The organism is Mycetocola miduiensis (genome assembly GCF_900115155.1).
Taxonomy (GTDB): Bacteria; Actinomycetota; Actinomycetes; order Actinomycetales; family Microbacteriaceae; genus Mycetocola_A; species Mycetocola_A miduiensis.
The window spans coordinates 1-110,985 of sequence record NZ_FOVM01000006.1 but is presented as its reverse complement, the minus strand read 5'-3'; the positions used below and the strand labels follow the sequence as shown (position 1 = coordinate 110,985).

Annotated in this window: 117 protein-coding genes (1 of these 117 only partly in view); 50 read left to right on the top strand and 67 right to left on the bottom strand. The window is 65.3% G+C overall.

All coding sequences use genetic code 11. The features are described from left to right. From BM197_RS10990 to BM197_RS10950, 8 genes are all read left to right on the top strand, one after another. Positions 1–1,190: the 3' portion of a thiolase family protein gene (locus tag BM197_RS10990; protein WP_090711452.1), read on the top strand. 34 nt of this gene lie to the left of the window's left edge; only the last 1,190 of its 1,224 coding nucleotides appear in the window; its start codon lies off the left edge, out of view; it ends in the stop codon at positions 1,188–1,190. 2 nt (positions 1,191–1,192) lie between these two features. Beyond that, positions 1,193–1,969: an enoyl-CoA hydratase/isomerase family protein gene (locus BM197_RS10985; protein WP_090711450.1), complete on the top strand. Its 777-nt coding sequence runs from the start codon at positions 1,193–1,195 to the stop codon at positions 1,967–1,969. A 646-nt stretch (positions 1,970–2,615) separates the two neighbouring features. Further along, the gene (locus tag BM197_RS10975) at positions 2,616–5,303 is read left to right on the top strand and encodes a winged helix-turn-helix domain-containing protein (RefSeq protein ID WP_090711446.1); all 2,688 of its coding nucleotides are present in this window, start codon (positions 2,616–2,618) and stop codon (positions 5,301–5,303) included. A gap of 119 nt (positions 5,304–5,422) precedes the next feature. Then, positions 5,423–6,115, top strand: a complete 693-nt coding sequence (locus tag BM197_RS10970) for a hypothetical protein (protein ID WP_090711444.1) — start codon at positions 5,423–5,425, stop codon at positions 6,113–6,115. A 32-nt stretch (positions 6,116–6,147) separates the two neighbouring features. After that, a complete protein-coding gene (locus BM197_RS10965) occupies positions 6,148–6,432 on the top strand; it encodes a hypothetical protein (RefSeq protein ID WP_090711441.1) in 285 nt (94 codons plus the stop codon). An 88-nt stretch (positions 6,433–6,520) separates the two neighbouring features. Further along, on the top strand, positions 6,521–7,465 hold the full coding sequence (locus tag BM197_RS10960) for an alpha/beta fold hydrolase (RefSeq protein ID WP_090711439.1): 945 nt from the start codon (positions 6,521–6,523) through the stop codon (positions 7,463–7,465). An 86-nt stretch (positions 7,466–7,551) separates the two neighbouring features. Then, positions 7,552–7,821, top strand: a complete 270-nt coding sequence (locus BM197_RS10955; protein ID WP_245762499.1) for a toxin HicA — start codon at positions 7,552–7,554, stop codon at positions 7,819–7,821. Beyond that, complete coding sequence (locus tag BM197_RS10950) at positions 7,822–8,166, top strand: type II toxin-antitoxin system HicB family antitoxin (protein WP_090711435.1); 345 nt, start codon at positions 7,822–7,824, stop codon at positions 8,164–8,166. A 16-nt stretch (positions 8,167–8,182) separates the two neighbouring features. On the opposite strand, the gene BM197_RS10945 is transcribed toward BM197_RS10950, so the two are convergent. Both BM197_RS10945 and BM197_RS10940 read right to left on the bottom strand, forming a co-directional pair. After that, entirely contained in the window at positions 8,183–8,716 is a 534-nt protein-coding gene (locus tag BM197_RS10945) for a hypothetical protein (RefSeq protein ID WP_090711433.1), read from the bottom strand. Between the two features lie 9 nt (positions 8,717–8,725). Beyond that, the gene (locus BM197_RS10940) at positions 8,726–9,343 is read right to left on the bottom strand and encodes a copper amine oxidase (protein WP_245762514.1); all 618 of its coding nucleotides are present in this window, start codon (positions 9,341–9,343) and stop codon (positions 8,726–8,728) included. A gap of 30 nt (positions 9,344–9,373) precedes the next feature. Between BM197_RS10940 and BM197_RS10935 the strand changes: the two genes are divergently transcribed. Both BM197_RS10935 and BM197_RS10930 read left to right on the top strand, forming a co-directional pair. Next, positions 9,374–10,042: an IclR family transcriptional regulator gene (locus BM197_RS10935; protein WP_090711431.1), complete on the top strand. Its 669-nt coding sequence runs from the start codon at positions 9,374–9,376 to the stop codon at positions 10,040–10,042. Positions 10,043–10,176: 134 nt separating this feature from the next. After that, complete coding sequence (locus BM197_RS10930) at positions 10,177–10,596, top strand: (deoxy)nucleoside triphosphate pyrophosphohydrolase (RefSeq protein ID WP_090711429.1); 420 nt, start codon at positions 10,177–10,179, stop codon at positions 10,594–10,596. On the opposite strand, the gene BM197_RS10925 is transcribed toward BM197_RS10930, so the two are convergent. Then, positions 10,582–11,670 carry an SRA domain-containing endonuclease gene (locus tag BM197_RS10925; RefSeq protein WP_090711427.1) on the bottom strand — a complete coding sequence of 363 codons (1,089 nt, stop codon included), beginning with the start codon at positions 11,668–11,670 and terminating at the stop codon, positions 10,582–10,584. The two genes, BM197_RS10930 and BM197_RS10925, sit on opposite strands and share 15 nt — an antisense overlap. Before the next feature lie 3 nt (positions 11,671–11,673). Next, the gene (locus tag BM197_RS10920) at positions 11,674–12,771 is read right to left on the bottom strand and encodes a type I restriction endonuclease (RefSeq protein WP_090711425.1); all 1,098 of its coding nucleotides are present in this window, start codon (positions 12,769–12,771) and stop codon (positions 11,674–11,676) included. An 889-nt stretch (positions 12,772–13,660) separates the two neighbouring features. On the opposite strand from BM197_RS10920, the gene BM197_RS10910 reads away from it, so the two are divergent. From BM197_RS10910 to BM197_RS10900, 3 genes are all read left to right on the top strand, one after another. Further along, positions 13,661–13,981, top strand: coding sequence for a nucleotide pyrophosphohydrolase (locus tag BM197_RS10910; protein WP_090711421.1), 321 nt, complete (start codon positions 13,661–13,663; stop codon positions 13,979–13,981). A 370-nt stretch (positions 13,982–14,351) separates the two neighbouring features. Beyond that, the gene (locus BM197_RS10905; protein ID WP_342714577.1) at positions 14,352–15,749 is read left to right on the top strand and encodes a DNA/RNA helicase domain-containing protein; all 1,398 of its coding nucleotides are present in this window, start codon (positions 14,352–14,354) and stop codon (positions 15,747–15,749) included. 92 nt (positions 15,750–15,841) lie between these two features. Then, the gene (locus tag BM197_RS10900) at positions 15,842–16,873 is read left to right on the top strand and encodes an LLM class flavin-dependent oxidoreductase (RefSeq protein ID WP_090711417.1); all 1,032 of its coding nucleotides are present in this window, start codon (positions 15,842–15,844) and stop codon (positions 16,871–16,873) included. Positions 16,874–16,946: 73 nt separating this feature from the next. Here BM197_RS10900 and BM197_RS10895 read toward each other — a convergent pair whose 3' ends face one another. Next, positions 16,947–17,354, bottom strand: coding sequence for a hypothetical protein (locus BM197_RS10895; RefSeq protein WP_143095058.1), 408 nt, complete (start codon positions 17,352–17,354; stop codon positions 16,947–16,949). Between the two features lie 119 nt (positions 17,355–17,473). On the opposite strand from BM197_RS10895, the gene BM197_RS10890 reads away from it, so the two are divergent. Further along, positions 17,474–17,803 carry a hypothetical protein gene (locus BM197_RS10890; protein WP_143095057.1) on the top strand — a complete coding sequence of 110 codons (330 nt, stop codon included), beginning with the start codon at positions 17,474–17,476 and terminating at the stop codon, positions 17,801–17,803. Between the two features lie 54 nt (positions 17,804–17,857). Here the strand turns inward: BM197_RS10890 and BM197_RS10885 are convergent, their stop codons facing one another. The 7 genes from BM197_RS10885 to BM197_RS10855 form a co-directional block, all read right to left on the bottom strand. Beyond that, entirely contained in the window at positions 17,858–18,748 is an 891-nt protein-coding gene (locus BM197_RS10885; protein WP_090711411.1) for an NAD(P)-dependent oxidoreductase, read from the bottom strand. Between the two features lie 14 nt (positions 18,749–18,762). Beyond that, the gene (locus BM197_RS10880) at positions 18,763–19,392 is read right to left on the bottom strand and encodes a DAK2 domain-containing protein (protein ID WP_090711409.1); all 630 of its coding nucleotides are present in this window, start codon (positions 19,390–19,392) and stop codon (positions 18,763–18,765) included. Positions 19,393–19,400: 8 nt separating this feature from the next. Further along, positions 19,401–20,402 (bottom strand): dihydroxyacetone kinase subunit DhaK, encoded by a 1,002-nt coding sequence (locus BM197_RS10875; RefSeq protein WP_090711407.1) that lies wholly within the window; start codon positions 20,400–20,402, stop codon positions 19,401–19,403. Positions 20,403–20,422: 20 nt separating this feature from the next. Next, a complete protein-coding gene (locus BM197_RS10870) occupies positions 20,423–21,556 on the bottom strand; it encodes an ABC transporter permease (protein ID WP_245762498.1) in 1,134 nt (377 codons plus the stop codon). After that, positions 21,553–22,599 carry an ABC transporter permease gene (locus BM197_RS10865; protein ID WP_090711405.1) on the bottom strand — a complete coding sequence of 349 codons (1,047 nt, stop codon included), beginning with the start codon at positions 22,597–22,599 and terminating at the stop codon, positions 21,553–21,555. Before BM197_RS10865 ends, BM197_RS10870 begins: the two co-directional genes overlap by 4 nt. Continuing rightward, the gene (locus tag BM197_RS10860; protein WP_090711403.1) at positions 22,599–24,113 is read right to left on the bottom strand and encodes a sugar ABC transporter ATP-binding protein; all 1,515 of its coding nucleotides are present in this window, start codon (positions 24,111–24,113) and stop codon (positions 22,599–22,601) included. The genes BM197_RS10865 and BM197_RS10860 overlap by 1 nt, the downstream gene beginning before the upstream one ends. A gap of 92 nt (positions 24,114–24,205) precedes the next feature. Continuing rightward, positions 24,206–25,240, bottom strand: a complete 1,035-nt coding sequence (locus BM197_RS10855; RefSeq protein ID WP_090711401.1) for an autoinducer 2 ABC transporter substrate-binding protein — start codon at positions 25,238–25,240, stop codon at positions 24,206–24,208. Between the two features lie 313 nt (positions 25,241–25,553). Between BM197_RS10855 and BM197_RS10850 the strand changes: the two genes are divergently transcribed. Continuing rightward, a complete protein-coding gene (locus BM197_RS10850) occupies positions 25,554–26,291 on the top strand; it encodes a DeoR/GlpR family DNA-binding transcription regulator (protein ID WP_090711399.1) in 738 nt (245 codons plus the stop codon). A gap of 83 nt (positions 26,292–26,374) precedes the next feature. Here the strand turns inward: BM197_RS10850 and BM197_RS10845 are convergent, their stop codons facing one another. From BM197_RS10845 to BM197_RS10835, 3 genes are read right to left on the bottom strand one after another with little or no spacing between them, the layout of a single operon-like run. After that, positions 26,375–26,884 carry a hypothetical protein gene (locus BM197_RS10845; protein ID WP_090711397.1) on the bottom strand — a complete coding sequence of 170 codons (510 nt, stop codon included), beginning with the start codon at positions 26,882–26,884 and terminating at the stop codon, positions 26,375–26,377. Beyond that, on the bottom strand, positions 26,881–27,081 hold the full coding sequence (locus BM197_RS10840) for a hypothetical protein (protein WP_090711395.1): 201 nt from the start codon (positions 27,079–27,081) through the stop codon (positions 26,881–26,883). Before BM197_RS10840 ends, BM197_RS10845 begins: the two co-directional genes overlap by 4 nt. Before the next feature lie 44 nt (positions 27,082–27,125). Continuing rightward, complete coding sequence (locus BM197_RS10835; RefSeq protein ID WP_090711393.1) at positions 27,126–27,944, bottom strand: shikimate 5-dehydrogenase; 819 nt, start codon at positions 27,942–27,944, stop codon at positions 27,126–27,128. Positions 27,945–28,263: 319 nt separating this feature from the next. Here BM197_RS10835 and BM197_RS10830 point away from each other — a divergent pair, with 319 nt between their 5' ends. From BM197_RS10830 to BM197_RS10820, 4 genes are all read left to right on the top strand, one after another. After that, positions 28,264–29,025 carry a maleylpyruvate isomerase family mycothiol-dependent enzyme gene (locus BM197_RS10830; protein WP_090711391.1) on the top strand — a complete coding sequence of 254 codons (762 nt, stop codon included), beginning with the start codon at positions 28,264–28,266 and terminating at the stop codon, positions 29,023–29,025. A 228-nt stretch (positions 29,026–29,253) separates the two neighbouring features. Next, on the top strand, positions 29,254–30,855 hold the full coding sequence (locus BM197_RS16725) for a M28 family metallopeptidase (RefSeq protein ID WP_090711389.1): 1,602 nt from the start codon (positions 29,254–29,256) through the stop codon (positions 30,853–30,855). Between the two features lie 229 nt (positions 30,856–31,084). Then, positions 31,085–31,279 carry a hypothetical protein gene (locus tag BM197_RS16310; protein WP_177216809.1) on the top strand — a complete coding sequence of 65 codons (195 nt, stop codon included), beginning with the start codon at positions 31,085–31,087 and terminating at the stop codon, positions 31,277–31,279. Further along, positions 31,276–32,079, top strand: a complete 804-nt coding sequence (locus BM197_RS10820) for a PIG-L deacetylase family protein (RefSeq protein WP_177216808.1) — start codon at positions 31,276–31,278, stop codon at positions 32,077–32,079. The genes BM197_RS16310 and BM197_RS10820 overlap by 4 nt, the downstream gene beginning before the upstream one ends. 181 nt (positions 32,080–32,260) lie before the next feature. On the opposite strand, the gene BM197_RS10815 is transcribed toward BM197_RS10820, so the two are convergent. From BM197_RS10815 to BM197_RS10795, 5 genes are all read right to left on the bottom strand, one after another. Then, positions 32,261–33,109 (bottom strand): oxidoreductase, encoded by an 849-nt coding sequence (locus BM197_RS10815; protein WP_090711385.1) that lies wholly within the window; start codon positions 33,107–33,109, stop codon positions 32,261–32,263. Positions 33,110–33,320: 211 nt separating this feature from the next. Then, positions 33,321–33,614: a DUF1905 domain-containing protein gene (locus BM197_RS10810; protein ID WP_090711383.1), complete on the bottom strand. Its 294-nt coding sequence runs from the start codon at positions 33,612–33,614 to the stop codon at positions 33,321–33,323. A 3-nt stretch (positions 33,615–33,617) separates the two neighbouring features. After that, positions 33,618–33,857 carry a DUF8129 domain-containing protein gene (locus BM197_RS10805; RefSeq protein WP_090711381.1) on the bottom strand — a complete coding sequence of 80 codons (240 nt, stop codon included), beginning with the start codon at positions 33,855–33,857 and terminating at the stop codon, positions 33,618–33,620. Between the two features lie 97 nt (positions 33,858–33,954). Then, a complete protein-coding gene (locus BM197_RS10800; protein ID WP_090711379.1) occupies positions 33,955–34,932 on the bottom strand; it encodes an NAD(P)H-quinone oxidoreductase in 978 nt (325 codons plus the stop codon). Between the two features lie 85 nt (positions 34,933–35,017). Further along, positions 35,018–36,055, bottom strand: a complete 1,038-nt coding sequence (locus BM197_RS10795) for a glycosyltransferase family 2 protein (RefSeq protein WP_090711377.1) — start codon at positions 36,053–36,055, stop codon at positions 35,018–35,020. Positions 36,056–36,424: 369 nt separating this feature from the next. Here BM197_RS10795 and BM197_RS16720 point away from each other — a divergent pair, with 369 nt between their 5' ends. After that, positions 36,425–36,550, top strand: a complete 126-nt coding sequence (locus BM197_RS16720; RefSeq protein WP_281247429.1) for a hypothetical protein — start codon at positions 36,425–36,427, stop codon at positions 36,548–36,550. Between the two features lie 189 nt (positions 36,551–36,739). On the opposite strand, the gene BM197_RS10790 is transcribed toward BM197_RS16720, so the two are convergent. Further along, a complete protein-coding gene (locus BM197_RS10790; protein ID WP_143095056.1) occupies positions 36,740–37,027 on the bottom strand; it encodes a hypothetical protein in 288 nt (95 codons plus the stop codon). Positions 37,028–37,204: 177 nt separating this feature from the next. Further along, the gene (locus BM197_RS10785; RefSeq protein ID WP_245762497.1) at positions 37,205–37,549 is read right to left on the bottom strand and encodes a PadR family transcriptional regulator; all 345 of its coding nucleotides are present in this window, start codon (positions 37,547–37,549) and stop codon (positions 37,205–37,207) included. A gap of 90 nt (positions 37,550–37,639) precedes the next feature. On the opposite strand from BM197_RS10785, the gene BM197_RS10780 reads away from it, so the two are divergent. Together BM197_RS10780 and BM197_RS10775 are read left to right on the top strand one after the other, a co-directional pair. After that, positions 37,640–39,352: a hypothetical protein gene (locus BM197_RS10780; protein WP_090711370.1), complete on the top strand. Its 1,713-nt coding sequence runs from the start codon at positions 37,640–37,642 to the stop codon at positions 39,350–39,352. A 233-nt stretch (positions 39,353–39,585) separates the two neighbouring features. Next, complete coding sequence (locus BM197_RS10775) at positions 39,586–40,596, top strand: PHP domain-containing protein (RefSeq protein WP_090711368.1); 1,011 nt, start codon at positions 39,586–39,588, stop codon at positions 40,594–40,596. Between the two features lie 115 nt (positions 40,597–40,711). On the opposite strand, the gene BM197_RS10770 is transcribed toward BM197_RS10775, so the two are convergent. Beyond that, positions 40,712–41,479, bottom strand: a complete 768-nt coding sequence (locus BM197_RS10770) for a VOC family protein (protein WP_090711367.1) — start codon at positions 41,477–41,479, stop codon at positions 40,712–40,714. 125 nt (positions 41,480–41,604) lie between these two features. Between BM197_RS10770 and BM197_RS10765 the strand changes: the two genes are divergently transcribed. Next, on the top strand, positions 41,605–41,877 hold the full coding sequence (locus BM197_RS10765) for a putative acetyltransferase (RefSeq protein ID WP_090711365.1): 273 nt from the start codon (positions 41,605–41,607) through the stop codon (positions 41,875–41,877). On the opposite strand, the gene BM197_RS10760 is transcribed toward BM197_RS10765, so the two are convergent. Beyond that, entirely contained in the window at positions 41,864–42,937 is a 1,074-nt protein-coding gene (locus tag BM197_RS10760) for a LacI family DNA-binding transcriptional regulator (RefSeq protein ID WP_090711363.1), read from the bottom strand. The two genes, BM197_RS10765 and BM197_RS10760, sit on opposite strands and share 14 nt — an antisense overlap. 193 nt (positions 42,938–43,130) lie before the next feature. Between BM197_RS10760 and BM197_RS10755 the strand changes: the two genes are divergently transcribed. From BM197_RS10755 to BM197_RS10725, 7 genes are all read left to right on the top strand, one after another. Further along, positions 43,131–44,006 carry an ABC transporter substrate-binding protein gene (locus BM197_RS10755; protein ID WP_425435715.1) on the top strand — a complete coding sequence of 292 codons (876 nt, stop codon included), beginning with the start codon at positions 43,131–43,133 and terminating at the stop codon, positions 44,004–44,006. A 68-nt stretch (positions 44,007–44,074) separates the two neighbouring features. After that, the gene (locus BM197_RS10750; RefSeq protein ID WP_090711359.1) at positions 44,075–44,869 is read left to right on the top strand and encodes an amino acid ABC transporter permease; all 795 of its coding nucleotides are present in this window, start codon (positions 44,075–44,077) and stop codon (positions 44,867–44,869) included. Continuing rightward, complete coding sequence (locus BM197_RS10745; RefSeq protein ID WP_090711357.1) at positions 44,866–45,636, top strand: amino acid ABC transporter ATP-binding protein; 771 nt, start codon at positions 44,866–44,868, stop codon at positions 45,634–45,636. Before BM197_RS10750 ends, BM197_RS10745 begins: the two co-directional genes overlap by 4 nt. Next, positions 45,636–46,700 (top strand): Gfo/Idh/MocA family protein, encoded by a 1,065-nt coding sequence (locus BM197_RS10740; protein WP_090711355.1) that lies wholly within the window; start codon positions 45,636–45,638, stop codon positions 46,698–46,700. The genes BM197_RS10745 and BM197_RS10740 overlap by 1 nt, the downstream gene beginning before the upstream one ends. After that, entirely contained in the window at positions 46,697–47,827 is a 1,131-nt protein-coding gene (locus tag BM197_RS10735; RefSeq protein ID WP_090711354.1) for an NAD(P)/FAD-dependent oxidoreductase, read from the top strand. The genes BM197_RS10740 and BM197_RS10735 overlap by 4 nt, the downstream gene beginning before the upstream one ends. Positions 47,828–47,831: 4 nt before the next feature. Then, on the top strand, positions 47,832–48,659 hold the full coding sequence (locus BM197_RS10730) for a PfkB family carbohydrate kinase (RefSeq protein WP_090711352.1): 828 nt from the start codon (positions 47,832–47,834) through the stop codon (positions 48,657–48,659). A 20-nt stretch (positions 48,660–48,679) separates the two neighbouring features. Then, positions 48,680–49,699: an SIS domain-containing protein gene (locus BM197_RS10725; protein ID WP_090711350.1), complete on the top strand. Its 1,020-nt coding sequence runs from the start codon at positions 48,680–48,682 to the stop codon at positions 49,697–49,699. A 112-nt stretch (positions 49,700–49,811) separates the two neighbouring features. Here BM197_RS10725 and BM197_RS10720 read toward each other — a convergent pair whose 3' ends face one another. The 3 genes from BM197_RS10720 to BM197_RS10710 form a co-directional block, all read right to left on the bottom strand. Further along, positions 49,812–50,291 carry an SRPBCC family protein gene (locus tag BM197_RS10720; RefSeq protein ID WP_090711348.1) on the bottom strand — a complete coding sequence of 160 codons (480 nt, stop codon included), beginning with the start codon at positions 50,289–50,291 and terminating at the stop codon, positions 49,812–49,814. A gap of 1 nt (position 50,292) precedes the next feature. Next, positions 50,293–50,661: an ArsR/SmtB family transcription factor gene (locus tag BM197_RS10715; RefSeq protein WP_090711346.1), complete on the bottom strand. Its 369-nt coding sequence runs from the start codon at positions 50,659–50,661 to the stop codon at positions 50,293–50,295. Between the two features lie 123 nt (positions 50,662–50,784). Beyond that, on the bottom strand, positions 50,785–51,279 hold the full coding sequence (locus BM197_RS10710) for a GrpB family protein (RefSeq protein WP_090711344.1): 495 nt from the start codon (positions 51,277–51,279) through the stop codon (positions 50,785–50,787). Between the two features lie 99 nt (positions 51,280–51,378). On the opposite strand from BM197_RS10710, the gene BM197_RS10705 reads away from it, so the two are divergent. Together BM197_RS10705 and BM197_RS10700 are read left to right on the top strand one after the other, a co-directional pair. Further along, the gene (locus tag BM197_RS10705) at positions 51,379–52,230 is read left to right on the top strand and encodes a DUF4097 family beta strand repeat-containing protein (RefSeq protein WP_177216807.1); all 852 of its coding nucleotides are present in this window, start codon (positions 51,379–51,381) and stop codon (positions 52,228–52,230) included. 362 nt (positions 52,231–52,592) lie between these two features. Beyond that, positions 52,593–52,937, top strand: a complete 345-nt coding sequence (locus BM197_RS10700) for a hypothetical protein (RefSeq protein ID WP_090711340.1) — start codon at positions 52,593–52,595, stop codon at positions 52,935–52,937. Between the two features lie 185 nt (positions 52,938–53,122). Here the strand turns inward: BM197_RS10700 and BM197_RS10695 are convergent, their stop codons facing one another. The 14 genes from BM197_RS10695 to BM197_RS10630 form a co-directional block, all read right to left on the bottom strand. Beyond that, positions 53,123–54,628, bottom strand: a complete 1,506-nt coding sequence (locus BM197_RS10695) for an aldehyde dehydrogenase (NADP(+)) (RefSeq protein WP_090711338.1) — start codon at positions 54,626–54,628, stop codon at positions 53,123–53,125. A 7-nt stretch (positions 54,629–54,635) separates the two neighbouring features. Then, the gene (locus BM197_RS10690) at positions 54,636–55,637 is read right to left on the bottom strand and encodes a proline racemase family protein (RefSeq protein ID WP_090711336.1); all 1,002 of its coding nucleotides are present in this window, start codon (positions 55,635–55,637) and stop codon (positions 54,636–54,638) included. A gap of 30 nt (positions 55,638–55,667) precedes the next feature. After that, entirely contained in the window at positions 55,668–56,600 is a 933-nt protein-coding gene (locus BM197_RS10685; protein ID WP_090711334.1) for a dihydrodipicolinate synthase family protein, read from the bottom strand. Beyond that, a complete protein-coding gene (locus BM197_RS10680) occupies positions 56,597–58,081 on the bottom strand; it encodes an NAD(P)/FAD-dependent oxidoreductase (protein ID WP_090711332.1) in 1,485 nt (494 codons plus the stop codon). Before BM197_RS10680 ends, BM197_RS10685 begins: the two co-directional genes overlap by 4 nt. Then, on the bottom strand, positions 58,078–58,401 hold the full coding sequence (locus BM197_RS10675) for a (2Fe-2S)-binding protein (RefSeq protein WP_090711330.1): 324 nt from the start codon (positions 58,399–58,401) through the stop codon (positions 58,078–58,080). Before BM197_RS10675 ends, BM197_RS10680 begins: the two co-directional genes overlap by 4 nt. A gap of 2 nt (positions 58,402–58,403) precedes the next feature. Further along, positions 58,404–59,588, bottom strand: coding sequence for an NAD(P)/FAD-dependent oxidoreductase (locus BM197_RS10670; RefSeq protein WP_090711328.1), 1,185 nt, complete (start codon positions 59,586–59,588; stop codon positions 58,404–58,406). 28 nt (positions 59,589–59,616) lie between these two features. After that, the gene (locus tag BM197_RS10665) at positions 59,617–60,069 is read right to left on the bottom strand and encodes an aconitase X swivel domain-containing protein (protein WP_090711326.1); all 453 of its coding nucleotides are present in this window, start codon (positions 60,067–60,069) and stop codon (positions 59,617–59,619) included. Beyond that, positions 60,053–61,318, bottom strand: a complete 1,266-nt coding sequence (locus BM197_RS10660; protein WP_245762496.1) for an aconitase X — start codon at positions 61,316–61,318, stop codon at positions 60,053–60,055. Before BM197_RS10660 ends, BM197_RS10665 begins: the two co-directional genes overlap by 17 nt. 2 nt (positions 61,319–61,320) lie before the next feature. Further along, a complete protein-coding gene (locus BM197_RS10655; RefSeq protein ID WP_218151858.1) occupies positions 61,321–62,034 on the bottom strand; it encodes an ABC transporter ATP-binding protein in 714 nt (237 codons plus the stop codon). Further along, complete coding sequence (locus BM197_RS10650) at positions 62,021–62,812, bottom strand: ABC transporter ATP-binding protein (RefSeq protein ID WP_090711322.1); 792 nt, start codon at positions 62,810–62,812, stop codon at positions 62,021–62,023. The genes BM197_RS10655 and BM197_RS10650 overlap by 14 nt, the downstream gene beginning before the upstream one ends. Continuing rightward, entirely contained in the window at positions 62,809–63,849 is a 1,041-nt protein-coding gene (locus tag BM197_RS10645) for a branched-chain amino acid ABC transporter permease (RefSeq protein WP_090711320.1), read from the bottom strand. Before BM197_RS10645 ends, BM197_RS10650 begins: the two co-directional genes overlap by 4 nt. After that, positions 63,849–64,742: a branched-chain amino acid ABC transporter permease gene (locus BM197_RS10640; protein WP_090711318.1), complete on the bottom strand. Its 894-nt coding sequence runs from the start codon at positions 64,740–64,742 to the stop codon at positions 63,849–63,851. The genes BM197_RS10645 and BM197_RS10640 overlap by 1 nt, the downstream gene beginning before the upstream one ends. A gap of 70 nt (positions 64,743–64,812) precedes the next feature. Continuing rightward, positions 64,813–65,982 carry a branched-chain amino acid ABC transporter substrate-binding protein gene (locus BM197_RS10635; RefSeq protein ID WP_218151857.1) on the bottom strand — a complete coding sequence of 390 codons (1,170 nt, stop codon included), beginning with the start codon at positions 65,980–65,982 and terminating at the stop codon, positions 64,813–64,815. A 125-nt stretch (positions 65,983–66,107) separates the two neighbouring features. Then, positions 66,108–66,779, bottom strand: a complete 672-nt coding sequence (locus BM197_RS10630) for a GntR family transcriptional regulator (protein ID WP_090711314.1) — start codon at positions 66,777–66,779, stop codon at positions 66,108–66,110. Positions 66,780–66,859: 80 nt separating this feature from the next. On the opposite strand from BM197_RS10630, the gene BM197_RS10625 reads away from it, so the two are divergent. The 4 genes from BM197_RS10625 to BM197_RS10610 all read left to right on the top strand — a co-directional run bounded on the left by BM197_RS10625 (position 66,860) and on the right by BM197_RS10610 (position 70,500). After that, positions 66,860–67,885: a proline racemase family protein gene (locus tag BM197_RS10625; RefSeq protein WP_090711312.1), complete on the top strand. Its 1,026-nt coding sequence runs from the start codon at positions 66,860–66,862 to the stop codon at positions 67,883–67,885. Next, positions 67,882–68,823 carry an ornithine cyclodeaminase family protein gene (locus tag BM197_RS10620; RefSeq protein ID WP_090711310.1) on the top strand — a complete coding sequence of 314 codons (942 nt, stop codon included), beginning with the start codon at positions 67,882–67,884 and terminating at the stop codon, positions 68,821–68,823. Before BM197_RS10625 ends, BM197_RS10620 begins: the two co-directional genes overlap by 4 nt. Positions 68,824–68,907: 84 nt before the next feature. After that, positions 68,908–69,447, top strand: a complete 540-nt coding sequence (locus tag BM197_RS10615) for a DapH/DapD/GlmU-related protein (RefSeq protein WP_090711308.1) — start codon at positions 68,908–68,910, stop codon at positions 69,445–69,447. A gap of 258 nt (positions 69,448–69,705) precedes the next feature. Further along, positions 69,706–70,500 (top strand): tryptophan-rich sensory protein, encoded by a 795-nt coding sequence (locus BM197_RS10610; RefSeq protein WP_090711305.1) that lies wholly within the window; start codon positions 69,706–69,708, stop codon positions 70,498–70,500. Positions 70,501–70,667: 167 nt separating this feature from the next. On the opposite strand, the gene BM197_RS10605 is transcribed toward BM197_RS10610, so the two are convergent. Next, positions 70,668–71,090, bottom strand: coding sequence for a DUF1761 domain-containing protein (locus BM197_RS10605; RefSeq protein ID WP_090711302.1), 423 nt, complete (start codon positions 71,088–71,090; stop codon positions 70,668–70,670). A 129-nt stretch (positions 71,091–71,219) separates the two neighbouring features. Continuing rightward, positions 71,220–72,101 (bottom strand): 3-methyladenine DNA glycosylase, encoded by an 882-nt coding sequence (locus tag BM197_RS10600; RefSeq protein WP_090711300.1) that lies wholly within the window; start codon positions 72,099–72,101, stop codon positions 71,220–71,222. A gap of 110 nt (positions 72,102–72,211) precedes the next feature. Between BM197_RS10600 and BM197_RS10595 the strand changes: the two genes are divergently transcribed. Then, a complete protein-coding gene (locus BM197_RS10595) occupies positions 72,212–73,417 on the top strand; it encodes an ROK family transcriptional regulator (RefSeq protein WP_090711298.1) in 1,206 nt (401 codons plus the stop codon). A 98-nt stretch (positions 73,418–73,515) separates the two neighbouring features. Here the strand turns inward: BM197_RS10595 and BM197_RS10590 are convergent, their stop codons facing one another. The 3 genes from BM197_RS10590 to BM197_RS10580 all read right to left on the bottom strand — a co-directional run bounded on the left by BM197_RS10590 (position 73,516) and on the right by BM197_RS10580 (position 76,896). Further along, positions 73,516–74,520, bottom strand: coding sequence for a sugar phosphate isomerase/epimerase family protein (locus BM197_RS10590; protein WP_090711297.1), 1,005 nt, complete (start codon positions 74,518–74,520; stop codon positions 73,516–73,518). A gap of 3 nt (positions 74,521–74,523) precedes the next feature. Then, positions 74,524–75,720: a Gfo/Idh/MocA family protein gene (locus tag BM197_RS10585; RefSeq protein WP_090711708.1), complete on the bottom strand. Its 1,197-nt coding sequence runs from the start codon at positions 75,718–75,720 to the stop codon at positions 74,524–74,526. Positions 75,721–75,852: 132 nt separating this feature from the next. Beyond that, on the bottom strand, positions 75,853–76,896 hold the full coding sequence (locus tag BM197_RS10580) for a substrate-binding domain-containing protein (RefSeq protein ID WP_090711295.1): 1,044 nt from the start codon (positions 76,894–76,896) through the stop codon (positions 75,853–75,855). A 172-nt stretch (positions 76,897–77,068) separates the two neighbouring features. Here BM197_RS10580 and BM197_RS10575 point away from each other — a divergent pair, with 172 nt between their 5' ends. Together BM197_RS10575 and BM197_RS10570 are read left to right on the top strand one after the other, a co-directional pair. Beyond that, the gene (locus tag BM197_RS10575; RefSeq protein ID WP_177216806.1) at positions 77,069–78,589 is read left to right on the top strand and encodes a sugar ABC transporter ATP-binding protein; all 1,521 of its coding nucleotides are present in this window, start codon (positions 77,069–77,071) and stop codon (positions 78,587–78,589) included. Beyond that, complete coding sequence (locus tag BM197_RS10570; protein WP_090711292.1) at positions 78,586–79,629, top strand: ABC transporter permease; 1,044 nt, start codon at positions 78,586–78,588, stop codon at positions 79,627–79,629. Before BM197_RS10575 ends, BM197_RS10570 begins: the two co-directional genes overlap by 4 nt. 83 nt (positions 79,630–79,712) lie before the next feature. Here the strand turns inward: BM197_RS10570 and BM197_RS10565 are convergent, their stop codons facing one another. Then, on the bottom strand, positions 79,713–80,435 hold the full coding sequence (locus tag BM197_RS10565) for an alpha/beta fold hydrolase (RefSeq protein ID WP_090711290.1): 723 nt from the start codon (positions 80,433–80,435) through the stop codon (positions 79,713–79,715). A 78-nt stretch (positions 80,436–80,513) separates the two neighbouring features. Between BM197_RS10565 and BM197_RS10560 the strand changes: the two genes are divergently transcribed. Next, a complete protein-coding gene (locus tag BM197_RS10560) occupies positions 80,514–80,999 on the top strand; it encodes a glutathione peroxidase (protein WP_090711288.1) in 486 nt (161 codons plus the stop codon). A gap of 3 nt (positions 81,000–81,002) precedes the next feature. Here BM197_RS10560 and BM197_RS10555 read toward each other — a convergent pair whose 3' ends face one another. Next, positions 81,003–81,365: a hypothetical protein gene (locus BM197_RS10555; protein WP_090711286.1), complete on the bottom strand. Its 363-nt coding sequence runs from the start codon at positions 81,363–81,365 to the stop codon at positions 81,003–81,005. 130 nt (positions 81,366–81,495) lie between these two features. Between BM197_RS10555 and BM197_RS10550 the strand changes: the two genes are divergently transcribed. Beyond that, positions 81,496–81,843, top strand: coding sequence for a TFIIB-type zinc ribbon-containing protein (locus tag BM197_RS10550; RefSeq protein ID WP_090711284.1), 348 nt, complete (start codon positions 81,496–81,498; stop codon positions 81,841–81,843). Positions 81,844–81,846: 3 nt separating this feature from the next. Here the strand turns inward: BM197_RS10550 and BM197_RS10545 are convergent, their stop codons facing one another. From BM197_RS10545 to BM197_RS10525, 5 genes are all read right to left on the bottom strand, one after another. Further along, entirely contained in the window at positions 81,847–82,170 is a 324-nt protein-coding gene (locus tag BM197_RS10545; protein WP_090711282.1) for an ArsR/SmtB family transcription factor, read from the bottom strand. Further along, a complete protein-coding gene (locus BM197_RS10540; RefSeq protein WP_245762495.1) occupies positions 82,170–82,838 on the bottom strand; it encodes an SRPBCC family protein in 669 nt (222 codons plus the stop codon). Before BM197_RS10540 ends, BM197_RS10545 begins: the two co-directional genes overlap by 1 nt. A gap of 167 nt (positions 82,839–83,005) precedes the next feature. Next, positions 83,006–84,043 (bottom strand): glutathione S-transferase family protein, encoded by a 1,038-nt coding sequence (locus BM197_RS10535; protein ID WP_090711280.1) that lies wholly within the window; start codon positions 84,041–84,043, stop codon positions 83,006–83,008. Between the two features lie 175 nt (positions 84,044–84,218). Then, the gene (locus tag BM197_RS10530) at positions 84,219–85,496 is read right to left on the bottom strand and encodes a M18 family aminopeptidase (RefSeq protein ID WP_090711278.1); all 1,278 of its coding nucleotides are present in this window, start codon (positions 85,494–85,496) and stop codon (positions 84,219–84,221) included. A gap of 116 nt (positions 85,497–85,612) precedes the next feature. Continuing rightward, positions 85,613–86,368: a hypothetical protein gene (locus tag BM197_RS10525; protein ID WP_090711276.1), complete on the bottom strand. Its 756-nt coding sequence runs from the start codon at positions 86,366–86,368 to the stop codon at positions 85,613–85,615. A gap of 193 nt (positions 86,369–86,561) precedes the next feature. Here BM197_RS10525 and BM197_RS10520 point away from each other — a divergent pair, with 193 nt between their 5' ends. The 7 genes from BM197_RS10520 (at position 86,562) to BM197_RS10490 (ending at position 91,627) form a co-directional block, all read left to right on the top strand. Further along, on the top strand, positions 86,562–87,209 hold the full coding sequence (locus tag BM197_RS10520) for a hypothetical protein (RefSeq protein ID WP_090711274.1): 648 nt from the start codon (positions 86,562–86,564) through the stop codon (positions 87,207–87,209). A 41-nt stretch (positions 87,210–87,250) separates the two neighbouring features. Beyond that, positions 87,251–88,021, top strand: a complete 771-nt coding sequence (locus tag BM197_RS10515) for a PRC-barrel domain-containing protein (RefSeq protein WP_090711272.1) — start codon at positions 87,251–87,253, stop codon at positions 88,019–88,021. A 119-nt stretch (positions 88,022–88,140) separates the two neighbouring features. After that, entirely contained in the window at positions 88,141–88,455 is a 315-nt protein-coding gene (locus BM197_RS10510; protein ID WP_090711270.1) for a hypothetical protein, read from the top strand. 94 nt (positions 88,456–88,549) lie between these two features. Next, positions 88,550–89,059, top strand: a complete 510-nt coding sequence (locus tag BM197_RS10505) for a metallophosphoesterase family protein (RefSeq protein WP_090711268.1) — start codon at positions 88,550–88,552, stop codon at positions 89,057–89,059. A 77-nt stretch (positions 89,060–89,136) separates the two neighbouring features. Next, a complete protein-coding gene (locus tag BM197_RS10500; protein ID WP_143095055.1) occupies positions 89,137–89,529 on the top strand; it encodes a hypothetical protein in 393 nt (130 codons plus the stop codon). A 17-nt stretch (positions 89,530–89,546) separates the two neighbouring features. Further along, complete coding sequence (locus BM197_RS10495) at positions 89,547–90,299, top strand: NAD-dependent epimerase/dehydratase family protein (RefSeq protein ID WP_245762494.1); 753 nt, start codon at positions 89,547–89,549, stop codon at positions 90,297–90,299. A 134-nt stretch (positions 90,300–90,433) separates the two neighbouring features. Beyond that, the gene (locus tag BM197_RS10490) at positions 90,434–91,627 is read left to right on the top strand and encodes a MarP family serine protease (protein WP_245762493.1); all 1,194 of its coding nucleotides are present in this window, start codon (positions 90,434–90,436) and stop codon (positions 91,625–91,627) included. A gap of 14 nt (positions 91,628–91,641) precedes the next feature. Here the strand turns inward: BM197_RS10490 and BM197_RS10485 are convergent, their stop codons facing one another. Genes BM197_RS10485 through BM197_RS10450 form a run of 8 tightly spaced genes read right to left on the bottom strand, consistent with a single transcriptional unit; the run spans position 91,642 to position 102,337 of the window. Continuing rightward, the gene (locus tag BM197_RS10485) at positions 91,642–93,579 is read right to left on the bottom strand and encodes an SDR family oxidoreductase (RefSeq protein WP_090711264.1); all 1,938 of its coding nucleotides are present in this window, start codon (positions 93,577–93,579) and stop codon (positions 91,642–91,644) included. After that, positions 93,576–95,069: an FGGY-family carbohydrate kinase gene (locus tag BM197_RS10480; protein WP_090711262.1), complete on the bottom strand. Its 1,494-nt coding sequence runs from the start codon at positions 95,067–95,069 to the stop codon at positions 93,576–93,578. Before BM197_RS10480 ends, BM197_RS10485 begins: the two co-directional genes overlap by 4 nt. Positions 95,070–95,092: 23 nt before the next feature. Beyond that, positions 95,093–96,739 carry a glycerol-3-phosphate dehydrogenase/oxidase gene (locus BM197_RS10475; RefSeq protein ID WP_090711261.1) on the bottom strand — a complete coding sequence of 549 codons (1,647 nt, stop codon included), beginning with the start codon at positions 96,737–96,739 and terminating at the stop codon, positions 95,093–95,095. Between the two features lie 58 nt (positions 96,740–96,797). Next, positions 96,798–97,670, bottom strand: coding sequence for a 3-hydroxy-5-phosphonooxypentane-2,4-dione thiolase (gene lsrF / locus BM197_RS10470; RefSeq protein ID WP_090711259.1), 873 nt, complete (start codon positions 97,668–97,670; stop codon positions 96,798–96,800). After that, a complete protein-coding gene (locus BM197_RS10465; protein ID WP_177216805.1) occupies positions 97,663–98,667 on the bottom strand; it encodes an ABC transporter permease in 1,005 nt (334 codons plus the stop codon). Before BM197_RS10465 ends, lsrF begins: the two co-directional genes overlap by 8 nt. 44 nt (positions 98,668–98,711) lie before the next feature. Beyond that, positions 98,712–99,692: an ABC transporter permease gene (locus BM197_RS10460; protein ID WP_090711254.1), complete on the bottom strand. Its 981-nt coding sequence runs from the start codon at positions 99,690–99,692 to the stop codon at positions 98,712–98,714. Continuing rightward, positions 99,689–101,224 (bottom strand): sugar ABC transporter ATP-binding protein, encoded by a 1,536-nt coding sequence (locus BM197_RS10455; RefSeq protein WP_090711252.1) that lies wholly within the window; start codon positions 101,222–101,224, stop codon positions 99,689–99,691. The genes BM197_RS10460 and BM197_RS10455 overlap by 4 nt, the downstream gene beginning before the upstream one ends. A 33-nt stretch (positions 101,225–101,257) precedes the next feature. Beyond that, entirely contained in the window at positions 101,258–102,337 is a 1,080-nt protein-coding gene (locus tag BM197_RS10450; RefSeq protein WP_090711250.1) for a substrate-binding domain-containing protein, read from the bottom strand. 226 nt (positions 102,338–102,563) lie between these two features. Here BM197_RS10450 and BM197_RS10445 point away from each other — a divergent pair, with 226 nt between their 5' ends. Continuing rightward, positions 102,564–103,313, top strand: a complete 750-nt coding sequence (locus tag BM197_RS10445; RefSeq protein WP_090711248.1) for a GntR family transcriptional regulator — start codon at positions 102,564–102,566, stop codon at positions 103,311–103,313. A gap of 39 nt (positions 103,314–103,352) precedes the next feature. Here BM197_RS10445 and BM197_RS10440 read toward each other — a convergent pair whose 3' ends face one another. From BM197_RS10440 to BM197_RS10415, 6 genes are all read right to left on the bottom strand, one after another. Then, the gene (locus tag BM197_RS10440; RefSeq protein WP_177216804.1) at positions 103,353–104,159 is read right to left on the bottom strand and encodes a DarT ssDNA thymidine ADP-ribosyltransferase family protein; all 807 of its coding nucleotides are present in this window, start codon (positions 104,157–104,159) and stop codon (positions 103,353–103,355) included. Between the two features lie 208 nt (positions 104,160–104,367). Continuing rightward, positions 104,368–105,912: a deoxyguanosinetriphosphate triphosphohydrolase family protein gene (locus BM197_RS10435; protein ID WP_090711244.1), complete on the bottom strand. Its 1,545-nt coding sequence runs from the start codon at positions 105,910–105,912 to the stop codon at positions 104,368–104,370. A 138-nt stretch (positions 105,913–106,050) separates the two neighbouring features. Continuing rightward, positions 106,051–106,869: a carbohydrate ABC transporter permease gene (locus tag BM197_RS10430; RefSeq protein WP_090711241.1), complete on the bottom strand. Its 819-nt coding sequence runs from the start codon at positions 106,867–106,869 to the stop codon at positions 106,051–106,053. Then, complete coding sequence (locus BM197_RS10425) at positions 106,866–107,798, bottom strand: carbohydrate ABC transporter permease (RefSeq protein ID WP_090711239.1); 933 nt, start codon at positions 107,796–107,798, stop codon at positions 106,866–106,868. The genes BM197_RS10430 and BM197_RS10425 overlap by 4 nt, the downstream gene beginning before the upstream one ends. Further along, positions 107,791–109,149 carry an ABC transporter substrate-binding protein gene (locus BM197_RS10420; RefSeq protein ID WP_090711237.1) on the bottom strand — a complete coding sequence of 453 codons (1,359 nt, stop codon included), beginning with the start codon at positions 109,147–109,149 and terminating at the stop codon, positions 107,791–107,793. Before BM197_RS10420 ends, BM197_RS10425 begins: the two co-directional genes overlap by 8 nt. A 229-nt stretch (positions 109,150–109,378) precedes the next feature. Continuing rightward, entirely contained in the window at positions 109,379–110,452 is a 1,074-nt protein-coding gene (locus tag BM197_RS10415) for an alkene reductase (RefSeq protein ID WP_090711234.1), read from the bottom strand. Positions 110,453–110,654: 202 nt separating this feature from the next. Between BM197_RS10415 and BM197_RS10410 the strand changes: the two genes are divergently transcribed. Next, positions 110,655–110,985 (top strand): hypothetical protein (locus BM197_RS10410; protein ID WP_143095054.1); only part of this gene is annotated, 331 nt, incomplete at its 3' end.

The following is a 110,985-nucleotide window of genomic DNA, read 5'->3' as shown; positions in this document are numbered from 1 at the left end:
CCCCGGTCGGCCGTTACGGCGGAGCGCTGAGCAGCGTGCGACCAGACGATCTCGCGGCCCTGACGGTGCGAACGGTGATCGAACGCGCCGGCATCGACCCCGCCCTCGTCGACGAGGTCATTCTCGGCAACGCGAACGGTGCCGGTGAAGAGAACCGGAACGTCGCCCGGATGGCCTGGCTGCTGGGCGGCTTCCCCGACTCTGTGCCCGGCATCACGGTGAACCGCCTCTGCGCCTCCGGCATGAGTGCGATCATCATGGCCAGCCACATGATCAAGGCCGGGGCGGCAGACATCGTCGTCGCCGGCGGTGTCGAGTCGATGTCGCGCGCGCCCTGGGTGATGGAGAAACCGGCGAAGGCGTATGCCGGGCCTGGGGCATCCTTCGATACCTCGATCGGGTGGCGGTTCACGAACCCTGCATTCCTCTCCGGGGAGCTCTCACACAATGGAAAGATGACGTACTCCATGCCCGAGACGGCGGAAGAAGTGGCGCGGGTCTACGGGATCTCCCGCGAAGACGCGGATGCTTTCGCGGTGCAGTCGCATGAGCGGGCGATCGCAGCGCTCGTCGCCGGGCACTTCGCCGACGAGATCGTGCCGGTGTCGGTGCCGCAGAAGAAGGGCGACCCGGTCGTCTTCGATACAGACGAGGGCCCCCGCGCGGGGACGACGCAGGACGTGCTCGCCGGGCTTCGGCCCGTGGTCAAGGGCGGCAGCGTTGTCACCGCAGGCAACGCCTCCACACTCAACGACGGGGCATCCGCTGTTCTCGTCGTCTCAGAACGTGCCATCGAGCGATACGGGCTGTCGCCCCGCGCCCGTATCCTCGATGGTGCTTCAGCCGGTGTGTCCCCCGAGACGATGGGCATCGGACCGGTGCCCGCGAGTCGCAAGGTGCTCGAACGCCAGGGGCTCACGGTCGATGACCTCGTCGCCGTCGAACTCAATGAGGCGTTCGCGTCGCAGTCCCTCGCCTGCATGCGTGAGCTCGGGATCGACTCGGAGATCACGAACCGCGATGGCGGCGCGATTTCGCTGGGGCATCCGCTCGGCTCGTCGGGCTCTCGACTCGCCGTGACACTGCTCGGCCGTCTCGAACGTGAGGGCGGCACCGGGCGAAACCTCGGCCTCGCCACGATGTGCGTCGGGGTCGGCCAGGGCACCTCACTGCTCCTCGAAGGGGTGTGAGCATGAGTCTCGACGCCGAGTTCGCGACGCTGCTGGTCACGGAGCAGGAGAACCGGCTGGACGTGCGCCTGAACCGGCCGGATGTTCGGAATGCGATCGACCAGGCGATGGTCGACGAACTGCACGCCGTGTGCGCATATCTCGAGCGGACTCCGAAGATCCTGGTTCTGTCCGGGACGCCGGGCGATGCGGCGTCGGGGCGTGCAGGCGTGTTCGCCTCGGGGGCGGACATCGCCCAGCTGCGGGAACGTCGGCGTGAGGACGCCCTCGCCGGCATCAACTCGAGCGTCTTCGAGCGGATCGCACGCCTGCCGATGCCAGTGATCGCGGTGCTCGACGGGTACGCCCTGGGTGGCGGGGCGGAGCTGGCCTATGCGGCCGACTTTAGGATCGGGACGCCGGAACTGCGGATGGGCAACCCCGAGACCGGCCTCGGCATCATGGCGGCCGCGGGCGGCACCTGGCGGCTGCGGGAGCTCGTGGGCGAGTCCGTCGCCAAACAGGTGCTGCTGGCCGGCCGGATGCTGACCGGCGAAGAGTCCCTTCGATACGGGTTGATCAGCGAACTGGTGCCGTCCTCAGAACTGGATGCTGCGGCATCCGCTCTCGTCGAGCGCATCAGTTCGCAGGACCCGCTCGCGGTTCGGCTGACCAAGGCTGCTTTTCATGCGCCACGCGACGCGCATCCGGTCATCGACACGCTCGCCCAGGCGGTGCTGTTCGAATCGGAGGCGAAGTTCGAGCGGATGCAGCGGTTCCTGAACCGCAAGAAGAAGTAGCCCCTCCCGGCACCCGCCGCGCTGCCCTCCCTCCTTCCGCTGGCGGGCCCCCGCTGGCTGGAGCGAAGCGAAGCCAAGGGCTATTCGTTCGCCAAGTCATCAGTTCCGGACTAAAACACCCGGCGCACCTGATGCCCTCGACCGGAAATGATGCATTCGCGGGTCAGACCGAGAGCGCCCCCGCCATCAACGCCACGGAGGCAGCCATGCTCGCCGCCGTGATGACCCGAGGCGGATGCCGTGTGGCCGGCCGCGTCATCAGCGCGACGAGCCCGGCCATAACGATGAGGCGGAGGCTGGTGTGGAGGGAGCGGTGGGTTGCGCCGTCTCCGCTCGCTTGAAGGAGCGAAGCGACTGAAGCGGAGGAGGTTTCGGCAGGGTTGAGTTCGCGCGGCCCTCGCCTTCGGTCGCTAGCGCTGCCGATCCGGGCGGCCGACGGTCGCCTCGTGGGCGCCCTCTGTCTCTCGGCCCCCGCGACGCAGATCGCCAGCCGGGCGACCTGCTCCCTCAACTGGACGAAGGCGCGCGGCAGCTGGCGCCGCTGTTGGCCTGACCGGTCGCCTACAGCGGGCGCTACAGTTTCAGTCGAGCGCTGCAGCGGTGACCGGTGAACATCAGGCCAGTTCGGCGTCCCTAGACTGAGCGCATGGCGATGCCCATCCTGGCAACGAAACTCTTCGTGCCTCCGCTGCGCGCCCAAGCGGTCCGCCGCCCCCGCCTCGTCCAGCAGCTGGACGAGGGACTGCGCTCCGGTCGCAAACTGAGCCTCCTTTCAGCCCCCGCGGGATTCGGCAAGACGACCCTGCTCAGCGAATGGGTTGAGGCCCTCGCCGAGCTCAGGCCGTCCCTTCGCGTGGCGTGGTTGTCTCTCGACACGAGCGACAACGACCCGGTCCGGTTCCTCGGCTACCTCGCGGCGGCGCTCCGGGACCCAGCTGCCGATCCGGATGCCGCGCCACTAGCATCCGCCGAGGCGGCGCTGACAGCGCTGATCAACGATCTGGTGCGCACCGAGCAACAGGTCGTTCTGGTGCTCGACGACGTCCAGACGATCGAAAGCCCGGCGGTGCGCGACGCGATCGCCTTCTTGCTCGACCACCTCCCGCCCCAACTGCACCTGGTCATCGCGACCCGATCCGATCCACCCCTCCCGATAGCCCGGTTGCGAGCGCGAGGCGAGTTGACCGAACTGCGGGCGGCCGACCTGCGCTTCACCGCCGAGGAGGCCGCGACCTTCGTCACCCGCGTGACAGGGTTATCGCTGTCACCCGACGACGTCCTCACGCTCGAGGCCCGCACCGAAGGCTGGGTCGCTGGGCTCCAGCTCGCCGCCCTGTCGATGCGGGACAGCTCGGACGTACCGGGTTTTCTCACAGCGTTCGCGGGCAGCCACCGTTTCGTCATCGACTACCTGGTCGAAGAGGTTCTCGAGGCGACGCGGCCCGGTGTGCGGGAGTTCCTTCTCCAGACATCCGTTCTCGACCGCCTCAGCGGGCCGTTGTGCGACGCCGTGACCGGGCAAGCGGGAAGCGACCGGATGCTCGCGACGCTCGAACGGGAGAATCTCTTCGTCGTGCCGCTCGACGACGACCGCGAGTGGTTTCGCTACCACCACCTCTTCGCCGACGTGTTGCGCGCACGGCTGCTTGCGCAGGATCCGAAACGCGTACTCGACCTCAACCGCCTCGCCAGCGAATGGTACGAACAGCACGGCTCCGCCGAGGATGCCGTGCGGTACGCGTTTGCGGCCTCCGACTTCCCCCTCGCAGCGCGGCTGATCGAGGCGACCATCCCGGGCATCCGCAAGAGCAGGCAGGATGCCACTCTTCTCACCTGGCTCACCCAGTTGCCCGCAGACGTCATCGGGCACCGGCCGGTGCTCGGCGTCTTCTCGGCGTGGGCGTCGCTCGTCGCCGGTGACATCGACGCCGTCGAAACTCGGTTGGCGGCTGCAGAGCGGACGCTGGCTGCCACGTCCGCGAGCGGACAGCGGGCCCACGAGTCGGAACCGGGCGAGGAACTGCAGAACCTCCCGGTGACGATCGCCCTCTACCGTGCCGCCGTGGCCCAGGCCCGGGGGGATCTGGCCGGGATGCGCGAGAACGCCCAGCGGGCGATGGATGCCGCAGCGCCGGACGATCACCTCGGTCGGGGCGCCGCCGCCGGCATGCTCGGCCTCGCGTCGTGGGCGATGGGAGACATCGAGGCGGGGATCGAGGCCTTCGGCGCCAGCAGCGCGAGCCTGCGGCAAGCCGGGAACGTGACGGATGCCATCAACATCGCCATGGTGCTCGTCGACATGCTGCTGCCGCTGGGTCGCCTGCGCGAAGCGCAGAGCACTTGCGAGGCGGCCCTGGCCGAAGCGGCTGCGAGCGGCAGCGGGGCGGCGACCGCGGACCTCCACGCCACGCTGAGCGAGATCCTGCTGGAGCGCAATCAGATCGCGGAGGCGAAGAAGCACCTCGCGGGCGGCGAGCAGCTCGGCGACGGTGTTTTCTCGCACGAGCATCACTACCGGCAGTTCGTCGCTCAGGCGAAAGTCGCTGAGGCCGAGAACCACCTCGACGACGCGTACGACCTGCTCACACAGGCGGAGCAGCACTACCGGCGCGGCTTCTTTCCCGAGGCGCGCCCCATCGGAGCCATGAAGGCCCGGATTCGGATCGTGCAGGCGCGTCTGCCGGAGGCACTCGAGTGGGTGAACGACCAGAGCCTCTCCCCCGCCGACGAGCTGAGCTACCCGAGCGAGTTCGGCCACGTCACGCTGGCGCGGCTGCTTCTCGCGCAATTCCGGGCGGACCCGACCCCGGATGCCGGCCGCGAGGCAAGCGGATTGTTGGCGCGCCTCCGTGAGGCGGCAGAGGCAGGCGGACGCCGCGGCAGTGTCATCGAAATCTTGGTCCTGCAGGCGCTCCTGCTCGAGGCACAGGGTGACACGGCTGCAGCGCTCGACCCGCTGGAACAGGCGCTCGTCCACGCGGAACCGGAGGGCTACGTTCGGGTGTTCGTCGCCGAGGGCCAGGCCGTGCTGCGGCCGCTGCGCGCCGCCGCGGGAGCAGGCATCCGACCCGAATACGTCCGCATGCTGAGCCAGGCGCTCCGGCAGACCGAGGGCGCTGAGACTCCGAGTGCACCCCTCAGCGAAGCATTGAGCGAGCGGGAACTGCACGTGCTGCGACTGCTCTCGACCGAGATGACCGGCCCGGAGATCGCGAACGAACTCTTCGTCTCGCTCAACACGATGCGCACCCACACGAAGCACATCTTCCAGAAGCTGGATGTGACGAGCCGCCCGGCGGCGGTGCGGCGGGCCGAGGCGCTCGGGTTGATCTGAACCGGCCCACAATCACCACGCAACCCGGTGATGTGGTGATGCCGGGTCACCACGTGGATTCGTAGATTTCGAGGTGTTCCCAGGCGACCGCCTGGGGCACTTCGAGCATCGGAGCCATCATGAGCATCACCAGTTCCACCCTCACTCGCGCCGCCGCCGTGGCCGCCGCGCTGTACGGGCTGATCTACATCGTCATCCAGTTCATCCATCCGGCTGACGTGGTCGAATCCCTCGGCACCCAGTTGTGGGTGACGGTCCACATCCTCAGTTTCGCCATGGCCGTTTTCGCGTTGATCGGCATCACCGGTATCTACCTTCGTCAAATTCGACAGTTCGGGGTTCTCGGGCTCGTCGGGTACCTGATGTTCGGCTTGTTCTTTCTGCTGCAGTCGGCGTTCAACTTCGCTGAGGCGTTCATCGCGCCGCTGCTCGTGGCGGATGCCCCGCAGTTCGCGGTGGACTTCGTCGGACTGTTCGGTCGCTACCCGGCCGTGACGGACCTCGGCGTGCTCAAGGCGCTGCCGCTTGTCGGAGCGGCGCTCTACGTCGGCGGTGCGGTGCTGTTCGGTGTGGCGGTCATCCGGGCGCGGATGCTGTCGCGTGGTGCCGGCATCCTGATGATCGTTGCCGCTGCGGTCACGCCTGTGGCTGGTGCGCTGCTGCCGCACGCCCTCGAGCGTATGGCCGCCGTCCCGATGGGTCTCGCTTTGATCTGGCTCGGCTACTCGCTGTGGGCGGATGTGCGGAAGCCAGCGTCGCTGCCGCTGGCCGCCGCGAGCGAGCCGCGACTCGACCCGACGGCTGCAGTCTGAGTCGGCAGCCGACTCCCGGACCGGCGGACCCCATGAGCACAGCACCAGCGGATGGTCCGGCCAGGGCCGGCCGGTACGAGATCCGCGTCGGAGGGCAGCTGGACCAAAGCTGGAGCGGGTGGTTCGACGGTTTCACGCTGACCGGTGAGGGCGATGGGACGACGACCCTCACCGGGCCGGTCGTCGACCAGGCTGCCCTCCATGGGCTGCTGGGGCGGGTGCGCGATCTGGGGGTGACCCTGATCTCGGTCAACGCTCTCGGCGCCGCTGACGTCGGGGAAGCCGGGGTGCAGCCCGACGTGTCGCTAGCGCAATAGGAAGAGCAGTACCGTTGGCTACTCTCTTGCCTAAGTTCCCGAACCGCAGGCACCCAAGCGGCCTGAGGCGTGGCTCCGAACCACTGACGTGAACACCCCGCCCGCTTCCAGCACCCGGTACACCGCCGATAGCCAGTCCGACCGCGCGACGGCCGGGATCAGGCGCGTCGTTGTTCCCACAGCGCTGGGCGATGTCGTGGCGCACGTCGACCCGTACGGTGCGGCACTCTCCGAGACGGCCACCCTGCTTCTCCACGGTGCCGCCGGCTCGTGGACCACCTGGCTTCCCCTCATCCGTGCCTCCCACAAGGCCGGCACTCCACTGCGGAATGTCGTCGCCCTCGACCTGCCCGGATGGGGAGAGAGCGGCAGCATCTCGGCTGACGCAACCGTGGAGGACCTCGCGGATGCCGTGGCTCACGTCACCAGAACGCTCGGCTACGCCCGGTGGGACATCTTCGGGCACTCGCTGGGCGGACACGTCGGGCTCACGATCGCTGCCAGACATCCAGAGCACACCGCGAGCGTCACCGCGATCTCGGCAACGGGACCCGGCGCACTGTCGGTGCTGCGGCATCCGATTCGGAACTTCGGCGTCCTGCCCGCGCTGGCCGGGATGCTCGGTGCAATGCGCTTGCTGAGCGCGCTGGGCGCCGGAGGCACCGCACTCGTTCGCGCCTTGCACCGCGTGCGCCTGCTTGGGTTGCTCAGCGATCCGCTGTTTGCCCACCGGCGCAGCCTCGACAGCTCAGTGATCGATTCTCTCGCGGCAGAGATCCGCCCGACGTCGTTCGCTCGTGGGGCCGCCGCGGCCGCCCGCTACAACGAAACCCAGTGGGCGAGCATCCGGTGCCCCGTCATCTTCGTGCGCGGGGACCACGATGTGTTCGTGAGTTCGGCTGATGATGCCTGGTTTCGATCGGTGATCCCGCACGCCTCACAGCAGGTCTCACCGAACACCGGACACTTTGCGCACATCGAGTCGCTTCAGGGGCTGCACTCAGCTCGCGGGGGGACGCACGCGGCCGCTTAGCTCGGTCTCGAGTGGAGCGCCCCGCCATCAACGTGACGGATGCCGCCATGCTCGCGCGTCGCACCCATTGTCGAGTGGTGCCAAATGTGGCACCATTGTATATGGCATCCGCCGAGAAGCTCGAACAGCAGGCGAGAGAGTCACCTCAATCGCTGACATTCGCAGAAGCTTGTGCTCTCGCCGCAGCTCACTTCGGTGAGCCACGGAAAGGCTCGGGCAGCCATGTGGCCATCTACAAGATGCCATGGCAGGGCGACCCTCGGATCAATCTGCAGAAGGGCGACGGCGGCAAAGCGAAGAAATACCAGGTCGAACAACTACTGAAAGCGATCGACAAGAAGAGGGAGGAACTCTAAATGAGCGACACGATCGAACGGCCAGCTGTCGAGCACTATCGTTACTCCGTCGAGTGGAGCGCCGAAGACGGAGAGTTCGTCGCGACTGTTGCAGAGTTCCCATCGCTCTCCTGGCTCGCTTCCACCCAAATCAATGCTTTACGCGGACTTGAAACAGTTGTGACCTCGGTCATCGACGACTTGAGCGAATCAGGCGAGACGATCCCAGAGCCCCTCGCCGACCGCACGTACTCCGGGCGGGTCAACCTTCGAGTGAGCGCGGCCACGCATCGCAAGCTGGCGGCCGAAGCTCTGCGACGCGGCAAGAGCCTCAACAGCTACGCCACCGAGCTGCTCGAACGCTGATGACACCGAGGGCTGCTCAGACGGCGAGCGACCCCGCCATCAACGCAACGGATGCCGCCATGCTCGCCGCCTCGAGGCATCCGAGCAAGTCGCGGCGTGGCATTCGGTACAGGGTGACCGCACGCCAGGCGGAGTAGCCGACGTAGATGGCCGCACCGCCGAGCACGAGGGCTGGCAGCATCCCGCCCCCACCGTGATGCCCCGACACGGATGCCACGTGGCCGGCCGACATGAGCGCGACGAGCCCGGCCATGACGATGAGCCCGAGGCTGGTGTGGAGGGTGCGGTGGGTCCCTTGACTTCGCTTCGCTCCAGCCAGCGGGTCCAGCGGCGCCGCCCCCACCACCGCGAGCGCCACCAACCCGACCACCCAGAGGATCGGGGCGACGAGGCTGAGGCCCAACGCGACATCCGCCATCGCGACGAGCATCACCACAGCGGCGAGCGCCTCGAAGCCGAAACGCACACGACCGCGCCGCCGGCCACCCACGGTGCAACACGCACCGAAGGCAGCCGGCAGCAGGGCCGAGACATGGAGCAACTCGGTCATGGTGGGGAGCTAGTGTCCGCAGGTGCAATTCGGGCCGCACCCACCCGACGCAGAAACACCCGACGCAGACAACCCGAGGTCAGCCGACGCCACCCCATCCGCATCCGTCAATCCGAGCTCGTCAGACGCAGCACCATCCGGTGACGCGATCCCCGACGAGCAGTGCGCCACAGCAGCCGGCACGTTCAGCGCCGGGTTCTTGCCGAAGAAGCCGTACGGCTTGAGCGTGAACTTGGCGTAGTCCACGGGCATGACCGGCCAGTCCTCGGGGCGTGGGAAGTGGGTCGGACCGAACGTGTGCCACAGCACGATGTCCTCCCCGTCGACCGAGGCGTCATCGGCGATGTACTTCGAGATGCCGTCGCCACCCGGGTTCTGGTGCACGAAGTCTCCGGCCGCGTACTTTTCCGCCGGGTCGTACTTTGTCACGAACAGGTGTTTCGTCGCGAACTCGGCACGAGAAGCGATCGATGACGAGGCATCCGCCAGCAGGGTCGGGGCGTCCTGCGGGTACAACGTGTACCCGGTCGGCCGGCCCATCCGGTTGGTCTTCTCCGTGTTGATCACGTTCCACGAGCGGGCGACGGATGCATCCGCGGTGCGCCCCGAGACGGCCTCGGTTGAGATTCGGGCCGTCTTCTTCGTGAAGGCGTTGCCGTGTTCGTTGCCAGGCCCAACCGGAACCCGCCCGACCTCGACCTCGTCGACCGCGTAGCCCTAACGGTTCTGGAAGAGGTAGCCCGCCTGGGCGCCGGCGTCACGGCGCAGGAGATCTCCCTAAGCCTCGGCCTCCCCCGAGCAACCACCTACCGCCTGATCAACCTCCTCGTCCAGGACGAATACCTGGTACGGATGCCGGACCTCACCGGTTTCGCGCTCGGCCGCAAGGTCGTGGAACTCGCGCACCTGGTCGCCCCCTCTCCGCCTCCGCAAGCAGTGCGGGAGGTGATCGCCGGGCTACGCTCCCGAATCCGAGGCGGCATCCACCTCGTGCGCTACGAGGGCGATCGGGTGCTCATCGTCGATGCCGACCCGGACTTCCCGCTGAGCGACGAGACGAGAGTCTCGCGCGACCTGTCCGCGTCGGCGATGGGCCGACTGTTGCTGGCTGAGCACGCCGGCGGTGCGTCGTCCGCGGGCTACGCGTCACAGACAGGCGAGCTTACCCCTGGCTACGGTTGCCTCGCGCTGCCGATACGCGCTGCTGACGGTCGCCTCGTAGGCGCCCTCTGTCTCTCGGCTCCATCTACGCGGATCGATACCCCGGGCGACCTGCTGCCCCAGCTCGACGAAGGTGCGCGGCAGCTCGCGCCCCTACTCGCATGAGGCACCGTTCATGGATACGAACCCTCGCTCACGCGGTGAGCACAAAACGGACTATTCCAGGTCATCAGACGAACAGACGGATTCAAGCCGGAAATGCCGTGTGCTCACATGACTGAGCATGCAAGCATGTATCGATGTCATCACCAGCGCAGCCACTGAACGTCGTCGCAGCCGTTATCCAGCACGAGAGCCGGATCCTCGTCTGCCGGCGCGAGCCTGGTCGCGCCCAGGGCGGAAAGTGGGAATTCCCGGGAGGCAAGATCGAACATGGTGAGTCTCCTGAACAAGCACTAATCAGAGAGGTGAAGGAGGAGCTTGACGTCGAAATCCAAGTTCTCGAGCATCTGACTACCGATGACACTCCAAGTGCCGGGCAGATCATTCGTCTTATGTGTTTTCGCGCTCACCTCATCAGCGACCGACCAACCAGGAGCAGCGATCATGATGAGCTCCGTTGGGTTCGCCCATCTCAATTGGACGCACTTGACTGGGCGCCGGCAGATGTGCACGCCGTCGCAATACTCGCGAGCACCGCCATCTCAAGGAACGAGTAGTTCAAATCCGCTCTCGGATCGAACCGCAACCGTAATTCCCAGCTCATTCATCAGACCTATGAGATCGTCTGCCGGCTTGCCCGGCAGAAGCACCATTGGGACAGCGGCTATGCCCGCACCCTTCGCGACATGCGCATAGTCGAGCACTTGCCCGATGGCCGTCCGAACGTATGTGCGGGCTGTAGATTTCTTCGCCTCGACAATCCACCCATTCGATTCGACGTAAAGGTCAGGTTCGATCGCGAACGCTCCACTGGGCAAAGTCAGCCGACTCGGTATGAGACCTTCGCTCTTTAGCCAACCACCGAAGCCAGCCTGCAACTCAAATTCGAGTCGCGAAACTACTCGTTCTCCAGCGGGGAGAGGTGCGTCAAATTCGATGACAACGTCTGAGAAGTCCGGCGGGGTCCAGTCCGCAATGTTTGGCCCCGATACCTTGCCTCCACCGTAGAGGGGGAGGAGCGTCGCATCAGCGTCGATGGGAATGAGATTGAAGATGATGCCTCTTCGCCATTTCCCGTCGACGTCGGGAATGGTTTCGACCCGATATGTCGGCTCTCCTGTGGAAAAGGAGCCGACGTATGTAGCCACCGGGCCTCGCGTCGTGAAGACTCTAATGATTTGCCCATTTTTCGCCGCGTCGCGCAGCGCAACGTTGCCCCGCACGAAAACCTGATCGCCGCGTTGCCCCTCCCCTGTGTAGGAATAGGACCCATCTTCGCGTAGCCCCTCGAACTTCTCGTATCCATAGCGGGCTCCTTTGACGGGATCCGTGAAGACCAAGATGTCGGGGATTCGTCGAGGGGTGGATATGCCTCCTTGCTGCTGACCACCATAGGCGTCATGAACCTCCCGTCGCCGAACTTGGTCGCCAATCTCAAGCGTCCATAAGAGCGAATCGCTGGCGCTGCCGGGACCGACGGCCGCCCTGACGGCATCCGTCATTTCTTGGTCCAACTCCCAGCGACTTAAGCCCTGCGGGAGGGTTCCATACAAACCTCGAAGAATGTCACGAATACGTTTTTGCGGAACTTGGAGTTGAAGCGACAGAGTCGCGGGCGTGTTGACCGGCATGGTCTAGTTCTCGTACGCCTTGACCATCTCTCTAATCGCGGACGCGTGGTGGTAGATCTCATCGAGCGACTCGATCGCGTAGCGGGTCTCGTTCTTGTCTGCGTCGAAAAGGCCGAGGTACTTCTGCCTTTTGCCGTTGAAGTGCAGGCGGGCGATCGGTTTTCGGTTGTTGTCGTCCAGGAGGACAGCGAAGTAGGACTTGGCATCGCGGTGAACGACGCGGTGCGGACGGACTTCGCTGCATGCGATCGCCTTGACGATCTGATACCCCTCGAGCTCCTCAAGAGTGGTTTCCAGCTCAGTGTCCCTATCCAGATCATCTTCGGCGACCGGTCGGCTGGTGACGGCCTCTGCAGCAGCAGTACTCTCTGCGATTGGGAAGCTCGAAGCACCAAGAGCCGTCTTCAGCCGGTCGTTGACCTGATCATTGAGGAACTGCTTCGTTGCTTTCGTGACCAATGTCGTGAACTGCTCCCGCACTTTCTGAGTGAACGCTCCGTCGTAGACGCGGGTCGTAAAGAAACGGATCCAGTCGTCCTCAGGATCCTTAAACTGAGCGGCAATCGTGCGTTTGATCTGCCCGATGTACTTCAGCTCTCCAGCGGCAGAGATGATCGAATCGAGGTCGAACACGTCCTTGGTGAGCTTAATCAGCTCGGGGATCAGAGTCTCATCGATGTCGAGAAGATCCAGCACCAGGAACGGCTTTTCGTCCATCCGGTTCGGAGCGTCGAGGTCTGTGTAGAACTGGTACGTCTCCCCATTGGTGAGCACCGCAATACGAGCATTGGTAACTGCGAAGTACCGGAACAGTTGTGAGGCGTGCTCAATCTTCAGCGGCTCTGTCGATTTCTTGCATTCGATGAGCATTTGCACTTCGCCGTCACGCATGATTGCGTAGTCGATCTTCTCGCCGCGTTTGATACCAACATCGGCCGTGAACTCCGGCACGACCTCCAAGGGGTTGAATACGTCGTACCCAAGGATTGAGGAGATGAAGGGCATGACAAATGCGTTCTTCGTCGCTTCCTCGGTTTGGATTGCATCCCGCTGGTTGCGGACCTTCGTGGCCATTGCGGTGAGTAGTTCTGCGAAATCCATGTCACTCCAGGTCGTTGCTCGACAGACGGCCGTTGCCGCTCGATCTTCTGGAGGTATCGTCACCAGGTGGATTCGCCTTCGAATGGCGCCCGTGGCATCTGCATTCCCCCTTTCAGATGCTTCCATTCATGGGCATAGTTTTTCCCACCCAATGCGAGGCACATCCCTAGCCCGCCGACTCGCCGTTTCACTGGGGTGAGTAACCGAGGGCCCTACCGCTGAAGTGTCATGGCGCCGGCGACAAGCCGAAGCCTCCCAGAAGCGACCGCACCAATTCTGCGTCTCGTCAGACTCAAGTGCTAATGGAGTCGCGACTCGATCGCGAGGAGCCAGACCAATGCCATTTTCCGTTGCTTGTCGACGTTAAGAGCGAAGCCAATCCCGTACGTGACCAACGCCACGTACGGGACAGCCGCCAGAAGAATCCCTATTTGAAGGGCCGGGACTGCCGTAGCGGCGCTGACACCGAACGCTGCAATTGCGATTACTACAGACCCGATGCCGATCAGCATGTGAGCCGGCCCGGGCTCTGCATATCGTCGCAGCCCGGTCATAACGTGAAGGCGAGCTTCGGCCCGTTTGCGGGTTGCGCGTACGAAATCATCTACCTCGCCGTCGGTAGGCCACTCAGATTTCGGCGGCCAAAAGGGCCGTGCAACATCCGGGAGTTCGGCTGGCACCCATGGAACGTGTCGCCCGAACTTCGTGGCCTCATTCGAATCTCGTCGCGCTCGACGCCTTGACTTCTTCGTGCCGCTCATCAGGCCTTCTTCCATTGCATCCGTGTCGGCTGACGTCTCTAAGGAATTGATCGTAGCGATTCAAATGCAAGGATCAGGATCCCAGTCGGCGCACTAGGGCAAGTCACCGTCGCTGCTAAGTTGACGGAATGGTCGAAAAGTCAGTCCGCGACGAGATCGCAGCGTTCATGGCCGAGCGCGAGTGGGCTCAGTTTCATAGCCCCGAGAACCTCGCGAAGAGCATCGCCATCGAGGCAGGCGAGTTGCTCGAGTGCTTCCAGTGGGATGCCGACGCCGACCCTGCCCGCGTACGGGAGGAGCTCGCCGACGTGCTGACCTACTGCATGCTTCTCGCCGACCGCATCGGTGCCGACCCAAGCCAGATCGTCAAGGACAAGCTGGCTAAGACCCGCGAAAAATACCCAATAGAAAAAGCACGCGGCCGAAGCACGAAATATGACGCCCTCTGAGATCTCGCGCCTCGATTTCACTCCTGAGGCAGTCACCCGGTGGGCTCCGAGCCACCCACGAAACACCAACTGGCCCGTTGTATATGTCCTCGACGATGCCCTGGCCGAGAAGACAAGCTCGACTGGCGGGAGCCTTCGCGACGTCTATGTGGGAGAGTCTCGAAACGCAGCAGTTCGGATGCGACAGCACCTCGACTCTCCAGACAAACGGCACCTGAAACGCATCCGCGTCATTGTCGACGAACGGTTCAACAAGTCAGCCTGTCTGGACCTCGAGTCGTTCCTCATCCGGCTCCTCGCCGGCGATGGGGCATATCGTGTGCTGAACCGAAACGACGGCATCACGGATGGCGACTACTACGACCGCGACTTGTACCGGGAATCGTTTCGTGAGGTCTTCGACAAGCTGCAGGCCGATGGAGTCTTCACCCGGAGCATCCCGGAGATTGAGAACAGCGATCTCTTCAAACTCTCTCCGTTCAAGGCGCTGACCCAGGACCAAGCGATTGCAGTTGAGGACATTCTCGAGGGGCTCTTCGAGGACCTTGAGTCGGACACCAACAGCACGATCGTGATTCAGGGCGAGCCAGGGACCGGCAAGACGGTTGTCGCGATTTACATGCTGAAGCTGCTAGTCGACATTGCGAACACCGTCGCGGTAGAGGATTTCGACAGCGACACGATGTTCTCAGAGCTGTTCATCCCCCAGAATCGTGCGCTCTTGACCGATCTCCGGATAGGTCTGGTCGTGCCGCAACAGTCTCTGCGCGAGTCGATCAGAAAGGTGTTCCGGAAGACTCCGGGCCTAAAACCGTCGATGGTGTTGACGGCGTTTGATGTCGGGAACGCTGATGAAGACTTCGACCTTTTGATCGTCGACGAAGCGCACCGTCTCAACCAGCGCGCAAACCAACCGTCCGGCGTGCAAAACAAGAACTTCGCCGACATCACGAAGAAGCTCTTCGGCTTCGATGACGTGGCCAAGACCCAGCTCGACTGGATCCGCGCAAAGAGCAAGCACCAGATCTATCTGCTCGACGCCGAACAGAGCGTGCGCCCTGCCGACGTTCCGCCTGAACTGCTCGGGGCACTCGTCAATAGCGCGAAGGATCGACATCGTCACTACCCGCTGGCTACGCAGATGCGGGTTCAGGCAGGGTCGGACTACGTGGCATACATTCGGCGCGTCCTCGGTTCCCCGGGCCCTTGGGACGATCCCCATATTCCCGCGAAAGAACAGTTCGAAGGATACGACTTCCGGATGTTCGACAGCGTTGCCGATATGCGGGCCGAAGTGCGTCGGAAGGAAGAAGAAGCGGGACTTTCTCGTATGCTGGCCGGCTTCGCATGGCCTTGGAAATCCAAGAATGACAAGACTGCCTACGACATTGAGATTGATGGTCATCAGTTCCGTTGGAACAGCACCCAGACGGACTGGGTCGCGTCGCGGACGTCCCTCGAAGAAGTGGGGTCAATCCACACCGTGCAAGGGTATGACCTCAATTACGCTGGCGTCATCATTGGGCCTGACCTTCGCTATGACGCGAAGACCGGGCGACTATTCGTCGACCGCGCGTCGTACTTCGACAAGAAGGGTAAGGAGAACAACAAGGTTCTCCAGAAGAAGTACACGGACGAGGACCTGCTGCGATTCATTCGGAACGTCTACGCGGTCCTCTTGACCCGCGGCATCCGCGGCACGTTCGTTTACGTCTGCGACCCCGCCCTCCGCGAGTACCTCCGCGCCTTTATACCGGCAGACGAGTAGACACCTCCTCGGTTAGCCGAGGAATAGGATTCGCGTATCGTCGGTTGGGCAAATTGATGCGTATGCATCGACCTAGATAGAACGGGCGGACCATGGCAAAGCACCTCGAACTCGGACTCGACACCTTCGGCGACGTCACCGTCGACAGCACCGGCGAGCGCCAGAGCGACGCCCAGGTGATCCGCAACGTCATCGCCCAGGGTGTGCTCGCCGACCAGGTCGGCATCGACTTCATCGGCATCGGCGAACACCACCGCGACGACTTCGCCATCTCCGCCCCCGACATGGTGCTCGCCGCGATCGCCGGCCAGACCGAACGCATCCACCTCGGCACCGCCGTCACCGTACTCTCCAGCGACGACCCGATTCGCGTCTTCGAGCGCTTCTCCACCCTGGATGCCGCCAGCAACGGTCGCGCGGAAGTCATTCTCGGCCGCGGCTCGTTCACCGAGTCGTTCCCGCTATTCGGCTTCGACCTCGCCGACTACGAGACCCTCTTCAATGAGAAGCTCGACCTCTTCGTGCAGCTGCTCAAGGAGAAGCCGGTCACTTGGTCCGGCAGTTACCGCGCCCCGCTCGTCGACCAGGATGTCTTCCCCAAGACCGAGTCCGGCCGGCTCACTGCGTGGATCGGCGTCGGCGGGTCACCGGAGTCCGTCGTGCGGTCGGTGCGCACCGGTATCCCGATGATGCTCGCGATCATCGGCGGCGACCCGGGCCGCTTCCTGCCGTACGTGGAGCTTTACGGGCGGGCGTCCGACCAGCTTGGCCTGCCGCGGATGCCGCTCGGCGCGCACTCCCCGGGGCACATCGCCGCCACCGACGAGCTCGCCCGCGAGCAGCTCTGGCCGCATTTCAAGAAGAACCGCGACCGCATCGGCGCCGAGCGCGGCTGGCCGCCGGTGACCGAAGCGGAGTACCTCAGCGAGATCGAGCACGGGTCGCTGTACGCCGGTTCTCCGGAGACGGTCGCGCGGCGAATCGCTGCGACAGCTCAGACGCTCGGGCTGGACCGCTTTGACCTCAAGTACGCGAACGGGACGATGCCGCACGAGCAACTGATGACGAGCATCGAGCTGTACGGCACGCAAGTGGTTCCTATGGTGCGGGAGATGCTCGCGTAGCCCTCGAATGAACTATAACCCTTGCCGAAATGGCGGCCTATTGTGCGGCCCTGAACGGATCGGAACAGACCTCTCATCGGGCGAGGTCGAGCTCGCGATCCGCCCAATGGTCTACCTTTCGCTGCAATGATGCCACCGACGTAGGCGCGAAAAGCAGTGTGCGCCTCTTGGTTCCCATGAGCCCGAGATTCATGGACCCATCATCTAGCGTCACGATACCTTGCACGATACCAACGGCAACCACATCCACTGTGGTGAGAGTCGTGGCACCGGAGCGCTTTCCGAAGTCGTAAGCAGCCCAGTCGTCCGTGAGCCAAAGGCTGCCGGTGAATTCGTCGCGCTCGCGGATCACGAAGAGTGTCTCCGCTTCACCCAAGCTGTCCAACGGGTCCCCCGCGTCGCCACCCACTTCGTCCTCTCGGATCTCTTGGACCCGCCGGATTTCAAATTCGTCGAAGATGCCGATCGGCTCACCGAGCACTCCTCGCTCCCGGAGTGACGCGAGTTCCTCAAAGCCCGGGATCCGCGACGCGTCGTCAATCTCGCCATCGATCGCCTCAACGCATCGTCCCTTCCCGTCCAAAATCTTTTCGAGAACCGATGTCTGGCGGATTGCCGCGAAATTGCCCGTTCGCGCCCGCCGCCACCGGAAGCATCGGGACCGAAGACCTGCTATACGCGCTGGAGCGGTCCCGCATGGATACCGGCTCGATCGCGGCCGGCGAGCTCATCGATATCGCCGCGTGGCTGTCGGTCGAGCTGGGCAGTCCGGTTCAGTCGCTGCTGCCGAAGGCGGGCTGGTTCGGTCCGCCTGACTCTCTTCTGTCACAGGCGCGTCGAGTGGCATCTGTGAACAAGTCCCGGCAACCACGGCGGCAACCCAGTTCTCAGTCGACCGGGACGGAAGCCGACAATCGGACCATGGATTGAGAGTCAGGTCCGCTCGCGCCCGGAATTCAGGGCGCGAGCAGACCGAAATCGCGGCTAAGCGCGAACGAGCGACACTCCCGCTTCGGCAGCAACCGCCTTGATCATTGCCGACGCGTTCTGCTCGGCCCACCCCGCGTCCATGGCGGCATCGACGTACTGAGCCGCGGCAGAAACACTGGGCACCGACATGTCGAGATCTGACGCAAAAGCCTGGATGAGGCGGCTGTCTTTCTGCATCAGCTTGAGCGCGAACGAGGGCGAGTAGTCATCGGCGAGCACGGCGGGTCCGACACCATCGAAAATGGGCGAACGGAAATCAGTGACCTTCAGCACGCCCAACACCTTGTGAAGGTCGAGGCCCGCCTTGGCCGCAAGTGTGAGTGACTCACCCAGCGCCAACAGTTGCGAAGCGACCACGAGGTTTCCAACCAGCTTCATCCGAACGCCAGAACCACCGGGACCCATGAGGTGCACCGTCTCGCTGACGGGCTCGAGCACACCGCGCGCCTCTTCGAATGTCTCGGCGTCTCCGCCGACCACGATCCACAAGCCGCCGTTGTTGGCTTCGCCGCGCGAGCCGAAGACGGGAGCGTCGAGAAAGCGAACTCCTCTCGCTTCGAATGCCTCACGCTCTGCGGCGCTCGCCTCGGGGCTGATGGTCGACAGGTCGATCACGATCGAGGTGTCATCGACAACCGACGCGAGCCCGTCGTCGCCGAGCACGACGGCATTCACCGCGGCGTCATCGCTGAGGCAGTACATGACCACGTCGGCGCCCGCGACCGCAGCCGAGACGGTCGGCGCTGACGTTGCCCCGGATTCAACCGCCGCCCCCAGCGGCGTCTCCGACCGGTTCCACACCGTTACTTGGTGGCCGGCACCGATCAGGTTCTTTACCATGCCAAGGCCCATCGTGCCGAGCCCGAGGTATGCGATCTTCGTCATTGTCTGTCTCCGATTCAGGATGCTGTGGCGGACGCGTTCGCCGACTTCCACGACTGCAGGAACCTCAGGAAAGCGGTCGCTCCCGGGTCCTGGAGTCCGATGCTGCGCTCCTGCAGCCACGATGCCCGGCCGCGGCGGGACTGCAGTTCCTTCGACACGACGACGCCGCGCTCGGCTGCGTCGATGGCAGCATCGAGTGCGTTCGCTCCGGCGGCCGGTGCCAGCAGAGCCTCCGCCGCCGGGAACATGGCGTCGAGAATCGTCTTGTCGCCCACCTGCGATTTGCCACGCTGGCTGATGGACTCGGCAGCTGCCCGGGCGAATCGTCCGATCTGGTCGCCTTCCACGGTGGGCGAATCGCCCCAGACACGCGATCCGGCGAGAAGCGCGCCAGCAACCAGCGCGGCCATGGTGGACGGGTTTGCGTTAGCGAACGCCTTCGCGCAGGCCAGAACGACCTCCGTCGGGGTTGCGCCATCCGAAAGCACGTCCAACGCCTCCGTGGCAGCGGCAGCGCCCAACGAGACTGTGATCCCAAGGTCCCCGTCGCCCAGAGCCTGGTCGAGGTCTCCGAGTTCTTCGGAGTAGGTAGTGAATTCCGCGAGGCAATTGCGCACCGCGATGCTCAGTTCGTTTCCATTCATGACTGTTTTCACGCTTCCTTGAAGAACGGGGACTCGGCCGGTGTGTTGAGAAGAGCGAGCCGCTCATCGTTCAGCGCCAGCAGAGAAATGGATGCTCCGGCCATCTCGAGGCTCGTGGCATACTCACCGACATAGTTTTTGTCGATCGAGATTCCCTTCTCGGTGAGCAACTGGTGCACACGTCTGAAGAGAAGGTAGAGCTCTTCGAGCGGCGTGGCCCCCATGCCGTTCACGAGCACAGCGACGCGATCGCCCGAGGAGATTCCGAGGTCGGCGACGAGCCGCTCGGTGAGGCTCTCTGCGATCTGATCCGCGGTCTCGAGCTCGCCGCGGTGAAATCCCGGCTCACCGTGGATGCCGATGCCCACTTCCATCTCACCGTCACCGAGTTCGAAGCTCGGCTTAGCGGTGGTCGGCAGGATCGTCGGCGAGAGGCCGATTCCCATCGTTGCGGTGTTGTCGATGATGTCTTCAGCGACCGCGGCGACCTGGTCAAGCGAATCACCGCGCTCCGCGGCAGCTCCGGCAGCCTTGTAGGCGAACAGGATGCCCGCGACGCCGCGCCGGTCCGCCGCCCGTTCCTTCGGCTGGCTTGCGACGTCGTCGCGCCCGAGCACAGTGACGGTACGGATACCCTCGAGCTCCGCCATGTCTGTCGCGAGGTCGAAGTTGAACACGTCGCCGCCATAGTTGCCGTAGAGGTAGAGCACGCCGGCTCCCCCGCTGACCGCCTTGGTCGCTTCGAGAACCTGCGCAGAGGACGGCGAGGAGAACACATTCCCGATGGCCACACCGTCGCAGAGTCCGCGGCCGACGTATCCCTTGAACAACGGAAGGTGCCCAGACCCGCCACCGGTCACGATGCCCACTTTGCCCGCCACCGGGGCATCCGCCCGCACCAGGATTCGCCGATCAGCGGTGGGCGCCTTGAGCAGGTCGGGGTGCGCGAGCAGTATCCCCTCGACGAATTCGTCGACGAATGCGGCTGGTTCGTTGATTATCTTTTTCATGTTTGTCGTCCTTTTCGATTTCAGGCTCGGGGGAGGGCGGTCTCGGGAGTCGGGACATCGGAGCGGGGCGCCGAGGCGACTTTCTTCTGCCGTCTCGCTCGTGTCGACGACACGGCATCCAGGATCATCACAGCGATCAGGATCACACCCTGGGCGATCGCGTATTCGTATGAGGAGAGCCGGATCGCGGTGAAGCCGCTGGAGACCACCTGCAGCGTCAGGGTCGCAAGCACCACACCGGTAACCGACGCGAAACCACCGGTCGGATTGGTGCCGCCGAGTACCGCGATCACGATCACCAGAAGAACATACGAAGCGCCGTAATCAGCGGATGCCGTCGGGTTGCGGGCAAGGAACAGCACCCCGGCGAGACCCGCCAGCATTCCTCCATAGGTGTAGGTCTTCATGAGCACGGCACGTCTCGGGATCGCCGAGTACCGCGCGGCGACGGGATTCGCTCCTTCGAGCTGGATCATGCGGCCGAGGGCCGTGCGGTTCACGAGGATCGCGATCAGGACGGCAACAGCCAGGAAGATGATAAACAGCAGCGGAGCGTTCGCGACCGCTGTCTGGCCGATCGTAGCCAGCAGCTGCGGGGCGCCGTAGAGGGTCGTTCCTCCCGTCCACACGATCGCCATCCCGTTATAGATCTGCATTGTGGCGAGAGTCGCCAGGATCGGTGTGATTCCTACGACGCTGACCAGAAATCCGTTCACCGCTCCGCCCAGCATGCCGACGACGATTCCAGCGAGCACAATGACAATCCCGAGACTGTTCGCCAGTGCGGGGTCGCTCGCAGCGATTGTGTTGTGCAGCATGGAGATGGTGATTGCCGAGAAGTTGGCGATCGCAACCAGCGACAGGTCGATTCCGCCGGTCAGCATGACGAGCATCATCGCGATCGAGATGATGCCGATCTCGGGGGCGGCGACGGCGATGTTCTGCAGGTTGATCGGGCTGAGGAAGACCCGCGGGTTCAGGGCGGTGAAGAGAGCGAAGGCGATCAGCAACGCAACGACCATGCGTCCGGCGCCTCGGTGTGCCCCGGAGCCGCGGACCAGACGCTGCGTCCAACTTTCGAGCTGGTCATTGACGCGGGGAAGAAGGGCGCTCGCCCCCGATGCGCCATTGCGCACCTTTGTGTCCGGGCTCATGATTCCACCTTCTCTTCATGCTTCTGCTCGGCGTCGACCTCGTCGATGACACGTTTTTGCCGCGAATCCCGTCGAGCAGCGACCGCCTGAATGCCGACACCGAGAACGAGCAGAATCCCTACGGCGGTGCGTAGCCATGCGCTCGGCACGCCGACCAGCAGGAGGCTGTTCTTGATCACCTGAACAAGGAGCACGCCGAGCACCGTGCCGATCACGGACCCGCGTCCACCGAAGATTGACGCGCCGCCGAGGACAACAGCGGCGATGATGTCCAGTTCACCGCCGACGAGGTCGCGCGGGTTCGCGCTGCGGCTGAGGACGATGTGCACGATCCCTGCGACGGCGGCGAGAGCGCCGACCATGACATAGACCCACACCTGCGTGCGTTTGACGAGGAACCCGGCGCGCCTTGCGGCCTCGATATCACCGCCGATCGCGTAGAGCGAGCGGCCGAACATCGTCCGCTTCAGAACCCAGGCGACGAGCACGCACAACAACAGCACAGGCACTACCAGCACGTGCAGGTAGGCACGCCCCGCGCTCGTGGTGACATCTAGGAGGTTGCTCGTGGCGAGAGCAGCCATCGACCCTGGCAGTTCGGCGTAATACTGTGCTCCGACGTAGGTGTACATCGCTCCGAAGAACACACCTTGCGTTCCCAGAGTCACAATAAGCGTGGGCAGGTTAAACCGGGCGATAACGATTCCGTTGATGAGACCGAGGAGCGAACCCACCCCGACCGCAATGGCGAAGATCCCTAGAATCCCCGGGTCGAAGCCCATATTGAGGCAGAACGACACGGTCGCATAGCCGGCGAAGATCGCGATGGCGGCGAACGAGACGTCGATTCCGCCCGTGACCACGACGATCAGTACACCCAGAGCGAAGATCACCGGAACGATCGAGCTTCGCAGGATGGAGAACCCGGTGTTCAGGGTGAAGAACGTGGGATTGGCGATCGACATCGCCACGATAAACCCCACCAGGACGAGCGCGAGCACGCCTTCGTTGTTGGAGCCTCGCAGTCTGCGGATCACATCCATCAGGCCGACATCCTCTCTTGAATCGTATCCACCGTGATTTCGTCTCCTTCGAGGATGTGTGTCAAACGTCCCTGCTTGATGACGAGCACACGATGGCATGAGGAAACCAGTTCGGGCGCGTCATCGGAGATGACGATCACCGACATCCCCTTCGCCGCTTCCACCCGGAGCAGCTCCAGGATTTCTTGCTTGGATCCGACGTCCACGCCGACGGTTGGGCCATTGAGCAAGAGCACGGTCGGCGACGTTGCCAGCCATTTCGCCAGGACAACACGTTGCGCGTTGCCTCCGGAGAGGGTCCGAACGGGTGCCTGAGCGTTTCGTGCGTTGATCTTCAGCCCGTGGAAATAGTGCTTGATCGTGGACGCGATGGCGTCCCGGCTGAGCGTCCCCCAGCGCGTGCGATGCGATCGCAGTGAGGAGGCGACGATGTTGTCGGCGATGGATTTCTCGAGGAACAGCCCCTGCGACAGGCGGTCTTCCGGAACGTACCCGATACCCGCGGACACAGCATCCTGAATCGATCGAATCCTGACGGGCGCACCGTTGACCTTGATCTGGCCTTCGTCGGCGGGCGTCACACCGAAGAGCGACTCAGCGATCTCAGTGCGGCCGGACCCCAACAAACCCGTCACGCCGAGAATCTCGCCACGCCGTAAGCCGAATGAAATGTTCCGATAGGCCCCTGCGAGTGAAAGATCGACCAATTCCAGAGCGAGGGGCGCAGTGGCATCAAGTTCGCTCACGACTCGCGATTCGTCGACTTCGCGCCCAGTCATGTAGTGCGAGATCGAACGCTCGTCGAAGTCGGTCGTCGGGCCAGTTACGATCTGCCGGCCTGATCGCATGATCGTCAACCGTTGTGAGATGGCGAGCACCTCTTCGAGCTTGTGTGAGACGAACATCAGTGCCACACCTCGGGCACGAAGACGTTCTACAAGGGCGAAGAGGCGGCTGACTTCGCTGTGCGTGAGAGCGGTCGTCGGCTCATCCATGATGATGGCGCGCGCGTCATTGACGAGAGCTCGGCAGATCGCAGTGAGCTGCTTATCGGCGACGGAGAGTTCGCTCACCTCGCGATCGAGGTCGAGATCAAGCCCCAGGTCGCGCAAAATCTCTTCGGCTTTCGGTCGGACGGAGGCCGGCGAGTAGAGACGTCGCCGACGCGCGACCTCTGCCGTCAGAACGATGTTCTCAGCGACGGTGAGGTTGGGAAAGAGCGAGAAATCCTGATAGATCACCTGGATGCCGCTCTTGATGGCGGCATTGGCGTTGATGTGACTGTGTGAGACACCGTCGATGAGGATTTCGCCTGAGTCGGGTCGCTCAACACCGGAGATGATCTTGATGAGGGTGGACTTGCCGCAGCCGTTTTCACCGGCGAGGCAGTGCACTTCACCGGGAATCAGGTCGATGGAAACGTCGACCAGAGCGGGGACACCGCCGAAGCTTTTGAAAATCCCGTTCGCTGAAACGACAGGGGATGGAACCAGTGAAACAGTGTCCGAGGACATCGATTTACCTTTCGACTCGAGCAGCGGAGCGCACATCCGTTTGGCGTGCGCCCCGCTGCTGAACTCGGTTGCGAGAAGTCGCGGTCGATTGGCTAGAAGTCGTACTTCGCGGCCGTCTCGGCATCAGCTGCCACAGAGGCTTCTCCGACGAAGACGTTGTCGAACCCTTCGAGCTTCTTGAGCGACTCGTAACCCTCTACTCCCAGGTCCGTGCCTTCCTCGATGGTCCCGCCCTCTGCGAGGATCTGCGCGATGGCGAGCTGCGCTTCGCCCGCGAGAGCCGGGTCCCAGAAGAAGATCTTGTCGATAGAACCGTCTGCGAGGTACTGGTTCGCAACTGACGGGATGGAGGTCCCCATCACGCACACCTCGTCCTCGAGTCCAGCCTCCTGAACCGCGCGGGCGATCCCAGGAACATCGTTACCTGCAGAGCCCTGGAACCCGGCAATGTTCGGGTACTTCGCCAGGACTTCTTTGGCGCGTTCGTAAGCCGTTCCCTGGTCGTCGGTGCTCTCGATCGGAGTCTCAACGCGAGTCATGTCTGGAAAGTTTTCGGTCTGATTCTTGTAAGCCGCATCGACCCATTCCATGTGGGTCTTGGCAGTCAGCCCTCCAACGAACTGGACGTACTCCCCGGTTCCACCCATGCACTCGCCCAGGTTGTCCATGATTTCCGACCCGTAAGACGCGTTGTCGAAAGCCTCGATGTCGATGTCGACGTTCTCGATGCCCGATGCCTCGTGGGAGACGACGATGATTCCTTGGTCGCGAGCCTGTTTCAGCACGGCACCGAGCGCTTCAGGGGAGTTCGGCACAACGGTGATCGCGGTGGGCTGTTGCGCGATGAGGTCTTGAATGATCTGGACCTGCTTTTCGGGGCTAACGTCGTCAGCACCCTCCTGCCGAGCGTCGACACCGGTCCTCTCGGCGAATGCCTCGACGCCTACAGCCATCCGCTGAAACCACGGAATGGTCTGGGCCTTGACCACGGTGACCATCACCATGTCCTCAGCGGACTGCTCTCCGCTCGATGCCTTTCCGACATCGCCTACTGACGAGCAGCCGACGAGGGCGAGCGATGCTCCCATAAGTAGTGCAGTGCCCCGAAAGGCGTGCTTGCGATTCATTCGTTTACTCCTTTGTGAACGGTCCGGGTCTGGGCCACGTTGCTCCAGCAACGCACCGAGGGGTGCGCGCTCTGCGATGAAATTATCGCGTATATGCAACACTGTCAAGCGATAACGCGCAGAGGTTGCGCACTTATGTGCAAAATGCAGCGATGAACATGATCGTATGGGGACGCTCGACGCCCCTGCGCGGTCCTCCGGCGCGTTTTGGGGAGACCAGCGTGGGAAAGAGCTGTGGTTTTTGCGCGTTTTCGCGCAGAGAAGAGTAACAATCGGTTACTCTCCGAAGAGGACTTTCCCAAGGAGGTGAAATGTGTCACGCCAAGCAGAAATCGTTGAGATCCTGAAAGATGAAGGCTTTCAATCTGTCAACTCCCTCGCCGAGCGCTTTTCGGTAACCGCATCTACCGTTCGCCGTGACCTCGAACGACTCGAAGCGATGGACCTGGTCCAGCGCACTCACGGCGGCGCTATCCCCGTCAAACAGTCCGAGACTCCGCACCAGTTCAAGGAGGAGTTGCACCTCGCAGAGAAGTCTGCGATCGGTAAGGCGATGGCCGAGAGAATCCTCGACGGCCAAACGGTCCTACTTGACGGCGGCACGACCACGCTCGAAGTTGCCCGTCACTTAACGAAACGCCGCCTTACCGTTGTGACCAACGATCTTCGTATCGCAATGGAGATCGCTCAAAAGCGATCCGCGCACCTCGTGTTCATCGGAGGAGAATTGCTGCCCGACATTTACACAATGTGGGGGCCGGCGTCTGTTCTCCAACTCTCCAATTTGAGGGTCGACGTGGCAATCTTCGGCGCCGACACGGTCAACCACGACGGGCTGTACAACACGAGCAGCTACGAGGTTGAGCTGAAGCGACTTATGCGCTCCATCGCGAAGGAAGCATTCTTCGTCGCAGACAGTTCTAAGTTCGGCCGCGAAGCGCTTTTCAGGGTTCTTGAGATGGACGATTTCACAGCCGGGATTACAGACGATCTTCTTGATCCGCTGCGTGCCTCACAGTTCCCCATCCCGATCATTCAGGTCTCGACGTAACGCTGTCGGCGAGCTTCGTGCACCCGCCCAAGGCAAAGGTCGCCGAAGGAGCAGTGAACCAGGTCTCCGCCGGGCGAGGTCGACTACGTCTGCAGTAGCAACAGATCTACCGCAACGAAGAATGCCGCCGCCACCACAAGGATCCAGTTCGGCAGCACCGTAACGAACCGCGACCATCCAGTTGCGGTCGCCGGCTTCGTCAGCGGTGCCCGCACGGGCTCCGCTTCGGTGCCCGGACGGAACGCCGCCCACGGCGCAGCACCGATCAGAACCACAGCGCCGACGAGAGCGATAGGCAAGCCCGACACCTCGAAACGCACGATGTGACGCAGGGTCAACTCAACGGTAGCCTGCACGGCGAAAAGCGCGAACCCGGCAGTAAAGAGCGTCCACCTTCGAGCCCGGGCGATCACCGGAAACACGAGCGGCGCCAACATCAGGAGCACGAGAGCCATCACGCTCAGCGAGATGTGCGATGCCCGGATCTCGACGAGGTTGCCCATGAGCGCTGCCGGGGCGGCGAATACAACAGCGAAGAACCCGACCAGGCTCACGAGACCGCTGATGATGGCACGGGAAACGTCGCCCTTCACCCCTGGAAGGGGTGAAGATTCAGCGACCGGGCGTAGTCGCGGGCCGGGCCGAAGGCATCCGTCGCGGTTTCGTTGGAATCGGCGAGGAACTCCTCAGCGGTCGCGACCGCGTCGCCGATGTCGGCACCGCTGACGTCGGCGAGCCGCAGCTCGAGCACGAGGTCGTCGAGCCATGCCTTGTTCGCCGTTGTGCTCATGATGCTTTGCCGGATACTCGATACTCGACCAGCAGGTGTGCGCTCTACGCCTCCGCTCGCGAAAACTCTGACGCCTCCCGGACGAGGTCGGCGGAGACCGACACCCCCGTGTACTCCTTGAACTGCAACGCCGCCTGCAGCGCCACCACCTCCGCACCCGTCCGGATCACCTTGCCGAGCTCCTCCGCCCGCCGGATCAGCGGCGTGCGGCTCGGGAACGCGACGACATCGAATACCGTCGACGCGGCGCGGATCGCCGCCTCATCGAACGCCAGCGCCTCGGAGTCGCTGCCCTGCATTCCCAGCGGCGTCACATTCACGAGCATCCCGAACTCGCGATCGGGGCGTTCCCTGGCGAACGAGTAGCCGTACTTGTCGGCAAGCGCGCGACCGGCATCCGCATTTCTCGCAAGCACCGTGAGGTCGTCGAATCCGACCTCGCGGAAAGCCGCAACGACGGCCTTGCCCATGCCTCCCGACCCACGGACGAGCACCGGCTGCGTGCGATCGAAATCGCCCTCGCGGAGGATGGTCGCGACGGCCTCGAAATCCGTGTTCAGCGCGCGCAGCCTCCCGTTGTCGTTGACGACGGTGTTGACGGATTCGATGGCTCGCGCCGACGGCCCGAGTTCGTCGAGGAACGGGATGATGGCTTCCTTGAACGGCATGGAGACGGAGCAGCCGCGAATACCGAGGGCACGGATGCCCCGCACGGCTCCCTCGAGGTCATCGGTGGTGAACGCCTTATAGACGAAGTTCAGCCCGAGGAGGTCGTAGAGGTAGTTGTGAAAGCGGGTGCCCAGGTTGCTCGGGCGTCCGGACAGCGAGATGCAAACCTGCATGTCTTTGTTAAGAATTGGCATGCGGTGGCTCCTGGGGGTTTGGTTCGAACAGATAGGGGCGAGTACCACCGAGGGTATCCGCTGTCTGCGGGTCAAACTACGCGCCGGGTCGACGTCAGCCATCCGTCACGACCACGGGTTCGATGCGGCGGCGACCGAGGGACGAGGGACGCGCTCAGTCGACACCGGTGGCTGAGGTGGTGTGCCCTGGTCTCGATACGCTGGCTTCGCTTCGCTCGGTCAGCTACTCGACCAATAGCGACCAGCGGAGGCGCCCCGAAGCGGCGTAAGCTGACCCTCTCCATCCGCCAGGCGGGGTCGACTGCAACCAGGAGTTCACATGACGTTCGCCGATCAGGGCCACACCGAAAATCAGCTGCAGGATGCCACCCCGACGGCACAGCTGCGCCTCGTCCACCAGGGTCAGGCCTATTTCGACCGGAAACTCAACGCACTCAGCGACGCGGACCTCGACGCGGAATCGGCGCTCCCCGGCTGGACCCGGAGGCACGTGATCGCGCACGTCGGGCTCAACGCTCGAGCACTCGCCAACCTTGCTGCCTGGGCCGCAACCGGCGTTGAAACGCCGATGTACAACTCCCCCACCCAACGCAACGACGACATCGCATCCGCAGTGCTGCTTCCCTCTGAAGAGCTGCGCGAGCTGTCTCACTCTTCGGCGTCACTGCTCGACGCCGCGTGGCGGAACCTCGAACCGGATGCCTGGTCGCATGAGGTGCGGAGTGCCCAGGGCAAGCCGATTCCGGCGTCGGAGACGGCATGGATGCGGGCGCGGGAGGTGTGGATCCACGCTGTCGACCTCAACACCGGTGCCCGTTTCGCCGATTTTCCCGAGGACGTGATCGACCGCCTGCTGGCGGAGGTGCTGGGCGGGTGGGACGCGCGCCGAGCAGCAGAATCACTTCCGTCGTTTGTGCTTCGATCGTTTGATCGCGATGATCCGGTGACCTCCGGCGACGCCGCCTCGGCTGTCATTTTGAGTGGGACTGCCGCGACCCTCGCCGCGTGGGCGACCGGGCGCGGATCGGAGGGAGTCACTGCCGAGACAGGCGAGGTGCCTGCCGCTCCTCGGTGGCTTTGAGCGGAGGGTGGTCTCGATACGCCGGCCTCACTTCGCTCGGTCGGCTGCTCGGCCAACGAGGGGGGGGTGTGCCCCTCGAACCTGAGGATGTCGGCAGGCCGGGAGGCGAACGGCAGTGACTTTCGAGACCCTCTTTTTTGGAGATGGGGGGTGTTGGGGCGCGAAGTATCGACCTATGCTCTCGATCAACGTGTGCCCCGACCAGGGGTACCGAGTGAAAGGGAGACAATGAAGTCAACTGCCACACTTTCGAGACGAGCACGAACGGCGGTGGTCGCTACAGCGACGCTGGCCGCTTTCGCGCTTGTCCCGACCGGGGCCGCGTTCGCCGCACCCGGTTCCGGCACACCGGGCTCCTCGCAGGCTTGCGAGAAGCGAAACAACAACACCATCAAGCAGCTCCTTGTCTGCGTCGACGCCGACGGAGCTCTGGAGCACCTTGAGGCGCTCCAGGCGATCGCGGATGCTAACGGCGGCAACCGCGCGGCCGGCCTCCCCGGCTATGAGGCGAGTGTCGACTACGTCGTCGAGACTCTCCAAGCGGCTGGATGGAATGTCACCATCGACGAGTTCCCGTTCACCTACGTGGGGCCGTCGACTCTCGAACAGCTCACGCCCGTGGCTGCCGAGTACCCCACAGGCCCGTTCACCGGCAGCGGCCCGGGCGATGTGACGGCAGACGTCACACCGGTCGACGTGCAACTCACCACGCCGAACACCAACACGAGCGGCTGTGAAGCCGCCGACTTCGCAGGCTTCCCGGCGGGCAACATCGCGCTCATCCAGCGCGGAACCTGCCCGTTTGCCGACAAGGCATTGAACGCTGAGGCGGCCGGCGCATCCGGTGTCATCATCTTCAACGCTGGTGACGCTGACACTGCCGACCGACAGGACCTCATCGTCGGCACCCTCGGTGGGTCGAACATCGTCGGTATCCCCGTGGTCGGCGCGAGCTACCCGCAGGGTGTCGCGCTGGCACAGGCTGGATCGACCGCTCACGTGATGGTGCCCATGCCTGAGGAGCGTCCGCAGAAGAACGTCATTGCGGAGTTGCCTGGCAAGAACAACGACAACATCGTGATGGCTGGCGCGCACCTCGACTCTGTGCAGGCAGGCCCTGGAATCAACGACAACGGCAGCGGATCCGCTTCGCTGCTCGAGATCGCCCAGGCAATGTCGAAGCTCAAGCCAGAGAACACCATCCGCCTCGCGTTCTGGGGTGCTGAAGAAGCAGGGCTGATCGGATCGGCAGAGTACGTCGCCGGCCTGAGCCAGGCTGAGCGCGACCGCATCGCGCTGTACCTGAACTTCGACATGGTCGCTTCGCCCAACTACATCTTCATGGTGTACGACGGTGACGAGTCCTCCTTCCCGGCTCCTGTAGTCGTTCCAGAAGGATCGGTCGCGATCGAGGACCTCTTCGAGAGCTACTTCACCAGCGTCGGCGTGCCGTATGACGACGCCGAGTTCAGCGGACGTAGCGACTACGAGGCGTTCATCCTGAACGGAATTCCGGCCGGTGGTCTGTTCACGGGCGCCGAGGAAATCAAGACCGACGAGCAGCAGGCAATCTGGGGCGGTGTCGCAGGTGAGTCGCTTGACCAGTGCTACCACCAGGCCTGCGATGACATCGACAACATCAGCATGGAGGCGCTCGACGTGAACATCGACGCCATCGCGCTCGCCGTCCTCGTGTACTCGTACTCGACGGAGTCGGTCAACGGTGTGGTCGGCAAGAACGTCGTCGGCGGTGTCCGGCTGCCAGCTCCGGCTGGTCCTGAGGGCACCACCGGTAGCGGCGGCGGTCACTCGCACGGTGCTGACGACTAGTCCCACCGTCTGAACGGGGGCGGGAGTGCCGGGAGGCACCCCGCCCTTTTCGTTGCCCGCCCACTGAGACCCGCTCTCACTTCACGCGTTCCGGTCAATTCCACCGGGTGCGTCGGATGCTTTCATCCGGAATGGGTGAAGTCGCGCCTCGCGAGAGCGGTGCAGCGCGGGGCACTCGACCACGGAGGGCACCGAAGGAACACCCAGCCAGCCCCCGTAAACTCACGGAGTGCCCCTCCGTATCGCCCTGATGAGCCTTCTTCCCGAGGACGACACGCAGTCCGCCCGGCTCGGTGCCGCTGGGCGCGCCCACGCCTTTTCTCTTCCGTGGGACCGGACCGCCACAGCGACGGCCGACATCCACACCCACCTGCTCGGCGTGCGCACCCACCTGCTCGGGTCGCGCACCGAGGTTGCTTCGTGAGCGCACTGTCGGTGCCCGGCATTCTCGACGGCGTCACCTCGGTCCTGTTCGCGCACGCGCACCCCGACGACGAAACGCTCGCCTCGGGTGGGCTTATCGCGGAACTGGTGGCGCGAGGGGTCCGGGTGACGGTGCTGACGGCATCCCGCGGCGAACGCGGCGAAATCGTGGCTGGTGCGCTGCCCGCTTCGACCGATGCGGATGCCCTGACCTGCGCCCGCGAGGACGAGCTGGCCGGCGCGGTCGCTGCGCTCGGGGTCTCTGCGCAGTACTGGCTCGGCGAGGCACCGGCGCGTTGCGCCGGGCTGCCTCCGCGACGCTACCGGGACTCGGGCATGGCCTGGATTCGGCCCGGGCTGGCGGGTCCGGCGGACGACGCGGATGCCGACGCCCTCTCCGTCGCGCCGCTCGGCGAGGTGGTCGATGACGTCGCTGCACTGCTCACCGTGGAGCGGCCATCGCTCGTGATCAGCTACGATTCCGGCGGCGGATACGGCCACCCCGATCACGTTCGAATCCGGGATGCCGCACTGACGGCATCCGCTCTGCTGGGGATTCCGTTCGCCGAACTGCTGGAGGCCCCCGCCGCCGACGCCGAGTGGTTCTCGCTGACCTCACACGTCGACGTGGTCACCGCTGCGCTTCGCTGCCACGCGAGCCAGCTGACGGTGGTCGGCGATTTCGTGGTGCACTCTGGCGGGCAACGGGAACCGATCGGGACGGATGTCGGGCTGCGGCTCGTGAATCTGGCCGACGCATCAACGGGTCTGGCGGTCGGGGAACTGCTCGGGCAGCTTTAACCCCGTCTCTGCGGCGGATGCCACACCCCTGCTGCGCACTCGTCGCACGCAGATCAGGAGATCACACGAATATCAGGAGATTTTTGCTTTTTCTGTCCTGATAACCGTGCGATCTCCTGCAAACCGTTCGGTGGGATAAGCGGCCCCACCCGAGCGGCGGCCCCAACTCGTTCGACGGGCGCTACTCAGCCTGCGATGGCATTCCGTACACGCGCCGGATGAAGCCGTCGAACCCGCGGTCGGTGAGGATCCGGTTCAGGAACAGGATTGGCCGCGCCCCGCCGCCGACCGCATACCTGGTGCGCGGCTTCGCCGTCGAGACAGCCCTGCCGATCGCCACCGCGACCACCCGCGGATGCGACGCGATCCGATTCGTGTTCGCCCCACGCAGCGCCCGCGCCATCGCGGTGATCTGGCTGCGGTAGGCAGAACCCTCGCTCGTGGCTTCGAGGGTGTCAGCTGAGATACCGGACCACTCCGAGCGGATCACCCCCGGCTCGATCACGACGACCTTCACGCCGAACGGTGCGACCTCGGCCCGGAGGCTGTCGCTGAGCCCTTCGACCGCGAACTTGGTGGCGTGGTACCAGCTGCCGAGCGGCTCCCAGATCTTGCCGCCCATCGACGACACGTTGACGATGTAGCCATCCTTCTGGGCACGCATGTGCGGAAGCACCAGCTGGCTCAGACGCGCGAGCCCGAACACGTTGACCTCGAACTGGCGGCGGGCCTCATCGAGCGGCACGTCCTCGAGCGCGCCATACGAGCCATAGCCTGCATTGTTCACAAGCACGTCGATCCGACCGGTTTCCGCGAGGATCTGGTCGATGAGGGCGACCATCGACGCGTCATCTGTCACGTCCACCGAAACGGTGCGGATGCCACGTGCCGCGAGTTCAGACATCCGGTCGACACGTCGAGCTGCGGCGTAAACGGTGAAGCCGAGGCCGGCGAGGTGCCGGGCCGTCTCAGCGCCGATCCCCGATGACGCACCGGTGACGAGTGCGACCCTGTCAGTTGTGAATTCCATGCCTGATGTTAGAGGTCGGCGCTGGGCGGCGGGTAGGTGGGTCCTCGCGCACAACGACGCCGTGCACGCCCGACAGGAAGGTTCTTGCGAGAGGAGCCCATTGCTCCTGTTGAGCGTTACTCCTGCATACGGCGTCCTGTTGAGCAGAGTGGAGGACTCGCGAAACGCTCGCTCCCCGAGTGACCCGACCAACAAAGTGCAGGCGCGGGGGCTACAGCTCCAGTAACTGCAGCCGCACCTCGACCGGGTCTCCCTCGCCGATCCCCTCCGCCTCGCGCACCGCCTTCTTCACCGGAAGTATGTACGAGCCGGCCGAGCTGTCGGGAAAAACCGAGGTGTCCCAGGTGGAACCACCGACCGTCGCCCGCACCTTCACCGCTCCGAAGCCACGCGGCATCCGCGGACGGTCACGGACGTCATCACTTTGCTCAGCAGGTACGGTGACGAAATACCATGCTGCCCTCGCGTCCCACTCCCACAGCGGCGCAGTAAAGCTGACCTTCACGACTCAGGCAACGAACGTCGGGGGCAGGTGAGCCCCCAACGGCCCCGTCGGTTCGACACCGCTCCGCACGGCGGCGAGCCGCTCGGTCAGCGCCTGCATGATCGCAACGCGGTTGCCATGTGCCTTCTCATAGGCGAGCAGCGCCAACAGCCCTTCAACGTCGAGGGATTCCGCGTGGAAATGTTGATCAGGGGCGTGCCCACCAGCCGCCGAAAAGTCCGCAAATATCATCGAAGCGCTCATGGCACCCTCCCCACTGGTTGATGCCCAGTGGCATCCCCTCAGGACAATTGAACCCCCAGCCACTGACACGACTCAAGGCATTGACATGAACGAAGAATCACATGGTGAGCAGGATCTTTCCTGTGTGCCGACCTGAGTCGAAATGCCGGTGGGCCTCGGCGACCTCCTCCAGCGGGTACCGCGCTTCGACCGCAGTGCGCACGACTCCCGCTTCGATCAGCGGCCACACGTGCTCGGCGACCTGGGCGACGACCTGCGCCTTCTCCTCCGCCGGCCGGGCTCGCAGGGTCGTTCCGAGCACGCTCGCGCGCCGTGACATCAGCAGGCCAAGGTCCAGTTCGGCTTTCGACCCGCGCTGTAGCCCGATGACGACGAGTCGTCCGCCGAACGCGAGGGAACGGATGTTGCGGTCGAGGTACTCCGCGCCGACCACGTCGAGGATGACGTCGGCGCCGTGCCCGCCGGAGATCTCTCGCATCCGCTCAACGAAGTCGTCCCGGCGGTAGTCGATCCCGGCCACCGCCCCGAAGCCTCGGCAGTATTCGAGCTTCTCCGCGCTGCCCGCGGTCACCACCGGGTGAGCACCGAACGCCGCAACAAGCTGGGTCGCCATGGTGCCGATACCGCCTGCGCCGCCGTGGATCAGGACCCAGTCGCCTGCCGTGACCCGCACATTCATGAACAGGTTGGACCAAACCGTGCAGGTCACTTCAGGCAGCGCCGCCGCGTCAACGAGTTCGACCCCCGCACGCACCGGCAGCACCTGCCCCACCGGGACGACCACGTATTCGGCGTACCCCCCGCCGGCGAGCAACGCACAGACGGATGCTCCCACCTCGAGCCCGGACACGTTCGGTCCGATCTCGGCGACGGTTCCGCTGACTTCGAGGCCCGGAATGTCGGACGCGCCGGGCGGGGGCGGATACACACCGCGTCGCTGTTGCACGTCGGCACGGTTCAGCCCCGCGGCGGCGACCTTGATCAGTACCTCACCTGGACCCGGTTCCGGCCGCGGACGCTGCACGATCCGGATGACCTCCGGACCCCCGGCACCCTGGTATTCGACCGCCCGCATCGTTTCGGTAGTCATCCTGCCTCCAGACCTCGAACCTCCATCGTTGCACGGTGGGTGTGTGGCGCCAGCTGTCGGGCGGGCGCAACTATTGACGAGGTGCAGAGAGCTTTTGCCGGATGGCGGTAGTCGAGTGGGCCGCGGTGTGTAGTCGTGCGTTCCCGTATTTCACGCCCCCGAGCATCCGTGAGCCGACGGCAAGCCAGACGCAGACGGCGCGTTCGAGTATCCAGACCGGCGCCCACAGCGCACTGGTCGCCGGGAACACGGCGGTGCCGCCCGCTCGCCGACGGCCGACTTCGGCGAGCACGATCGCGGAGGCCGCAACAGCCGCGAGGCGTGCCGGGTGACGGATGCTCCCCAACAGCACCGGCAGGAGGCTGAGTTCGAGAAGCAGCCGGGCGGGTTGGGCGAAGTCGTCGTAGGCCTGCCGCACCCGCTGCCGCCAGAAGTGCGCCGAGCTCGGGGGTATCCGCCCGACGAAGAGATCGTCGAGCCGGCGTTCCCGGCCGTGCGCTGCCTCGATCGTGCGGATGAGTTGAAGGTTCTCGAACAGCACGTCGCCGTCGTAACCGCCCAACTCGAGGACGAGGTCGCGGTTGACACCCATCGTGCCGGGATAGTCGGATGCTACGGCACGGTTGATCAGGCTCCGGGCGGTGTCCCAGCGCGCATGCCAGGGCAGCGCGGTGAAGTAGTTCTGGGGTCGGACGAGGTCCGAAGTTTGCAGTTCGGTGACCATGCGCTTGAGGCCGCGTTGGTCGTAGCGGACGTCGTCGTCGGCGAGGATCACCGCCCGGTGCCGAGCCAGGCGGATGCCGGTCATCACCCCGGCGACCTTACCGTTGGCGGTCGGCGGGCCGTCGGGTTTCACGTGCCGGACGAGGTCTGCCCACAGAGCGCGGTGCGCGGCGAAGATGTCGGGCGGGGATCCGTCGACCACGGTCACGTCGAGGACGGCGCCGATCTCGTCGAGGTAATCGGTGAGTTCGAGAACGTCGTCGGTGCGGTACTCGGGCCAGCGCAGCGGCAGAACGTATTCGGCGTCGAGGTGTTGAGCACGGGGGCCGGGGTCGCGGCGAGCGGGCTCTTCGGCGGATTGCGTCGGTTCGGTGCTGGTACTCATGGCCCACACTGTCGGTCCGAGGTCGCGGGGCGGTCAACCCCTTGTCAGGTGGCTGCGTCTGATGACGAGGAGTCCCCGACCACTGACACGGCATTGCCGCCGGTGCTGACCGGGACTCTCACCGCACCGGTGACGTGGCTGCCACCTGCGATGGAATAATCCCCGGATATGGACGAGCCGACGGGAGCGGCGGTTGGGACGGCGGTCGATTCTGCGCCAGCATCAACGCGAAGGACGATGAGAGATCGGCTGCGGAGGACTGCCCTGTCGGGCCACCCGCCGATGTGCCGCTCGTGCCGGGGCTGCTCGGCAACCCAGTGTTGCCGTTTTCAGCCGGACCCCGGGGCACCGGGTCCGGATAAGGCCGGGGTGGACACCACCAACGATCGACGCGACACCTCCGCGAAGCGTGCGGGAATCGCCTTCGTCAGCGTGGGCGAAATTGGTGCTGACGAAGAAGTTGATCACCATCCAGACAGCGGCAAGGCCGAGTGAAAGGAGGAGCAGCCGAACGGGCGCATGAAGATCAGACCGTATGCGGTACATGACTTCACCCCCCGTGCGTCAGTGGCTTCACTCTTGCAGACAGGAAAAAAACGGCAACGCCCTTGCGAATTCGGTCGCGCCAGGTCTATCTTCTGCCCGGCATCGACGCGCCAGGGGGCGCGCTCGTGTGGGTTTTGGTTACGAGCCGCCGAGCAGCAGGACGTCGATTGTGACGAAAACCCCCGCAAACACGACAAGGATCCAGGCCGGAAGCACATCGAGAAACCGGCGTGACCTCGTCGTCGTCTGCTCGTCCGCCAGCGGGTTCGCAATCGGGTCGGCTGATAGCCGCACCTGGGCCCACAGAGCTGCTCCCAGGAGAAGGGCTCCCCCGACGCCGGCCACCGGGAGGGCTGGGATCGATGCAACCGCTGTTCCGCCAAAGACGACGGAGACAACAATCTGGACCGCAAAGAGCAGAACCACAACGAGCAGAAACGCCCGGCGTACCAAAGGTGTCTTCGGCCGACACCTCTGCATCGGTGAGGAACTCACGCGCGCTGGCCACGGCATCCCCGATGTCCCGCCCGCGGACGTCGCGGAGCCGCAACTCAACCGCCAGGTCCTCGAGCCACGCGCTGTTCGCCTTGTACACGCCGATGTTCACGCTTTCCCCTCAATATTGTTCAAATGCTTCCGCACGGTACGCGTGAAGCTGTCCCACTCGCTGCTCTGGTGTTCCAGCTCGTGCTGGCCGGTGGTGGTGAGCGCGAAATACTTTCGCCCGGGACCACCCTCGCCAGCCCGCCATTCGGTGGTGACCCAGCCCGAAGCCTCCAGTCGCGCCAGCAACGGATACAGCGTCCCCCCTTTGATGACCCCGAAGCCCGCATCCTCCAGAGCACCGGCGATCGCATACCCGTACGTCGGGCCGTCGGTGAGCGTCCGCAGGACGCACATGGCAAGCGCGGCTCGCATCCAGTCGCCCGGCCAGGCAGAATTTGTCACGAGTAGATAGTCTCACTAGTTAGCGAGCCTGTCTAGTGAATTGGGCGAGTCAATGTCGCGCCCCTCCTCCGGGTGACATACCGTGGGGGCATGCCAACCCTGACCCGGCTCACGCGGCCTACCGCCTTGGCACTGATGGGGCTCCTCGCGCTCACGGCGTGCACCGCGAGCGCGCCGGATCGCCCGTCGAGTGGCGCGGTGAAGACATCCGGTCCGGATGCCGCCCTCACGGTGATCGACGCACCCGACGACCGGGATGCATCCGTCGCGACGAGCCGGGAACTGTTCGACTCGTCCCCCGTTGTCGTCATCGCCCCCACCGGCGACGCCAACGCTCAGGAACTGGCGGCCCGCACCGCGATCGGCCTCGGCGTTCCGCTACTGGTCGGCGACACCGGTAAACCCACGAGCACGAGCACGACGACCGCTGCGCCGGAGGAAGAATCCAGCAGCCCGGCGGCGACCGAGGACAGCGCAGCCTCCGGGCTGGATGCCGAACTGGAGCGACTGGGCACCACCACGGCACTCGTTATCGGCAACGTCGAACCGGTGCACGACGATGAGATCACCGTCGAACAAGTGCCGGCGAAAGCTGCGGACATTTCCGAGGCGACCGGTCTCAAACTCGCAAAACCCGCCACGGATGACCCGGCCGGTTTCGCGACCATCATCGCCGCCCACGAAGCACCCAAGCCAGACCAATCCGGCGACAGCCACGCCAGCACCGGCCCGTCGACGAGCATCCCCCACCCGAAACGCGCCGCGCCGCTCGAAGACACGGTCGCACTCGCGGTCGACGGCGCCGCCCAGCTCGCCTCGATTGCGACAGCGCGGGCAGCGGGCATTCCGGTGCATCTGCTTCCCGCCGAGTCCCCGAACCCGCAAGCGCAGGCATCCGTCATCGAGGCGCTGCACGCGTCGAAGACAACCAAAACCTTGGCGATCGGCGCCGAGTTCGCCGGCCAACCGGCCCTGGACTGGAAGATCCGTACGGCCCGAAGCGGCACACAGCTGCCGGGCGGCGGGCAGGTCCTGTTCCCGCAACACCAGTTCGTGGCCCTGTACGGCACGCCGAGCACGGGCGTCCTCGGCGTCCTCGGCGAACAGGGCGCTGAAGCTTCGGTCCAGCGCGCCAGGGACCTCGCGGCTCCCTACGAGGCCCTCACCGACAAAACCGTCGTGCCCATGTTCGAGATCATCGCGACCGTCGCCGCCGCTGGCGCGGGCGCGGACGGCAACTACTCCAACGAGCTGCCGGTCGACAGCCTCCGGCCCTTCGTGGATGCCGCAGCCGCAGCGGGACTGTATGTCGTCCTCGACCTGCAGCCGGGCCGTACCGACTTCCTCACCCAGGCGAAGATGTACCAGCCGCTGCTCGAACTGCCGAATGTCGGCCTCGCCCTCGACCCGGAATGGCGGCTCGGACCCGACCAGGTTCCACTGCGACAGATCGGCTCCGTCAGCGCCGCCGAGATCAACACCGTGACCAGCTGGCTCGCCGACCTGACCAACGAGAAGTCCCTGCCGCAGAAGATGCTCGTGCTGCACCAGTTCCGGACGGCCATGATCTCTGACCGCGCGTCTCTTGACCGCTCGCGGCCCGAAGTCGCGGTACTCATTCACGCCGACGGGCAGGGCGGCCAGAGCGACAAACAGGCGACCTGGGCGAACCTGCACCGCGACGCCCCGACCGACGTTTACTGGGGGTGGAAGAACTTCTACGACGAAGACCTCCCGATGCTGACACCCGAGCAGACGATGACTGCCGTCTCGCCCGCCCCCGACCTGGTTACCTACCAGTAGCCGCAGCAAGGAGTTCCCATGATCGACGTCGAAACGGCCGTCGTGGTCCGCCGGCCGCAGGCGGTCGTCGCCGCGTATGCCGCGAACCACAAGGACCTCGCGAACATCAAACAGATCCTCGAGGCGCGCTGACGAGCGGATGCCGCGCCGCAACCGCTCGCCCGCGATCCGCGTCGGTGCCATGCTGGGAACCTGACGACCCCGACCTGTCCGGCTGACCGAGCGGAGATGCAATGAGGCCGACCGAAGCCCTCGACGAGATCGCCTTCCTCCTGGAGCGCGACCTCGCCTCGCCGTTCAAAACGAAGGCTTTCCGTTCAGCGATCGTTGCGATCGCGCCGCTCAGCGACGACGAAATCGCCACGCGGGTCGCCGACGGAAGCCTGAAACGCACGAAAGGCATCGGCTCTACCACGTACACCGTGATCGAACAGGCCGTCGATGGTGACGTTCCCGGTTATCTCGCCGACCTGCGCGAGAAGATCGGCGGCCCGGTCACGGATGCCGGTACCTCGCTGCGGGCGAAACTCAAAGGCGACCTGCACAGTCACAGCACCTGGTCCGACGGCACGACCGACCTCGCATCGATGGCGCGCACCGCCCAGCGCATCGGCCACGACTACCTCGTCGCCAGCGACCACTCGCCGTCGCTCACGATCGCGAACGGGCTCAGCACCGAACGCCTCGAGAAGCAGCTGGTCGAACTCGACGAGCTCAACGCCCAGTTCGACGACTTCCGGATGCTCGCCGGCATCGAGGTCGACATCCTCATCGACGGAGAACTCGACCAGTCCGACGAGGTGCTCGGCCGGCTCGACCTCGTCGTCGCGAGCGTGCACTCCAAGCTACGGATGGATTCCAACGCAATGACCGAACGGATGCTCGCAGCGATCAGGCATCCACGATCCAACGTCCTCGGCCACTGCACCGGGCGGCTGATCCAGGGCAGCCGGGGCACCCGCCCGCAGTCGACCTTCGACGCGGCCACCGTCTTCGCGGCATGCGCCGAGAACGACGTCGCCGTGGAGATCAACTCGCGGCCCGAACGACAGGACCCGCCCGACGATCTCATCCAGGTCGCACTCGACGCCGGATGCCTATTCAGCATCGACAGCGACGCTCACGCTCCGGGCCAACTCGGCCTCCTCGACCTGGGCGCCGCCCGCGCCGAGGCGGCCGGCATCCCGGCGGAGCGCATCGTGACCACCTGGCAGCTCGAGCGCCTGCTCGAGTGGGCCAGCTGACGCGAAGAATCAGATCGACATCACCTGATGCGGACGGAAACCCCCGGTGCTCCGCATGAATCCGTCCGGACTAAGTGAAACCGCCCGGACGCGGAGCGCCCCGTTCGGCGAGTGCTCAGATCGACATCACTCGCAGCACAGCCCCGGTCGGGTCGATGAGGCTCGCAATTCGGCCGTACGGCGTGTCCGTGGCTTCGTCCTTCACCGTCGCACCGAGCTCGACGGCTTTCGCGACCGTTGCGTCGACATCCGTCGCACCGAAATACACCGCCCAGCCGGCCGGCTCATCGCCGAGCATGGAGGCGGCGTCGTAAATGCCGCAGAACTGCTTGCCGTCTTTCTCGAACACCATGTACCGAAACTCGTCGCCGGTGTCCACGGGGCTCAGGGTCCAGTCGAAGGCCTTCTCGTAGAACTCGACCTCCTTGTCGAAGTCTGTCGCCAGCAGTTCGCACCAGACCGGAGCGCCGTGCTCCCGCTCCACCTGGAACCCCGTGTGCTTGCCTGGCTGCCAATACCCGACCGTCGCGCCGACAGGGTCGGTGGCGAAGCCCATCACGCCCATCTCCGGCACGTTCATCGCCTCGAACATATTCATCCCACCTGCTTCGGCGATCGCCTCGGCGGTCGCCTCAGCATCCGTCGTGAGCAGGTACACCGACCAGGTGTCGGGGTACGGCGCATCGTCCTGCTTCTTCATGGCGCCGGCCACGCGCCGGTGCGCGATGCTGAAGCTGACGTACCCGCCGTACAACACCTCATCGCCGGTTTCTGCGTCCCATCCGAAGAGCGCGCTGTAGAACTCCTGCGAGCGAGCAGGATCTGAGGTCGTAAGCTCGAGCCAGCAGGGTGCGCCGGGAGTCGTGACCGTGATGTCAGGCATGGGGTTCCCTTCGTCGTTGGTTGATGGCGACATCAGGGTACGCCGCCGCTCGATCGGTCGGCTAGGGGGTTCGACGGCGGCTCATGAGAGGCTGGACGGATGCTCCCCCACACTCCGAAATCCGCATGTTAGGCGATGAGGCGGTCGCGTTCCTCCGCTCCGCCGGCGAAGGAACCCGCGTCGTCGTGCGACACCAGCTGCCTGACGGGCAGGCGACGGATGCCCTCGGCTGGTTCCTCCGCGCCGACGACACTCACTGCGCGATCGCGACGAAGCGCGGGCTGGAGACCATCGCGTTCAGTGCGGTGATCGCGGCCAAGGAAGTGCCGCCGCCGCCCCCGCCGCGCTCGAGGCGGCGGCCCGAGCCGCCGATCGAGCTGCGTCCTACTGGGCACTGACCGCCACCGGGCCGATCGAATCCCGCTCCACCAGCGCCGCAGGCAGACGAAGAGTAGTGGCATCCGGCGCCATTCCGCGCATCAGTCGAAGCAGTTCCTCCGCCGCGGTGACACCGACGTCGTAGATCGGCTGGGACACGACCGTCATCGGCGGATCGGTGATGGCCGCCCAATCGACGTCGTCGAAGGCAACAACGGAAACGTCGCGGGGGACCTTTATTCCCAGCTCGCGGAAAGCGAGCAGTACGTTGAGAGCGACGAGGCTATCCGAAAGGAGGATCGCGGTCGGCGGCTCGCTGAGCGCCAGCAGATCCGCGATCACCGCATGTGTCTTCTCCGCGCCGTGTGCCTCGAACCGGATCAGCTCTGGCGAAATCGGAATACCTGTCTCTTCCAGTCCCTGAAGGATCCCCACCAGGCGGTCCGTCACCGACGAAACGCCGAGGGGCAATCCGCTGTAACGCTCACCATCGGTCCCCAGCGCGGAAACAAATGCGATGCGCCGATGCCCCTCAGCGACGAGAGCTCTCGTCGCTGCACGCGCAGCCGGAGCGATGTCGACGCCAACCGAGACGGCAGGCAAGCTTTCGATCCGCCGGTCGAGCAACACGAGCGGGTGGCCGGATTGGTGCACTTCGCGCAGGTGTTCCGTTCGGTATGCGGATGCGGGGGCGACGATCAACCCGTCTACGCGCTTGTCGAGGAGTAAGCGCACCGCGTCGATCTCAGCCTCGACGTCTTCGGACGTGTTGACCAGGATGATGTCGTACCCGGCCCGCTTCGCGGCATCCGAAATCCCCCGCATCGCCAAGCCGAAATAGCCGTTCTCGATGTCGCCGACGACGACCCCGATGGTCTTCGACTTGCCCGTGTTCATGCTGCGGGCGAGCTCGTTTGGGCGATATCCCAGTGCTTCTGCCGCCGCCAGAACACGATCGCGCGCTTCATCGCTCACCGCTCCGTACCCGCCGAGCGCCCGAGACGCCGTGGCTTTCGCGACGCCCGCCTCACGTGCGACGTCGGCGACGGTCACTTCGCGTCTCCTCGATGCTGCGGTCATGGCAACCTTTCCAAAAGAGGCTATTGACACCCCTCGGGGGCCGATGTAAGTTCCTACTCATGCAATTGAGTCCGGACTCACCATAGCAAATGAGTCCGGACTCAAGGCAAGCCATCAGCACCAATTCCCTTCCCAGAGCAACAGAGCCGTCGCTCAGCCGGCCTGCACGCCAACCACCCCGATTGGATTCGCCGTGAAGTACCAAGTTCCTCGTCGCCGGGCCGCAATTCTCGCAGCCGCCGCAGCCGTCGCCCTCACTCTCTCTGCCTGCAGCGGAGCAGGTGGAGGCAGCCAGCAAGCCGCCGGCAGCACCGATGACAACCCCTACAACCTGATCACCCCGGGCGAGGTCCGCGTGGCCAGCGTCGGCGACATCAAGCCGTACACCTTCACGGATGCCAGTGGAGAGTTCACCGGCTTCGACGTCGAGCTGTTCAAGGATGTCGCCGACCGCGTCGGCATCGACAATGTCGTCTTCACCGGGCAGGACTTCTCCAGCCTCCTCGCCGCCGTGGCGAACGAGCAGTACGACGTCGGGGTTGCTGCGATCGGCATCACCGACGAGCGCAAGCAGACGGTCGACTTCAGCGACGGTTACCTCGCCGGCTACCTCACCATCCTCAGTTCCAAGGAATCGGCCGTGAAGACGGAGGATGACCTTGCCGGAAAGCGCCTGGGCGTCGTCCAGGGCACGCTCCAGGAGAATTACGCCGTCAAGAACTTCAAGGACACGGAGCTGGTGCGGTTCCCCGACAACAACTCGGCAATCTCCGCGCTGAACACCGGCACCGTCGACGCCCACTTCCTCGACTACGAGTCGGCCAAGGCATACATCGAGCAGTTCGGACTCGTCAGCGTCAGTGACATCCCCTCGTTCGACGCCCCAGCCGGCTTCGCCGTGGCGAAGGGAAACACAGAACTTGTGGAGGCCCTCAACAAGGGACTCGCCGAAGCGATGGAAGACGGAACCTGGAAGGAACTGTACGAGAAGTGGTTCCCAGGTTCCCCCATGCCCGAGCAGTACCTGCCGAAAGCCGAACAGACGTCGACCCCGACGCCTGAATCCTAAACCGTTGCGGGTGTCCGCGCGGCAGCGCGTGGACACCCGCACCACCCCCTAGCTTCTGAGAGATCACCATGGACTGGTTCGACAACATCGTCAAAACCTTCTTCGACGTCGAGGCGATGATCGTCGTCCTGCCGCAACTGCTCGGCACCGGCCTCGTCAACACCCTCATCATCTCCATCGCAGCCACGATTATTGGAGTCGTCCTCGGCATGATCATCGCCGTGATGGGCATCTCCACCTCTCGCTGGCTGCGCATCCCGGCGCGAATCTACACGGATATCTTCCGTGGCCTTCCAGCGATCCTCACGATCCTTCTCATCGGCCAGGGCTTCGCACGTTTCAGCCAGACCGTGTTCGGCCCCTCGCCCTATCCGCTCGGCATTCTCGCCCTGAGCTTGATCGCTTCCGCCTACATCGGTGAGATCTTCCGTGCAGGCATCCAAAGCGTCGACCGCGGCCAGCTTGAGGCCTGTCGAGCCCTCGGCATGAGCTACGGAAAGGCCATGCGCCTCGTCGTCGTCCCGCAAGGCATCCGACGGGTCCTGCCGGCTCTCGTCAACCAGTTCATCGCAATCGTCAAGGACTCGAGCCTCGTGTACTTCCTGGGCCTGCTCGTCAGCGAACGTGAACTCTTCCGGGTCGGGCAGGACGCCGCAGTTCTGACCGGCAACCTGTCGCCGCTCGTCATGGCCGGCCTCTTCTACCTGATCATCACCATCCCGCTGACGCACCTCGTCAACTACTTCGACAACCGGTTCCGCACCGGCCGCCGCAAGGCAACGCCGCCCAAGAGCGGACTCGACGAAGTCGAAGAGATTCAGCCGCAGTCACCGGTCGCACTCACCTACGGGAGCAACACATGACCTACACATCACCTATCCCCGTCACCGACGCGGTCGTCTACAACGGCTCCGGGCTTGAGCTGGTCGACCTCACCATGGCCTACGGAGACATCGACGTCATCCGCGGAGTGAGCATGAAGGTCGAACCAGGCACGACAACCTGCGTGATCGGCCCGTCCGGCTCGGGTAAGTCCACCATGCTCCGCGGCATCAACCGGTTGCATGAGCCCAAGAGCGGAGACGTGCTCCTCGCCGGGGAAAGTGCGCTGAAGGTGAAGCCCGACATCCTCCGCCGGCGGATCGGGCTGGTGTTCCAGCACTTCAACCTGTTTCCCGACCACACCGCGCTCGAAAACGTCGCGCTCGCCCTCCGCACGGTCAAAGGACTGGGCAAGCAGCAGTCGCTTGACGTCGCGGCGGATCGTCTCGCCGAGGTCGGGCTGGCAGACCGCGCACACCACCGGCCGCGCGACTTGTCCGGTGGCCAGCAGCAGCGCGTTGCGATCGCGCGTGCCCTTGCCATGGAGCCGGAGGTGATGCTCTTCGACGAGGTCACCAGCGCGCTCGACCCCGAACTCGTCAAGGGCGTCCTCAACCTCATGGCCTCTCTCGGCCAGCGGGGCATGACCATGGTCGTCGTGACCCACGAGATGAACTTCGCCCGCCGCGTCGCCGACCAGGTTGTGTTCATGGACGCGGGCAAGGTCGTCGAAGCCGGGCGACCTGAAGACCTCTTCGACAAGCCGCAGAGTCCCAGGCTCCGCCTCTTCCTCTCTGAGGTGCTCTAGTGACCGGGATCCGGACCGCCATCATCGGATTCGGCACGTCGGGTCGTGTCTTCCATGGCCCGCTCCTCGCGGCGAATCCGGAATTCTCGGTGGACCTCGTCGTGACGTCGGACCCTGAACGAAAGGATGCAGCCTCCAGCCAGCATCAAGAGGCGCGCATCGTCGACACCGCCGACGGACTGTTCGACCGATCGGATGAACTGGATCTCGTCGTGATCGGCTCCCCGCCCAACACTCACGCGGACATCGCGATGCGCGCAATCGACGCTGGCCTCGCCGTCGTCGTCGACAAACCGTTTACGGCAACGTCGGCCGAAGGGCGGGCGGTCATCGATCAAGCGACCGCGAAAAACGTGCCGCTAACCGTCTTCCAGAATCGGCGATGGGACGCCGACTTCCTCACCCTGCGCGAACTGCTCGAGCAGGGTGCTCTCGGCGAGGTTCACCGCTTCGAATCGAGGTTCGAGTGGTGGAAGCCGACACCGTCCAAGGCTTGGAAGGCGACGACCACGGCCGACGAGGGCGGCGGCATCCTCTTCGATCTGGGGACGCATCTTCTCGACCAGGCGCTCCAGTTGTTCGGAGCGGTCGAAGAGATCTCCGCCGAACTCGACGTGCGCAATCCGCACAATGTCGCCGACGATGACGCATTCGTCGCGCTCCGTCACTCCTCAGGAGTTCGAACACATTTGTGGATGAGTTCGGTCTCGGCCCAGTCCGGTCCCCGGTTCCGCGTACTCGGCTCGCAGTCGGGCTACACGAAATGGGGTCTCGACCTCCAGGAGGAAGCATTGTTGCGGGGTGCCTCGCCAGCGGATCCCGACTACGGTGTCGAGCCTCCAACAGCCTGGGGAAAACTCGGGGTCGGAGAATCGACCGCCGGCGTACCTGCACGACGCGGCTCCTACGACGACTTCTACGCGTTGCTGGCGGATGCCCTGCTTCGCGGCGCATCCCTCCCGGTCGATCCCCGCGACTCACTCGAGGTCATCGAACTCATCGAACACATCCACTCCGTTGCCGCCAGCGGCTCCTCTCTTCTCTCACCAGCAAGGACATCATGACAACCCCTACCAGCTCAGCTCGCGTCGTCGTCATCGGAGGAGGAGTGCTCGGCGTATCGACCGCCACCCACCTCGCCCGAGCGGGGGCATCCGTGACACTCCTCACCGAATCAGCGATCTCCTCCGGTGCATCCGGACGATCACTGTCATGGCTGAACTCCGCCGGCGAGCGCTCACCGGAGTACCACGCGCTTCGGATGGCGGGCATCGACCGCTACCGCACTCTCGGCCAGAAGCTCGGCGACAACCGCTTTCTCCGTTTCGAGGGCGGCCTGACCTGGGCCGCTCCAGGCGAGAGCTACGCGAGTCGCTACCAGCACGAACGTTCGATCGGTTACGACTCGGTCTGGTTGCAGCCCGACGAGATCGAGCGTTGGACACCCGGTGTCGATCCATCTTCGGTGAATTCGGAAGGTGCGATCTTCAACCCCGGTGAGGGGTGGGTGGACCTCCCTTCCCTGATCGAACACCTACTTTCCGGGTTCCGGGCGGCTGGTGGGACCGTGCACGACAATGTCGGCCGTGTCAGTGTTGACGTCACGAACGGGCGCGCCAGCGGCGCGCGAACCGCTGGCGGCGACGTGCACGAGGCAGACGCGGTGGTCCTGGCCGCTGGTCCGTGGGTGCCCGGCGCCCTCGACGAGCTCGGAGTGAGGGTCGAAGACCAGACGCCGATCTCACTGCTGCTCACGACCCACCCGGTGAAGACCGACCTGAAAGCCGTGCTCAACACGCCTCGCGTGGCGGTTCGACCGACTCCGGACGGCACTCTGGTCCTCGATTCGGGCTGGTCGGAAGAAGAGGTCGTCGACCTCGGAAACGGTTCGTACCAGGTGAACGACGACACCCTCGCCGGTCTGCTGGCCGAAGCATCCGCCGTCCTGGCGGGCCACCCCACTCTTGAACTGGATCGCTACGGCGTGGGACCGAAGCCCATCCCCGGTGATGGTGAACCCGTCGCAGGGCCTGTCGACGAGATCCCCGGCCTGCACGTGCTGTTCACGCACAGCGGCGCGACGCTCGGGCTGATCCTCGGCGAACTCGTCGCTCAGGAAATTCTCACCGGCATCGCCAGCCCGCTGCTGCAGAGGTTCCGGCTGTCGCGCTTCAGCGTGCCAACCTCATAGCGGGATGCCTCCCCGTATCGTCGCGGTCGGTGATAATGTCGTCGACTGCTACCCCGAGCATGCCCGGATGTTCCCCGGCGGCAACTGCGTCAACGTCTCGGTCTTCGCCGCGCGTTTCGGCGCGGACACGGCGTACATCGGTGCGATCGCCGACGACGCCGCCGGCGCGCTCCTCCGCAACTCCCTGGCCGCTGAGGGCGTCGACATTCAGCGGCTGAGAACCGTGAAGGGCTGCACCGCCTACTGCGTGGTCGGCAACGCTGACGGCGATCGGGTCTTTGTCAGCTCTGACAAAGGGGTCTCGGAATTTCAGCCGGATTCCGAGGATCTCGACTTCGTGTCGGGTTTCGATGCCGTACACATCGGAGCCTCCAGCGGGCTCGACAGCCACCTCGACACGTTCTCCGGGCTGGCACGACTCTCCTACGACTTCTCGATTCGCCGGGACCAGAGCCACGTCACATCCGTAGCGCCGCTCTGCTACCTGGCGTCGTTCTCCGGCGGAGACCTTACCGACACGGAGATTGCCGAGCTAATCGAGACCAGCTGCGCTGCGGGCGCCGAATGGACCCTCGTGACCCGGGGCGATCGCGGCGCGATTCTCACGAATGCGGCTGAGACCTGGACATCCTCGGCGACACCGACGACGGTCGTGGACACCCTTGGTGCGGGCGACACCTTCAGCGCGCGGGTGCTGGTCGGACTGCTCCGCGGAGAAGACCCCGGGTCGTTCCTTGCGGATGCCGCATCAGCCGCGTCCGCTACCTGCACCCAGTTGGGCGCGTTCGGATTCGGGTCGAACCTTCAACTCCCCCTCCACACCACCTCATAGACCCCTTAGCTAGGAGAACAATGACCAACGGAACCTATGTCGGACCATCGACCGTCGCACCGGCACCCGAGAACATTTCGGCCACCCAGACCCACGCCCTGAGCCTGTGGGACTCGATTGACGGGTTCGTCTCCGGACTCAAACAAGCCCCGAAGCGAGTCTTTTGGGTCGGTGCCGGTGGCTCGTTCGTCGGCCTTCAGGCGGCCCAGTTCGTGATGGATCGCGACTCGCTGACGCCCTCGGTCGCCATCAACTCCGACGAGTTTTTCTACCGAGCGCCCGCCAGCGTCGGAGCCGACTCGCTCGTCATTGTGCTCTCGGGCACCGGCAACACTCCGGAGACCGTGCGCGCTGCCGAATGGGCGTCGTCTCGGGGCGCCTCGGTCGCAGCCGTCACCCTCAAGGAAGATGGCAACCTTGCCCGGGCCGTCGAAACCGCCTTCGTGACGCAGTCAGGCGAGGGCAACCAGATCGTCCTTCAGCTGATCGCACTGGCCATTCTCTCTCGTGAGGGAGCGGATGTCGCGGGCCGGCTCGACGCTCTGCGTACTCTTCCGGATGCGATCGACGCGGCCGTCTCCGGATTCGAGGCCCAGGCCGCACGAATTGCCGAGGACATGAAAGATGTTCCTGTCACGTACCTCATCGCGTCAGGGCCGCTCGTTGGGCCGGGCAACACCTTCACCAGCTGCTTTCTTCAGGAGATGCAGTGGATGCACGCGGCCACCATCAACGCTGACGAGTTCTTCCAGGGCCCATTTGAAGTGTTCGACGCAGAAACGAAGAGCATCGTCTTCCTCGGCGAAGACGAGACCCGCCCGATGGCCGAACGCGCCCAGGCCTTCCTCGACCAGTACAGCGGCGTGACGCACTACGTTGACAGCCGCGACCTGGACCTGCCGGGCGTCCCAGCCGACCAGCGCGCGTTCGTCGCCCCGGTGGTCTTCTACACGCTGATGTTCCGGCTGGCGGCACACTACGCGGCTGTTCGGGGCTACGCGCTTGAGGGCCGACGTTACATGTGGCAGTTCGCGTACTGATCTCTCGCTGATCGTACGTCGACAGGCTCAGCAACAGACGACGAAGGAGCGTATCGAGATCGAAATGGATCTCGATACGCTCCTTCGTCGCTACTCGATACGCGGGGTAGGTTCAGGTCGACACCATCGCCAGCAGCTCGTCGAGCCGCTCGTAGCCGTCGTTGACGCCCTGCTCCATGCCGGACTGCGCCATGCCGTCCCGGGCTTCCAACGAGGGGTACACGCTGTGCCCGGTCACTCTGCTGCGCCCGTTCCCGAGGTCCTCGAGCTTCTGCGACTCCAGGCTGACCACACCGGGGAAACCCTCGAACTCGAAGGTCTGCACGATGCCGTTCTCGATCGACGCGGAGTGCACGACTCCGTTGAACCAGTACTCGTCGTCGCCGTCACGGTGCACGTAGCGGTACCCGCCGCCTGGAACCAGGTCCCAGCGGTCGATTTCCATCTCGTAGCCGCGTGGTCCGAGCCAGTTCTTGACGAGCTCGGGGTCGGTGTGAGCCCGGAAGACGGCCTCAACCGGAGCATCGAATTCACGCTCGATCTCGATGAAGGGCAGCCCTTCAGGGAGCGTGATCTTTGTGGGGTTGGTCATGTCATTTCCTTTCTGTGTTGTGGGTGGTGACATCGGTGTCCAGACCGGCGAGGACAGCGTCCAGCCGGCGGAAGCTTGATTCGGTGGTGAGCCGATAGGTGTCGATCCAGGCGGTCAGCTGCTCAAGCGCCTCGGGCACGAGGTGGGCAGGCCGGCGTTGGGCATCCTTCGAACGGCTCACCAGCCCGGCCTGCTCGAGCACCTGGATGTGCTTCGACACGGCCTGCTTCGTGATCGCGAACGGCTCGGCGAGGTCGTTCACCGTCGCCGGGCCGCGACTGAGCCTCGCGACGATCGCCCTCCGTACCGGGTCCGCCAGCGCCATGAACGCCCGATCCAGCCGGTCTTCGGCTTCCGTCACGACGTCCATATCCAACTAACTCCTTTATCAACCTTTTGATTGAATATAGAACCGTGGGTGTGAACTGGCAACCCCTGTGTTCGACTTTTTTCGTGACGCCCGGACCGAGCTCCGGACGTCGGCATATGGCAGCTACAGCGTCGATTTCCCCGACGGATGCTCGGCCCACCGGTCCAGGACACCGTCGAAGAACTCCGACTTCCGGTTCTCGTATTCGGCGGCCGTGGCATCCGTCTTGACCGAGTTGTACTCGGCGACAAGTCCGGGGTCGGCTGCGAGCAACCGCCACATCCGCGAGAATCGCTCGTCGTGCTCGGTGCCGATCGGCGTGACGGCCAGCCCGGTCGGAAGATCCGCCGGTACCTCGAATGTCGCGAGCGTCGCACACCAGATCTCGGGGTGAACCACGGCGAACATCCCCAGCAGCCGGGCAACCGCCGACTCGAACTGGGCCGGCTCCACCCGCAGGTGCAGGTCCACATCGCCCTTGGTCATGGCGCCGTCGACGCTGCTGCCGCCGACGAGCTCAAGAGCTCCAGGCACGCCCGCCTTCCGCAGCCGGGTGCGCTGCTCGCGAAGGATCTGCTCCGCCTGCGGGCGGAACCGCTCCGACCGGGCGAGCTCCATGCATCCATCGTAGAGACCCCTCCCCATGCGGCGGACTGGTCGCTACCCTTGAGGCGACAGCGACCCGACCTCGCGCACCACATGAGAAAGAGGCTCGACATGACGCTCCCTCCACAACCACAGATGCAGCCCCCGTATCCACCCCAGGCGCCACCGCGACGCGGCATGTCGACGGGGCTTGTGCTCCTGCTGGTCATCGGCATCCCCTTGGTTGTTCTCGCCCTGATCATCGGCGGCTCGATTGGCGCCGTCAACGCGTTCAGGGGAACTCCCGTAACCGACAGCGTCGACGCAGATGCCGCATCCATGCTCCTCGTGAACGCCACGAACGCATCCATTCACCTGTCGGCCAGCGACGACGACGACGAGATCCACGCCACCATGAACGGCTCCTACGCCGGCAGGAAACCGTCGCTGGATGTCACAACGGCGGGCGGCCAGACCGAGATTCGAGGCGGATGCCCCGGCGGCTGGTTCCTGATCAACCGCTGCCAGGTGCGGATCGAGGTTTCCGTTCCCTCCGACCTCGACGTCACGGTGGGTGGGCAGAACGGCGCCATCCGTGCCGACGGGCTCACCGGTGATCTGGACCTGTCGACCACGAACGGCAGCGTCGAGGTCGACGAATCGAGCGGCGTCCTTTCGCTCCACTCGACGAACGGCAAGATCGAACTCCAGGATTCCGCGTCGACCGACGTGGTGGCTGAGACGACCAACGGCGCGGTACTTCTCTCGTTCTCCGACGCACCGGACGAGGTGACCGCCAACAGCACGAACGGCGGCATCCGGATCGTCGTGCCCGACGACGGCACCGAGTACTTCATCGAGGCCGAAACGACCAACGGCGGCGTGGACACCGAGGATGTACCCGGCGACCGTCGGGCCGACCGTACCATCACCGCCGGGACCACGAACGGCGGCATCACGATCGAGACCTCGCACCGCCGCTGACCGGATGCCGCCCCGACCGGATGCCTCGCGCGGGTCTCGTGGTCGAGCGCGGGTGGAAATGCACCCGCGCGCAGCCAAAACACCCGCGCGAGACGCGGAACGCTCAGGCGAGGGACGGTGCCCGGCGGAACTTCCGGAATCCGTGCACGAAGTGGTAGAGCACAGCCGAGAGCAGGATCACCACGGCGAGCGCTCTCCGGTCGGCCAACCCGGCTGCTGAACGCGGGTCTTCCGGGCTCGCGCGAGTCAAAATACACCCGCGCAGCGCACAAACACCCGCGCTGACTATGAGTGGCAAGCGCCGCAACCCCGTTGCGCGGGCGGATGCCGACGGCTTGGCTGGGCGAAGAAGGGAGGCCACCATGGCCGTGAAATTGAACCAGCGGGCATTCCGCCACGCGAAGAAGCTGATCGACGACGGAAAGGTCACGCACGACGAGCGCGACGACTGGAGTGAGCACGCCCCGTCCGCTGACCAGGAGAACACCTTTCTCGACAAGCACAGCTGGTCCGATTACTCGGACTGGTACCTCGGAGTCGACGACGAGCATCCGGACGACACCAAGGGTCACTACAAGTTCCCGATCGGCGACTTCCGCAAAGTGCATCGCTGCGGCGTCATCGCGGCCGAGAGTCGGGCGGGGCAGAACGACTACGACGACATCCGGGATGCGCTCAAGAAGCTTCTCGAGCGCATCGACGGGTGACGCGGGGCTCGTTGCCGCCGCACCGCCCTCAAGCGAGGACGGATGCCGGTGCACCGCGCGAGGCTCGAACGCACGTCTACCGGAGGGGCCACAACCGCGCCCGAACCAGCCCGCGCGGGTGGAATTGCGTTGCGCGGGTGAAAAAACACCCGCGCAACACCAAAACACCCGCGCGAGGCACCCTGTCAGCGGGAGGACAGCGCGGCGCTTCCCCAGCTCAGGGACTCCCCGGCCGGGCTCCGGTGCTGCGGAACACCCCACGGGTTGTCATCCCGCAGCGGCTCCGGCAGGAGGGCCTCCGGCGCGCTCTGGTAGCTGACCGAGCGCAGGAACCGGGAGATCGCCGCGGTACCGACGGAGGTGCCGGTGTCCATCGTCGTCGCCGGGTACGGCCCGCCGTGCTGCATCGCCGGGGTAACGGCGACGCCGGTCGGCCAGCCGCCGAACAGCACCCGCCCGACGTGGCTGGTCAGCCACTGCACGAGCGAACGAACCGGCTCGGAGTCCTCCCCGTCGGCCAGGTGCACGGTGCCGGTGAGGTTGCCGTCGAACAGCAACTCGGCGACCGGAACCAGCTCAGACTCGTCGTCGTACTCGACCACGATGGCGAGCGGACCGAAGGCCTCATCGCGCAGACGTTCCCGCTGCTCGACCAGATTCTGGATCGGCACGCGAACGAAGGTTGGGGTCGCCCAGCCCTGACCGTCCTCGTCGATCCGCAAGGCGCCTTCGGCGAGCGCGGTGACGCCGTCGGTGCCGAGGATCGTGTCCCTGCGGTCGCCGTACCCGGAGGCGATGCCGGGGTTGAGCATCCGGTGTTCACCGATGTCACTGCCGCGTGACGCCACCTTCTCGGCGAATCCCTGCCCTGCGGGCACGAAGAGGAAACCGGGTTTGGTGCACAGCTGTCCCGCTGACCCGGAGACGCTCGTGACGAAACCGTCGGCGATCGCATCGGCGTTCTCGGCGAGGGCCGCCGAGGTGACGAACGCCGGGTTGACGCTGCCGAGTTCGCCGTAGAACGGGATCGGCGCGGGCCGAGCGGCGGCGATGTCGGCGAGCATCCGGCCGGCCCGGATCGACCCGGTGAACGACGCGGCGGCGATCCGCGGGTCCTTCAGCATGGTCACTCCAGCTTCCTGGCCCGAGATGAGCTGCAGGATGCCGTCCGGCGCGCCGGCCTTGGCGAGCGCCTTGTTCGCGACCTCGGCGGTGAGCTCAGACAGGCGGGGGTGCCCGGAGTGCGCCTTCACGATGACCGGGTTTCCGGCCGCGAGCGCCGAAGCGGTGTCCCCACCGAGGACCGAGAACGCGAATGGAAAGTTGCTGGCAGCGAAGTTGAGCACCGGGCCGACCGGCACCCGGTAGCGGCGCAGGTCGGGACGCACACCGAGCGCGAAGGAGTCGTCGGCCTCATCGATTCGCACATCGAGGTAGCCGCCGTCGAGAATGACGTCGGCGAAGAGCCGCAACTGCACGGCGGTGCGCTTCAGTTCCCCGCCGAGGCGGGCGTCGGTGAGCCCGGTCTCCTCACGGGCAACGGTGACGAGGTCGGCCTGCGCCGCTTCGAGGGCATCAGCGACGGCGACGAGCGCCCGGGCGCGCAACCGCGGTTCCATGCCTGCCCACTCAGGGGCGGCATCCGCTGCGCGCTGCGCGATCGTGTCGAGTTCTTCAGTGGTCAGGGACATGTCGGCCTCACAATTGGAATCCGGTGGGAAAAGGGTCTGACGGGTCGAGCAGGTACGACCCGATTCCGGTCACCCAGGCCCGCCCGGTCACGGTGGGGATCACGGCGGGGATGCCGTCAACGGTGGTCTCGCCGATCAGCCGTCCGACGAAACGTGAGCCGATGAACGACTCGTTGATGAAGTCGGTGTCGAGGGCGAGCTCCCCGCGGGCCCACAGTTCGGCCATCCGTGCGGATGTTCCGGTGCCGCACGGCGACCGGTCGAACCAGCCGGGGTAGATCGCCATCGCGTGCCGGGAGTGCTCCGCGGTCGACCCGCTGGCGATGAACTCGACGTGGTGGCAGTGGTTGACCCCATCGATCTCCGGATGCCGCGGGGGGTTGGTCGAGTTGATGGCATCCATGATCGCGAGCCCTGCGGTGAGGATCTCTTGCTGGTTGGACCGGTCGAACGGCAGGCCGACGTCGTCGAGGTCGACCATGGCGTAGAAGTTGCCGCCGAAGGCGAGGCTGTACCGAACCGGCCCATAACCGGGCACCTCGACGGTGTCGTCGAGCCGAACACTGTACGCGGGCACGTTTTCGATCGTGACGGAGTCGGCGTGCCCGTCGCTCACCGCAACGCGGGCGATAACGAGCCCCGCGGGGGTGTCCAGTCGGATGGTCGTGACCGGTTCGGTGACCTCGACCATGCCCGTCTCCACCAGCACGGTCGCGACACCGATGGTGCCGTGCCCGCACATCGGCAGGCAACCGGACACCTCGATGTATACGACACCCCAGTCGGCGTCAGGCCGGGTCGGAGCCTGCAGGATTGCACCGCTCATCGCCGCATGACCGCGCGGCTCATTCATGAGCAATTGACGGATGTCGTCAAGATGCTCCATGAAGTACAGCCGCTTCTCGTTCATGGTCGCGCCGGGGATGACGCCGACGCCGCCGGTGACGACGCGCGTCGGCATCCCCTCGGTGTGCGAGTCCACCGCGGTAAACATGCGTTTTGAACGCATCCTGTGCTCCTTCCCGGCCGTGCCGAGGTGTTACGCGTGAACCCGCGAGCGGCTCTTGATGTAGTTCAGCGCTTTCTGGGTGTCTGCACGCACTGCGGCTTCGTTCTCGGCGCTGAGCGGTCCGCGCGGAGGACGTGTGGGTCCACCGTAGCTGTTGCCGGCGATGTCGACGGAGAGCTTGATGGCCTGCACGAACTCGGTCTTGGAGTCCCACCGGAACACGGCGACGAGCTGCGTGTACAGTTCGAGGGCTTCGGCGATGTTGCCGGCCTTCACCTGGTCGTAGATCTCAACGGCTTCCCGCGGGAACGCGTTGGGGTAACCGGCGAACCAGCCGGTCGCACCGGCGACGAGGGATTCGAAGAGCAGGTCGTCGGCTCCGGCGATGACGTCGAGGTCGCAGACCTCCTGGATCTCGAGCACGCGACGGATGTCGGCGGAGAACTCCTTAATGGCGACGACCTCGGGGATTTCAGCGATCCGCTTGAGCAGCGCGGGGGTCAGGTCCACCTTGGTGTCGAACGGGTTGTTGTACGCCATGATCGGCAGACCGACCTCGGCTACCCGGGCGTAGTGCTCCACAACCTCGTCGTCGTTGGCGCGGTAGATGGTCGGCGGAAGGAGCAGCACACCGTCTGCACCGTCTTCCTTCGCGTACTCGGCCCACTGCCTAGCCTGGTGCCAGCCGACACCGTGCACTCCGGCGACGACGAGGCCGCGGTCGCCGACGGTCTCCACGGCCACCTGGATGACCTTGCGGCGCTCCTCGTCTGTGAGCGAGGAGTACTCGCCGAGCGATCCGTTCGGGCCGACGCCGCGGCATCCGTTCGAGATCAAGAAGTCGCAGTGCTCAGCGAACCGGTCGTAGTCGACGGCCAGTCCGGCGGGCGCTGAGGCGTCCTCTTTGAAGGCGAGCGTGGTGGCGACGATGACGCCACCGAGGTCGAATTTCTGTTTGGTCATGATGTGGGCCCTTTCGGAGGATCGGCCAGCGGTGTGGGGGTGGTTGGAGAAGGATCGGTTGGGCGGGCGGCTGCGGCGAGTTCGCCGAGACGGAGGGGAACGGCAATCGGCCGGCGGTCGGTCGACACGGTGTCGCCGAGGGTGTTTCCCGGCAGTCGGCGGGCGATCAGCTGTTCGAGCGACCGGCCGCAGACCCGGCCCTGGCAGATGCCGAGCCCGGCGCGGGTGGTGAGTTTGAGCGATCGCAGCGAGGTCGACGCGGTGCTCTCGGCGGTGCTGCAGAGCGCACCGAAGCTCACTTCCTCACAGCGGCAGACGATCGTGTCGTCGGTGACCATGTCGGGCCAGCCTGGGCGGATGCCATGGGCGGCTTCGATTCGGCGGGCGAAACCCTCGTAGATCCGCCGTTTGCGGACCTCCCCGGGCAGATCGAAAGGATTCCCCCCTGCGGCGGCGTGTCCCGCGAGAGCACCTTCGGCGAGCGCGAGGTCGACGCCGCCGATACCCGTGATCTCACCGGCGGCGTACACACCGGGAACGCTCGTCGCCTGGGCGTCGTCGACCGCGACGAATCGCTCGTCGGTGATCTGGCAGCCCGCAGCGATGGCGAGCTCGAGTCGCGGGGTGAACCCGTGGCTGACGCAGACGGCATCGACGGCGAGGGTGCGCTCGGTGCCGGCGACCGGGGTCCAGTTCTTATCGAGGGACGCGACGGTGACCGATTCGACCCGGTCTGTTCCGTGCGCGGCGATGACGGATGCGCCCGTGGTGTACGGAATCCGGCTCTTCAGCTGGCCGCCGATGTATCCGGCGAGTTCGGCGCCCTTCTTCGCGGCGGGCAGCAGTTGCCAGGGTCGTGGCAGCCAGCCCCGGACGAGTGAGGACAGCCGCGAGGATTCGAAGACTCCGAGAACGCGCGAGCCGGTTGCGGCGAGCGACGCAGCGACGGGCAGCAGGAATGGGCCGGCGCCGGCGACGACGACGTGGGCACCAACGGCGAGCCGCTCACCCTTCGCGAGGGCCTGTGCTGCACCGCCGGTGAAGACGCCGGGCAGGTCCCAGCCCGGGAACGGGAGGGTGCGGTCGTGGGCGCCGGTGGCGAGGACGATCGCGTCGGGCAGCAGTTCGATCCGTTCGCGGCCGGTGCCGTCGCTCGGGCCGACGATCACGTGCACCCGGCCAGGGCCGGTTCCGGTCGTGGAGGGCGACGCAGTCGCATCGATCGCGAAGACGGACGCTGACGTGAGGATGCGGCATCCGTCGTCGGCGACCAATTGGGCCTGAAGCGCACGGAAAGTATCCCAACCGTGGTGCAGGATGCGTTCACGAGCGGCAGGCCGTTCCGCCGGGAGGTGCCGCCAGAACTGACCGCCGAGCTGTTCGGAGGAGTCGACGAGGGTGACGGAGGCGCCGCGGCGACGAGCAGCGCGTGCCGCGGCGAGCCCGGCCGGGCCGGCGCCAAGGATCAGGACAGAGCTCATGCGATGCTCCCCGGGAGCGCGTCGTGCTGGGTGACGACGACGTCACCATCGACGGCGCGGCGCTGGCACGCCCGCACGTCACGGTCGCCGTTGACCTCGACGAGGCAGTCGAAGCAAACGCCGATGCCGCAGAACACGCCGCGTGATTTGCCCGACACGGAGGTGCGGCGGAATCCGAGCGGCCCGCTGGCGAGGATCACACCGGCGATGCTCTGGCCGGAGACACCCTCGATCGGTGCGCCGTCGAACTGGATCGACACCGAAGCGGGCGACGACGGCCGGATCGGGTCGTCGGAGAAGGGCAGCAGTCGCGCGGTCATGGTCAGGCCACCAGTTCAAGGTGCGGGGCGAGTGTTGCCCGGGCGGGAGAGTACGGGCTTGGGTCGACCTCAGGGGTGCGGCCGAGAAAGAGGTCGCGGAGGAGTTCGGCCGTGGCGAGGCTCAGCCCGATCCCGGCCCCCTCATGGCCTGACGCGTGCCAGAGTCCAGGCATCCGAGGGTCTTCACCGATCGCCGGGAGGTGATCGGGCATGAACGGTCGGAATCCGCCGTAGCTGCGCATCACCGCCGCCGTGGCGAGGAACGGGAAGAGGCGCAGCGCTTTGGCGGCCACCTCGGTGAGCACGTCGACGCGCAGGCTGGAGTCGAATTCCACCTGCTGCCGGGAGGAGCCGATGAGAACCGTTCCTCCAGCGGTCGACTCGACGACGCTCGAGGTCTGCAGGGCACGGTCGTCGGAGCCGACGGCCCCGACATAGTCCGCGTCGTAGACCTTGTGGAAGATGCGGTGGCGCATCCGGCTGGTGACAAGCAGCTCGCCGCGGCGCGGGCGGACCGGAAGCGACAGGCCGATCCGGCGGGCGACGTCGCCCGACCAGGGACCGGCGGCAATCAGGACGCGGGACGCGCGCTGGGGCCCGCGGTTCGTCGACACGCCGATCAGTGCTCCCGCATCGTCGAACAGCCCTCCGGTGACCTCGGTGTTCTCCAGCAGCCGTGCTCCGTTCCTGCGAGCGGATGCCATAAGCGCTTCGGTCGCGATCGTCGGCTGAACCTGCGCGTCGTCGGGGTAGAACACCCCGGCGGCGACGGCGGGGTTGAGGTCTGGTTCAAGCTCGAGCATTTCGGCGGCGTCGACGACGCGGGCGTCAACCCTGGCACCGCGCTGATCAGCGGCGAAGGCCAGGAGCGACTCGGCGCCGTCGGCGGTCGTCGCGACGACGAGCCCGCCCTTCCGCTCGAATTCGATCGATGGGAACGTGTCGCCAAGCTCGGCGCGCAGGTCGGCGGCCGTGGACGACCACAACCGGGAGGCGAACTGCGCGAGCACGAGTTCGTGTCCCGGGCCTTTGTCTGAGACGAGAAGGTTGCCTTCACACGCCGACGACGTGCCGCCGGCAGTGGTACCGCGCTCGAGGACGAGGACCGAGAATCCGGCGAGAGCGAATGCTCGTGCGCACGCGGCGCCGACGATGCCGGCCCCCACGATAATCACGTCGTTGCTCACGATGCTCTCCCTTGTAATGTATTACATACTACACAGCGGCGGATGTTCCGCAAGCGCCCCAGAGGATGACCGCGGATTCCTCCGTCGCGCTCACCCGCACCCGGCCCGCACGCGGAACGCCGTTAGCATCCGTGAGGACGATGGGCATCTGCACGCCGTATACCTCTGCGGCCGCCAGCGCACCGAGCGCGACGATGGCGTCGCGGCTGGCGAGGAGCATCGCGGCCGGCCCGACGCCGGAGCGGATTTGCTCGGCGAGCACACTCGACGACGAACTCGAACCGCGTGATGCACTCATCACGACCACCCGGCCGGCGAGCGAGGCACCGCATTGCGGGTGGTGCACATCGGTGATCACCCCGGTGGCGAGGTCGGTACCGCCCCAGAACGACAGCGGTTCGTCGAGCCAGAGCAGCTCGCCCTCCGCGTCGCCCGGGGTCAACGGGATGCCGTCCGCGCGGCCGTCACCAGGCGCTTCCATCGCGGATCACCCGCCCGGCGCGAGCGGAGGCAACACACTCGGCGAGTGTGCCGAGCACTGTGTTGATGCCCATGTTGGCAGGCGCGTACCAGGCCCACTTGCCGGACGTGGTCATGGTCGTCCGGACCGAGTCCGCGAGGATCGGCACGAGGTAGGTGCACGTGTCGACAACGATCTGTGCGCCCGCCCGCTCGCACGGCTCGAGGAATCCGCGCTCCCGCGCTTCGGCGAGGACGGACCGAGATGTCGAGATCCAGACCGGCAACGCGAAGTTCCCCGGCTCACAGAGCAGGTCGGCGAGTTTCTCGAATTCGGTGAGCGAGAAATGCGGCGTGCCGAGCGAGATCGCGTCGAGCGGGGCATCCGTCGCGGCAGTGCTAAGCTCGTCGCGCGCGGCCGTGAGCATCTCGCGGGTGAGAGGGATCGAACGGATGCCGTCCGGCGGCCACGCGGAACCGGCCGCTTTCGCTTCTGGGGTCGACCCGGCGACGTGGAAGAGCGCGACTCCCCCGCTGGACGCGGCTGTCGCCCCGAGCGCCTTGAGCCGGTCCTCGTCGACAGAAGCCGGGTCGATGCCGGTGAGGATGCTGACCTCCTCGCCGGCGATCCGGCCAAGGACGAACCCGAGTGCGGCCCAGGCCGCTTCACTCTCGAGGACATGCGCGGGCAGGTCGGAACAGTCCACGGCGAGTGTGGGGACGCGCTCCGCCGGGAGGTGGAGTCCGGCCAGCGGGACCCGGCCAGTGACCGCAGCACAGGCATCGAGGAAATCGCCGTAGCGGGCGGTCCGCGCCCCCAGGACCGAGTTGGCGAAGACGATCGCGTTCGACTCGGCCCAGGCGATGTCGGTGCCCGCCTCTGGGCGGGAATCGACCTGGTAAGGGGCACAGGTCCAGGTGGGCCGGGCACCGAGGGCCACGTAGGCATCCATCAGCCGGCGAGCGGCCGCCGCCTCTTCCGGGTCGAGGCGCACGAGACCTGGATGCATCAGGTCGAGGGAGCTGACGTTGAGCGTCGTCGGCACCGACACCCGGGCGCCGAGCCGCGCCAGGGTTTCGGCGAAGTCGAGGCCTGCCTGCCCGTGGTACAGGCAGCTGTCGATGTGGGCCGACTCGACGTCGATGAGCTCCGTCGCCTCGGCAACCCGTGCGAGCGCGACGACGATGCGCATGGCCATCGCCACACCGGGGCCTCGCTCGCCCGAGAGCTTCGCTTCATCCTCGGCGGTGAGGACGAGAGGGGAAACCACTGTCATCCATTCCCGAGGTAGGCGTCGACGATCCGGGAGTCCGTGAGCAGGTCGGCCGCGCGGCCCTCGATGGTCGTGGCGCCGTTGTCGATCACGTAGGCGCGGTCGGTGACCTTGAGCGCAGCCCGCGCGTTCTGCTCGACGAGCAGCACGGCGGTGCCCTGGTCGCGGATCTCGCTGATCACCCGCATCACCTGCGCAACGATCAGCGGCGCGAGACCCATCGACGGCTCGTCGAGCATGAGCATCTTTGGTCCGGCGACGAGGCCACGCCCGATCGCGAGCATCTGCTGCTCGCCACCGGAGAGTGTTCCGCCCTGCTGGGTCCGGCGCTGCGCGAGCAGCGGAAGCAACTCGTAGACCCGCTCGATGCGCTTCGCGACGGTGGCGCGATCCTTGACGAGGTAACCGCCCAGCTGCAGGTTCTCCAGCACGCTGAGCGTGCTGAAGATGCGGCGACCCTCCGGCACGTGGATGAGTCCAGCGTCGACAACATTCCAGGGATGAGCCTTGCTGATGTCCTTGCCGGCAAAGCGAACGCTTCCGGAGTGCAGCCTCACGAGGGCGGATGCCGTCGACAGGGTGGTCGTCTTGCCTGCACCGTTGTTGCCGAGCAGGGCGACGATCTCGCCTTCTTCAACGTTGAGGCTGATCCCACGGAGCGCTTGCACCTTGCCGTAGAACACTTCGACGTCCTGGAACTCAAGCATCGCCATGGGGCACCTCCTCGTCTTCGTCGCGGCCGAGGTACGCCTCGATCACGGCAGGGTTCGCCTTGACCTGGGCCGGCGTGCCTTCGGCGATCTCCTTGCCGAAGTTCATCACGACGACCCGCTCCGAGACCTCCATGACCAGGCCCATGTCGTGCTCGATCAGCACGATGGCGGTGCCGAGCTCACGGATCCGGTTGCATAGTTCAAGCAGTCGTTGCTTCTCGGAGTAGTTGAGCCCAGCGGCAGGCTCGTCGAGCAGGAGAAGGTCGGACTTGCGTGCAAGCGCGCGGGCGATCTCCACCTGCTTCTGCTGCCCGTAGGCGAGGTTCCGGATCGGAACGCCGCGGGGCCCCGTGTAGCCGACGAAGTCGAGCCAGCGGTGGGCTTCCTCGGTGTACCACGCCTCACTCCGCTTGAATCGGGGAGTGTGGAAGATCGCATCCGCCCAGCTCTGCCCGCCGTAGAGGTGCATGCCGGCGCGTACGTTGTCGAGCACGGTGAGGTCGGGGAACAGGCGCAGGTTCTGGAACGTGCGCGACACCCCGGCGGCGGCGATGTCGGCCGGCCGTTTGCCCGTGATGGCGTTGCCGTTCAGCAGGACCGATCCGGCGGTCGGTTTGTAGAAACCGGTGATGCAGTTGAACGCGCTGGTCTTGCCGGCGCCGTTCGGGCCGATCACCGCGACGATCTGCTTCGCGTGAACGTCGAACGAGAGACCGTCGACGGCTTTGACCCCGCCGAAGGCGATCTGGAGGTCTTTCACCTCGAGGACGGCGCTCATTTCGTGCCTCCTGCCACGGCCGGTTCCTTGTCGCCTGTCGGCACGCGCTCCGGTTCGTAACCGCGTGCAGGCCAGAAGCCCTGCGGACGGAACACCATCACGATCACGAGCAGGATGCCGAAGGCCAGGTAGCGGTACTCGGCCAGGTCGCGCAGCAGCTCGGGGAGCAGGCTGATGACGAGAGCGCCGAGCACGACACCGCGGGTGTTTCCCATTCCGCCGAGCACAACGGCCATGAGGACGAGGGCTGACTGCAGGAAGATGAAGCTCTGCGGTGCAACCGCGGAGAAGTGCCCGGCGAACAGCACACCGCCGATGCCGCCCCAGATGGCCCCGAAGATGTACGCAAGGAGCTTCACCTTGTAGGTGTGAATGCCCATGGCCTCCGCGGCATCCTCGTCTTCACGGACGAATCGCCATGCCCGGCCGAGCCGGGACTTGCCGAGCCGGGCCGCGGCGAGCACCATGCCCGCGACGACGAAGACGGTGACGAAGTAGAACACCGCCGGCTGCTGGAAGTCGAAATCACCGATCTTCAGGATGCCAGGGATGCCGAAGATGCCGGAAGGCCCACCGGTGATCGCCAGGTTGTTTGCTGTGATGCGGGTGATCTCACCGAACCCAAGCGTGACGATGGCGAGGTAGTCGCTGCGAAGCCGGAGCGTCGGCGCCCCGATGATCAGGCCGGCGAGGATCGTCATCACGAGAACGACCGGGACGGTGAACAGCAGCGGCAGTTCGAACGCTTTCGAGACGATTCCAGCCGTGTACGCTCCCACCGCCATGAACGCGATGTAGCCAAGGTCGAGAAGCCCGCAGTACCCGACGACGATATTGAGGCCGGAGGCGAGCAGCACGAAGATCGCCGCCGTGGTCAAAACGTTCAGCACATATGGCGTGGCGTTGATGAACGGAATGGCAACAGCGAGGGCGAGGGCGATCCAGCCGAGCTGCTTGCTTTCGAACAGGCGGGACAGCCAGTTCGACGGCGGCCGGACTCTCTTCGGCGCGAGGGTGGTGTCTACGTTCTCAGTCATCAGACACGCTCCGTCACTCGTTCGCCCAGGATGCCCGTCGGCCGCAGCGTGAGGAACAGGATGAGCACGGCGAAGGCGAACACGTCACGCCACTGCCCGCCGAACCACTGGGCGCCGAACGCCTCGACGAAGCCGAGGACGAGGCCACCGAGCATGGCGCCCTTGATGTTTCCGATGCCGCCGATGACAGCGGCGGTGAAAGCCTTGAGGCCGATGATGAACCCCATCAAAAAGTCGATCTTGCCGTAGTACGCGCCAGCCATCACTCCCGCGGCGCCGGCAAGTGCCGAGCCGATGAAGAAGGTGCGGGCGATAACGGAGTTGACGTTGATGCCCATCAGCAGCGACGCATTCCGGTCGAGGGCGATGGACCGCATGGCCCGGCCGGTCGACGTGTTGTGGATATAGCTGTTGAGGCCGATCATGAGCAGACCGGCGATGATCATCAGCACGATCTGCGGCAGCGACACCCGGGCGCCGATGAGGTTGAACACTTCACCCTCGAGGCGGATCGGGAATGCCTTGGGGTTCGGTCCGGCGAGAGCGGCGACGCCGTACTCGAGCGAGAACGAGACGCCCACCGCGGTGATCAGCACCGCGAGCCTGGGCGCACCGCGCAGCGGCCGGTAGGCGAACCGTTCGATCAGCACACCGGCCGTACCGGTGAGCAGCATGCTCAGCAGCAGCACGACGAGCAGGGCGCCGATCGAGAGCGACGCTGGGATGCCGCCGAGCGACGACAGCACGGCGAATGCGATGAAAGCGCCGAGCATGTACAGGTCGCCGTGGGCGAAGTTGAGGAGTTTGATGATGCCGTAGACCATGCTGTAGCCCAGCGCGATCAAGGCGTAGAAGGAACCGACGAAGAGCCCGTCCCAGATGAGTTGCATCATGGGGAATCCGTTTCACAGAAGATTGAGCGGATGCCGCGTCACGCGAGCGCGACGCGGCATCCGTCGTCAATCAGGACAGGTCGTCTTCGAGAACGAAGGTGCCATCCTGGATCTTGAGGATGACGAACCCGCCACTGGAGAGGGTGTGCTCCGGCGTGAACTTGAGCGGGCCAGAGAACATCGTGAAGCCGTCGATTGCCTCGAGCGCGTCGATGATCTTGTCTCCGTCGGTAGAACCGGCCTGCTCGATCGCCTCGGCTGCGAGCCGGACGGCGTCGTAGGACTGGGTCGAGTACGGGCCGGGAGCCGATCCGAACTCCTCTTCGTAGTTCGCGATCCAGTCTTCAGCTCCCTCGATCGTGTCGGGGGTCTGGGTCATCGTTGCGTAGACGCCTTCGGCACCGGCACCGGCGATCTCCGAGAGAGAGGGGTCGACGCTGCCGTCGGCGACCATGATCTGTCCGGCAAATCCAGCCTTCTTGAGCTGGTTGATGATCAGCCCGCCCTCCTGGTAGTAGCCGGTCCAGTAGACGAGCTCAGGGTTGGCGTTCATGATGTCGCGGACGACGGCCGAGTAGTCACTCTCACCGGCCGTGACCGAGGTGCTGAGGGCGACCGTTGCGGAGCCGTCTTCTTCGATCTGCTTGGCGGTCTCGACGTTGATGTCCTTGGAGTAACTCGTGTTGTCATCGACCAAAGCGACCGTGGTGAAACCCTGCTTCTTGATGAAGTCGAGCGCCGCGGTGGACTGCTGCTTGCCGGTTCCGTTGATCATGAACACGTTCTTGAGCTTCTGGTTGACCAGGTCCTGCGAGTTCGCCGCGGGGATGATCATCGGGATCCCGGCCTTCTCGAAGATCGGCAGCTGCGGCAGGGTGGCTCCTGAGCAGTAGCCGCCGACAGAGACGACGGCCCCGGCCGAGACGGCCTTGTTCGCGCTCGCGACGCCCTGCTGGGGGTCACACGCTTCGTCACCGACGACAAGCTCCAGTTCCCGGCCGTCGAGGATCCCGCCGTCTTCGTTGATCTCGTTGATGGCGAGCTGAGCGCCGTTCTCCATGTACTTACCGGTGGGCGCACTGCTTCCCGAGATGGGGATGACCATGGCCAGTTTGATCGGGCCAGCGCTTTCGCCTTCCGATTCGCCGCCGCCGAGCAGCCCGCCGCTGCATCCGGACGTGGTCAGTAGAACCGCTGCTGCGATTGTGATCAAGACGGTGCTGTGTCTTTTGATTCTCATTGCCTGCATCTCCTTCGATGTGACAGCCGGGTGGCCGTTGGGAATGTCAGCCCAACGCTGCTTGGTGTGGCGCCAGTACAATATGACATGCCACCCCGCATGCGTCAAGGAGAACGCGCAACCACCTAATCGGAGCTTTTCGGCGTACCCCACCAGGCGACGACGTGCGAAAGGTGCCGCACGGTGAGTTCCTCGAGTTCAGCGCCGTTGCCGGACTCGAGGAGGTCGAGCATCTCGTGGTGTTCGCGCGCGGACTGGGCGAGTTCCGGGCTCTCCCGCATCGCAGCAAGATTGACCATGCGCGTCTGGGAGCGCAGTTCGCTCACCATCGCGACGAGTCGGCTGTTGCCGTGTAGACCGATCAGTCCGAGGTGGAAATTCCGGTCGCTCTCGATGAACGAGGTGAGCTCGCCCCGTTCGGCGTGACCTGCGATTGTGGTGGCTTGCTCCCGCCAGAACGCCAGGTCGTCGGCGGACAGCTCACCGACGAGTGAACGCATCGCGGGCGCTTCGAGCAGCTGCCGCACCTCGATGATGTCGCGGAGCTCTTCAAGGCTCACCGTCGTGACACGGAACCCCTTATTGCGTACCGGCTCGACAAATCCCCGTTGGGCGAGGTCGAGCATCGCCTCCCGCACAGGGGTCGCCGACACTTCGAATTGCGCCGCGAGGGTGGGCACCGAGACGAGGGATCCGGGCGAGAGCTCACCCGAGATGATCGCCGCAGACAGGGACTCCCCGATCCGGCCGCGCAGACTCTCCGATTGCTCGATCTTGCCTATCGCTCGGGTGGTCATGTCTCTCCATTTCATCGGTAGCCAGCCCATGCCTTTTCCACATGGTCGCTTTTCGTCAGACCGCTCAGTACTCTCATGATATGTGCCATACCACCGAGTCTCTCCGGTCGATCGACTACCACACCGCCGGAGAACCGTTCCGGATCGTCGTCGACGGCTTCCCTGACATTATGGGTGCGACCGTCGCCGAACGACGGGTCTTCGCGCAGAATTCCCCCGACCTGGAAACGATTCGCCGCCTTCTGTGCCGTGAGCCGCGGGGCCACGCCGACATGTACGGCGGCTTTGTCGTTCCGCCGGACGACGATGGTGCCGACTTCGGGGTTCTGTTCTGGCACAATGACGGCTACTCGACGGCCTGCGGGCACGGCACGATCGCGCTCGGCGCGTGGGCCGTCAGCAGCGGTCTGGTCGCGGCTGAACCGGATGCAGTCACCCCGGTGACGATCGACGTACCCTCCGGCCGGGTGGTGGCCCACGTCCGGACCGTCGGCGGAAGCATCGACTCGGTCGTTTTCGAGAACGTCGCGTCCTACCGGGTCGCCGAATCGGTGGAGGTCGCCACGTCTCGAGGCCCGGTCGCCGCCGGGCTGACGTTCGGCGGGGCGCTGTACGCGAGCGTCGACGTCCGCCAGCTCGGCCTCAGCGTCACCCTCGAGCACTACGCGACCCTTCTCGAACTCGGCCGTGAGATCAAATGGACGCTCAACGACTCACCGCTCGCGCAGCATCCGCTCGACGACCGCCTGAGCGGCGTGTACGGCACCATCCTCTTCGAGGACTTCGGCGACGGCCCCGACGGGCCACACCAGCGCAACATGACGGTGTTCGCCGACGGCAGGGTCGACCGCTCCCCGTGCGGGTCGGGAACTGCGGCGCGGGTCGCCGAACTCTCCGCTGACGGCCGGCTCCGTCCCGGCCAGGTGCTCACCCACGACTCGATCGTCGATTCGCGGTTTCTCGGCCGGGTCCGATCCGCGGCCACGGATGTACCCGGCGGCGTGGGAGTGATTGCCGAGGTCGAGGGGATGGCGTACCGAACGGGCGAGCACAGCTTCAGCCTCGACCCGGCCGACCCGATCGGCGAAGGGTTCGTGCTCCGATGACCGCGCTGCCCTGGATCTCCGCCGAGGAGGTCTTCGCCGCCGTCGACTACGTCTCCGCTGTTGAGGCTCTTCGTCGTCACCTCGCGACCGGTCCTGACCCGGCGACCGACCCGGCCCGCAGCATCCTCGACCTCACGAACGGGCAGCTGCTGCTCATGCCGTCGGAGTCTGCGGATGCTGTGGGCGTGAAGGTCGCCACCGTCGCGCCGGGCAACGCGGCGCTGGGGCTGGAGCGGATCCAAGGCATCTATCTTCTGATGGACGCCCAAACCCTGACGCCGGCCGCGCTGCTCGACGGCACCGCGCTGACCACACTGCGGACCCCGGCCGTCTCGGCGGCCGCGGCGAGTTACCTCGCACCCGAGACGGTCGACCACCTCGTCGTCTTCGGCTCGGGGCCCCAAGCCCAGGGACACGTCGAGGCGATGTACGCGATTCGTCCGTTCGGCCGGGTGAGTATCGTGGCGCGACATGCCGGGAGGGCCCAGGACCTCGTCGATCGGCTCACCGATGCGGGTTTCACCGCGACCCTGGGCACCCCCGAGGCGGTGCGGGACGCGCAGCTGATCGTGTGCGCGACCACGGCTCGCACTCCGCTCTTCGACGGGTCGACTGTTCCCACCGATTCCTGCACGATCGCCGTCGGCTCCCACGAGCCGGGCGCCCGCGAACTCGATTCCGCCCTGATGACCCGCGCGCAGGTGGTGGTCGAGGATGTCGCCGTCGCGCTGCGTGAGGCCGGTGACGTCCTGATACCCCGGGCAGAAGGGGTGCTTTCCGCCGAATCCCTCGTGCCGCTCCGCGACCTGGCGACCGGGGAGGCATCCGTCGACCACAGCCGACCCCGGGTGTTCAAAAGTTCAGGGATGTCGTGGGAGGACCTCGTCATCGCCGAGCAGGTACTTCGAGCTCGAAGCAACGAACTGAGAGGCCGCTGAGAGCAGGAATCGACCACTGACCTGCGGGGTTGATGCTGATAGCGCACACAATCCGTCTCACTGTGGTGTGCGCCGAAAGGCATCATGAGCAAAGTATTTGAGGAGATCGAGTCTCGCGCTGGCGAGATCGCGAAGTACCGTCGCCACCGCAACGGGCGAGGATTCGTCGCGCAAACTGCCACCGTCGACCCGACGACCTATATCGAACCCACCGCGTACATCGAACCCGGCGCCAACCTCGCCGGCCACTGCTGGATCGGCGCCGGAAGCTGGATCGACCGCGGCGCAAACCTCGCGGCCGGAGTTTTCGTCGGCGCCAACGTTCATGTCGGCGCCGACACGACTGTCGGAGTCGGAGCCGAGATCGGCAGCCACACCCGGATCGGCGCGAAAGCCACAATCGGCGCAGGCGCGCGCATCGCCCGCGACAGCACCATCCCGAACGGAGCCGTCGTGGCCGGGCCGCGCACGCTCGTTAGTGACGAAGAACCCAGTGGCGGGCCCCGGAGTAGCGGGCCCCGGAGCGGCAAACCCCAGAGTGGCGGGGCCCGGAGTAGCAAACCCCAGAGCGGCAAACCCCAGAGTGGCGGGCCAAGGAAGAGCGACATGGGTCGCGCGGCGTAGCTCCCCGAACCCGGCGGCGCCCCCTGTCCGCTCCCCTTTGCGCATAACTCCGCCAATCCCACTGTGCCCCACCTGCCGGCCCGCGCCGGCAGGTGGGGCACTTCCCGTGCGGCTTCGGATTGACGGAGTTATGCGCGCCCGCGCCGGCAGGCGCCGCGCTTCCCGTGCGGCTTCGGATTGGCGGAGCTATATGCGCCGACGTGGCGGGTTGCTAGGGTCGACGCACGCTTGGCACACCGGGCGGGATAGGGGACGACCGTGAACCGGAACGACCGACTGCGCCAGATCGTCGTTCTGGTCGGCGCCATCCTCGCCATCGTTGGAGCGTTCATCGGCTCAGGGGCAGCGGGCGGCACACCGATCGCCGAAGCCTCGGGCGGTGCTCTCTCGGCGGATGCCACGCCGGTCGCGCCCGCCGGCCCGGCCTTCGCCATCTGGTCGGTCATCTACGCCGGCCTCGTCGGCTACACGATCTGGCAGTTGCTGCCAGCCCAAGCGCATGCCACGCGACACCGCCGGCTGGGCTACCCCATCGCGCTGTCGCTGATCCTCAATGCGGCGTGGATCCTCAGTGTGCAGTTCGACCTGCTCTGGGCGAGTGTTCCGATCATTGTGCTGCTTCTGCTCGTACTCATCTGGGCGTTCCGCCTGACACTCGCGTCGCGGCCGCGCAACCTCATCGACGGGATCCTGACCGACGGCACCATCGGCCTCTACCTCGGCTGGGTGACGATCGCGACCGTGGCGAACGTGGCGGCGGTACTCACCGCGGCCGGGTTCACCGGGTTCGGGATCTCGGCCGATCTGTGGGGCGTTGTGCTGATCGGCGCTGCCGGAGTGATCGGAGTGGGCCTCGCCCTGTTCGACCGCGGCCGTCTCGCCCCCGCCGCGTCACTGTGCTGGGGCATCGCCTGGGTTGCCGTCGGGCGCCTCTTCGGCGACCTGATCTCGGTACCGACCGCGATCACGGCCATCGTCGCGGTCGCTGCGATCCTCCTGGCGACCATCGCGGCCCGGGTCCGGGCGCCGAAGCCGTTGCCGACCCCGGCCTGAGCCGACCGTGCTCCGCCAGGGTCTCGGCGGGCTGGTGAGCATAACTCAGCCAGAGCGCACGACCGCGGAGGGCGTTCTCGCGCCGATCAGCGGCTCGCACACCGTCGCATCCCGAAGCTGGCGGAGTTATGCACACCGCGGCGGTGGCGTCCGCCGACCGGAGCCGGTCAGGCGGGCGGCCAGACCCCGATGATGATGGCCATGATCACGATGGTCACGAACTCGTGGGCGACGTTGAGCACCGTCAGCCCGGTGGGTCGGCGGTCGAAGGCGTCGTGGGTGATGAAGCGGGCCGCCGTGAAACCGGCCCAGAGGATGATGCCGGTGAGCAGGGCATTCACGAAAAAGCTGCCGCCGTAGAAGTCCCAGGCGATGAAAGATGCGCCCGCCAGCACCCAGGCGGTGACGAAACTCACGATCACCGTGAGGATGATCGGCCGGATGGCGTCCCTCGAGTTGCCGGACGGGGTGACGTCGGCGGCCTTCATCCAGTAGTTGCCGAACACTTTCGGCGTGTACCAGATCGAGCCGACGACCATGCTCGAGAGGGTGGCGAGGAGTACCGCCCAGTAGTTGATGTCGGGGACCATGCTGTGTCCTTCCGTGTGACGGATGTTGCTGAAGTGTAGTACCGAAGCGGATGCCGCCGGTAGACACCCACACACGGGGCTAGAAGCCGCCGACCGGCGACCCGTCGATCTTCCACGGCCGCGGCGATGTCAGCCGATGGTCGCGCGCGCGACCTGGATCGCCTCGACGACTCGCGCCCTGAGCGCGTTCGAACGTTCGGCGAAAGCGCGCTGCTGCCGCACGTACTCTGCTTTGCCCGCGGCAGTTTCGATCGCGACCGGCTCGGCACCCCATGGCGCCATGTCGTACGGTGATGCACGCATGTCGAGCCAGCGGATGTCGCGGGCCAGCGTGAACGCGTCGAGCAGCACCTCACCCGGCACGAGTGGGCCGAGTTTGATCGCCCATTTGTAGACGTCCATGCCGGCGTGCAGGCAACCGGGCTGCTCGAGCTCGGCCGACGTCTCGCGGGTCGGCTGCAGTCGGTTGCGCACAACGGCGGCCGGGGTGAAGAAACGGAACGCGTCGAAGTGGGAGCAGCCGATGTGGTGGGACTCGACGACGGCATCCGTACCGGCCTGGCCGAGCCGCAGCGGAACCGTATGACGGTGTTCGCCCTGCCGGTAGACCATCGCCCACTCGTGGAGGCCGAAGCAACCGAACTGGCTCACCCGCGCGGCAGTGCGGCTGAGCAGCTTCTCGATGAAGTCGACCGACGAGCCGTTAGCGGCGAGAAACGCGTCGGCGTCGACCACGAGTCCGTCGCCGTCGAGGCGGTACCAGCGCCAGTCCACGCGGCCCTCCGCAGCGGCATCCGCCAGCAGCACGCCCGCTCCCGGGTGCCAGCGCCGCAACAACCGCGGCTTGAACGGGTAGTAGGTGAAGAGGAAGTCCTCGATCGGATGCTTCTCGCCTCGCTGCACGCGCACGCGCCAGTTTGCGGTGAGGTCGTCTGCATGCTGCTGGTGGGCATCCTCACGCGCCTGCCACTCGGCGCGGGTCAGCACCGAGGGGAGTGTGATTTGAGGCATGATTACACGGTATCCGAGTCGGCTGCGAGGAGACCCGTTCGCCTGGCTTGCGTGAGCACATATGACGAAGCTGCGACACTTTTGGCCGTTCGGTGTGCTTGAATTGCCTTATGGTCGACATAAGTCCTGCTGCCCTCGGAACGTCGGCGACGAGCGATATTTTCCAGATCCTGCGTGACGGGCGCCCACGGACGCGCACCGAACTGGCCCGGATCACCGGGCTCGCCCGCTCCACCGTCGGGCTCCGCATCGATTCGCTCATGCAACTCGGACTCATCGGCCCCGCCGACACCGCTCCGTCGACCGGCGGCCGCCCGTCATCACAGTTCGCCCTCACCGGCGGCAACAAAGTGGTGCTCGGTGTCGACATCGGCGCCACCCACGTGCGCATCGCCGTCAGCGACCTCGTCGGCCGGCCGCTCAGCGAGGACTCCGGGATCATCGACATCACCGAAGGCCCCGAGACGGTCCTCAACTGGGTGATCAAGGCCGGCGACAGGCTCATCGGTCGCGTCGGGCGCTCCCTCGATGACCTCCTTGCGATCGGCGTCGGCCTGCCAGGACCCGTGGAACACTCCAGCGGGCGCCCGATCAACCCGCCGATCATGCCCGGCTGGGACAACTTCGACGTGCCCGCCTGGCTCGGGTCACACTTCGACGTTCCGGTGCTCGTCGACAACGACGTGAACATCATGGCCATCGGTGAGCGAGCGGCGGCCTGGCCGCAGGTCGACCACCTCATCTTCGTCAAGGTCGCGACGGGTATCGGTGCCGGCGTCATCTCGCGCGGAATGCTGCAGCGCGGCGCCCAGGGAGTGGCAGGCGACATCGGCCACGTCCGCGTTTTTCGCGACAATGAAACGGTCTGCCACTGCGGCAACGTCGGCTGCATCGAGGCGGTGGCGTCGGGCCCGGCCCTCGCCGCGGCACTCACCGCGCAGGGGATCCCTGCCGAAACGAGCCGGGATGTCGTCGAACTCGTCCGTGGCGGAAACCCGAAAGCCATCCAGACCGTTCGTCAAGCGGGACGGGACCTCGGCGAGATCCTCAACGCGTGCATCAGTCTGATCAACCCGTCCGTCATCGTCATCGGAGGCGCCATGGCCCAGGCCGGCGAACACCTCATCGCCGGTGTGCGCGAGGTCGTTTACGCCCGATCGATGCCGCTGGCTACCCAGCACCTGCAGATCAGCCAGTCGAGCGTCGGCGTCAACGCCGCGGTGCTCGGCGCCAGCATCCTCGCCATCCACCATGTGCTCTCGCCGGAGAGCGTCGAAGCCATGGTGGTCGACCTTGCGGATGCCGCCGCGCGGTGACCGCGCATAACTCCGCCAGATCTACCCCCAGCGGCCCGATTCGGTCTGAACCGGGCCTCCCGGGCGGTTTCTGGCGGAGTTATGAACGAGTAACGGCCCTAGTTCTTCGTGCTGAATGCCGCGTCGAACGCCGCCGCAGGCGGGTCGAACGCGAACGAGCGCACGAACTCCAGCGCTTCTGGAGCTCCGACGAGGCGGTCCATGCCGGCGTCCTCCCACTCCACCGAGAGCGGACCGGCGTAACCGATCGCGTTCATCATGCGGAACGCGTCCTCCCACGGAACATCCCCGTGGCCCGTCGAGATGAAGTCCCAGCCGCGGCGCGGATCCGCCCACGGCAGGTGCGACGAGAGCCGCCCGTTGCGCCCGTTGCCGAGGCGCTTCTTCGTGTCTTTGCAGTGCACGTGGTAGATCCGGTCCTTGAAGTCCCAGAGAAACCCCACCGGGTCGATGTCCTGCCACACCATGTGCGACGGGTCCCAGTTCAACCCGAACGCCTCCCGGTGTCCGATCGCCTCGAGCGTGCGCACCGTAGTCCAATAGTCATACGCGATCTCAGACGGGTGCACCTCGTGCGCGAATCGAACGCCAACCTCGTCGAACACGTCGAGGATCGGGTTCCAGCGGTCGGCGAAGTCCTGGTACCCGGCATCCACCATCGCCTCCGAGGCCGGCGGGAACATCGCCACGTACTTCCAGATCGACGACCCGGTGAACCCGGTCACCGTCTTCACCCCGAGCTTGGCAGCGAGCCGCGCCGTGTTCTTCAGCTCCTCAGCCGCCCGCTGCCGAACACCTTCAGGGTCGCCGTCCCCCCAGACGACGTCGGGCAGGATGTCACGGTGCCGCTGGTCGATCGGGTCGTCGCAGACCGCCTGGCCCTTGAGGTGATTAGAGATCGTCCAGACCTTGAGGTTGTACTTTTCCAGCAGCGCGAGCTTGCCGGCGACATACTCTTCGTCATCCCAGCGCCATGGGTCGAGGTGGTCGCCCCAGCAGGCGATCTCGAGTCCGTCGTAGCCCCACCCGGAGGCGAGACGCGCGACTTCTTCGAACGGCAGGTCGGCCCACTGGCCGGTGAACAGGGTGACGGGGCGAGGCATGATCTACTCCTTGGTGGGTGACACGAGAGAGGAAACGGATGCCGGCGAGCCGGCAGACTCGGACGTCGGGATCCAGGCGCTGCCGGATTCGGCGCTGCGCTCGACCGCGTCGAGAACCTGCTGGACCTGCAGGCCGTCGGCAAACGACGGAGTCGGCTGAGTGCCGCCGACAACACCGACCACGAAGTCGCGGGCCTGGTGGGTGAAACCGTGCTCGTAACCGAGGGTATGGCCGCTGGGCCACCACGCTTCAATGTACGGGTGCACGGGTTCCGTGACCATGATCTTGGTGAAGCCCTGCCGCCCAGCCGGCGCCGTGGCGTCGTAGAAACCGAGCGAGTTGAGGTCTTCGAGGTCGAACGAGATGGCGCCTTTCGAGCCGGCGACCTCGATCCGCAGGGCGTTCTTACGGCCCGTCGACATCCGGGTCGCTTCGAACGAACCGACCGCTCCCCCATCGAACCGGCCGGTGAACAGCGCGAGGTCGTCGACGGTGACGTCGCCCATCTCGTCGGATGCCGTCCCGGCCAGCCCGGACGAGCTCGCGAGCTTCGGCCGTTGCTTGACGAACGTCTCGAGCATGCCGCTCACGCTCGTGAGCTTCTGCCCGGTGATGAACTGGGCGAGGTCGATCGCGTGCGCGCCGATGTCACCGAGCGCCCCCGACCCGGCCAGGTGCTTCTGCAGGCGCCAGGCGAGCGGCACCTCAGGATCGACGAGCCAGTCCTGCAGGTACATGGCGCGGACCTGCCGCACCTCGCCCACCGCACCGGATGCCACGAGGTCGCGGGCGAAGGTCGCCGCGGGCACCCGACGGTAGGTGAATCCGACCATCGCATACACGCCGCGTTCTGCCGCGCGCGCCGCGGCATCCGCCATCGCCCGCGCCTCTTCGACGGAATTGGCCAGCGGTTTCTCGCACAGCACGTGCTTGCCCGCCTCAAGCGCGGCGATGGCAATGTCGACGTGGGAGTCGCCAGGGGTGACGATGTCGATCACGTCGATGTCGTCGCGGGCGACGGCATCGCGCCAGTCGGTCGCCGTCTCGGCCCAGCCGAACTTCTCGGCGGCTGCCGACGCGGCTTCGGCGTTTCGGCCGACGAGGAGCGTCATCTCCGGTTCGGCCGGCAGGTCGAAGAACCGCGGTGCGACCCTCCAGCCCTGCGAATGAGCGGCGCCCATGAATCCGTAGCCGGTCATGGCGATGCGGAGCGGTGGTTTGTTTGGCACGATTCCTCTTTCTTGCGACGTCCAGCGCGGGGCGCGAAGACGGTGGTACAGGCCATCGAAGCAGGCAAAGGCGGGGTGCCAGCGGCACCCCGCCTTCTTCGCCTACGACTCGAAAGCGGTCGGCAGGTACTTGTCGACGTTCTCGCTCGTCACAACGGGCGCATTGAGAACGATGCGGTTCGGGACCTCGATCTCGACCAGATCGCTCATGGCCTTGCCCTGGGCGACGAGGCGGGCGAGACGGATGCCGTCAGCCGCCTGCGTGGACGGGTAGATGACTGTGGCCTTCAGCACGCTGTCACCTGACTGGATCTCACGCATCGCGTTGGCTGAACCCGCACCGCCGACCATGAAGAACTCGTCACGGCCCGCTGCGTCGATGGCCGCGAGGACGCCGACACCCTGGTCGTCATCGTGGTTCCACAGTGCATCGATCTTCGGCGCCGCGGAGAGGAGCTGCGACGCTGCCGCCTCTCCACCCTGGACGGTGAAGTCAGCGGCGACGCGGTTCGAAACCTCGAGTCCGCAGTCTTCGAGCGCGTCAGCGAAGCCCTGGCTGCGGTCCTGCGTCAGCGGGAGCGAGTCGATCCCTGCGATCTCGGCGACGACGGCATCCGGGTTGTCACCCAGTTCCTCACAGATGTAGGTGCCGGCCGAAACGCCCATGCCGTAGTTGTCACCGAGGATGGTGACACGTGAAGCGAAGGTGCTCGAGAACTCACGGTCGACGTTGATGACCGGGATGCCGGCTTCCATGGCCTGGATGGCGACCTCGGTGAGCGCGGCACCGTCGGTCGGGAGCAGCACGATGGCGTCGACTTGGTCGTTGATGAAGGTCTCGACCTGGCTGATCTGCAGGTTGGCGTCGTTCGTGCCCTCGGCGACCTTGAGGTCGATGTCCGGGTACTTCTCCGCTTCGGCGAGCGCTGCGGAGTTGATGGCGCCGAGCCAGCCGTGGTCTGCGGCGGGGCCGGAGAACCCGATGGTGACCGTGTCGCCCTCGGCCTCATTCTCTTCTGCCGAAGCGCCCGTCGGTTCTGTCTCATTGCTGGTGTCGCCAGGAGTGCATCCCGTAAGCACGAGAGCTGCGGCGAGTGATGCGCCCGCGGCAACGAGCATCCGGCGCCGCGTCTGTAGTGAAAGCATGTGAAATTTCCTCCATGTAGGTCAATCGCAAGGTGCCAACGGGAGGAGGTCGCGACGCGCAATGTTGCCGGGTCGCCGACCGATGTCGACGTTGACGATGCCACACTAACAGAAGTGGAGCAAAAATCGTCGACTTCTTATTGTTGATCGTCATATGTGTTAGATTGCCTTCATGATCGATGATGACCATGCCTCCCCTCTGCTCGAGGTCCGTGGGATAACCAAGACCTTCGCCGGCGTACAAGCCCTGAAGGGCGTTCACCTCTCTGTCCGTGCAGGAGAGGTCCACTGCGTGCTCGGCCAGAACGGCGCAGGAAAGTCCACCCTGATCAAAACCCTCGCCGGCGTGCACCAGCCAGACGCCGGCGAGATCCTGTGGCGCGGAGAAACCAACACCATCGCCGACCCGCTCGCAGCCATCGCCCTCGGCATCGCGACGATGTACCAGGAACTCGACGTCGTCGACGGCCTCACCATCGCCGAGAACATCTTCCTCGGCCACGAGCACTCCACCGGCGGGATGCTGAAAGTCGCACATGCGAACCGGCTCACCCGTGAGTTGCTCACGAGGCTCGGGCACGGTGACATCCCCCCGACCACCGAGGTCGGTCAGCTGTCTGCCGCCAACAAGCAGATCGTGAGCATGGCGCGAGCGCTCTCCCACGAGGCGAAGCTCATCATCATGGACGAGCCGAGCGCCGTGCTCGATTCGGGTGAGGTGTCGAACCTGTTCCGCGTCATCCGGGAGCTGACCAGCCAAGGCATCGCCGTCGTCTACATCTCGCACCGGCTCGAAGAGATCCGCCAGATCGGCGACCGCATCTCGGTCATCAAAGACGGACGGAGCACCGCGAGCGGCCTCGCCGTGTCCGAGACACCGACCCGCGACCTGATCAAACTGATGACCGGGCGCGAGGTCGCGAACGTGTTCCCGGATGCCGTCCCGGTGCCCGCGAACGCCCCCATTCTTCTTGAGGTGACGCACCTCCACCTGCGCGGGCATTTCTCCGACCTGGACTTCACGGTGCGTGCCGGCGAGATCGTCGGCCTCGCCGGACTCGTCGGGTCCGGTCGATCCGAAATCCTCGAGACGATCTACGGGGCCCGTAAGGCGACATCCGGGTCCGTCTCCGTGCAGGGCAAGGTGTTGCGCGCCGGATCGGTCGCCGCAGCTGTCGAATCCGGCATGGGATTTTCGCCGGAGGAACGCAAGAGCCAGGGCCTCATCCTGGGCGAGCCGATCTATAAGAACGTCACCCTGTCGACCTTTGGCCGGTTTGCCCGCGGCGGACTTCTCAACGAGGGCGCCGAGAAGGATGCGACCCGCGGACAAATCGAAGCCCTTGAGCTGCGCCCTGCAGACCCGGAACGCCCCGCGCGCACGCTCTCGGGCGGTAACCAGCAGAAGATCCTTCTCGCCCGCTGGCTCATCCACGGAACCCGCGTGCTCCTCCTCGACGAACCGACGCGCGGCGTCGACGTTGGAGCGCGTGCCGAAATCTACGCCCTCATCCGTCGCCTCGCCGCCGAAGGCACGGCCATCGTCATCGTCTCGAGCGAGATCGAAGAGGTACTCGGCCTCTCCGATCGTGTGCTCGTCATCGGAGACGGAGACGTGCTTGCCGAGAAGAACGCCAGCGACATCGATGAATCCGGTGTGCTTGACCTCGTAATGAAAGGAAGTGCCGCGTGAGCGAGCAGAAGTCCCCCATCCTCGCGGATGCCGCGCCGCTCCCGGGTGCGTCTCATCAGACCGAACGCCCCAGCGCCGTCAAGCGGATCCTCGGTGGATCGGTCGGGCGCAACCTCGGGCTCGTCATCGCACTCGTCGTGTTGTTCATCATCGGCACGATCACGGCAGGCGAACGGTTCGCCAACATTGACAACGTCCTCACGATCCTCCGTCTGGCCTCGATCATCGGGGTGATCTCGATCGGCATGACGTTCGTCATCACGGCGGCAGGCATCGACCTGTCCGTCGGGTCGGTCATGGGTCTCGCCACCGTGGTCGCGAGCCTCACGGCCGTGCAACTGGCCGCCACGCAGACATCCTGGATCCTCATGGTGGTGGTCGCACTCGCCGTTGGCGCTGTAGCCGGCCTGGTCAATGGCGTGGTGATCGCCTACGGGAACGTGGTGGCGTTCATGGCCACCCTGGCGATGCTCGTCGGCGCGCGCGGCCTCGCCGAACTCATTTCGGGTCGGCGCACACAGATCGTCACCAACACCGGGTTCCTCGAGTTCACCCGGGGAAGCCTCCTCGGCGTTCCCCTGCTGATCTGGATCTTCGTTATTGTGGCCATCGCGGCCTGGATCCTCCTCAACCGCACAACCTTCGGTCGCCGGACCGTCGCCATCGGTGGCAACGCCGAAGCATCCCGCCTCGCCGGCATCAAGGTGAAGCGCCACCTCGTGATGGTCTACATGCTGTCTGGCCTCACCGCCGGCATCGCGGCGATCATGATGCTCGGCCGCACAACGGCCGGCACCTCCACCCACGGAACCCTCTACGAGTTGGATGCCATCGCCGCGGTCGTCGTCGGTGGAACGCTCCTCATCGGTGGCCGCGGAACGATCGTCGGCACCATTCTCGGTGTGCTGATCTTCTCGACCCTGACGAACATCTTCACGCAGAACAACCTGGACACGTCGGTGCAGGCGATCGCCAAGGGCCTGATCATCGTGATCGCGGTGCTCCTGCAGCAGCGATTCGCCACCCGCGACACTCGATAGCCCCGCGAGTTGCTGGGTTTGAGGGGGTCCGCCGAGTGCGGGACCCCCTCAAACCTGGCTAGCGAAGCGGGCGGGCGACAACGTCATCCGTGCGATGTCGCATCGCGGTAGCCCTCCATCAGGGCATCCGTGAACGCGTGTGGCCGCACAACGCTGACCATGTGGCTGGCGCCGGGAACGGTGATCAGCCGGCCGTTCCGGGTGGCGGCGAGGTAGCGGCCGGCGTGGCCGCGGACGTGATCGAAGCGGCCGTTGACGAAGAGCACGGGCTCATCTATCTCGGCGAGACGCTCAAGCGGGTGCATGGTGAGCAGCGACAGAAGCACATCGTCCATGACGTCGAGCGCGACTCCGCCGGCGATCACATCCGTTGCGCCGGGCTGTGGCACGAACAACCGCACGGTCGCGTCATTGAGCGAACGACCGCGATCGGGGAACGTCGAGATCACCTTCGAGATCGCCCGCCAGCCGTGCATGATCACCGGATGCGGAACGGTGGCGCAGGCAGCGGCCAGCAACCCGGCAACTCGACCAGGGTTGCGCGCCACCCATTCGATCCCGAGGTAGCCGCCGAGCGAGAAGCCCACCAGGTAGGGCTTCTCGCCGGATGCTTCTGCCGCGGTCACAGCGTCACCGATGCTTTCCAGGGCGGCGTCGACCGTGAAACGTTCGCCGAGCCGCGTCCCGTGCCCGGGAAGGTCAAGAGCGTCCGTCGGGATGCCGAGGCGGCGGAGGTACTCTTCCTGGTGCCGCCACAGTGTGGCCGACGTCCGCAGGCCGTGCACGAGGATGACAGTGGCTGGCATGCCCCTCATCTTAGATTTGCCGCGGGAGGTGGCACGCGCGGGCAGCCAACCACCAGCATCCGTCACTACGCTCGCGATATGAGCATCCGCGACATTCCCCTGACCACGATCTCCGGTGCGACCACGACGCTGGCCGACTACCAGGACCAGGTCGTGCTCGTCGTCAACGTCGCGTCGAAGTGCGGCCTCGCGCCTCAGTACGACACCCTCGAGGCGATGTATCAGAAGTATCGCGAGCGTGGCTTCGTCGTCCTCGGGTTCCCGAGCAACCAGTTCTTCCAGGAACCGGGCGAGGGTGAGGCGATCGTCGAGACCTGCCGCATCAACCACGGCGTCACCTTCCCCCTCTTCGAGAAGACGAAGGTCAACGGCAAGAACGCGCACCCGCTCTATCAGGAGCTGACGGAAACTCCGGATGCCGCCGGCAAGGCAGGCAAAGTGAAGTGGAACTTCGAGAAGTTCGTGATCACTCCTGATGACGTGGTCCACCGCTTCCGTCCGACAACGGTTCCGGATGCCCCTGAAATTCTCGCGGTCGTTGAGGGAGCGCTTCAGCCCGCGTGAGACCTAGCCGTTGCTGGGGGTCGGTGTCGGCGTAACGCCGCACGCCTCCTGCAGTGCCGTGACCGACTCGACCGGCACCTGGTCGCCTGACTCGGCGATGTCCCTGAGCGGAGCGATGTACTCGACAGGCACGCCGGCCCCCTCGGCCGCGACGAGCAGCCCTGAGAGGACCTGCTTGTCCTGTTGGCTGATCGTTCCGTCCTGCAGGGGCGTGCAGATCTGCTTGCGCAGCTCGGCAACGGCGGCCGATCCCGCCTGCGAAGCGGCCTCAGTCGCGATGCCCTTCGCGGCATCCCCGACCTGGCTGCACCCCGCCAGCACTAGGAAGAGTGGAATGGCGAGAAGTGGGGCGAGGCGTCGTTTCATGTGCCGATTCTACGGAGCCCCGATCCGGTGAATCTGGGAGAGCCGTCCATGGCTGGCGCAGCTGCGACTCTCAGGATCAGCCGGATGAGCCTCCCTAGGATAGGCGGACAACTTTCGCCTTGGAGGACATATGAAGTGCCCGAATGACTCAGCCACGCTCGTCATGAGCGAACGCAGTGGCGTCGAGATCGACTACTGCCCTGAATGCCGTGGGGTGTGGCTCGATCGCGGCGAACTCGACAAGATCATCGAGCGTGCCGAGAACGAGCTGGCGAAGAACGCCCCCGCCACCCCGGCATCCGCGCCGAGCGTTCCTATGCCCCAGCAGCAGCCACCACAGCAGGGTTACCGCACACCGCAGTATGGCGAGCAGAACTGGAACGACAACAACCGTGGGTACGACAACCGCGGGTACGACGGCCGCGACGGCTACCGCAAGAAGAAGAAGGAGAGCTGGCTCTCCGAACTCTTCGACTAAACCTCATTGCTGGCGCTTGCCCCGCATGAGTTCGGTACCGAGGGCATCCAGCCGTTGCGTCCAGAACCCGCGGAAAGCGCCGAGCCACTCGTCGGCTTCCTGCAGCGGTCCGGCTTCGACGGCGTAGATCCGTCGGCGGCCGTCGGTACGGACCGTTGCGAACCCGCTGTCTCTCAGCACCTTGAGGTGTTGCGAGACAGCGGGCTGGCTGATCCCGAACTCCTCCGCGATCGCGGCGGCGATGGCACCCGCGGGTTGTTCACCGGCGGCGAGGAGTTCGAGGATCCGGCGCCGCACCGGATCCCCGAGAATGTCGAAGGCGTGCACTAGACGGCTGGACCGGCTTCCACTCCCATGTAGGCGTCGAGGCAGCGCTTGGCCGCTGCCGTGGCATCCGCCTCGCTCTCACCGGCGGCGATGTTCGCGCCCTGCCATTCGTCGTTGCTGCGTGTCATGAAACGGATGCCGTCGGCCGACGCACTCCACGCGGCCGCCTCTTCGGGGTTGAGACTCGCACCGGATGCAAGGTGGAGGGACAGGCCGAGGAGCATCATGTCCCAGCCGATGCCGACCGCGCTCGGGCCGAACATCTTCCAGTCCTCGTCGCCGACGTGGGCGACGTGCTCGACCTCGAGGGTCGTGGTGGAGTCGTCGCCGCTGAGCGTCGCGGTGACCCAGCTGACGTCGCCGCCGTACTCCCAGGTCACGTGAAGCCGCGTGGGTTCGGCGCATTCGAGCACCTCACCGCTGGCGTTGCCCTCGATCTGGTAGCGGCCACCCAGCGTGAACTCGCCCGTGATCGGGGCGAGCCACCGCGAAATCCTGTCCGGGGTGGTGATGGCGTTCCACACATCCGCCTGGGCAGACGGATACGTCTGAGTCATGGTGACGACGCGGGCGTCCTCGCCGCCCACCTCGCGGGCTCCAACGGAGCGCGTCACAGCGGGGATCTGGCTGTCAGTCATCTCGTGCAGTTTGTTCAGGTCGGTGTCCATGCTCCACAATGTATCAGCGCCCACTTATATGTGCAAGGCTGCCGGGTGGGGTCTGAGACTCGCCGCATCCCGCGAGGTCACCCGCTCTGGACCATGACATCCGCCGCACCGCGTGAACCCGCCCGCAGCGCGTGAACTCGAGCGGCCGCCCCGCCGGGGCCCCTCGGCTACGCCCCGTGCCCCTCGGGCACGCGCTCCCCCTCGAGTGGCGGGCCGGGCGGGGTGCCATCTCCGAACGGGCGGCCACCGAGCGATTCGCGACCGTGCGCGGTGAGCCAGCCGGAAGCATCCGGACCAGCGGGCACAATCCCGGTCGGGTTGATGTCGGAGTGCACGATGTAATAGTGCTGCTTGATCTGCACGAAGTCGGTCGTGTCGCCGAAGCCGGGCGTCTGGAACAGGTCGCGCGCATACGCCCAGAGCACGGGCATTTCGCTGAGCTTGTTGCGGTTGCACTTGAAGTGCCCGTGGTAGACGGCGTCGAACCGGGCCAGGGTCGTGAACAGGCGGATGTCCGCCTCGGTGATCGTGTCGCCGACGAGGTAACGCTGGCTCGCGAGTCGTTCCTCGAGCCAGTCGAGCCGGTCGAACAGTCGCGTGTATGCCTTCTCGTAGGCATCCTGTGAGCCGGCGAAACCTGCGCGGTAGACGCCGTTGTTCACGTCGCGGAAAATCAGGTCATTGACCTCGTCGATCTCAGCCCGGAGGTGCTCGGGGTACAGATCCGGGGCTCCGTCACGGTGGTGCTCAGTCCACTCGGTCTCGAAGTCGAGCGTGATCTGCGGGAAGTTGTTCGTGACCACCTTCCCGGATGCCACCTCAACGATCGCGGGAACAGTGATGCCCCGCGGGTAGTCGGCGAACCGGCGGAAGTACGCATCCTGCAGCCAGTGGATGCCGAGGACGGGGTCGAGCCCGTCCGGGTCGAGGTCGAAGGTCCAGCTGCGGGCGTCGTGCGTCGGGCCGGGCATGCCGAGCGAGATCACGTTCTCGAGGCCCAGCAGTCGGCGGACGATCGCGGTGCGGTTCGCCCACGGGCACGCCCTCGCCGCAACGAGCCGATAGCGGCCGGCTTCGACGGGCCAGCCGTCGCGGCCGTCGCGCGTGATGCGGTCCTCGATGTAGTTCGTGTCGCGGGTGTATTCCTCGCCCGGTTCGACGTAGCTGCCTGGTGTGCTCTGCCCTGTGACCGCTTCTGTTGTCATGCGACCAGCCTAGAGCGCACCGAACGGCCGAGCTCGAGGCAAAGCCGGCCGCTCGTGTCCACCCGTGCGCATAACTCCGCCAGAACAACCACTCCAGCGCCACCGCACCGCGCCAGCACGGGCAACACCGAGCCGGAGCCCGCGCTTTGGAGGAGTTGTGCGCACCCGGCGCCGCTCACACCCCGGCGAAGAACGCCCCAACCGCCCGCGACAGCCCGACAAGATCGTCCACGTGCGCCAGTTCGCGTGCCGAGTGCATCGACAGCAGCGGCACACCGACGTCCACGACCCGGATGCCGAGCCTCGTCGCCGTCAGCGGACCGATCGTCGACCCACACGGCACCGTGTTGTTCGACACGAATTCCTGGTAGGGCACGTCGGCCGATGCGCACGCGCGTTCCCAGAGGGCCGCACCGACCGCATCCGTCGCGTAGCGCTGGTTGGCGTTGATCTTGAGCAGCGCCCCCGATCCCATGACGGGCTGGTTCGCTCCGTCGTGCTTTTCGGAATAGTTCGGGTGAACCGAGTGCCCGGCGTCAGCGGACACGCACCAGGATTCGGCGTACGCTTGCAGCTTCTCCGAGGCGGATGCCCCGAGGCCCGCCCCGATCCTCGTGAGGATGTCGTCGAGCATCGGACCGGACGCTCCCGAGCGTGACTCTGAACCGAGCTCCTCATGGTCGAACGCCGCCAGCACGCTGATGTGGCGGGCGTCCGGCGCATCGAGCAGGGCGGTCAGGCCGGCATAGACGGAGGAGAGGTTGTCCATGCGACCGGCCGCAAACAGGTCGTTGTCGATGCCGAACCGTGCGGGCGACTGGGTGTCTGCGGTGAGGATGTCATAACCGGCGACGTCCCACCCGTCGATGCCGGCGAGCGAGGCGAGGTGATCGACGAGGTCGGCCGAGCTGGCGTCGCCGACCCCGAAGACCGGCTTGGTGTGCCGCTGCTTGTCGAGGGTCAGGCCGTTGTTCTGCTCGCGGTCGAGGTGGATGGCCAACTGCGGGATGCGCATGAACGGGCCGGTGCGTACGAGGTACTCGCGGCCATCGCGGGTGACGAGCCGCCCGGCGAGTTCGAGTTCGCGGTCGAGCCACGAGTTCAGCAAGGGTCCGCCGTAAACCTCCACCCCGGCCTGCAACCAGCCGTGCAAGCCGATAGTGGGTTTGGGCTTGAGCTTGAACCCGGGCGAGTCGGTGTGCGCACCAAGAATCCGGAACGGCGTCGTGGGGCCGGATGCCGCCGGCTGGCTCCACGCCACAATCGCACCGTCGCGGATCACATAGTGCTTGCCGCTCCCGGTCGGCCACGCCTGCGACTCTGCAAGCGCGGTGAACCCTGCAGCGTCGAGCCGCCGCGCGACCTCGGCCGCCGCGTGGTACGACGACGGGCTCGCCTCCAGGAAGCGGGAAAAGTCGGCGATGTAGGCGGAGGTGTCTGGCGTGGCATCCATGTGCTCCATCAAACCATGCAGGGCGCGCCCGGGCTCGGGCGGCGACTCGCATGCTCAACAGGACGTGCCGCCCGAAAAAGCACAGATGCTCCTGTTGAGCGTTCGCTGCGGACGATTCACCCTCTTGAGCGGAGGGCGGCGAGAGCAGGGTGACGCCGCAGCGCCGATTCGCCGAGACTCCCCCACACCGCGAGCACCGCGAGCGATTCGGCGGCCGTCCCGGAGAGAAGCACCGGCGGGCCGCTGCGGAGCCGCAGCACGACATGGCCCGAATCCGAATGCACCTCGGTGATGTCGGAGTAGGGGATCTCAACGAGCTCCTCCGGCAGGAGAACGAGGATGCGCCGGTCACTGGCTGCAACGGATGACGGGACCGCCTGGCTCCAGTCCGAGCCCACCGGGTCGGTCGCAACCGGCGCCCCTCCTGGCGTCGAACCTGCCCGGGCCCGGGCCGCAGCAAGCATGCGGCGAGCGCTCGGCTGCAGCTGGCTGTGCCGGGCGAACGCGATCGGCGCGGCGACGAAAACGGACTCCGTAGCATCCGTGGGAATCACCCCAGGCGACTCGGTCTGCGGAAGCATGCCGTGCGACAGCGCCCACAGCAGATCGCTGGCCTTGGCGATACCGGTGCCTGCTGGACCGATAGCTTCACGAGCGTGCAGCTTGCGGATGTGCAGCGCCCGGATGACAAAGAACAGGCAGACGGCGGGAACGACGAGGGCCAGCAAGAAGGCCAGTTCGGAGAGCGCCCACATGAGGGTCCCGGTCGGCAACGACATGTCCGATTCCACGGCCACCCAGATCCAGCCGAAGCCGAGGAACGCGACGATTCCAACGGTTAGTGGCAGCAGGACGCCGGGTCGTTTCCTCACGTTTCCAACATTAGAGGTCGCCAGCTGCGGGCGCCGTCTCGCGGCCTGAATCCGGTGCTGCAAAGGCGCCGCCGCCGCTCGGAGCGGATGGCAGAAATCCGGCAGTTTCTGGCTGATGCCACGGAGCGCAACCCCCTTGCATGGGGGACAACGGGACCCCTTGACTGTTGGTAACCATGAAAGGACAACAATCATGAGTACTTCAGACCACAGCGACTCCGACGCCCGAACCCGCGCCTACAACGCCGGTGGCCCAGAGGCCCACGGCTCGGTCCCCGCAGAACCCCAAGCCTCGTACCGTGAGGAAGTCACCGAACGCCAGAAGGAGCGGTTCGGCGGAATGAAGTTCGGCTCCGCCTTCTTCGGCTGGCTTGCCGCGACCGGAATGGTCGTGCTTCTCACCGCACTTGCGGCCGGAATCGGCGCGGCGATCAGCGGCGGTGTTGAAGAAGCCGTTGACCAGACCGTCAGCACGCCGTTCGGCAGTGTCATTGTGTACTCCATCCTCCTGGTCGTCATCCTCTTTGTCGCGTACTACTGCGGCGGATACGTTGCCGGCCGGATGGCCCGCTTCAACGGCGCCAAGCAGGGACTCGCCGTCTGGCTGTGGGCGATCCTCATCGCCATCGTCGCCGCCATCCTCGGTCTCATCTTCGGCAACAACGTTCTCTCCGAGATGAACACGTTCCCGCGGATCCCAACGAGCGCCGAAGAGCTGACCACCGCCGGAATCATCACGGCGATTCTCGGTATTGCCGCCAGCCTCGGCGGCGCGATCGTCGGTGGAATGGCCGGCATGCGCTTCCACCGTCGCGTCGACCGCGCCGGACTCGGCCGCTAAACCCGCGACATCCGCTTTTCGACGAAGTTGAAGGAGTAAGCATGCTTGATTCACGCGATATCGGAGGGCTCCAGGGCGCACCGGTGATTGGCCGCGACGACGACAAGCTCGGCACGGTTGGCCAGGTGTTCCTCGACTCGCAGACCGGCGCACCCAACTGGGTGACGGTCAGGACCGGGTTGTTCGGGCACAAGGAGACCTTCATCCCCCTGGCGGATGCCCGGTGGGACGGCGAGGTGGTCCGCGTCGACGTCGACCGCGAAACAGTCAAAGAGGCGCCGCGGATCGACACGGACGAAGCCCTCAGCCCGCACAATGAAGAGGCGTTGTACCGCTATTACGGTCTCTCCGACCGCGACACCGACGGTGGAACCGCACGCCCGGACGAGTATCCGGAGCGCGAATACGACCTCGGGCCGGACGGCCAGAGCGTCACGCCGATTCCGACCACAACAACGGATGCTTCGCGTCACGACGATGACACGGCTGCCGTCGCAGCGGACACCGAGAGCACCCACGGCGATTCCGAAACGCCCCGGCACGCGAATCGCGACCGGGACGGGGCCGACGCCCCTCGCAACCTCGCCGACTTCCACCCCGAAGCGAACCAGGTGTACGGCACGCGCGACCCCCACGATCTCCGAATGAGCGAACAGCCCCTCGGGGAGCCGATGCCGCCCGCATCCGAGGGCGCGCTCGCGGGCGAACCTACCGGCAAGCACAGCCGCATGCGGCGCTACGACCCCGCCGCCGACGGCGTGGATGCGAACGGCAGAAGGATCGACCAGAGCGAACCGCCCAGGCACTTGTGAGCAGACCTTGTGAGCAGAACTTGTGACCAGAACCTGTGAGCAGCATGCGCGAGCAGACCCTTGTGAACGGATGGCCGCCTGCCCCGGCGGTATCCCTCACACTGAAGGAAGGAAGATGAATGAGTGATTCAGCGGTAACCGGCGGCGACCCCGAGACGGTCGACACAATGGGCCACCAGACGGTGACGAACGACGCCGTTGCTGACGCACCGGTCTACAACACAGACAACGAGTCGCCTCTCGCCGCCCGTGAGGCAGAAGTGCTCGAGGAACAGCACCTCGACGACCGCCACGCGACGGGTGAGCACTACATTTCCGATGGGCACCGCGGCATGGACGACGACCCGCTGGCCGAGATCTACCGGGAGGACACGCTGGAGGCAGTGGTAGAAGACCCGGATCTGAACGCCGGCAGAGGCATTGACAACATCTGACAGTGCTGATCGGGCCCGGGCTGTTGCAGCCCGGGCCCGCCCTGTTGCCTCGGGGCGTCCAGCCCCTCTGATGGAGATCTGAGAGGATCCAAGCATGCCGACCCGACTGCTGCTGCTCGCCGACACCCACGTGCCGAAGCGGGCTCGCGCCATGCCCGAGGAGGTCTGGCAGGCAGTCGAGACCGCCGACGTCGTCTTCCACGCCGGCGACTGGGTCGAAGAGTCGCTTCTTGATGAACTCGAGGCCCGGTCCGCGCGGCTCGTCGGCGTGTACGGCAACAACGACGGCGACCTGCTGCGGGCGCGCCTGCCGGAGGTCGCTGAGGTGACGATCGATGGCATCCGCTTCGCGATGATCCACGAGACGGGTGCGGCCACCGGGCGTGAGGCGCGGTGCGAGGCCCGGTTCCCGGATGCCGACGTGCTGGTTTTCGGCCACAGCCACATCCCGTGGGACACCACCACGCGCGGTCTTCGATTGCTCAACCCGGGTTCGCCGACCGATCGCCGCCGCCAGCCGCTGTGCACCATGATGACGGCGACCGCGGACGCGGGAACCCTGCGAGACGTCACACTTGTGCCCGTCGCTCGGGTATCGCAGTAGCGGGCAGTCGGCCGCAAGCCCCTTGTCGCTCGTTGTGACGGATGCCTACGGTGAAGGTTCCGACGAAAGGGGAAATCATGAGCGACAACATCCAGGACGAGAACGCGGTTACCGAGGGCGTCACGTCTGAAGGCGGCGTGTGGGGTGTCGGAGATCCCAAGGACGAGGAGGCCCTCGCCAAGCAGACGGTGGCCAACGACGCCGTCGCCGGCGAGCCTGTCGAGCCTGTCGAGCAGGATGCCGCCTTTCTCGACGTCGATGAAGCGGATGTCGAGACGTCGGATACCGCGGCGGACGATGAAGATGACTCCGAGAACGACCAGCACCTGTTCAGCAACCCCCACGGTGAGGTTCAACCGGGAACCGACAACGAGGACACCACGGTTTCGCAGCTGACGGACGCTCTCGACAGTGACGCTCTCGCGTCGAGCAACCCGCCCGAACCGGATGTCACGGGCTCGGAACGCTGACACAGAGAGGCCACGCGATGACAGGAACGGAGCGCACCAGACGACGGGTCCTGATCACCGGGGCAAGCGGCGGCATCGGACAGTTCCTTGAGGGACGCCTCCGCAACGATTACGAGCTGGTCACCCAGGGGCGCACACCCCGAACGCCCGAGCAGGAGAAAACTCTGCGGCGGGCGGACCTCGAGGTCTATGCAGAAGTGCTGCCCCTGATGGAGGGTGTGGACACCGTGCTGCACCTGGCCGGCGCGGCGTCGCCGGAGTCTGAGTGGGACGACGTGTTGAATGCCAATATCGTCGGGTTCCGCAACGTGCTCGAGGCAGCCAGGGAAGCCGGGGTGCGGCGCTTCGTATTCGCGTCGTCGAACCATGCGATGGGCATGTACGACCGGCTCGGCGAGTGGCCGGTGTACTCCCATCAGTTGCCGCGCGTCGACTCCCTGTACGGGGTGTCGAAGGTTTTCGGCGAAGCGCTCGGACGTTTCTATCACGACGAGTTCGGCATCGACTTCCTTGCGCTCCGCGTCGGCTGGTTCTCCTCGGACCCGACAGAGACTGACAAGGAGATCCTGCGCGCCATGTGGCTCAGTGAGGACGACACCGAGCAGGTGTTCCGGTGCGCCATCGAAGCCGACACCAGCTATGGCATCTACTACGCCGTTTCCGACAACCACAATCGGCGCTGGGACCTCCTTAACACCATGCTCGAACTGGGCTACCGCCCCCGTGACAGCTGGACCGACCGGGTCGAGCAGCCGGAAGCCCGTCGTTGAGGGCGGAGCCCCCGCCCCGGAGGACTGGCCGGAAGGCTCCTGAGTTCGCGACATCCGGCGCTCGGCATTCTCGCCGGATGCCGCCCTAGACTGGGTTTCCGGCAGACCCATGCCGCGAACCGAGGAGGCCGACTGTGCTGGTAACGGCGGCCCTCGTGCTCGATGTTCTCCTGATCGTCGCCCTCGTACTTGCGCTGGTCTACGGCTACTCACGCGGCCTGCTGCGCGTGGTCGGCGGAATCGTCGGAATGATCGCCGGGGCCATTGCCGCGTTCTTCGTGCTTCCTCTCGTCTCGACCTGGGCCGCCCTGTCGGTCTGGCGGATCCCGCTCGCGCTCCTCGCCGGCCTGCTGCTCGTGTCGATCGGGTTCAGCATCGGGGTCGCGATCGGCAATGCCTTCCGCCGTCCGCTCCACCGCACGCCGCTGAATGCCATCGACCGCGTCCTCGGCGCCGTCGCCAACGTCGCGGTCACGCTTCTCGTCATGTCGCTGCTGTCCTTCGGCGCGCAGTCGCTCGGCGCGCCCCTGCTCACCCAGGCGATGGCATCCTCGAATGTACTGCGCACGATCGACGACGTCACCCCGCGGCCCGTGGCATCCTTTCTCGCGCAGTTGCGGTCGACGATCGTCACCGATGGTCTTCCACGCCTCATCGACGCCGTGGGGGTGCCGACAACGGCGCCGGCCATCCCGGATATCGCACTGGACTCCCCCGCCCTGTCGCAGGCGGCAGCGTCGGTGGTGCGGATCACCGGCAATGCCCCCTCTTGTGGCACAGGAAGCGTTGGCAGCGGCTTCGTCGCCGCCGACGACCGTATTGTCACCAACGCGCACGTGCTCGCCGGTGTGACCGAACTCGTCGTCGAGGTCCCCGGCGAACTGCCGAAGGCCGGGCGGATCGTGTACTTCGACCCCGTCGACGACCTCGCGGTCGTCGCGGTGGACGACCTCGACGCCGCCCCGCTCGCCTTCGCGCCCACCCCCGGGCCGGGTACCCAGGCGGCGTTCATGGGGTACCCGTACGGTGGGCCGTTCTCGGCGCAGGCGGCCGAGGTTCTCGGTAACGGGTCCACTCTCGTCGTTGACATCTACGGCGGAAACCCCGTTGCGCGCGAGATCTCGACGCTTGCCGCGAATGTGCAGCAGGGCAACTCGGGCGGCCCGCTCCTCACCATCGACGGTGCGGTCGCGGGAGTCATCTTCGCCAAGTCGGATGCGACCGCGAACATCGGGTACGCCCTGGCCATGGAAGAAGTCCTGCCGGTTATCACGCAGGCCCCCGAGTTGACGGATGCCGTCGCATCCGGTTCCTGCGTCGCCCACTGAGCGCAGGCCCTGCTTCAGATCACCCGATCGTTCCCACCGTCAACGCTCAGGTGAACGCCGGTCGTTGCGGAGAAAGCCGGTGAGCACAGCGCTGTCACCGCCTCCGCCACCTTCGCGCTGGTCACTTCGCGGCCGAGAAGATTGCGGGTCTTATATTCGTCGATCGTCATCCCGTAACGCGCCGCCCGTTCAGCAAGGAGCTGCGGCGTCCAGATTGCCGTGTCGAACACCGCATCGGGTTCGACGTGGTTCACTCTGATGCCGTCGGCGGCCCACTCGAGCGCGGCCACCCTGGCCAACTGCGCGGCGGCAGTTTTGCTCGCCGAGTAGGCGGCAGCGCCCGGACCGGGAGCGGCGACATTTTTCGTTGAGACGAGCACCACCCTTCCTCCGTTGGGCGAGAGCGCGAGGTAGGGGTGGGTCTGACGCAGGATGCGCGCAACAGCGGTCGCGTTGACCCGGATGCTGCGCTCCCATAACGTGTCGTCGAGCTCTGAGAGCGGCGCGCTTTCCGGGAAGATTCCGGCAGCGACGACAAGGATGTCGATACCGCCGAACGATCTGACGGCCAACTCTACGGCCGTGTCGAGAGTGCCCTGGTCGCTGACATCCCCGACAACACCGCACCATGCGGGGGAATCGAACATCGACTGAACGGCAGGGTTGAGGTCGATGCCAACCACGGCGGCCCCGGCGTCGAGGAGCGCTAAGGCCGAAGCTCGGCCGATTCCCGAAGCGGCCCCGGTGACAACAGCCACTTCACCCGCGAACATGGCGGGCGCACCCTTTTTGCGGATTCGAGCTTGCTCAAGTTCCCAGTATTCGATGTCAAAGCTCTTCGCTTCGTCCAGCGAGAGATAGGCGGACGCGCGGTCGGCGGCGTCGATGATGTCCATGGTGTGCACAGCGATATCCGCGACGGCGAGCGCGTCTGCTGTGGATGTGCCCGCTGTCAGTAAGCCCAGGACCGGGTCCAGGACGACTCGAGGCGCTGGGTCGAGTTCGGTGAGGGCCTCGAAACGCTCGCGGTTCTCGCCGACGTACCGGCGGTAGTCGGAGACGTAATCTGCCACGTCTCGCCCCACAAGGGGGACCCGTTTCGTCCTGATGATGTGCTCGGGGGTGGCCGTCCCGCGACGGGTCACCGCAGCTAAATCCGATCGGGCGGCGAAACCCGCGGCCCGGGAGGATTCCGATTGACGAAGAATCAGAGGGCGATCGGCGGCCGCCGAGATGTCCCGACGCAGAGCCGCGATTTCCCGGAGATCACCCGGGCGGGTTGGCAGCGGCGCGCCCAGGTCACCCCACTCGGTTACACCGAGTTCGGCGGAGGCGCGGTGGACGAGCTCAAGATGCCGCCGGTGCGCCGTTTCGGTGTCATCCGCAAATGTGAAGAGCCCGTGGTTCGACAGCACAATTGCATCGGTGGCTCCATCGGAGAGAGCATCACCGGTACCCGCGACCATGCGCGCCAGATCGAATCCGGGCATGACGTAAGGGAGGACCAGAACGCCGTCACCGAGAACATCCGCGACTGTTCCAGCGCTGGACGGCTGGTTCGTGAGAGCGACGATAGCGTCGGCGTGCGAATGAAGAACGACCCTGTGCGGAATGAACGCATGCAGGAGCGCTTCGATCGACGCCGTCGGGGCGGAGGCGTCGAGAGAGGCCTGGCGAACCTCGTTGACCATCTGTGCGTCGCTCAGCGTTTCGGTATCGAGCACCCGAAGGAGGCGCTCCCGCCGGAGGGGGGCAAAGCCCGCTGGTTCGATCGAACCGAGATCCCAACCGCTCCCTTTGACCCAGACAACCTCAACGTCCTCACCGGTGACGTCCCGCACCGTGCCCTTGATCGACGTGTTGCCCCCACCGTGCAGAACAAGCGCTGGATCCGTCCCAAGTCGGCGGGAAACCCGCGTGATCTCGTCGAGCGGATGCGACGACGCGGTCATGCCTGGACCTCCGACCAGACGCTTCCCATGGCGGCGAGCACCGCGTCGAACCGGGCCGACTGTTTCCTGTACTGCTGGCGGTCAACACCCGGGTGCACGACAAGTTTGGGGTCGGGATTTGTTCGCCAGCCCTCCAGATCCGCACCCGCACCGGCGGCAGCGAGCGACGCGACTCCGCGCGCTCCAAGCTCGGTGCCGAGCTGGCGGCGCACCGGGTGCCCGATGATGTCGGCGAACATCTGCGCCCAGAGCGGGTTCTTTGCTCCGCCTCCCGCGAGCGTCCACGGTTCTTCGGATACCAGCGCGCCGCTCGCGCACAACTTCTCCAGCTGCACCCGGTGGTACTGGGTGATGCCTTCCGCGACAGCACGAGCGATCTCCCGGTAGCCGTGGCTGCCTTTCGCTCCCAGCAGGGAGCCCGACGCTCCGAGGTGCTCTGGAGCACCGTGGATGAACGGGAGAAAGAGAAGCCCGTCTGCTCCGGCGGGTACGTCGGCGGCAGCGGCGAGCAGTTGCCGCGGAGTGATTGCGTCGACGGACACCGTCGACATCAGTGACGAGAACCACTCGATGCTCGCCGCCGAGGTCGGTGCCACTTCCTGCGCAAGCATCACTTGCTTGTCAGGCAGCAACGCATTGAGTGTCACGTTTGGTGGAGTTGAGCCGACCGGAACGACGACCGAGTTGATCGCCCAGGTTCCTACGATGATGGTGACATCCGTCTCACTCACCGATCCGGCACCCAGCGGACTGGCGACGCAATCCATGCAGCCCGCCACGACGGGAATTCCAACGGGGAGCCCGGTTTCAGAAGCGGCAATCGCCGTGATCTCGCCGACAATGCTGTCGGATGCTGCAAGCGGGGGAAGCAGTGCCATCTGCGCGCGCGGCAATCCGAGCATGTCGAAGACGCGTGGTTCGTAATCGCGGTCTGCAAGAGAGACAAGCCCGCAGGCCGACGCATCCGAGAAGTCTGCACTCGGTCGTCCGATGAGCCGCGTCGTCAGCCAATCCTTGCAGGAGAGGACCCACCGGGTTCGATCGAGCGACTCGGGCTCGTGCTCCTGCAACCAGCGCAACAACACGCCCGGTTGACCCGCCCACGGCACCGACCCCGTGACGATCTGCATACTCGCGCGGTCAGCAGGCGCAATGCCTGCCACTATGCCTTCAGCACGGCTGTCGTTCGACGCGATTGCGCGGCGAACCGGCTGGAGCAATTCGTCAACGAGGTACAGGCCGTTGCCGTGTCCGGTAACGCCGACCGCCTGGGGCGCCCATCCTTCTGAATCGAGCCAGGTCGTGAGGCTCGTCAGCACGCCGGAGACCGTCGCCCACAGGGCGTACATGTCGACTTCCTGGCGATCCGCAGCGACTGCGATACGAGGATTGGGCGCCGAGTACGTGCGGAGTTCTCGGCCCGTGTCGTCAAATGCGGCTGCCTTCGCCGCGGTCAGTCCGACGTCGATTCCGACAAAACAGTGCTTCATTGCCACAGTGGGGTCCTTGCTGGTTATTGCTGTGCGGTGTCGTCGGCGAGGACACGCGGGTTGAATCGCCGAACGGCCTGCTTGTAGGCGTGAACCTGCGCGTCGGCATACTCACGCGACCAGTCGCCATGCGAGACGAGGATCTCGGCGGCGACGGGTGCCGCTGAGAGTCCGACATCGCGATTGATACCAATTAGCGTACGGCGAAGGACGATGTCTTCGAGCGTGTGCGCCCCTTCCTCCCTGGCGGCGTAGATGATCTCGGCGCCGATTGCTCCGCTGTCTTCGTCGAGGACCTCGGCGAGCTCCGGCTGGGACGTGGCGATCGCATCAATCGCGCTCGCAGCGGTGCCGTAGGTGTCGACCAGACGGGTGGCGACTGCGTGCGGCAGGCGGGAACTCCGGATGAAGCGGGCGTGGAACTCCGGCCACGGTTCGCTCCCAGGCGACCCCGGCAGTGGTGCTGTGCGGGTCGGCGACGCCGCCGATGCGAGCCCCAGAGTGCGAGCGAGAAGTTTCGCCACCTGCTCTCCGAGTGCCCGGTGGGTGGTGAGCTTGCCGCCAATGATGGTCACGAGCCCAGTGAGCTCACCCTCGTGGCTGAGGATCTGGTGATCGCGGGTGACTTGTGCGGGATCGTCGAGGTTGGCGACGTATGGCAGCGGCCGCACCCCGGAGTAGGACCACAGCACATCATCGGGGGTGAGACCCGCCTGCGGTATCAGGTCGTTGACCGCGTCGAGCAGGTATTTCGTTTCGTCGGCATCCATGACGATCACATCGAGGCGGCCGTCGTACGGCAGATCGGTCGTGCCGATCATGTACCGACCGGCCCAGGGCAGGACGAACATCGGCCGGGAGTCTGCGGGCGATTCGAAGAAGATGCAGGTGTCAGGCGCACCTGGGAAGCGGTCGACGATGGCGTGGCTGCCCTTCGTCGGGCCGATCTTGCGATCCTGCGCTCCAGCCATCCCCAGAATGTCATCCACCCAGGGCCCGGCAGCGTTGACGACGATTCGCGCCTCGATCTCTTTGAGACTGCGGTCGTCGCGGTCGCGATAACGCAGACCGGTGACGCGACCGTCAGTCTGGATCAGGCTTTCTACGCGGGCGTGCGTCAGTACGACGGCGCCGTTCCGGTAAGCGTCGGTGGCGAGTTCGACAGTAAGTCGCTCTGTGAGTGAGACCTGGGCGTCCTGGAAAAGTCCGCCCCATTTCAGGCCGCCCTCGGCGAGCCCTGGCCAGGAGCGTTCGATTCGCTTGCGGAAAACGACCCGATTGAGCGGCAACTTCTTACCCGCCGACAGCACGTCATGCAACATCAACCCGCAAGCAAGCAACCAGCCGGGCCTGCTCTGCCCCGCGGAAAAAGGAATCAGCATCGGGTAGGGCCGCACGAGGTGCGGTGCTTGCTTGAGCAGGATGTTGCGTTCACGAATGGACTCGAAGACGAGATTCAATTCGAACCGCTCGAGGTACTTCAGGCCGCCGTGCACCAGCCGGGTGGAAATCGCCGAGGTGCGTGCACCCACGTCGTCCTGGTCGATGAGAGCCACGCTCATCCCACGGGCGGCGGCTTCTCGAGCAACAGCGAGGCCGTTGATTCCGGCGCCGATAACGGCCACGTCGACCGGCTCAACCCGGCTTCGGTAGGTGGACAGTGATGGCATTTTCGTTTCCTTCGTTACAACTGCGGGGCCCATCGCGCGGACCCCGCAGCCGGGTGCGTCAGTGGGAGAGCTGCTCAAAGAGTTCGAATGCCTCGTCCGGTTTCAGCGAATCGTGCACTACTGAACGAATGGCAGCGAGCATTGCCGACGGGTGCTCCGACTGGAAGACGTTGCGGCCCATGTCGACACCGGCGGCGCCCTCCTGAATGGCGCGGTAAGCGACCGTCAACGCTTCGCGCTCCGGGACCTTTTTTCCGCCGGCGATGATGATCGGAACCGGGCACGACGAGGTGATGGACTCGAAGCCCTCCTCGACGTAGTACGTCTTGACGAAGCTGGCACCGAGCTCGGCGGGAATCCGCGTGGCGAGGCGGAAGTACCGGGCGTCACGAACCATCTCCTTGCCCACCGCGGTGACTGCGAGGACGGGTATGCCGGCGGCCTGGCCCTGGTCGACAAGTGTGCTCATGTTCTTGATCGACTTCGTCTCGTTCTCACCGCCGATGAATACCTGAACGGCCAGGGCGGCCGCGTCCAGGCGGACCGCGTCGTCGATGCTGACGGTGATCTCTTCATCTGAGAGGTCTTTGAGCACGCTCGGGCCGCCACTGGCACGCAACACGATTCCCTTACCGTTCTCTGCCGGGATCGTCGTGCGCAAGGCGCCCCTGGTGAGCATGAGTGCATCTGCTTGGGGGATGAGCGGAACGATCGAGCGGTCGAGGCGTTCGAGACCCGAGGTGGGCCCTTGGAAGTAGCCGTGGTCGAACGCAAGCATGACCGTCTTGCCATCTGCCGGATCGAAGATACGCGAGAGTCGGCTGCGCATCCCCCAGTCCTGACCGCCGAGGCCCTTGAGGTGGAAGCCGGATGCGGTCGTGGCGGGACCGGCGAAGTTGGTTCCCTCGCGGAGGTCGTCGAGATCAGCCATGTGTTTTCTCCTTTGTGATTGGGGTAGAAGTTCTCCGGCCCTCAAGAAGCCGGCGCCAGGTGGAACGTCCTGTCTTTGTTGCGGTGCTCGAGATCACGACGACGAGGACGACCAGGACACCCTTCAGGATGTTCTGCGCGCCGACACTCCAGCCGACGAGGTTCAGCAGACCGGAGAGCAGTACGAAGAACATCGCTCCGGTCCAGAGACCGATTGGCACTGGCCGCCCGCCCGCGATGAGAGTTCCACCGATCACGACCACGGCAATGGAGTCGAGCATGTAGGAAGTCCCGAGTACGGTGCTCGGCGAGATGAACGCGGCAAGCAGAGCGCCTGCGAGTCCGGCGAATGCACCGCTCAGCAGATAGACGACCGCGGTGACGAACGCCACGCGAATGCCCGCTTTCCCGGCGGCTTTGAAGCTTTGGCCTGTCGCGATGACCGCGAGGCCGAAGGTTGTGCGGCGCAGGGCAAACGCGACTGCGACGGTGACCAGTGCGACGAGAATGGCGATGACGGGGATCCCGGCCACCCTCGCATTGACGAAGTCGCGCAGGGCGGGCGCCGCGCCCGAGCGATTGGCGTCTGCGAGCAGCAGCGTCGCGGACGCAACGATCAAGCTGGTCGCGAGGGTCGCGATGATCGGCGGAACCCTCAGGACCAGAATGGCGATGACGCTGCACGCTGCCGCGGCGACGCCTGCCCCGGTGGCGGCAGCGATTCCGGCGGCGGGACCCATGCTCGACGAGATCGCGACGGAAACGTACGCGGTCATCGAAATGATCGCGCCGACCGACACGTCGATGTTTCCTGGTCCCAGGGTGATGACCAGCATCTGCCCGAGAGCCACGAGAACGAGGTACGGGGCGAGAGTGAGTGCCTGATTCAGCGGCTGGAGGGGGGAGCCCGAACTGACGGCGATGATACACAGCCAGACACCGATCACTCCGATGAGTGACCAGCCCCAGGCCGGCCAGGTGGCACGAGATCTGCTCACCTGCCGACGCAGGTTTTGTGACGTTGTGTCAGGAAGCGTAGTGGTCATGAGCGAATGGCCCGTTCCGTGATGACCCGGCCGGCGAGGACGGCGAGAACGATGAGTCCCTGTGCCGCTGACTGCAGACTGGAGGAGAGGTTGATAAGGCTGAGCAGGACGGTGATCAGCCCGAGAGTGACCGCGCCGAGCGTCGCACCGAGTGGAAGCGCACGACCGCCCGAGAAGTTGCCTCCACCGAGGATGACCGCGGCGATCGTCATCAGGGTGAAGTTGGATGCAGAATTGATGTCGCCGGACCGGGTTTGTGATGCGAGCATCAGACCGGCGGCGATGATCAGTGCTGCGGCGATCACATAGGTGAGCACGCGAGTGCGGGTCAGAGACCAGCCGAGCTTCTCCAATGTCGCCGGGCTACTCCCGAGGGCGCGCATGCGTGTGCCCAGTCGGCTTCGTCGCGCGATCAGCCAGCCCAGCAGGGTTGCGACGAGGATGAAGACAAGCGGCGCCGGGACCCAGTCGGGCCGCCACCGGCCGATCGCCGCCAACCATGCCGGGGCCTCACCCCCGGGCGTCGGCAGGAACTGAAGACCGAGTCCCAGCCAGACGAAGGACATTCCCAACGTCACGATGATCGACGGCACGTTGCGTTTTTGGATGATGGCCCCGAGCGCCGCATAGGCGATGACGATGACGCCGAGGATCAGAATGCCGAGAAGCGGAGAACTCTGAAGCACCGTCGCCGCGATCACCGTGACGAATCCCACGAGGTAGCCGATGCCGAGATCAATGTCTCCGACGGACATGATGAGCATCTGCGCCTGCGTCGCCAGCACGAGCGGCACGGCAGACATCAGCATCAGGGTCAGGCCGGGAACGCTGAGAATGCCCGGCTGGTTGGCAACGGCGACCGCGAAGATCACGACCATGGCAATGAGCGAGAGCAACGCGGGAGAGCCGTGAACAGCGGTGACTTTCAGTCGCGTGCGTGCATCGGGCAGCGTGGGGGTAATGGTGGAACTCGTCATCGTACTTCTCCCGTCCGATCGTCGAACGAGTCGGCGATGATGCGTTCTTCGGTGATGGTGGAGCCGCGGAGTTCGGAGACGATCCTTCCGGCACGGAAGACGTAAACCCGGTCGCAGTGCGCCATTTCCTTGTTTTCGGTGGAGTACCAGACGATGCTCCTGCCCAACGCTGCTTCGGCTTTCATCAGCGCATACAGCTCGTTCTTCGTGGCGACGTCGACGCCCCGGAACGGGTCGTCCAAAAGCACGAGCTCGGCGTTGGCTGCGAAAGCGCGAGCGATCAGCACCTTCTGCTGGTTCCCCCCGCTGAGCGCGGTGATCGGAGCCTTCGCGCCTCCCCGAACCTTGAGTGTGCTGACCCAGTGGTCAGCCAGTTCGCGCTTCAGTCGGGTGTTCACGAATCCGAAGCGGCTAATTGCCCGTGAAGCTGCGATCGTGAGGTTCTCGGCGACACTCCACAGGGGGAGGATGCCGGATGTCTGGCGGTCACCGGGGACATACGCCCGGTGGCGCGGAACCTGCGTTGCCCGGCTGAAGGTACCGGGGGCCCACAGTTTCTGCAGGAGTTCTTCCTGACCTTGCCCGGCCAGGCCGGCCAGGCCGATGATCTCGCCGGAATAGGCCTCGAATTGGGTTGCACCTGAGTTGGCGACGGCCGCGACCCGTGTCCCGGAGCGGTCGGCTGTGTCAGCGGACGGGCCGGCCGATTCCGCCGAGACGACGCGGTCGAGAGTGGCCGCATCCGGCCGGACCTCGCCGCCCATCGCCACGAGCAGTTCATCCTCGGTGACCTCTGCCTGGGTGACCGAGACAACCCGGCCGTCCTTCATAACGGCTATCCGGTGGCTGTGCGCGATGACCTCATGCATCCTGTGGGAGATCAGGAGAACACTGACGCCACGCTCGGTAAGTGTTCCCAGGTGCGCATAAAGCTGGTCAGCGGCATCGACGCCGAGTGACTCGGTCGGCTCGTCGAGGATGAGCAGCCGGAGGTTTTCGGTGCACAGCGCCCGGGCGATCTCGACCATCTGGCGTTGAGCCATTGGCAGGTCGCCTGCGCGTTCGATAACGGCGATACCGTGACCCGGGAAGACAGTGTCGAGCACATCGATGATGCGACGCTCTGCCCGCCTCCGCCAGCCGACTCCGCTGGACTTACGGCGGTCAGACAACCACGCGTTCTCGGTGACCGTCAAGTCCGAACAGAGGGCAAGTTCCTGGTAAACCATCCGGACACCGGCTGCCTCCGCCGCCGGTCCCGTCCATGAGTGGTCGACCGGGAGGTCACGGAAGCGGACGGTTCCGGCATCCGGCCGTTCCCGACCCGCGAGCAGGCGCATCAACGTGCTCTTGCCCGCTCCGTTGTGACCGACGAGCCCAAGGATTTCACCGCTCAGCACTTCGAGATCGACCCCGTTCAGGGCGTGCGTATTGCCGTAGCTCTTAGAGACTGCAGTTGCACGGATCGTCGGTTGCGCGACCACGTTCGGGCTCGGGTACGAGACCGCGGTGTTCGGTGCACTCGTTGACATGTGAGATTCCTTGTGCTCGTCGGTCACGTGGATTTAGTTGATCGCGGGCGCTTCAGCGTCGTCGCCGGCGGCAGCCGCTTCGATCGCTGCTTCGACGCTCGCCTTGTCCCACGGGTAGGCCGCGTACTCATCCGAGTCCAGCTCGCCGAGCCAGTAGTCCAGGTCGGCCTGCTCGATCTGGAGAAGCGGCAGAACGATCTCATCCGGAACGTCCTTGCCATCGAGGACTGCGAGCGCAACGTAGATGGCCGCGACAGCCTGGCCTGGGTCGGTCAGGGCAGCGAAGGAACCGTTCTCGATGGCCTTGTCCTTCCAGAACTGGAGTGACTTGCCGTCAGTGTCGAAGACAACAACAGGGAGTTCTCGGCCCGCAGACTCGAATGCCTGCACCACGCCCATACCTCCGATGCAGCCGGGTACTGCTGCGATGTCAGGCAAGGACCCGAGCACACCCACGATTTCCTTCTGGGCGGTGCTGCTGTCGCAGTAGCCGTTGACCTCAGCCGCAACGGTCACGTCGGGGTAGTCCTTGAGGATCTCCAGCTGGCGCGCGTGGAACTCTTCTTCAGGCTGCGACCCGATCACACCGCGGTTGATGACGATGTTGCCGGTGCCGTCGATCGCGTCGAGAGCGGGCTGCAGGGAGACCTCGCCCCACTGGTCGTAAGCGTTGCGAACGATGGTGGCGCAGGGAGCATCCATATCGGCGTCCAGGACGATCACCGTGATGCCGGCGTCGCAGGCCTCTTCGACGGCGGGGACGAGGGCGGTGGACGAGGCCGGGATGACCATGAGCACGTCCGGGTTCTGCAGTACGAGGCTGCGAATTTGCGACGCCTGCTCGGTCGCACTGTTCTCGCCAGGGGCGTTGACAGTGTTGAATTCCGAGACGATTCCGTCTTTCTGGAGCTTCTTTGCTTCTTCTTCGAATTTGTTGATGAGGGTGAGGCGCCAGCCGTTGACGAACCCGTTGCTGAGTGAGATGGAAACGCCTTCGGCCGACTTGCCTCCTGAAGCGGCAGCGTCGTTGCCGGCGGCGGAACAGCCGGTGAGGGTCAAAGCAGCAATGGCTGCAGCAGCGACGGTGATCCGTCGCAAGGTACTAAACGACATTGTTTGTCTCCTGATTTTTCGCGTCTATGCGGATGTGATGTCCGGTCCGTCGGTCGGTTGCGCCGTCGTACCGCCACAACGTTCCCCGACCCTCAGAGTGGCACTTGTCATGCCCAACTCGTCATGACCAGTTAGTAGTGATAAGAATATGTATCCGGACTAACCGTGTCAACTGCGCGATAGTCTCAGAAGCGCTGCGGCGCAGTAGAAGAGCGAGGGGGTGCCGATGTCGACACCATTGAAGGATCATCGGCTCGACCGTGACGCGGACGAGCCGCTCTGGATGCAACTCGCGACAGTTCTGCGTGAGGCGATCAACGACGGCCTCCTGCGCCCCGATCAGGCGCTGCCGTCGGAGTCCGAACTCATCGACCGTTTCGGCGTATCACGTACCGTTGTCCGCGAGGCCCTGGCGGAACTCGTACGTCGCGGCCTTATTTACAAGATCCGGGCGAAGGGTTCTTTCGTTGCGCCCGTCTCCCCCGACCTGAGCTTCATCGGGTCCACCCTGGGCTCCTCAGCGGATCTGACCGCGTCCGGTCGAACGTCATCGACCCGTGTTCTCGAGCAGGAAGCAGGACGCGCCGACGCCGATGAGGCCGCGGCACTCAGGATTCCCGCTGGAAGCGATGTTGTGCGGCTACGGCGCCTGAGGTCCGTCGACGGAAAACCGTGGTTGCTCGTTCAAACGACGCTTCCTCGCGCACTCTTCCCCGGTGTACTGCGAGCCAACCTCGAGAATCACTCGTTGTACGATCACCTCAGGCGACACTACGGTGTCTCTCCGGCCGGCGCGGACCGCTGGTTGCAGGCGGTGATACCGGAACCTGAGGAGGCCGAGCTCCTCCAGCTCGAACCCGGTGTGCCCGTTCTTCGCATCGAATCGGTCGCCTGGGATGCCACTGACAGGCGTTTCGAGTACTACCGGGCGCTTCACCGAAGCGACGAGTCGCGGTTCTACGTCGGCATTCGTTAGTCGTCGCACCAGGCGGCGTCAGGAACTACGGCGCAAGAACTACTCTGCGGCCTGGAACCAGGGCGTGTAAGCGGCAACCTTGGTCGAATACGGGGTCGGGGCGAGCATCCGCTTGACCGTTTCGCGCACCGTGATGTTCGCGACGCCGATGAGCGCGATCTTCTCCACGGGCACTTCATCGGCCACGAGAACTTCTGCTTCGAGCAGCGACTCGTACTCTTCCTCAGCGCGGAGCTTGCGGAGCATCCGCACGGCACTGGCGCTGTTCGCGGCGAACGGCGTCAGCGACCCGGCCGCATCGCCGTCGGCCACGACGACGTTGGCGAGCGCACCCACACCTTCGACAGATACGGCGCCGATCGTCGTCACGAGCACGACGAAATCGTTCGCCGACAGGGCCGGAACATCACGAGAGAGCCGGGAATCGGACTTCCCCGAGCGGATGCTTTGCCACAGCATCGCATCGGGCGAGAGGAAGAACGGAACAAAGGCTGACACCGGCGAATCCTCCTGGCCGGCAACGAACACGGTCCTCCGCGCTTCGCGGTTCTCGGCCGAGGAGATATCGGTGACCGGGGCGGCGGCATCCGCCAGCAGGCTGCCCGTGCTGAAGATCTCGGGCAGGTTGCTGATGTGGGTCACGTGGTAGAGGCGCTGGCCGGCCGCGTCGAAAGTCGGGAGTGTCGCCGAGACCGGTCCCGCCTTGGGAGTGCCGGGCGTGCGGGCCGGAACACGGGTGCGACTGGCGCGCTTCGCGGGTTCCTTGACCTCGGGTACAAACGCTGCCTTCGGGAAGCACGTGTCACAGAATCCTGGTTCGAAGCCGTGCTTACATTCGTCGCTCACTACAGAAAACCTCTCGATGCGCGGCTTTCTCCCCGCTCCCGACTTCCGGAAGTGCCGCTCTACCTACGTTACGTGCATCTGCGGAACGCCGGCTACCACTTGCGTCCGGTGCCGTGTTCCCAACTTCGGAGAATTATGCTGCGACCGGCATATCAGTGGGATTCTGGGCTTTAGTGACGAAATCTCCGAAGTTCCCGCCAGTGGGGAACTACAGGCTCCGCCCGGACTCCCACAGGTTGTCCGAGGTCCCACTGATGAGCGTCGCGACCGAGATGGCCTGGGCATCCGTGAAGGAGGCGATGTAGTCCACCACCGCGCGGCTCTGCCCCAACCGGGCGATATCCGAAGCGCCCGTCCCGACCCCGGCTGCAGTGAAGAATTCGGGTGCCTCATCGAGCAGTGCGCGGTACTCCTCCGTCGCCGCTTCGACCGAGTCGAGCAGCCTGCGGGGCGCACGCGCGGCATCCGACGGGTCGTTCAGCCACGCGTGGAAGCCGTCGGCAAGCGCCTCGAGCACACGGGACTGGCCTCGCTGGTAGACGGCGAGGTCGGGGCGGTCGAGCACGAAGCGGGTGTGGACGAACTTCAGCACGACGACATCGTGCCAGGCCTGCCGGCTCAGCCGCACGTGCCCGCTGCGGATGTTGGGGTCACGTTCGACCCGGATGCTGCCCTTCAGCCGGTCGATCCACCGCCGCGTGAACGCGGCGACGGCTCGGTCAGCCTCGAGACCGCCGTCGTACGGAATGGTGAGCAGCCCTTCGACAAGGTCCGTCGTGACGCGTTCCACCGAGTTGCGGAAGGCGTCAACGTCGGCGATCCACGCATCCTTTGCCTGCACTTTGCGCCACGCGGCCTCGAGCGAGTGGCCCGGCCTGCGAACCGCGAGTTCGGACGGGTCGAGGGCGGAAAGCTCGGACTGCGCGGTAAGCCAGCCGTTCAACTCGGCCGACACCGACGTGTACTGGAGCACCCCAGCACGGTAGAAGTCGTCGAGGTCGTGAACCGAGTACGCGATGTCATCTGCGATGTCCATGACCGAGCATTCGAGGGTTTGCTGGTGCTGACCGATCGCCGGGAAGGCCGACAGCACATCCTTCATTTCGCGGGCTTCGATCGAGTATGCCGAGAACTTCAGGGCTCCGGATGCCGCATCCGTGCCGACTCCGCGCGGCAGCTCCTCCGCCGGTCGGGCGGGCATCGCGCGCCATTCGCCGCGGGTCCAGGGGTACTTCAGCACGGCAGCGCGCACCGCCTTGGTGAGGTTGAGGCCGCGGGGGGTGGCGTCGCAGCTGTCCAGGGCGGTGAGGATGCGGAAGGTCTGCGCGTTACCCTCGAAGCCGTCAGGCAGCCCAAGCCGTTCCCGGGCGACGCGGTCGAGCACCTGCTCGCCGAGGTGGCCGAACGGCGGGTGGCCGAGGTCGTGGGCAGCCGCAGCCGCCTGCACGACGACGGGGTCGCATCCGCCGAGCTCGTCGACGATCGCGCGCACGTTCTCGGACGCGTCGCGGAATCCGACGGCGATCGACCGAGCCACCGCAGAAACCTTGAGCGAGTGCGTGAGCCGGTTGTGCACGATCGTGCCTGAGCCGGCCTGCGGAATCACCTGGGTGACGGCAGACAGTCGGGTGAAGTACGGAGAGAAACGGATGCGCTCCACGTCGACGCGGAATTCATCCTCGCCTGTTGTGGATGGTTCGGGCAGGTTGCGGTCGCGGCCGCCTCCGGTGTGGGTTCGCGGAAAGCTCAGCATGGTGTCGCCAGCCTAGTAGCGCGGCATAGGCACTGGCAGCAGGCGCCTACTCACTCACGCCGGACCCGAACACCCGGCGTACCGCGTGAGCCCGTCCGCAACGAATGAGGTCGCCGGGACCCGCGCCGCGGCATCCGCTCAGTGCGCCGAGACGCCCTCGAGCATTCCCTTGAGGAAGTGACGCTGCAGAAAGATGTAGAGCACCACGACCGGCAGCGCGACCATCACGGCGCCCGCAGCGAGCAGGGCGGTGCCCTGGGTGTACTGCCCCTGGAAGAACGCGAGCCCGAGCGGCGCCGTCCGCACCTCCCCGCTCGGCGACATCACGAGCGGGACGAGGAACTCGTTCCACGTCCACATGAACACGAGCAGGACCAGCGTGGTGATGGCTGGGCGGGCGTTGGGTACGAGAACCTGCCACAGGATGCGCATGCTTCCTGCGCCGTCCAGGCGAGCGGCGTCCATCAGGGAACGGCTTGCCGAGCGAAAGTAGGTGCGCATCCAGTACGTTCCGAACGCGATCGACATCGCGATCTGCGGCAGGGCGACACCCCAGATCGTGTTGGTCAGTCCGAGCAGCCTCAGGTCGAAATACAGCGGCACAATGAACGCCTCGGTGGGCACCATGATCCCGAGCAGGAACAGGTAGAAGAAGAACGTGGCGCCTCTAAAGCGCATCGTCCCCAGCGCATAACCGGCGAGAATCGACACGAGAACGGATGCGACGACGACGACGACAGCAACGGTGACGGATGTGAGCATGTACTGGCCGAATCGGCCGATCTCCCAGGCTTCCGCGAAGTTCTCCCAGTGGAGAGCCCGCCCCTCACGCCCGACGGATGCGCTCTGGGGCCCGAGCGCCAGGCTGAGGATGAGCCCGAGTGGGCCGAGGACGATCAACGCGAACACGGCCAGGATCAGGTAGTTCGCCGACACCTCGAGGCGAGAGACCCTCACGATCGGTCCCCGATCCGGTTGACGGCCGCGGTGATGGCGAAGACGACGATGGTCAGCGTGATGCCGATCGCCGTCGCCTCGCCGACCTGACCCAGTTCGAACGCGCGACGGTAGACCTCATAGCTCGGAACCGTTGTGGATGTGCCCGGTCCGCCACCTGTTGTGACGTAGACGAGGTCGAAAGTCTTGAGCGCTGCGACGATGGTGAGCGTCAGGGCGACGGCGATCTCACCGCGGATCGCCGGCAGGGTGAGCGCGAAGAACTCCCGAACGGGCCCGGCGCCGTCGAGCCGGGCCGCCTCGTAAAGCTCCAGTGGAACGCGGCTCATCCCTGCCATGAGAAGCACGGTGACGAGCCCCGTCGACACCCAGGTGCCGATCAGGCCGACGGCGGGAAGGGTCCAGGTATAGTCGCCGAGCCAGGCTGTGGTCAGTGCATCCAGGCCGACGAGTCGCAGGAATCCGTTCAACGGACCGTCGGGGGCGTAGATCTGGCGCCAGGTGACGGCAACGACCACCATGGCGATCACCTGCGGAAGGAAGATGACGGTGCGGAAGAAGCCCAGCCCCCTCACTCGTGCCCGGGCCAGGATGGCGGCGAGCACCAGTCCGATGCAGAGCGGCAGGATCGCGTAGAAGAAGACGAGCACCAGGGCGTGCCCGAACGCGGATCGCAGCCGCTCGTCCTGCAGAACGGTTGCGTAGTTCTCGAGCCCGACGAACGTCGAAGCACCGAGCCCGTCCCATTCGAACAACGAGAACTGGCCGGCGCGCGCGAGCGGAACGAGCAGGAACAGCCCGTACAGGACCAGGGCTGGAGCGAGGTAGGCGTACGGGACCCACGCACGGTGCGACCGGCCGGGGTGCTGCGAGGCAGCCCGGCCGGAACGCTGTGCGGAATCCCGGCCTACCGTCGCGACGTCAGCCATTCGAGGTGAGGAACTCCGTATAGTCGGCTTCGAGCGCTTCGGTGAACTGTTTCGGGGTGGTGCGACCGTCGATCAGGTCCTGCAGGGACTGCCCGAGAGTGTCTCCGAACGTCGGGGTGGCGTAGTCGAGGTACGGCAGCAGGCTACCTTCCTGGGTCACGTCCTCGAACGCCTGATAGACGTCGGCGAGAACACCGGATGCCGGCGCGAGCTCGGCCGTGCGGTTCACCGGGAGGTTGCCGGTCTCGGCGAGGATCTCCATCGCGGCGTCATTGGTGACGAAGTCGATGTACGCGGCGGCGACATCCGTGTTCTCAGCGGCTGAGGTGATTGTGAATGGCAGGCCGGTGCCACCGGTGGTGGCGAGGCTTCCGTCCGCGGTTTCGGGAACGAAGAAGCCGAGGTCGTCGCCCATTGCGTCGGCGAGGTCGGCGGCGAGCCAGGACCCGCCGAGGAGGAAGACGCCGTTTCCGGCGGCGAGTGCCTGCCAGGCGGCGTCGTAGTCGGTGCCGTTTACGCCCTCGTTGAAGTACCCGTTGGTCACCCAGCCGTGCATCGCGGCCGCGGCTTTCTCGTTTTCGGGTGTCGTCCAGCTGGCGCCGGGGTTGCCGAGGCCGAGCTTCGTGATCTCGTCCGCGTCGACGTAACCGCCCTGCAGCGGACCGAAGACGTGGCCGGCTGGCCACTGCTCGATGTTGCCGAGCTGGATCGGGACCTCACCGGCTGCTTTGGCCGCAGCCAGGGCCTCTTCGAACGCTGCCCAGTCACGCGGGACGTCGACGCCGAGCCCCGCGAGTTTGCTCTTGGAGTAGAAGACGCCGACGACCTCGCCGACCTGAGGCAGACCGTATAGGTCGCCTTCACCGAAGACGGTGGCGTCGTCGCTGTACGTGGAGTACTGCAGGATCGACTCGGCGTACCTGTCGAACCAGCCGTAGGCATCCGCGTAATCATCGAGCGGACGTAACTGGTCGGCGGCGACGAAAGCACCCATGGTGCTTCGACCGTTGTTTGCCTGGACCACGTCTGGTGCGTCCTTGTCAGTGAGCGCGAGCCGCAGGGTCGTGTTGAGGTCGTCGAACGCCTGCGAGACCCGGTCGATGGTGACGTTCGGGTATTTCTTCTCGAAGGCTGCGTTGAGCTGCTCGATCTGCTCGTTCTGAGCGCCGCGTACTTCCTGGTCCCAGACGGTGAGCGTGATGTCACCGACGCCGGAGATGTCGGTGCTGATCTCTGTGCTCTGCGGTTTCGGCTCACTGCTCTGTCCGGTGCCGGGCGCGCAGGCGGTGAGGGCGACGGCAATGGCGACAGCGCCGACCGCGACGGATGATCGCCGGGTGTGTCTTCTCATGAGATCTCTTTCTGGAATGGGACCGGTACTCGCGGCGGGAGGGGGCCCACAATCCATATTGGCCGAACCAGCCTTGTCTCATTCTCCCGTGTTCGCGCAACGGATGCTTCGGGTCGTGCCGGATGCCGCGGGTCGCATCTTCACCCACTCCGGACGGGTTCACCAGGCGCTGTGGGTGAACCCGTCCGAAGCACGTGTATTCGGCGGTCGCGGCGCGCGAACGTGTGCCCTAGAGGACCAGGCGCGGGTAGTCCGTGTATCCCTCGGCGCCCGACGCGTAGAACGTGGCCGCGTTCGGCTCGTTCTCGGGGTGTTCGCCCTGCCAGCGCTCGACCAGATCCGGGTTCGCGAGAGCCAGGCGGCCGACGGCGACGGCATCCGCGTGGGAGTCGTCAACGAGGGCAACGGCCTCGTCGCGGGTGGTGATCGAGCCGAAACCGGAATTGATCACGAATCCGCCACCGAACCGGCTGCGCAGATCCTGCACGAGCTCGCTGGTCGGTTCTGCGTGCAGCACGCTGAGGTACGACAGGCCCAGCGGCGCGAGTGCGTCGACGAGGGTGCCGTAGGTGGCAGCGACGTCTGCGGCATCCGTTTCGAGAGCATCCTGGATGTTGTGAGCGGGCGACAGACGGATGCCCACCCGGCCGGCGCCGACCGCGGCGGCGACCGCTTCGGCCACCTCGATCACGAAGCGGGCGCGGTTCTCGGGTGATCCGCCGTACTGGTCGTCGCGCTGGTTGGAGGCCGGTGAGAGGAACTGGTGCAGCAGGTAGCCGTTGGCGCTGTGGACTTCGACGCCGTCGAGTCCTGCCTCGATGGCGTTCCGCGCGGCGGCGACGTATTCATCACGCACGGCGGCGAGTTCGTCGAGTGTGAGGGCGTGCGGCACCGGGAACGGCAGCTTGCCTTCCGGGGTGTGTACGTCGCCCTCGATGGCGATCGCTGACGGGGCGACGATGCGGTCGGTGCCGGTGATGGCGGTGTGCGAGACACGTCCACCGTTCATGAGCTGCATGACGATGCGGCCACCGTTGGCGTGAACGGCGTCGGCGACGCGGCGCCAGCCCTCGACCTGCTCAGCGGTGACAATACCCGGCTGGCCCGCGTACGAACGGGATTCCTTGCTCGGGAACGTGCCCTCCGTAATGATCAGTCCCAGGCCGGAGCGCTGGGCATAGTGCTCGACGAGAAGGTCGCCGGGAACACCATCAGCGCCGGAGCGCAGTCGGGTGAGCGGGGCCATGACGACGCGGTTCGGGAGGGTGATGTCTCCGAGGGTGACGGGAGAGAACAAATCCATGTAACGGATGCCTTTCGGTTGCGGGGCGCGCTGATCCGCGCACCCTCGTTGGCAAACGTGGAGCACCGCTGGGCTATTCCTGATCTGGGACTTTTCCGCTTCGATTCCTCCACATCCGGGTTTCTCGGAAAGTTGTCCACACCTGCGGTTTCCCGGCCGGGTTCGGGGTCGTAATGTCAGTGGTCGCTGACAGACTCTTGCCATGGAAAAGCATGAGCAGCTCGCTGGGGAGGCACCGGAACCGGGTGCTTCCGAGCTGCTGTTCGGTGAGCCGTTCCCGGTGACCTGGTCCCAGTTGCTGGAGCAGAACTGGAAGGCGCTGGTGCTCAATCTGTGCTCGATTGAGGCGACGACGTATTCCGCGGCGCTGGCCGATGGGTGTTCGAACATTGTGGGTGAGATCGCGGACTTGCAGCGGGCTGAGGCGCGGCGGCAGGCGTGGATGGTGGAACTGATCGACGAAGCCCGGCGGGCGTCCGAGGCGAGCTTGCACGGGGTGCGGGTGCTCGGCTCGACCCTGTCCGAGGCGCGGC

What these genes read in the sequence shown, in the direction of transcription:
- BM197_RS10985 (WP_090711450.1), top strand. Translation starts at nt 1,193, where the DNA reads ATGAGTCTCGACGCCGAGTTCGCGACGCTGCTGGTCACGGAGCAGGAG.
- BM197_RS10975 (WP_090711446.1), top strand. Translation starts at nt 2,616, where the DNA reads ATGGCGATGCCCATCCTGGCAACGAAACTCTTCGTGCCTCCGCTGCGC.
- BM197_RS10970 (WP_090711444.1), top strand. Translation starts at nt 5,423, where the DNA reads ATGAGCATCACCAGTTCCACCCTCACTCGCGCCGCCGCCGTGGCCGCC.
- BM197_RS10965 (WP_090711441.1), top strand. Translation starts at nt 6,148, where the DNA reads ATGAGCACAGCACCAGCGGATGGTCCGGCCAGGGCCGGCCGGTACGAG.
- BM197_RS10950 (WP_090711435.1), top strand. Translation starts at nt 7,822, where the DNA reads ATGAGCGACACGATCGAACGGCCAGCTGTCGAGCACTATCGTTACTCC.
- BM197_RS10945 (WP_090711433.1), bottom strand. Translation starts at nt 8,716, where the DNA reads ATGACCGAGTTGCTCCATGTCTCGGCCCTGCTGCCGGCTGCCTTCGGT.
- BM197_RS10930 (WP_090711429.1), top strand. Translation starts at nt 10,177, where the DNA reads ATGTCATCACCAGCGCAGCCACTGAACGTCGTCGCAGCCGTTATCCAG.
- BM197_RS10925 (WP_090711427.1), bottom strand. Translation starts at nt 11,670, where the DNA reads ATGCCGGTCAACACGCCCGCGACTCTGTCGCTTCAACTCCAAGTTCCG.
- BM197_RS10920 (WP_090711425.1), bottom strand. Translation starts at nt 12,771, where the DNA reads ATGGATTTCGCAGAACTACTCACCGCAATGGCCACGAAGGTCCGCAAC.
- BM197_RS10910 (WP_090711421.1), top strand. Translation starts at nt 13,661, where the DNA reads ATGGTCGAAAAGTCAGTCCGCGACGAGATCGCAGCGTTCATGGCCGAG.
- BM197_RS10900 (WP_090711417.1), top strand. Translation starts at nt 15,842, where the DNA reads ATGGCAAAGCACCTCGAACTCGGACTCGACACCTTCGGCGACGTCACC.
- BM197_RS10890 (WP_143095057.1), top strand. Translation starts at nt 17,474, where the DNA reads ATGTCTGGCGGATTGCCGCGAAATTGCCCGTTCGCGCCCGCCGCCACC.
- BM197_RS10885 (WP_090711411.1), bottom strand. Translation starts at nt 18,748, where the DNA reads ATGACGAAGATCGCATACCTCGGGCTCGGCACGATGGGCCTTGGCATG.
- BM197_RS10880 (WP_090711409.1), bottom strand. Translation starts at nt 19,392, where the DNA reads ATGAATGGAAACGAACTGAGCATCGCGGTGCGCAATTGCCTCGCGGAA.
- BM197_RS10875 (WP_090711407.1), bottom strand. Translation starts at nt 20,402, where the DNA reads ATGAAAAAGATAATCAACGAACCAGCCGCATTCGTCGACGAATTCGTC.
- BM197_RS10870 (WP_245762498.1), bottom strand. Translation starts at nt 21,556, where the DNA reads ATGAGCCCGGACACAAAGGTGCGCAATGGCGCATCGGGGGCGAGCGCC.
- BM197_RS10865 (WP_090711405.1), bottom strand. Translation starts at nt 22,599, where the DNA reads ATGGATGTGATCCGCAGACTGCGAGGCTCCAACAACGAAGGCGTGCTC.
- BM197_RS10860 (WP_090711403.1), bottom strand. Translation starts at nt 24,113, where the DNA reads ATGTCCTCGGACACTGTTTCACTGGTTCCATCCCCTGTCGTTTCAGCG.
- BM197_RS10855 (WP_090711401.1), bottom strand. Translation starts at nt 25,240, where the DNA reads ATGAATCGCAAGCACGCCTTTCGGGGCACTGCACTACTTATGGGAGCA.
- BM197_RS10840 (WP_090711395.1), bottom strand. Translation starts at nt 27,081, where the DNA reads ATGAGCACAACGGCGAACAAGGCATGGCTCGACGACCTCGTGCTCGAG.
- BM197_RS10835 (WP_090711393.1), bottom strand. Translation starts at nt 27,944, where the DNA reads ATGCCAATTCTTAACAAAGACATGCAGGTTTGCATCTCGCTGTCCGGA.
- BM197_RS10830 (WP_090711391.1), top strand. Translation starts at nt 28,264, where the DNA reads ATGACGTTCGCCGATCAGGGCCACACCGAAAATCAGCTGCAGGATGCC.
- BM197_RS16725 (WP_090711389.1), top strand. Translation starts at nt 29,254, where the DNA reads ATGAAGTCAACTGCCACACTTTCGAGACGAGCACGAACGGCGGTGGTC.
- BM197_RS10815 (WP_090711385.1), bottom strand. Translation starts at nt 33,109, where the DNA reads ATGGAATTCACAACTGACAGGGTCGCACTCGTCACCGGTGCGTCATCG.
- BM197_RS10805 (WP_090711381.1), bottom strand. Translation starts at nt 33,857, where the DNA reads ATGAGCGCTTCGATGATATTTGCGGACTTTTCGGCGGCTGGTGGGCAC.
- BM197_RS10800 (WP_090711379.1), bottom strand. Translation starts at nt 34,932, where the DNA reads ATGCGGGCGGTCGAATACCAGGGTGCCGGGGGTCCGGAGGTCATCCGG.
- BM197_RS10795 (WP_090711377.1), bottom strand. Translation starts at nt 36,055, where the DNA reads ATGAGTACCAGCACCGAACCGACGCAATCCGCCGAAGAGCCCGCTCGC.
- BM197_RS10780 (WP_090711370.1), top strand. Translation starts at nt 37,640, where the DNA reads ATGCCAACCCTGACCCGGCTCACGCGGCCTACCGCCTTGGCACTGATG.
- BM197_RS10775 (WP_090711368.1), top strand. Translation starts at nt 39,586, where the DNA reads ATGAGGCCGACCGAAGCCCTCGACGAGATCGCCTTCCTCCTGGAGCGC.
- BM197_RS10770 (WP_090711367.1), bottom strand. Translation starts at nt 41,479, where the DNA reads ATGCCTGACATCACGGTCACGACTCCCGGCGCACCCTGCTGGCTCGAG.
- BM197_RS10765 (WP_090711365.1), top strand. Translation starts at nt 41,605, where the DNA reads ATGTTAGGCGATGAGGCGGTCGCGTTCCTCCGCTCCGCCGGCGAAGGA.
- BM197_RS10760 (WP_090711363.1), bottom strand. Translation starts at nt 42,937, where the DNA reads ATGACCGCAGCATCGAGGAGACGCGAAGTGACCGTCGCCGACGTCGCA.
- BM197_RS10750 (WP_090711359.1), top strand. Translation starts at nt 44,075, where the DNA reads ATGGACTGGTTCGACAACATCGTCAAAACCTTCTTCGACGTCGAGGCG.
- BM197_RS10745 (WP_090711357.1), top strand. Translation starts at nt 44,866, where the DNA reads ATGACCTACACATCACCTATCCCCGTCACCGACGCGGTCGTCTACAAC.
- BM197_RS10735 (WP_090711354.1), top strand. Translation starts at nt 46,697, where the DNA reads ATGACAACCCCTACCAGCTCAGCTCGCGTCGTCGTCATCGGAGGAGGA.
- BM197_RS10730 (WP_090711352.1), top strand. Translation starts at nt 47,832, where the DNA reads ATGCCTCCCCGTATCGTCGCGGTCGGTGATAATGTCGTCGACTGCTAC.
- BM197_RS10725 (WP_090711350.1), top strand. Translation starts at nt 48,680, where the DNA reads ATGACCAACGGAACCTATGTCGGACCATCGACCGTCGCACCGGCACCC.
- BM197_RS10720 (WP_090711348.1), bottom strand. Translation starts at nt 50,291, where the DNA reads ATGACCAACCCCACAAAGATCACGCTCCCTGAAGGGCTGCCCTTCATC.
- BM197_RS10715 (WP_090711346.1), bottom strand. Translation starts at nt 50,661, where the DNA reads ATGGACGTCGTGACGGAAGCCGAAGACCGGCTGGATCGGGCGTTCATG.
- BM197_RS10710 (WP_090711344.1), bottom strand. Translation starts at nt 51,279, where the DNA reads ATGGAGCTCGCCCGGTCGGAGCGGTTCCGCCCGCAGGCGGAGCAGATC.
- BM197_RS10705 (WP_177216807.1), top strand. Translation starts at nt 51,379, where the DNA reads ATGACGCTCCCTCCACAACCACAGATGCAGCCCCCGTATCCACCCCAG.
- BM197_RS10700 (WP_090711340.1), top strand. Translation starts at nt 52,593, where the DNA reads ATGGCCGTGAAATTGAACCAGCGGGCATTCCGCCACGCGAAGAAGCTG.
- BM197_RS10695 (WP_090711338.1), bottom strand. Translation starts at nt 54,628, where the DNA reads ATGTCCCTGACCACTGAAGAACTCGACACGATCGCGCAGCGCGCAGCG.
- BM197_RS10690 (WP_090711336.1), bottom strand. Translation starts at nt 55,637, where the DNA reads ATGCGTTCAAAACGCATGTTTACCGCGGTGGACTCGCACACCGAGGGG.
- BM197_RS10685 (WP_090711334.1), bottom strand. Translation starts at nt 56,600, where the DNA reads ATGACCAAACAGAAATTCGACCTCGGTGGCGTCATCGTCGCCACCACG.
- BM197_RS10680 (WP_090711332.1), bottom strand. Translation starts at nt 58,081, where the DNA reads ATGAGCTCTGTCCTGATCCTTGGCGCCGGCCCGGCCGGGCTCGCCGCG.
- BM197_RS10675 (WP_090711330.1), bottom strand. Translation starts at nt 58,401, where the DNA reads ATGACCGCGCGACTGCTGCCCTTCTCCGACGACCCGATCCGGCCGTCG.
- BM197_RS10665 (WP_090711326.1), bottom strand. Translation starts at nt 60,069, where the DNA reads ATGGAAGCGCCTGGTGACGGCCGCGCGGACGGCATCCCGTTGACCCCG.
- BM197_RS10655 (WP_218151858.1), bottom strand. Translation starts at nt 62,034, where the DNA reads ATGGCGATGCTTGAGTTCCAGGACGTCGAAGTGTTCTACGGCAAGGTG.
- BM197_RS10650 (WP_090711322.1), bottom strand. Translation starts at nt 62,812, where the DNA reads ATGAGCGCCGTCCTCGAGGTGAAAGACCTCCAGATCGCCTTCGGCGGG.
- BM197_RS10645 (WP_090711320.1), bottom strand. Translation starts at nt 63,849, where the DNA reads ATGACTGAGAACGTAGACACCACCCTCGCGCCGAAGAGAGTCCGGCCG.
- BM197_RS10640 (WP_090711318.1), bottom strand. Translation starts at nt 64,742, where the DNA reads ATGATGCAACTCATCTGGGACGGGCTCTTCGTCGGTTCCTTCTACGCC.
- BM197_RS10635 (WP_218151857.1), bottom strand. Translation starts at nt 65,982, where the DNA reads ATGAGAATCAAAAGACACAGCACCGTCTTGATCACAATCGCAGCAGCG.
- BM197_RS10630 (WP_090711314.1), bottom strand. Translation starts at nt 66,779, where the DNA reads ATGACCACCCGAGCGATAGGCAAGATCGAGCAATCGGAGAGTCTGCGC.
- BM197_RS10625 (WP_090711312.1), top strand. Translation starts at nt 66,860, where the DNA reads ATGTGCCATACCACCGAGTCTCTCCGGTCGATCGACTACCACACCGCC.
- BM197_RS10620 (WP_090711310.1), top strand. Translation starts at nt 67,882, where the DNA reads ATGACCGCGCTGCCCTGGATCTCCGCCGAGGAGGTCTTCGCCGCCGTC.
- BM197_RS10615 (WP_090711308.1), top strand. Translation starts at nt 68,908, where the DNA reads ATGAGCAAAGTATTTGAGGAGATCGAGTCTCGCGCTGGCGAGATCGCG.
- BM197_RS10605 (WP_090711302.1), bottom strand. Translation starts at nt 71,090, where the DNA reads ATGGTCCCCGACATCAACTACTGGGCGGTACTCCTCGCCACCCTCTCG.
- BM197_RS10600 (WP_090711300.1), bottom strand. Translation starts at nt 72,101, where the DNA reads ATGCCTCAAATCACACTCCCCTCGGTGCTGACCCGCGCCGAGTGGCAG.
- BM197_RS10595 (WP_090711298.1), top strand. Translation starts at nt 72,212, where the DNA reads ATGGTCGACATAAGTCCTGCTGCCCTCGGAACGTCGGCGACGAGCGAT.
- BM197_RS10590 (WP_090711297.1), bottom strand. Translation starts at nt 74,520, where the DNA reads ATGCCTCGCCCCGTCACCCTGTTCACCGGCCAGTGGGCCGACCTGCCG.
- BM197_RS10585 (WP_090711708.1), bottom strand. Translation starts at nt 75,720, where the DNA reads ATGACCGGCTACGGATTCATGGGCGCCGCTCATTCGCAGGGCTGGAGG.
- BM197_RS10580 (WP_090711295.1), bottom strand. Translation starts at nt 76,896, where the DNA reads ATGCTTTCACTACAGACGCGGCGCCGGATGCTCGTTGCCGCGGGCGCA.
- BM197_RS10575 (WP_177216806.1), top strand. Translation starts at nt 77,069, where the DNA reads ATGATCGATGATGACCATGCCTCCCCTCTGCTCGAGGTCCGTGGGATA.
- BM197_RS10565 (WP_090711290.1), bottom strand. Translation starts at nt 80,435, where the DNA reads ATGCCAGCCACTGTCATCCTCGTGCACGGCCTGCGGACGTCGGCCACA.
- BM197_RS10560 (WP_090711288.1), top strand. Translation starts at nt 80,514, where the DNA reads ATGAGCATCCGCGACATTCCCCTGACCACGATCTCCGGTGCGACCACG.
- BM197_RS10555 (WP_090711286.1), bottom strand. Translation starts at nt 81,365, where the DNA reads ATGAAACGACGCCTCGCCCCACTTCTCGCCATTCCACTCTTCCTAGTG.
- BM197_RS10550 (WP_090711284.1), top strand. Translation starts at nt 81,496, where the DNA reads ATGAAGTGCCCGAATGACTCAGCCACGCTCGTCATGAGCGAACGCAGT.
- BM197_RS10540 (WP_245762495.1), bottom strand. Translation starts at nt 82,838, where the DNA reads ATGGACACCGACCTGAACAAACTGCACGAGATGACTGACAGCCAGATC.
- BM197_RS10535 (WP_090711280.1), bottom strand. Translation starts at nt 84,043, where the DNA reads ATGACAACAGAAGCGGTCACAGGGCAGAGCACACCAGGCAGCTACGTC.
- BM197_RS10530 (WP_090711278.1), bottom strand. Translation starts at nt 85,496, where the DNA reads ATGGATGCCACGCCAGACACCTCCGCCTACATCGCCGACTTTTCCCGC.
- BM197_RS10520 (WP_090711274.1), top strand. Translation starts at nt 86,562, where the DNA reads ATGAGTACTTCAGACCACAGCGACTCCGACGCCCGAACCCGCGCCTAC.
- BM197_RS10515 (WP_090711272.1), top strand. Translation starts at nt 87,251, where the DNA reads ATGCTTGATTCACGCGATATCGGAGGGCTCCAGGGCGCACCGGTGATT.
- BM197_RS10510 (WP_090711270.1), top strand. Translation starts at nt 88,141, where the DNA reads ATGAGTGATTCAGCGGTAACCGGCGGCGACCCCGAGACGGTCGACACA.
- BM197_RS10505 (WP_090711268.1), top strand. Translation starts at nt 88,550, where the DNA reads ATGCCGACCCGACTGCTGCTGCTCGCCGACACCCACGTGCCGAAGCGG.
- BM197_RS10500 (WP_143095055.1), top strand. Translation starts at nt 89,137, where the DNA reads ATGAGCGACAACATCCAGGACGAGAACGCGGTTACCGAGGGCGTCACG.
- BM197_RS10495 (WP_245762494.1), top strand. Translation starts at nt 89,547, where the DNA reads ATGACAGGAACGGAGCGCACCAGACGACGGGTCCTGATCACCGGGGCA.
- BM197_RS10485 (WP_090711264.1), bottom strand. Translation starts at nt 93,579, where the DNA reads ATGACCGCGTCGTCGCATCCGCTCGACGAGATCACGCGGGTTTCCCGC.
- BM197_RS10480 (WP_090711262.1), bottom strand. Translation starts at nt 95,069, where the DNA reads ATGAAGCACTGTTTTGTCGGAATCGACGTCGGACTGACCGCGGCGAAG.
- BM197_RS10475 (WP_090711261.1), bottom strand. Translation starts at nt 96,739, where the DNA reads ATGCCATCACTGTCCACCTACCGAAGCCGGGTTGAGCCGGTCGACGTG.
- lsrF (WP_090711259.1), bottom strand. Translation starts at nt 97,670, where the DNA reads ATGGCTGATCTCGACGACCTCCGCGAGGGAACCAACTTCGCCGGTCCC.
- BM197_RS10460 (WP_090711254.1), bottom strand. Translation starts at nt 99,692, where the DNA reads ATGACGAGTTCCACCATTACCCCCACGCTGCCCGATGCACGCACGCGA.
- BM197_RS10455 (WP_090711252.1), bottom strand. Translation starts at nt 101,224, where the DNA reads ATGTCAACGAGTGCACCGAACACCGCGGTCTCGTACCCGAGCCCGAAC.
- BM197_RS10450 (WP_090711250.1), bottom strand. Translation starts at nt 102,337, where the DNA reads ATGTCGTTTAGTACCTTGCGACGGATCACCGTCGCTGCTGCAGCCATT.
- BM197_RS10445 (WP_090711248.1), top strand. Translation starts at nt 102,564, where the DNA reads ATGTCGACACCATTGAAGGATCATCGGCTCGACCGTGACGCGGACGAG.
- BM197_RS10435 (WP_090711244.1), bottom strand. Translation starts at nt 105,912, where the DNA reads ATGCTGAGCTTTCCGCGAACCCACACCGGAGGCGGCCGCGACCGCAAC.
- BM197_RS10425 (WP_090711239.1), bottom strand. Translation starts at nt 107,798, where the DNA reads ATGGCTGACGTCGCGACGGTAGGCCGGGATTCCGCACAGCGTTCCGGC.
- BM197_RS10420 (WP_090711237.1), bottom strand. Translation starts at nt 109,149, where the DNA reads ATGAGAAGACACACCCGGCGATCATCCGTCGCGGTCGGCGCTGTCGCC.
- BM197_RS10415 (WP_090711234.1), bottom strand. Translation starts at nt 110,452, where the DNA reads ATGGATTTGTTCTCTCCCGTCACCCTCGGAGACATCACCCTCCCGAAC.